This window comes from Microbispora corallina (genome assembly GCF_016863035.1).
GTDB lineage: Bacteria > Actinomycetota > Actinomycetes > Streptosporangiales > Streptosporangiaceae > Microbispora > Microbispora corallina.
This window is the reverse complement of sequence record NZ_BOOC01000002.1, coordinates 113,954-227,641: the sequence shown is the minus strand read 5'-3', so window position 1 is coordinate 227,641 and position 113,688 is coordinate 113,954. Positions and strand designations below refer to the sequence as shown.

The 113,688-nt window shown below is 72.8% G+C and carries 108 protein-coding genes, 1 tRNA gene and 2 pseudogenes (1 of these 111 running past the window's edge); 62 read left to right on the top strand and 49 right to left on the bottom strand.

Translation table 11 applies throughout. The annotated features are described in order from the left end of the window. The 7 genes from Mco01_RS03255 to Mco01_RS03225 form a co-directional block, all read left to right on the top strand. Positions 1-662, top strand: partial view of a tetratricopeptide repeat protein gene (locus Mco01_RS03255; protein WP_204055383.1) — the 3' end only. It extends 1,621 nt beyond the left edge of the window; the window shows 662 of its 2,283 coding nt (coding positions 1,622-2,283); its start codon lies beyond the left edge, outside the window; the stop codon is at positions 660-662. Between the two features lie 172 nt (positions 663-834). Beyond that, complete coding sequence (locus Mco01_RS03250; protein ID WP_239103299.1) at positions 835-1,596, top strand: SDR family NAD(P)-dependent oxidoreductase; 762 nt, start codon at positions 835-837, stop codon at positions 1,594-1,596. Positions 1,597-1,870: 274 nt separating this feature from the next. Beyond that, positions 1,871-2,929 (top strand): quaternary amine ABC transporter ATP-binding protein, encoded by a 1,059-nt coding sequence (locus tag Mco01_RS03245; protein WP_307825554.1) that lies wholly within the window; start codon positions 1,871-1,873, stop codon positions 2,927-2,929. A 2-nt stretch (positions 2,930-2,931) separates the two neighbouring features. Beyond that, complete coding sequence (locus Mco01_RS03240) at positions 2,932-4,857, top strand: ABC transporter permease (protein ID WP_239103297.1); 1,926 nt, start codon at positions 2,932-2,934, stop codon at positions 4,855-4,857. Further along, the gene (locus Mco01_RS03235; protein ID WP_204055382.1) at positions 4,854-5,834 is read left to right on the top strand and encodes an ABC transporter substrate-binding protein; all 981 of its coding nucleotides are present in this window, start codon (positions 4,854-4,856) and stop codon (positions 5,832-5,834) included. The genes Mco01_RS03240 and Mco01_RS03235 overlap by 4 nt, the downstream gene beginning before the upstream one ends. 139 nt (positions 5,835-5,973) lie before the next feature. Beyond that, entirely contained in the window at positions 5,974-6,924 is a 951-nt protein-coding gene (locus Mco01_RS03230) for an ABC transporter substrate-binding protein (protein ID WP_239103296.1), read from the top strand. Positions 6,925-7,291: 367 nt separating this feature from the next. After that, complete coding sequence (locus Mco01_RS03225) at positions 7,292-8,074, top strand: HNH endonuclease family protein (RefSeq protein ID WP_239103295.1); 783 nt, start codon at positions 7,292-7,294, stop codon at positions 8,072-8,074. Between the two features lie 89 nt (positions 8,075-8,163). On the opposite strand, the gene Mco01_RS03220 is transcribed toward Mco01_RS03225, so the two are convergent. From Mco01_RS03220 to aceB, 8 genes are all read right to left on the bottom strand, one after another. Continuing rightward, positions 8,164-9,231, bottom strand: a complete 1,068-nt coding sequence (locus Mco01_RS03220) for a CU044_5270 family protein (protein ID WP_204055381.1) — start codon at positions 9,229-9,231, stop codon at positions 8,164-8,166. Further along, complete coding sequence (locus Mco01_RS03215; RefSeq protein ID WP_239103294.1) at positions 9,228-9,887, bottom strand: RNA polymerase sigma factor; 660 nt, start codon at positions 9,885-9,887, stop codon at positions 9,228-9,230. The genes Mco01_RS03220 and Mco01_RS03215 overlap by 4 nt, the downstream gene beginning before the upstream one ends. Positions 9,888-10,032: 145 nt before the next feature. Further along, the gene (locus Mco01_RS03210; RefSeq protein WP_204055380.1) at positions 10,033-10,260 is read right to left on the bottom strand and encodes a DUF2277 domain-containing protein; all 228 of its coding nucleotides are present in this window, start codon (positions 10,258-10,260) and stop codon (positions 10,033-10,035) included. Positions 10,261-10,363: 103 nt separating this feature from the next. Continuing rightward, on the bottom strand, positions 10,364-11,098 hold the full coding sequence (locus Mco01_RS03205; protein WP_051457948.1) for an IclR family transcriptional regulator: 735 nt from the start codon (positions 11,096-11,098) through the stop codon (positions 10,364-10,366). Beyond that, positions 11,095-12,363: a (Fe-S)-binding protein gene (locus Mco01_RS03200; RefSeq protein WP_204055379.1), complete on the bottom strand. Its 1,269-nt coding sequence runs from the start codon at positions 12,361-12,363 to the stop codon at positions 11,095-11,097. The genes Mco01_RS03205 and Mco01_RS03200 overlap by 4 nt, the downstream gene beginning before the upstream one ends. Further along, complete coding sequence (locus Mco01_RS03195) at positions 12,363-13,766, bottom strand: FAD-binding oxidoreductase (protein WP_204055378.1); 1,404 nt, start codon at positions 13,764-13,766, stop codon at positions 12,363-12,365. The genes Mco01_RS03200 and Mco01_RS03195 overlap by 1 nt, the downstream gene beginning before the upstream one ends. Then, positions 13,766-15,217 carry an FAD-linked oxidase C-terminal domain-containing protein gene (locus tag Mco01_RS03190; protein WP_204055377.1) on the bottom strand — a complete coding sequence of 484 codons (1,452 nt, stop codon included), beginning with the start codon at positions 15,215-15,217 and terminating at the stop codon, positions 13,766-13,768. Before Mco01_RS03190 ends, Mco01_RS03195 begins: the two co-directional genes overlap by 1 nt. 126 nt (positions 15,218-15,343) lie before the next feature. Further along, positions 15,344-16,930 (bottom strand): malate synthase A, encoded by a 1,587-nt coding sequence (aceB, locus tag Mco01_RS03185; protein WP_204055376.1) that lies wholly within the window; start codon positions 16,928-16,930, stop codon positions 15,344-15,346. A 155-nt stretch (positions 16,931-17,085) separates the two neighbouring features. Here aceB and Mco01_RS03180 point away from each other — a divergent pair, with 155 nt between their 5' ends. From Mco01_RS03180 to holA, 7 genes are all read left to right on the top strand, one after another. Further along, a complete protein-coding gene (locus Mco01_RS03180; protein WP_204055375.1) occupies positions 17,086-17,763 on the top strand; it encodes a DUF4097 family beta strand repeat-containing protein in 678 nt (225 codons plus the stop codon). A gap of 145 nt (positions 17,764-17,908) precedes the next feature. Continuing rightward, complete coding sequence (hflX, locus tag Mco01_RS03175) at positions 17,909-19,321, top strand: GTPase HflX (protein WP_204055374.1); 1,413 nt, start codon at positions 17,909-17,911, stop codon at positions 19,319-19,321. 481 nt (positions 19,322-19,802) lie between these two features. Next, positions 19,803-21,011 carry an imidazolonepropionase gene (gene hutI / locus Mco01_RS03170; RefSeq protein ID WP_036322311.1) on the top strand — a complete coding sequence of 403 codons (1,209 nt, stop codon included), beginning with the start codon at positions 19,803-19,805 and terminating at the stop codon, positions 21,009-21,011. A 65-nt stretch (positions 21,012-21,076) separates the two neighbouring features. Beyond that, on the top strand, positions 21,077-21,925 hold the full coding sequence (locus Mco01_RS03165; protein ID WP_204055373.1) for a DegV family protein: 849 nt from the start codon (positions 21,077-21,079) through the stop codon (positions 21,923-21,925). Between the two features lie 100 nt (positions 21,926-22,025). After that, positions 22,026-23,300 (top strand): ComEA family DNA-binding protein, encoded by a 1,275-nt coding sequence (locus Mco01_RS03160; RefSeq protein ID WP_204055372.1) that lies wholly within the window; start codon positions 22,026-22,028, stop codon positions 23,298-23,300. Between the two features lie 524 nt (positions 23,301-23,824). Beyond that, entirely contained in the window at positions 23,825-25,978 is a 2,154-nt protein-coding gene (locus Mco01_RS03155; protein ID WP_204055371.1) for a ComEC/Rec2 family competence protein, read from the top strand. A 310-nt stretch (positions 25,979-26,288) separates the two neighbouring features. Beyond that, a complete protein-coding gene (gene holA / locus Mco01_RS03150; RefSeq protein WP_204055370.1) occupies positions 26,289-27,254 on the top strand; it encodes a DNA polymerase III subunit delta in 966 nt (321 codons plus the stop codon). A 58-nt stretch (positions 27,255-27,312) separates the two neighbouring features. On the opposite strand, the gene Mco01_RS03145 is transcribed toward holA, so the two are convergent. Then, complete coding sequence (locus Mco01_RS03145; protein WP_204055369.1) at positions 27,313-27,810, bottom strand: MarR family winged helix-turn-helix transcriptional regulator; 498 nt, start codon at positions 27,808-27,810, stop codon at positions 27,313-27,315. A gap of 66 nt (positions 27,811-27,876) precedes the next feature. Here Mco01_RS03145 and Mco01_RS03140 point away from each other — a divergent pair, with 66 nt between their 5' ends. After that, complete coding sequence (locus Mco01_RS03140; RefSeq protein ID WP_204055368.1) at positions 27,877-29,100, top strand: MFS transporter; 1,224 nt, start codon at positions 27,877-27,879, stop codon at positions 29,098-29,100. 100 nt (positions 29,101-29,200) lie between these two features. Here Mco01_RS03140 and rpsT read toward each other — a convergent pair whose 3' ends face one another. Then, the gene (rpsT, locus tag Mco01_RS03135) at positions 29,201-29,476 is read right to left on the bottom strand and encodes a 30S ribosomal protein S20 (RefSeq protein ID WP_036322302.1); all 276 of its coding nucleotides are present in this window, start codon (positions 29,474-29,476) and stop codon (positions 29,201-29,203) included. 133 nt (positions 29,477-29,609) lie between these two features. Beyond that, positions 29,610-30,647, bottom strand: a complete 1,038-nt coding sequence (locus Mco01_RS03130) for a glycoside hydrolase family 18 protein (RefSeq protein ID WP_204055367.1) — start codon at positions 30,645-30,647, stop codon at positions 29,610-29,612. Positions 30,648-30,777: 130 nt separating this feature from the next. Between Mco01_RS03130 and lepA the strand changes: the two genes are divergently transcribed. Beyond that, complete coding sequence (gene lepA / locus Mco01_RS03125) at positions 30,778-32,607, top strand: translation elongation factor 4 (RefSeq protein WP_204055366.1); 1,830 nt, start codon at positions 30,778-30,780, stop codon at positions 32,605-32,607. Between the two features lie 51 nt (positions 32,608-32,658). Next, positions 32,659-33,282: an MOSC domain-containing protein gene (locus Mco01_RS03120; RefSeq protein WP_204055365.1), complete on the top strand. Its 624-nt coding sequence runs from the start codon at positions 32,659-32,661 to the stop codon at positions 33,280-33,282. 90 nt (positions 33,283-33,372) lie between these two features. On the opposite strand, the gene Mco01_RS03115 is transcribed toward Mco01_RS03120, so the two are convergent. Then, a complete protein-coding gene (locus tag Mco01_RS03115) occupies positions 33,373-34,632 on the bottom strand; it encodes a glycoside hydrolase family 18 protein (RefSeq protein WP_204055536.1) in 1,260 nt (419 codons plus the stop codon). Between the two features lie 205 nt (positions 34,633-34,837). Between Mco01_RS03115 and hemW the strand changes: the two genes are divergently transcribed. Next, positions 34,838-36,064, top strand: a complete 1,227-nt coding sequence (gene hemW, locus Mco01_RS03110; protein ID WP_204055364.1) for a radical SAM family heme chaperone HemW — start codon at positions 34,838-34,840, stop codon at positions 36,062-36,064. 10 nt (positions 36,065-36,074) lie between these two features. Here the strand turns inward: hemW and Mco01_RS03105 are convergent, their stop codons facing one another. Together Mco01_RS03105 and Mco01_RS03100 are read right to left on the bottom strand one after the other, a co-directional pair. Next, positions 36,075-36,884, bottom strand: a complete 810-nt coding sequence (locus Mco01_RS03105) for a DUF3097 domain-containing protein (RefSeq protein WP_204055363.1) — start codon at positions 36,882-36,884, stop codon at positions 36,075-36,077. Positions 36,885-36,924: 40 nt separating this feature from the next. Continuing rightward, positions 36,925-37,614: a hypothetical protein gene (locus Mco01_RS03100; protein ID WP_204055362.1), complete on the bottom strand. Its 690-nt coding sequence runs from the start codon at positions 37,612-37,614 to the stop codon at positions 36,925-36,927. A gap of 158 nt (positions 37,615-37,772) precedes the next feature. On the opposite strand from Mco01_RS03100, the gene hrcA reads away from it, so the two are divergent. The 3 genes from hrcA to Mco01_RS03085 all read left to right on the top strand — a co-directional run bounded on the left by hrcA (position 37,773) and on the right by Mco01_RS03085 (position 40,787). Next, positions 37,773-38,786, top strand: a complete 1,014-nt coding sequence (gene hrcA / locus Mco01_RS03095; protein ID WP_036322295.1) for a heat-inducible transcriptional repressor HrcA — start codon at positions 37,773-37,775, stop codon at positions 38,784-38,786. Next, positions 38,787-39,920: a molecular chaperone DnaJ gene (gene dnaJ / locus Mco01_RS03090; protein ID WP_036322294.1), complete on the top strand. Its 1,134-nt coding sequence runs from the start codon at positions 38,787-38,789 to the stop codon at positions 39,918-39,920. Between the two features lie 126 nt (positions 39,921-40,046). Then, complete coding sequence (locus tag Mco01_RS03085; protein WP_204055361.1) at positions 40,047-40,787, top strand: 16S rRNA (uracil(1498)-N(3))-methyltransferase; 741 nt, start codon at positions 40,047-40,049, stop codon at positions 40,785-40,787. A 127-nt stretch (positions 40,788-40,914) separates the two neighbouring features. Here the strand turns inward: Mco01_RS03085 and Mco01_RS03080 are convergent, their stop codons facing one another. Both Mco01_RS03080 and Mco01_RS03075 read right to left on the bottom strand, forming a co-directional pair. Then, positions 40,915-41,577, bottom strand: a complete 663-nt coding sequence (locus Mco01_RS03080) for a hypothetical protein (protein WP_204055360.1) — start codon at positions 41,575-41,577, stop codon at positions 40,915-40,917. Further along, positions 41,574-42,053, bottom strand: a complete 480-nt coding sequence (locus tag Mco01_RS03075) for a SigE family RNA polymerase sigma factor (RefSeq protein WP_051458094.1) — start codon at positions 42,051-42,053, stop codon at positions 41,574-41,576. Before Mco01_RS03075 ends, Mco01_RS03080 begins: the two co-directional genes overlap by 4 nt. Before the next feature lie 244 nt (positions 42,054-42,297). Here Mco01_RS03075 and Mco01_RS03070 point away from each other — a divergent pair, with 244 nt between their 5' ends. From Mco01_RS03070 to Mco01_RS03050, 5 genes are all read left to right on the top strand, one after another. After that, entirely contained in the window at positions 42,298-42,642 is a 345-nt protein-coding gene (locus Mco01_RS03070; protein WP_239103293.1) for an HIT domain-containing protein, read from the top strand. A 55-nt stretch (positions 42,643-42,697) separates the two neighbouring features. Next, positions 42,698-43,720, top strand: a complete 1,023-nt coding sequence (locus Mco01_RS03065) for a PhoH family protein (protein WP_204055358.1) — start codon at positions 42,698-42,700, stop codon at positions 43,718-43,720. A gap of 31 nt (positions 43,721-43,751) precedes the next feature. Then, the gene (gene ybeY, locus Mco01_RS03060) at positions 43,752-44,225 is read left to right on the top strand and encodes an rRNA maturation RNase YbeY (RefSeq protein ID WP_204055357.1); all 474 of its coding nucleotides are present in this window, start codon (positions 43,752-43,754) and stop codon (positions 44,223-44,225) included. Beyond that, on the top strand, positions 44,198-45,520 hold the full coding sequence (locus Mco01_RS03055) for a hemolysin family protein (protein WP_204055356.1): 1,323 nt from the start codon (positions 44,198-44,200) through the stop codon (positions 45,518-45,520). The genes ybeY and Mco01_RS03055 overlap by 28 nt, the downstream gene beginning before the upstream one ends. A gap of 79 nt (positions 45,521-45,599) precedes the next feature. Beyond that, positions 45,600-49,145, top strand: coding sequence for an ATP-binding protein (locus Mco01_RS03050; protein WP_204055355.1), 3,546 nt, complete (start codon positions 45,600-45,602; stop codon positions 49,143-49,145). A gap of 7 nt (positions 49,146-49,152) precedes the next feature. Here Mco01_RS03050 and Mco01_RS03045 read toward each other — a convergent pair whose 3' ends face one another. Beyond that, a complete protein-coding gene (locus Mco01_RS03045) occupies positions 49,153-49,554 on the bottom strand; it encodes a pyridoxamine 5'-phosphate oxidase family protein (RefSeq protein WP_204055354.1) in 402 nt (133 codons plus the stop codon). Positions 49,555-49,934: 380 nt separating this feature from the next. Between Mco01_RS03045 and Mco01_RS03040 the strand changes: the two genes are divergently transcribed. Genes Mco01_RS03040 through era form a run of 3 tightly spaced genes read left to right on the top strand, consistent with a single transcriptional unit; the run spans position 49,935 to position 51,848 of the window. Further along, entirely contained in the window at positions 49,935-50,612 is a 678-nt protein-coding gene (locus Mco01_RS03040; RefSeq protein WP_204055353.1) for a hypothetical protein, read from the top strand. Then, positions 50,609-50,944, top strand: a complete 336-nt coding sequence (locus Mco01_RS03035) for a cytidine deaminase-like protein (protein WP_204055352.1) — start codon at positions 50,609-50,611, stop codon at positions 50,942-50,944. The genes Mco01_RS03040 and Mco01_RS03035 overlap by 4 nt, the downstream gene beginning before the upstream one ends. Before the next feature lies 1 nt (position 50,945). Then, the gene (gene era / locus Mco01_RS03030; RefSeq protein ID WP_204055351.1) at positions 50,946-51,848 is read left to right on the top strand and encodes a GTPase Era; all 903 of its coding nucleotides are present in this window, start codon (positions 50,946-50,948) and stop codon (positions 51,846-51,848) included. Between the two features lie 22 nt (positions 51,849-51,870). Here era and Mco01_RS03025 read toward each other — a convergent pair whose 3' ends face one another. The 8 genes from Mco01_RS03025 to Mco01_RS02990 form a co-directional block, all read right to left on the bottom strand. Further along, positions 51,871-52,353: a hypothetical protein gene (locus tag Mco01_RS03025; protein ID WP_204055350.1), complete on the bottom strand. Its 483-nt coding sequence runs from the start codon at positions 52,351-52,353 to the stop codon at positions 51,871-51,873. 99 nt (positions 52,354-52,452) lie between these two features. Next, complete coding sequence (locus Mco01_RS03020) at positions 52,453-52,794, bottom strand: YciI family protein (protein WP_204055349.1); 342 nt, start codon at positions 52,792-52,794, stop codon at positions 52,453-52,455. A gap of 106 nt (positions 52,795-52,900) precedes the next feature. Further along, a complete protein-coding gene (locus Mco01_RS03015) occupies positions 52,901-53,689 on the bottom strand; it encodes an urease accessory protein UreD (RefSeq protein WP_204055348.1) in 789 nt (262 codons plus the stop codon). A 5-nt stretch (positions 53,690-53,694) separates the two neighbouring features. Then, complete coding sequence (ureG, locus tag Mco01_RS03010) at positions 53,695-54,408, bottom strand: urease accessory protein UreG (protein WP_204055347.1); 714 nt, start codon at positions 54,406-54,408, stop codon at positions 53,695-53,697. A 47-nt stretch (positions 54,409-54,455) separates the two neighbouring features. Then, positions 54,456-55,415, bottom strand: a complete 960-nt coding sequence (locus tag Mco01_RS03005; RefSeq protein WP_204055346.1) for an urease accessory protein UreF — start codon at positions 55,413-55,415, stop codon at positions 54,456-54,458. A 43-nt stretch (positions 55,416-55,458) separates the two neighbouring features. Next, positions 55,459-57,183: an urease subunit alpha gene (locus tag Mco01_RS03000; protein ID WP_204055345.1), complete on the bottom strand. Its 1,725-nt coding sequence runs from the start codon at positions 57,181-57,183 to the stop codon at positions 55,459-55,461. Next, on the bottom strand, positions 57,180-57,539 hold the full coding sequence (locus tag Mco01_RS02995) for an urease subunit beta (RefSeq protein ID WP_204055344.1): 360 nt from the start codon (positions 57,537-57,539) through the stop codon (positions 57,180-57,182). Before Mco01_RS02995 ends, Mco01_RS03000 begins: the two co-directional genes overlap by 4 nt. Then, a complete protein-coding gene (locus Mco01_RS02990) occupies positions 57,536-57,838 on the bottom strand; it encodes an urease subunit gamma (RefSeq protein ID WP_036322270.1) in 303 nt (100 codons plus the stop codon). The genes Mco01_RS02995 and Mco01_RS02990 overlap by 4 nt, the downstream gene beginning before the upstream one ends. A 227-nt stretch (positions 57,839-58,065) precedes the next feature. Between Mco01_RS02990 and urtA the strand changes: the two genes are divergently transcribed. The 7 genes from urtA (at position 58,066) to Mco01_RS02955 (ending at position 64,198) form a co-directional block, all read left to right on the top strand. After that, entirely contained in the window at positions 58,066-59,244 is a 1,179-nt protein-coding gene (gene urtA / locus Mco01_RS02985) for an urea ABC transporter substrate-binding protein (protein WP_204055343.1), read from the top strand. 124 nt (positions 59,245-59,368) lie between these two features. Continuing rightward, on the top strand, positions 59,369-60,223 hold the full coding sequence (gene urtB, locus Mco01_RS02980; protein ID WP_204055342.1) for an urea ABC transporter permease subunit UrtB: 855 nt from the start codon (positions 59,369-59,371) through the stop codon (positions 60,221-60,223). Further along, on the top strand, positions 60,220-61,344 hold the full coding sequence (gene urtC, locus Mco01_RS02975) for an urea ABC transporter permease subunit UrtC (RefSeq protein ID WP_204055341.1): 1,125 nt from the start codon (positions 60,220-60,222) through the stop codon (positions 61,342-61,344). Before urtB ends, urtC begins: the two co-directional genes overlap by 4 nt. Continuing rightward, entirely contained in the window at positions 61,341-62,114 is a 774-nt protein-coding gene (gene urtD, locus Mco01_RS02970) for an urea ABC transporter ATP-binding protein UrtD (RefSeq protein ID WP_239103292.1), read from the top strand. Before urtC ends, urtD begins: the two co-directional genes overlap by 4 nt. Continuing rightward, a complete protein-coding gene (urtE, locus tag Mco01_RS02965; protein ID WP_036322264.1) occupies positions 62,101-62,793 on the top strand; it encodes an urea ABC transporter ATP-binding subunit UrtE in 693 nt (230 codons plus the stop codon). Before urtD ends, urtE begins: the two co-directional genes overlap by 14 nt. Positions 62,794-62,870: 77 nt before the next feature. Beyond that, entirely contained in the window at positions 62,871-63,110 is a 240-nt protein-coding gene (locus tag Mco01_RS02960) for a hypothetical protein (RefSeq protein ID WP_204055340.1), read from the top strand. Further along, a complete protein-coding gene (locus Mco01_RS02955) occupies positions 63,107-64,198 on the top strand; it encodes a YeiH family protein (protein ID WP_204055339.1) in 1,092 nt (363 codons plus the stop codon). The genes Mco01_RS02960 and Mco01_RS02955 overlap by 4 nt, the downstream gene beginning before the upstream one ends. A gap of 163 nt (positions 64,199-64,361) precedes the next feature. Here the strand turns inward: Mco01_RS02955 and Mco01_RS02950 are convergent, their stop codons facing one another. Continuing rightward, positions 64,362-65,354 carry a GNAT family N-acetyltransferase gene (locus Mco01_RS02950; protein ID WP_204055338.1) on the bottom strand — a complete coding sequence of 331 codons (993 nt, stop codon included), beginning with the start codon at positions 65,352-65,354 and terminating at the stop codon, positions 64,362-64,364. A gap of 186 nt (positions 65,355-65,540) precedes the next feature. Further along, positions 65,541-65,786 (bottom strand): DUF2630 family protein, encoded by a 246-nt coding sequence (locus Mco01_RS02945; protein WP_204055337.1) that lies wholly within the window; start codon positions 65,784-65,786, stop codon positions 65,541-65,543. 371 nt (positions 65,787-66,157) lie between these two features. On the opposite strand from Mco01_RS02945, the gene leuA reads away from it, so the two are divergent. After that, positions 66,158-67,867, top strand: coding sequence for a 2-isopropylmalate synthase (gene leuA / locus Mco01_RS02940; protein ID WP_204055534.1), 1,710 nt, complete (start codon positions 66,158-66,160; stop codon positions 67,865-67,867). Positions 67,868-67,990: 123 nt separating this feature from the next. Here the strand turns inward: leuA and Mco01_RS02935 are convergent, their stop codons facing one another. Continuing rightward, entirely contained in the window at positions 67,991-68,611 is a 621-nt protein-coding gene (locus Mco01_RS02935; RefSeq protein ID WP_239103291.1) for a TetR/AcrR family transcriptional regulator, read from the bottom strand. A 105-nt stretch (positions 68,612-68,716) separates the two neighbouring features. Between Mco01_RS02935 and Mco01_RS02930 the strand changes: the two genes are divergently transcribed. Beyond that, the gene (locus Mco01_RS02930; RefSeq protein ID WP_204055335.1) at positions 68,717-69,652 is read left to right on the top strand and encodes an NADP-dependent oxidoreductase; all 936 of its coding nucleotides are present in this window, start codon (positions 68,717-68,719) and stop codon (positions 69,650-69,652) included. A 21-nt stretch (positions 69,653-69,673) separates the two neighbouring features. Here the strand turns inward: Mco01_RS02930 and Mco01_RS02925 are convergent, their stop codons facing one another. Beyond that, on the bottom strand, positions 69,674-70,372 hold the full coding sequence (locus Mco01_RS02925; RefSeq protein ID WP_204055334.1) for a TetR/AcrR family transcriptional regulator: 699 nt from the start codon (positions 70,370-70,372) through the stop codon (positions 69,674-69,676). A gap of 113 nt (positions 70,373-70,485) precedes the next feature. On the opposite strand from Mco01_RS02925, the gene Mco01_RS02920 reads away from it, so the two are divergent. Continuing rightward, on the top strand, positions 70,486-70,833 hold the full coding sequence (locus tag Mco01_RS02920; RefSeq protein WP_204055333.1) for a YrdB family protein: 348 nt from the start codon (positions 70,486-70,488) through the stop codon (positions 70,831-70,833). Between the two features lie 45 nt (positions 70,834-70,878). After that, entirely contained in the window at positions 70,879-71,808 is a 930-nt protein-coding gene (locus Mco01_RS02915; protein ID WP_204055332.1) for an NAD-dependent epimerase/dehydratase family protein, read from the top strand. On the opposite strand, the gene Mco01_RS02910 is transcribed toward Mco01_RS02915, so the two are convergent. Continuing rightward, complete coding sequence (locus Mco01_RS02910) at positions 71,809-72,660, bottom strand: hypothetical protein (RefSeq protein ID WP_204055331.1); 852 nt, start codon at positions 72,658-72,660, stop codon at positions 71,809-71,811. It lies immediately after the preceding gene. A gap of 1 nt (position 72,661) precedes the next feature. Continuing rightward, entirely contained in the window at positions 72,662-72,991 is a 330-nt protein-coding gene (locus tag Mco01_RS02905) for a PadR family transcriptional regulator (protein WP_204055330.1), read from the bottom strand. Between the two features lie 67 nt (positions 72,992-73,058). Here Mco01_RS02905 and Mco01_RS02900 point away from each other — a divergent pair, with 67 nt between their 5' ends. Further along, on the top strand, positions 73,059-73,946 hold the full coding sequence (locus Mco01_RS02900) for a Gfo/Idh/MocA family protein (RefSeq protein ID WP_204055329.1): 888 nt from the start codon (positions 73,059-73,061) through the stop codon (positions 73,944-73,946). Positions 73,947-74,007: 61 nt separating this feature from the next. On the opposite strand, the gene Mco01_RS02895 is transcribed toward Mco01_RS02900, so the two are convergent. Continuing rightward, entirely contained in the window at positions 74,008-75,294 is a 1,287-nt protein-coding gene (locus Mco01_RS02895) for a Glu/Leu/Phe/Val family dehydrogenase (RefSeq protein WP_204055328.1), read from the bottom strand. A gap of 233 nt (positions 75,295-75,527) precedes the next feature. Between Mco01_RS02895 and Mco01_RS02890 the strand changes: the two genes are divergently transcribed. Beyond that, positions 75,528-77,111, top strand: a complete 1,584-nt coding sequence (locus tag Mco01_RS02890) for an alkaline phosphatase D family protein (RefSeq protein ID WP_204055327.1) — start codon at positions 75,528-75,530, stop codon at positions 77,109-77,111. 30 nt (positions 77,112-77,141) lie between these two features. On the opposite strand, the gene rocD is transcribed toward Mco01_RS02890, so the two are convergent. The 4 genes from rocD to Mco01_RS02870 all read right to left on the bottom strand — a co-directional run bounded on the left by rocD (position 77,142) and on the right by Mco01_RS02870 (position 80,523). Beyond that, the gene (gene rocD / locus Mco01_RS02885) at positions 77,142-78,359 is read right to left on the bottom strand and encodes an ornithine--oxo-acid transaminase (protein ID WP_204055326.1); all 1,218 of its coding nucleotides are present in this window, start codon (positions 78,357-78,359) and stop codon (positions 77,142-77,144) included. Continuing rightward, a complete protein-coding gene (gene ddaH / locus Mco01_RS02880; RefSeq protein ID WP_204055325.1) occupies positions 78,356-79,201 on the bottom strand; it encodes a dimethylargininase in 846 nt (281 codons plus the stop codon). Before ddaH ends, rocD begins: the two co-directional genes overlap by 4 nt. A gap of 106 nt (positions 79,202-79,307) precedes the next feature. Beyond that, complete coding sequence (locus tag Mco01_RS02875) at positions 79,308-79,757, bottom strand: Lrp/AsnC family transcriptional regulator (RefSeq protein ID WP_036323952.1); 450 nt, start codon at positions 79,755-79,757, stop codon at positions 79,308-79,310. Between the two features lie 73 nt (positions 79,758-79,830). Continuing rightward, positions 79,831-80,523 (bottom strand): TetR/AcrR family transcriptional regulator, encoded by a 693-nt coding sequence (locus Mco01_RS02870; RefSeq protein ID WP_204055324.1) that lies wholly within the window; start codon positions 80,521-80,523, stop codon positions 79,831-79,833. Between the two features lie 72 nt (positions 80,524-80,595). On the opposite strand from Mco01_RS02870, the pseudogene Mco01_RS02865 reads away from it, so the two are divergent. The 3 genes and pseudogenes from Mco01_RS02865 to Mco01_RS02855 form a co-directional block, all read left to right on the top strand. Beyond that, positions 80,596-81,258 (top strand): annotated as a pseudogene (locus tag Mco01_RS02865) (ABC transporter ATP-binding protein); the annotation flags it as partial. A 77-nt stretch (positions 81,259-81,335) separates the two neighbouring features. Then, the gene (locus tag Mco01_RS02860) at positions 81,336-82,064 is read left to right on the top strand and encodes an ABC transporter permease (protein WP_204055322.1); all 729 of its coding nucleotides are present in this window, start codon (positions 81,336-81,338) and stop codon (positions 82,062-82,064) included. 70 nt (positions 82,065-82,134) lie between these two features. Beyond that, on the top strand, positions 82,135-83,049 hold the full coding sequence (locus Mco01_RS02855) for a LysR substrate-binding domain-containing protein (protein ID WP_239103290.1): 915 nt from the start codon (positions 82,135-82,137) through the stop codon (positions 83,047-83,049). Here Mco01_RS02855 and Mco01_RS02850 read toward each other — a convergent pair. Next, positions 83,046-83,945, bottom strand: coding sequence for a Sco1979 family transcriptional regulator (locus tag Mco01_RS02850; protein ID WP_504739621.1), 900 nt, complete (start codon positions 83,943-83,945; stop codon positions 83,046-83,048). The genes Mco01_RS02855 and Mco01_RS02850 overlap by 4 nt on opposite strands. A gap of 246 nt (positions 83,946-84,191) precedes the next feature. On the opposite strand from Mco01_RS02850, the gene Mco01_RS02845 reads away from it, so the two are divergent. Together Mco01_RS02845 and Mco01_RS02840 are read left to right on the top strand one after the other, a co-directional pair. After that, on the top strand, positions 84,192-84,674 hold the full coding sequence (locus tag Mco01_RS02845) for an ATP-binding protein (RefSeq protein WP_036322229.1): 483 nt from the start codon (positions 84,192-84,194) through the stop codon (positions 84,672-84,674). A 127-nt stretch (positions 84,675-84,801) separates the two neighbouring features. Continuing rightward, on the top strand, positions 84,802-85,455 hold the full coding sequence (locus Mco01_RS02840) for a maleylpyruvate isomerase N-terminal domain-containing protein (RefSeq protein ID WP_204055319.1): 654 nt from the start codon (positions 84,802-84,804) through the stop codon (positions 85,453-85,455). A 154-nt stretch (positions 85,456-85,609) separates the two neighbouring features. Here Mco01_RS02840 and Mco01_RS39705 read toward each other — a convergent pair whose 3' ends face one another. Then, positions 85,610-86,323 (bottom strand): DUF5941 domain-containing protein, encoded by a 714-nt coding sequence (locus Mco01_RS39705; RefSeq protein WP_204055318.1) that lies wholly within the window; start codon positions 86,321-86,323, stop codon positions 85,610-85,612. After that, entirely contained in the window at positions 86,320-87,903 is a 1,584-nt protein-coding gene (locus tag Mco01_RS39700) for a CDP-alcohol phosphatidyltransferase family protein (protein WP_204055317.1), read from the bottom strand. Before Mco01_RS39700 ends, Mco01_RS39705 begins: the two co-directional genes overlap by 4 nt. Before the next feature lie 252 nt (positions 87,904-88,155). Here Mco01_RS39700 and recO point away from each other — a divergent pair. Continuing rightward, positions 88,156-88,878 (top strand): annotated as a pseudogene (gene recO / locus Mco01_RS02825) (DNA repair protein RecO); the annotation flags it as partial. A 369-nt stretch (positions 88,879-89,247) separates the two neighbouring features. Continuing rightward, a complete protein-coding gene (locus tag Mco01_RS02820) occupies positions 89,248-90,027 on the top strand; it encodes an isoprenyl transferase (protein WP_204055316.1) in 780 nt (259 codons plus the stop codon). A 13-nt stretch (positions 90,028-90,040) separates the two neighbouring features. Here Mco01_RS02820 and Mco01_RS02815 read toward each other — a convergent pair whose 3' ends face one another. From Mco01_RS02815 to Mco01_RS02805, 3 genes are all read right to left on the bottom strand, one after another. Next, positions 90,041-90,589, bottom strand: coding sequence for a CGNR zinc finger domain-containing protein (locus Mco01_RS02815; protein ID WP_239103289.1), 549 nt, complete (start codon positions 90,587-90,589; stop codon positions 90,041-90,043). A 124-nt stretch (positions 90,590-90,713) separates the two neighbouring features. After that, entirely contained in the window at positions 90,714-91,109 is a 396-nt protein-coding gene (locus tag Mco01_RS02810) for a Fur family transcriptional regulator (RefSeq protein ID WP_204055315.1), read from the bottom strand. Between the two features lie 105 nt (positions 91,110-91,214). Then, complete coding sequence (locus Mco01_RS02805; protein WP_307825550.1) at positions 91,215-91,646, bottom strand: DUF6703 family protein; 432 nt, start codon at positions 91,644-91,646, stop codon at positions 91,215-91,217. Between the two features lie 128 nt (positions 91,647-91,774). On the opposite strand from Mco01_RS02805, the gene Mco01_RS02800 reads away from it, so the two are divergent. From Mco01_RS02800 to Mco01_RS02790, 3 genes are all read left to right on the top strand, one after another. Further along, on the top strand, positions 91,775-92,089 hold the full coding sequence (locus Mco01_RS02800) for an antibiotic biosynthesis monooxygenase family protein (protein WP_036323946.1): 315 nt from the start codon (positions 91,775-91,777) through the stop codon (positions 92,087-92,089). A 168-nt stretch (positions 92,090-92,257) separates the two neighbouring features. Continuing rightward, positions 92,258-93,643, top strand: a complete 1,386-nt coding sequence (locus Mco01_RS02795) for a glycine--tRNA ligase (RefSeq protein ID WP_204055314.1) — start codon at positions 92,258-92,260, stop codon at positions 93,641-93,643. Positions 93,644-93,828: 185 nt separating this feature from the next. Beyond that, a complete protein-coding gene (locus Mco01_RS02790; RefSeq protein ID WP_204055313.1) occupies positions 93,829-94,410 on the top strand; it encodes an ATP-dependent Clp protease proteolytic subunit in 582 nt (193 codons plus the stop codon). Between the two features lie 101 nt (positions 94,411-94,511). Here the strand turns inward: Mco01_RS02790 and Mco01_RS02785 are convergent, their stop codons facing one another. After that, positions 94,512-95,477 carry an AraC family transcriptional regulator gene (locus Mco01_RS02785; RefSeq protein ID WP_204055312.1) on the bottom strand — a complete coding sequence of 322 codons (966 nt, stop codon included), beginning with the start codon at positions 95,475-95,477 and terminating at the stop codon, positions 94,512-94,514. Between the two features lie 106 nt (positions 95,478-95,583). Between Mco01_RS02785 and Mco01_RS02780 the strand changes: the two genes are divergently transcribed. Further along, a complete protein-coding gene (locus tag Mco01_RS02780) occupies positions 95,584-96,345 on the top strand; it encodes an aldo/keto reductase (protein WP_204055311.1) in 762 nt (253 codons plus the stop codon). Next, on the top strand, positions 96,243-96,695 hold the full coding sequence (locus Mco01_RS02775) for an aldo/keto reductase (protein ID WP_307825555.1): 453 nt from the start codon (positions 96,243-96,245) through the stop codon (positions 96,693-96,695). Before Mco01_RS02780 ends, Mco01_RS02775 begins: the two co-directional genes overlap by 103 nt. Here the strand turns inward: Mco01_RS02775 and Mco01_RS02770 are convergent. After that, positions 96,650-98,131, bottom strand: coding sequence for an alpha/beta hydrolase (locus tag Mco01_RS02770; RefSeq protein WP_239103288.1), 1,482 nt, complete (start codon positions 98,129-98,131; stop codon positions 96,650-96,652). The two genes, Mco01_RS02775 and Mco01_RS02770, sit on opposite strands and share 46 nt — an antisense overlap. Before the next feature lie 363 nt (positions 98,132-98,494). Between Mco01_RS02770 and ppdK the strand changes: the two genes are divergently transcribed. Beyond that, the gene (gene ppdK / locus Mco01_RS02765) at positions 98,495-101,131 is read left to right on the top strand and encodes a pyruvate, phosphate dikinase (RefSeq protein ID WP_204055309.1); all 2,637 of its coding nucleotides are present in this window, start codon (positions 98,495-98,497) and stop codon (positions 101,129-101,131) included. Positions 101,132-101,278: 147 nt separating this feature from the next. Further along, a complete protein-coding gene (locus Mco01_RS02760) occupies positions 101,279-103,132 on the top strand; it encodes a M14 family metallopeptidase (protein ID WP_239103287.1) in 1,854 nt (617 codons plus the stop codon). 19 nt (positions 103,133-103,151) lie between these two features. On the opposite strand, the gene Mco01_RS02755 is transcribed toward Mco01_RS02760, so the two are convergent. Beyond that, a complete protein-coding gene (locus tag Mco01_RS02755) occupies positions 103,152-103,976 on the bottom strand; it encodes a hypothetical protein (protein WP_036322207.1) in 825 nt (274 codons plus the stop codon). Between the two features lie 211 nt (positions 103,977-104,187). On the opposite strand from Mco01_RS02755, the gene Mco01_RS02750 reads away from it, so the two are divergent. Beyond that, entirely contained in the window at positions 104,188-105,540 is a 1,353-nt protein-coding gene (locus tag Mco01_RS02750) for a deoxyguanosinetriphosphate triphosphohydrolase (protein ID WP_204055308.1), read from the top strand. Between the two features lie 28 nt (positions 105,541-105,568). On the opposite strand, the gene Mco01_RS02745 is transcribed toward Mco01_RS02750, so the two are convergent. Then, on the bottom strand, positions 105,569-106,696 hold the full coding sequence (locus Mco01_RS02745; protein WP_204055307.1) for a sensor histidine kinase: 1,128 nt from the start codon (positions 106,694-106,696) through the stop codon (positions 105,569-105,571). Between the two features lie 191 nt (positions 106,697-106,887). Continuing rightward, positions 106,888-107,523: a TIGR03086 family metal-binding protein gene (locus Mco01_RS02740; RefSeq protein ID WP_204055306.1), complete on the bottom strand. Its 636-nt coding sequence runs from the start codon at positions 107,521-107,523 to the stop codon at positions 106,888-106,890. 77 nt (positions 107,524-107,600) lie between these two features. Here Mco01_RS02740 and Mco01_RS02735 point away from each other — a divergent pair, with 77 nt between their 5' ends. Then, positions 107,601-108,029, top strand: coding sequence for a MarR family winged helix-turn-helix transcriptional regulator (locus Mco01_RS02735; RefSeq protein ID WP_204055305.1), 429 nt, complete (start codon positions 107,601-107,603; stop codon positions 108,027-108,029). 16 nt (positions 108,030-108,045) lie between these two features. Here Mco01_RS02735 and Mco01_RS02730 read toward each other — a convergent pair whose 3' ends face one another. Continuing rightward, complete coding sequence (locus tag Mco01_RS02730) at positions 108,046-108,861, bottom strand: M23 family metallopeptidase (RefSeq protein WP_204055304.1); 816 nt, start codon at positions 108,859-108,861, stop codon at positions 108,046-108,048. A gap of 171 nt (positions 108,862-109,032) precedes the next feature. On the opposite strand from Mco01_RS02730, the gene dnaG reads away from it, so the two are divergent. The 3 genes from dnaG (at position 109,033) to Mco01_RS02715 (ending at position 112,992) form a co-directional block, all read left to right on the top strand. Further along, positions 109,033-110,955 carry a DNA primase gene (gene dnaG, locus Mco01_RS02725; RefSeq protein WP_204055303.1) on the top strand — a complete coding sequence of 641 codons (1,923 nt, stop codon included), beginning with the start codon at positions 109,033-109,035 and terminating at the stop codon, positions 110,953-110,955. Positions 110,956-111,101: 146 nt separating this feature from the next. Next, positions 111,102-112,241, top strand: coding sequence for an RNA polymerase sigma factor RpoD (gene rpoD / locus Mco01_RS02720; protein WP_036322200.1), 1,140 nt, complete (start codon positions 111,102-111,104; stop codon positions 112,239-112,241). 232 nt (positions 112,242-112,473) lie between these two features. Continuing rightward, positions 112,474-112,992 (top strand): hypothetical protein, encoded by a 519-nt coding sequence (locus Mco01_RS02715; protein ID WP_239103286.1) that lies wholly within the window; start codon positions 112,474-112,476, stop codon positions 112,990-112,992. Between the two features lie 150 nt (positions 112,993-113,142). Here the strand turns inward: Mco01_RS02715 and Mco01_RS38885 are convergent, their stop codons facing one another. Then, on the bottom strand, positions 113,143-113,448 hold the full coding sequence (locus Mco01_RS38885; RefSeq protein ID WP_239103285.1) for a YtxH domain-containing protein: 306 nt from the start codon (positions 113,446-113,448) through the stop codon (positions 113,143-113,145). Positions 113,449-113,603: 155 nt separating this feature from the next. Between Mco01_RS38885 and Mco01_RS02705 the strand changes: the two genes are divergently transcribed. Beyond that, positions 113,604-113,676 (top strand) — tRNA-Asn (locus Mco01_RS02705). Positions 113,677-113,688: the final 12 nt, after the last annotated feature.

Sequence of the window (113,688 nt, the reverse complement as noted above, 5' to 3'; positions counted from 1 at the left end):
TGCTGTCGACGGCCGTCGAGGACTGGGCGACCGTCCGCGTCGCCGCCGCCAAGCTCGGCATGCCGATCGAGACGGGCGAGGGCCCGATCGAGGAGGAGTGGCACCTGATCCGCGCCATCCTCCCGGCCCCCGACGGCAGCCAGCGCGAGGTGCTCGCCGTCCGTACGGGCCCGGCGACCGCCCGCCTCGCCATCCCGCAGCCGCGGGGCATGGAGTACAACGCGGGCGACGTCGTCGTGATCGACCCGCGTCCGCTGGAGCCCATCCCCGAGGACCCGAAGGAGCGGGAGAGCTTCGTCGTCCCGTTCGCCGGGGTGACGATGCTCCGCCCGGGCGGCTACACGAGCTGGTTCTTCGACGGCGCCGCGCCCTCCGAGGAGGAGTGGACGGAGTTCAACGAGGTGCTGGCCGAGCGCGGCTGGCCCATGTGGGTCTACAGCGACGAGAACTACCGCGTCACCCACCCGGCCACGGGGGAGCAGCTGCCCGGGGTGTTCGGCTGGATCGCCATCCCGCCCAGCAGCCGTCCGTCCGAGCTGGACGCGGTGCTCGACGACGTGACCGAGCAGTGGAGCCACCCGCTGGCCTGGCTCGACCTCGCCCGCGAGGTGGGCATCGAGGCCGAGCGGCACGAGCGGATCTCCAAGGAGTACGGCCTCTGAGCCGAGGCACGCGGACCCCGGCCCGGTACGCGGCCGCGCCGCTCTCCGACCGGGCGCGGCCGGTCCGCCGCGGCCCCGGCACCGTACGGGCGGCGGGCACGGGCTCCGGCGCGGCCTGGCCGGGGCGCCGCGGCCGCGCGGCCTGGCGGCGGTGGCGCGCGGGGAGGGCGGCGTGATCCTGGACCGGTTCCGGCTGGACGGCAAGGTCGCCGTCGTCACGGGCGCGTCCTCCGGCCTCGGGGTCGCGTTCGCCCGCGGGCTCGCCGAGGCCGGCGCCGACGTCGCCATCGGAGCCCGCCGGGCCGAGGGCCTGGAGCGCACCCGGCGGCTGGTCGAGGAGGCCGGCCGCCGGTGCGTCGCCGTCCCCACCGACGTCACGGCGCCCGAGGACTGCTCCGCGCTCGTGGAGGCCGCGGTGTCGGGGCTCGGCGGCGTCGACGTGCTGATCAACAACGCCGGTGTGGGCACCGCCGTCCCCGCGTTACGGGAGACGCCCGAGGAGTTCCGCCACGTCGTCGACGTGAACCTGCACGGCGCGTTCTGGATGGCGCAGGCCTGCGCCCGGGTGATGCGGCCGGGCTCCTCCATCGTGAACATCGGCAGCGTGCTCGGCGAGACGACCGCCGGCCTGCCACAGGCGGCCTACAGCGCGTCCAAGGCCGCCCTCACCGGGCTCACCCGGGACCTGGCCCAGCAGTGGACGAGCCGAAGGGGCATCAGGGTCAACTGCCTCGAACCGGGTTTCTTCGCCTCGGAGATGACCGATCAGTATCCGAACGGGTATCTCGACCGCATGCGGGAGCAGCGCGTCCTCATGGGCCGCGTCGGCGATCCTGCGGAGCTCGTCGCCGCCGCGATCTTCCTGGCGTCCGACGCCGGATCGTACCTGACCGGCGCGATCATCCCCGTTGATGGCGGAATCCTGATTACTTGAAGTCCAGGAGGTTACAAAGATCACTGGACGGTCACGATATGGAGATTAGGCGGAATTTTTCACCATAAGTAGGGCCTACGGGCCTAGCCTCATCACTGTTGTCAAACAGGACGTGTGTTGCGCATCGCGCAACGCCTGTGCGTGTGCCCACTGAGGAGTCGTTGGCCCCCCGCTCTTCATCCACGGCGCGCGGGTGCGAGCCCTGCCGCCGTGCTGTGGCGTTTCCGGGCGTCCGCGCCGCCTCACGGGCCAGCGCCAAGTGAGGGGAATCAGAGTGGGCACAGCCGCGATCGAGGTTCGCGGGCTCTGGAAGATCTTCGGCCCCAAGGCGGACCGGATCATCGGAAGCCCCGATGCCGCCCTTGAGCCCGCCGCGCTCCGGGCGAAGACGGGATGCACCGCCGCCGTCAGGGACGTGAGCTTCGAGGTCCGTCCCGGCGAGGTCTTCGTCGTGATGGGCCTGTCCGGCAGCGGCAAGTCGACCCTGGTGCGATGCCTCACCCGGCTGATCGAGCCCACGGCAGGCGAGATCGCCATCGACGGGCAGGACGTCCGGGGCATGTCGCCGGCCCAGCTCCGCGACCTGCGCCGGCACCGGGTCAGCATGGTGTTCCAGCACTTCGGGCTGCTGCCGCACCGCCGCGTCGTCGACAACGTGGCGTACGGCCTGGAGATCCAGGGCGTCGACAAGGCCGCCCGGCACGACAAGGCCGCGCAGATCCTGTCGCTGGTCGGCCTGCAGGGCCACGAGGACTCCTACCCCGACCAGCTCTCCGGCGGCATGCAGCAGCGGGTCGGCCTCGCCCGGGCGCTCGCCGTCGACCCCGACGTCCTGCTGTTCGACGAGCCGTTCAGCGCGCTCGACCCGCTCATCCGCCGTGACATGCAGGCCGAGGTCATCCGGCTGCACCGCGAGGTGGGCAAGACGATGGTCTTCATCACCCACGACCTGTCCGAGGCGCTCAAGCTCGGCGAGCGCATCGCCATCATGCGGGGCGGCGCGATCGTCCAGGTGGGGACCCCCGAGGAACTGGTGGGGGCGCCCGCCGACGACTACGTGGCCGACTTCGTCCGTGACGTGCCGAAGTCCACGGTCCTGTCGCTGCGCTGGATCTGCCGCACGCCCGAGCCGGACGAGCCGCTGGACGGTCCCGAACTGGCGGCCGACACGGTGATCCACGACGCGGTCCCCGCGGCCATGGCATCGGCCCGGCCGATCCGGGTGGTCTCCGGCGGCGAGCTGGTCGGCGTCGTCGACCGGGTCGACCTGCTCGGCGCGGTCAAGCACCAGGACGCGCCCGCCGCGGCGGCGGCCGCCCCCGGGGAGGCGTAGTGGTGTCCGCGCCCGTGCAGATGGCCCCGCCCGTCCCCGCCGCGCCCCGCGGCAGGCGGCTCGCCCGCTGGGCGCCGCCGGTCGCAGGCGTCGTCGCCGTCGTGGTCCTCTACCTGGCCTTCAAGGACACGGCCACGCTGCCGCACGACGACGACGCCCGCCTGTTCCACCACCTGAACGACGTCCGCGACTGGGTGGACGAGAACCGCAACAGCAGCCCGATCTTCCTGTTCGTGCTGAACTACATCCGCCTGTTCGTGGCCGACCTGTACACGGCGCTGCAGGCGGCCCTGGTCGCGCTCGGCTGGCCCGGGCTGATCGGGCTCACCGCGGGCCTGGGCTGGCTCGCGGGCGGCTGGCGGATCGCGCTCGTGTCGGTCGCCGGGTTCGGCGCCATCGGCGTGCTCGGCAAATGGGACGCGAGCGTCGAGACGCTGGCCCTCACGCTCAGCTCCGTCGCGCTCTCGCTCGTCATCGGCATCCCGATAGGCGTCTGGGCCGGCCGCTCGGCCCGCGTCCGGAGGATCGTCACGCCGGTGCTGGACGTCATGCAGATCATGCCGACGTTCTCGTACCTGTCCCCGATCGTGCTGCTGTTCCTCATCGGGCCGGCGTCGGCCACGATCGCCACGATGATCTACGCGATCCCGCCGGCGATCAGGATCACCGCGCTCGCCATCCAGCGGGTCTCTCCGACCGCGGTCGAGGCGTCGGAGTCGCTGGGCGCGACCCGGTGGCAGACGCTGCGCAAGGTCCGGCTGCCGATGGCGCTCAACACGATCATGCTGGGCGTGAACCAGACGATCGCGGCCGCCCTCTCGATGGTCCCGCTCGTCGCGCTGATCGCGGCCCCCGGCCTCGGCGTGGACCTCCTCCAGGCCCTCGCGCGGGTGAACGTCGGCGCGGCGCTGGTGCCCGGCATCGCGATCGTCCTCATCGCCATCGTGCTCGACCGGATCACCCGCGCCGCCGCGAGACCCAGGGCCCGGGCCCGCGCCGTACGGTGGGGCGGGTTCGCCCTGCTGACGGTCGTCGGCCTCGCCCTCACCCCGGCGCTGGCGCAGGAGTTCCCCGAGCAGTGGGAGATCCAGATCGTCCGGCCCATCAACGACGTGGTGGACTGGATCGAGGCCAACTGGTACGGCTTCACCGGCTTCCTCAACGACGCCGTGGCGTACGGGCTGCTCAACCCGCTGCAGAACACGCTGACCAGCGCGCCCTGGTGGCTCGTCACGCTCGCCGTACTGGCCTTCGCCTGGTGGCTGAGCGGGCCGCGGGCGGGCGTCGTCGCCGCGGCCTGCCTGATCGCCATCGCCGCGCTGAGCCTGTGGGAGCACGGCATGGAGACGCTGACGATCGTGCTGGTCGCCTCGGTCATCACGATCGCGGTCGGGCTGGCGCTCGGCGTCGGGGCCGCGCGGTCGAGACGGTTCGCGGCCGTGCTGCGGCCGTTCCTCGACGCCGCCCAGACCATGCCGTCGTTCTCGTACCTGCTGCCCGCCGTCGCCCTGTTCGGCAACGGCCGCTTCACCGCCATCATGGCGTCCCTCATCTACGCGGTGCCCGTGGTGGCGCGCCTGGTCGAGGACGGCCTGCGGGAGGTGCCCCAGACCGTCGTCGAGGCGGCCAGGTCGGCGGGCTCGACCGAACGGCAGCTGCTGTGGAAGGTCCAGCTGCCGATGGCGAGGAGCTCCCTGCTCCTCGCGGCCAACCAGGGAATCGTGATGACCCTGGCGATGGTGGTGATCGGCGCGCTCGTCGGTGCGGGCGCCCTCGGTTATGACGTCGTGGCCGGTATCGCGCAACAGGAGGACTACGGAAAGGGCCTCGCCGCAGGCGTCGCCCTCGTCCTGCTCGGAATCATGCTCGACCGGATCACGCAAGGCGCCGACGGGCGCCGCAGTCCCCACAAGAAGAGGAACGCATGAAGAAGTTAGGCCTGATCGCCGGCGTGCTCGTCCTTGGGCTCAGCGCCGCGGCGTGCGGTGGAGCCAAGGTCGAGGACAACGCGGCGGGGGCGCCGAGCGCGGCGGCGAGCGGCTCGGCCGCCCCGTCCGCCGCGGGCACCGTGAAGATCGCCATCAACGGCTGGGTGGGCTACGAGGCCAGCGCCGCCGTCGTGTCCTATCTCCTCCAGCACGAGCTGGGCTACACGGTCCAGAAGGTGACGCTCAACGAGGAGCCGTCCTGGCAGGGCATGGAGTCCGGTGACGTCGACGTCATCATCGAGAACTGGGGTCACGACGACCTCAAGAAGAAGTACATCGACGAGAAGAAGATCGCCGTCGAGGCCGGTGCCAACGGCAACAAGGGTGTCATCGGGTGGTACGTCCCCGAGTGGATGGTGCAGAAGTACCCGGACATCACCGACTGGAAGAACCTGAACAAGTACGCCGACCTGTTCAAGACCTCCGAGTCCGACGGCAAGGGCCAGCTGCTGGACGGCGACCCCTCCTTCGTCACCAACGACGAGGCCCTCGTCAAGAACCTCAAGCTCGACTACAAGGTGGTCTACGCGGGCAGCGAGGCCGCGCTGATCAAGGCGGCCAAGCAGGCCACCGACCAGAAGAAGCCGCTGCTCATGTACTTCTACGAGCCGCAGTGGCTGTTCAACCAGATCAAGCTCGTCAAGGTGAACCTGCCGGCGTACACCGCCGGTTGCGACGCCGACCCCAAGAAGGTCGCCTGCGACTACCCGCCGTACGAGCTGGACAAGATCGTTAGCCAGAAGTTCGCCGACACCGGCGGCAAGGCGTACGACCTCGTCAAGAACTTCTCGTGGACGAACGACGACCAGAACGCGGTCGCCGACGACATCACGAACAACGGCATGTCGGCCGACGACGCGGCCAAGAAGTGGGTCGAGGCCAACCCCACCAAGTGGCAGGCCTGGATGCCCAAGTGATCCTCCCGTGACCCGGGTCGGTCGTCCGCACTCCTTTCCTGCGCGGCCGATCGACCCGGTCCGGTTGTGGAATACTCAGCCGGTGTCGCGGCGGTCCCCGCCGCCCGTGCGCCGCCCGTACGACATCAGATGAGGTCAGATGATGAGGGTCCGTCTCCTTGCCGGGGTCCTGACGATCGCCATGGTGATGACCGCCTGCAGCGGCGGGAGCACCGGGGACGAGGCCGACCAGGGGGCGTCCAAGTCCGGCACCGTGCGCCTCGCCGTGAACCCCTGGGTCGGCGACGAGGCCAGCAACGCCGTGATCGCCTACCTGCTCGAGCACGAGCTCGGCTACAAGGTCGAGCTGGTCAAGGCGGCCGAGGCGGACTCCTGGAAGGGCTTCGAGAAGGGCACGGTCGACGTCGTCATCGAGAACTGGGCCCACCCGGAGCTGAAGAAGGAGTACATCGAGCAGAAGAAGGTCGCCGTCACCGCGGGGGAGAACGGCAACAAGGGCATCATCGGGTGGTACGTCCCCGAGTGGATGGTCGAGAAGTACCCGGACATCACCAACTGGCAGAACCTGAAGAAGTACGCCGACCTGTTCAAGACCGACAAGAGCGGCAACCTCGGACAGTTCCTCGCCGGTGACCCGTCGTACGTCACCAACGACGAAGCCCTGATCAAGAACCTCGGCCTGCCGTACAAGGTCGTCTACTCGGGCAGCGAGGACGCGCTCATCGACGCCGCCCGCAAGGCCACGCAGGACAAGAAGCCGCTGCTCATGTACTTCTACGAACCGCAGTGGCTGTTCAACCAGCTCAAGCTCGTCAAGATCAACCTGCCGCCGTACGCCATCGGGTGCGACACCGACGTCAAGAAGGTCGCCTGCGACTACCCGCCGTACCTGCTCGACAAGATCGTCAGCACCAAGTTCGCGTCGCAGGGCGGCAACGCGTACGAGCTCATCAAGAACTTCGTGTGGACCAACGACGACCAGAACTCGGTCGCCTTCGACATCGCGGTCAACAAGATGTCCGACGAGGCCGCCGCCCAGAAGTGGGTCGAGGCCAACAAGATCGTCTGGCAGGACTGGATCCCCGCCTGACCGTCCTGGTTTTGCCTCGCCTTCGGCTCGGCGGTTCGGGGCGCCCTTTTGGCCGCGGGGTCGTGCCGGAGGCGCGCCATGAGCACTGCCCTCGTCGCGCTCTGGTCGCTGCGCTCCCGTGCGCTCCTCAGTCCAGACGCGGCCGCGCCCCTTTGTGCTTGTTTTGCCTCGCCTTCGGCGAGGCGGTTCGGGGCGCTTAAAGGCCACGTCTTCCCTCGTCGCGCTCTGGTCGCTGCGCTCCCGCGCGCTCCTCAGTCCAGACGCGGCCGCGCCCCTCACTCGCTTTTGAGCGGCTGGCGCGCCTTCTTTGCCGTTACTTGGCACTTTGCTATATCTAGGTGGGATATTTCTTTACCTAGGGGTGACTGTGGGCGGGCGTGGATCCCGGGCGGTCGCGGCGGTCTCCGTGGCGGTGGCCCTGCTGGCCGGATGCGGGCCGGTGCAGGATCTCGGAGTCGACCAGAGCGGGCACGGCTCCGCCAAGGGCGGCGAGAAGGGCGGCGGCGACGGCGGGAACGGGCACGGCACCAACCCGCTGGACAACCCCGAGGGCACCAAGCCCGGCCTCGCCCCGATCACGTCGGACAAGGACCGCTCCGACGGCCGTGACCTGATCGAGAAGGTGCCGACGAAGGGCCGCGGGCCCAAGACGGGCTACGACCGCGAGGACTTCGGGTACGCCTGGGCCGACAACGCCGACGGCGTGCCGTACGCGCACAACGGCTGCGACACCCGCAACGACCTGCTCAAACGCGACGGCGAGGACGTCAAGTACCGCGAGGGGTCCGACTGTGTCATCGTCTCGATGACCCTGTACGACCCGTACACGGGCAAGACGATCGACTGGACCAAGCAGGAGGCCTCGTCCGTCCAGATCGACCACGTCATGCCCCTGTCGTACGACTGGCAGATGGGCGCCTCCCGCTGGAGCGACGCCAAGCGCAAGCAGATCGCCAACGACCCGCTCAACCTCATCCCGGTCGACGGGCCGCAGAACTCGGCCAAGGGCGACTCCGGCCCGGCCACGTGGCTGCCGCCGCGCCGGGCGGTCCGGTGCGCCTACGCGGTGCGGTTCGCCCAGGTGGCGCTGAAGTACGACCTGCCGGTGACCGCGGCCGATAAGGCGGCGATGCTCGACCAGTGCGCCTGACGGGCCGGCCCGGCCCCTGAGCACGGCGGGAGGCGCGGCGCCCGCCCCTCCCGTGCGTACGGGGGAGCGGGCGCCTGATGCCGGAGCGGTCAGCCGCAGCCGGTGTTCGGGTCGTCGACCTTCGGGGCGACGTCGGCGACGGTGACCTCAAGCTGGGCCGTCGAGGCCACCAGGCTGCCCAGGGGAGCCTTGGCCTCCTTCTCGTCGACGACGATCCCGCGCTCGCCGAGCAGCTCGTACGTCCCTCGGTCGAAGACGATGTCCTCGCGGACGCCGTTCGACACCCGGCCGACCCCGATGCCGGTGCGGCCCGCGGCGTCCTCGGCGTCCTCCGTCACGGTCACGCCCGGGATCGTGGCGGCGGCCTTGAACAGGGCCGCGCGCTGCGGCGCGGGGAGGTAGTTCTCGCGCAGCAGGTCGCCGACGGCCGTCCAGGCGGCCACGTCCGGCGGGTTGTCGCCCGGGTTCCTGCCGTACAGGTAGGCCCGCATCCCGTCAGGGTCGGACGGCAGCCCCTTCAGATGCGTGTACGCCGTCTCCTTCGTCTGGTCGCATGCGGGGAGCAGGGCCCACGTCGTGCCCTGCTGCCGGTGGGCCTCCTCCGGAATCGGCCAGCCGGGGTAGGCGCGCGGCGCCAGATACTCGATCTTGAGAGCTCCGGGCCGGGTGCCGTCCGCGGACAGCCAGATGGTGCGCCTGCTCCGGTACAGGTACCGGGTCTCGGGCTCGGCCTGCCCGGCGCCCTCGCTGACGCCCCCGCCCCCGAACGCGCCGTACATGGTCTGCGACCTGACCTCGATGAACTGGTCGTCCCGGGGGTGCAGGTCGGTGACGGCACGGGCGGCCCGGCCCAGCACCTCCTCCGCCGACATCTTCGTGATCGCGGGCAGCGAGGCCGTGACCGGGGCACCGGGCGTGAGGGTCCCCTCCGGGCCCGCCGGTACGACGGTGACGACCGCGACCGCGGCGGCGACCGCGAGCCCGCCCACCGCCAGGCCGCCCACCGCGAGTCCCGGCCGGCGGCCGAGGCGGAGGGCCGGCAGGGACCGGCGGCGGGACGGCTCGGCCAGGCGCCGCCGGGCGGCCGCCTTGGCGGCGGGGGAGTACGGCGCGACGTCCGGCTTCTCCCCGGCGACGAGATCCAGTTCGTCGATCATGATGCGTACTCCTGAAACGAGGGGAGATGGCGGCGGAGCCGGGCACGGGTGCGGTGAAGCCGTGAGCGCACGGTGCCGATGGGGATGCCGAGGGCCTCGGCGGCCTCCTCGTAGCTGAGGTCGGCCCAGGCGATGAGCAGGAGCAGGTCGCGCTCGGCGGCCGACAGCCGCGCGAGGGCGGCGGCGAGGGCGGGGCGCAGGGCGGCCGCGCTCGCCCGCTCGGCGCCGCGCTCCTCCTCGTGCGATCCGCGGTCGCCCGCCTCGTGGGGGGAGCGGGCCAGCGCCCGCAACCGCCGGACCTCCGACCGCCGGTGGCCGGAGATGAGGTTGGCGGCGATGCCGTAGAGCCAGGGCCGGGCGTCGTCGCGCGCGAGGTCGTACCGGTGCCGCTTGCGGAACGCCACCAGGAACGTCTCCGCCGTCACGTCGTCCGCGTGATCGGGGCCGAGACGCCGGCTCGCGTACGCGTGGATCTCGTCGGCGTGCCGGTCGAAGACGCCCGAGAACTCCTCGGGGCGGGTCATCGAGGCATGGATCAGCCGGGCGTCGCTCGCCTCCGCGCCGGGGCCGCCGGGCGGCGCGCCGGGATCGAAGGGCGGAGCTGGCGGGGACGGCTGTCTCCAGACGTGGGTGTCCCGCCCCGAGGCCGTGCTCACCACCCGATTTGTCCGTACATAGGGGAATCCTTTCGTAGGGCGCGGTCGCGCCCGTCACCCGGTACTCCGCCGGTGCGCCGGGTCCGGTTCCCCTTGTGTCCTGGTCGGCCCCGCGTCGGGGACCCGCCGTGATCGCGGCCCAGGGTCAGGCGGTCTCGCGGGGGCGGGCGCCGCGGACCTCCAGCGAGTCCAGCAGCGCGGCGCTCGCCCGGGTGACCGCCTCGACGGCCTGGTCGAACGCCTCCGCGTTGTGAGAGGCGGGGGCGCGGAAGCCGGAGATCTTCCGCACGTACTGGAGGGCCGCCGCGCGGATGTCCTCCGGGGTCACCTCGTCGGTGAAGGGCGGGCGCAGGGTCTTGATGCTTCGGCACATGCGCCCATCCTCCCCGACGACCCGTCCCCGCGGGGAGGCCCCGGCCCGCGACGGGGGGCGGATCAGGGTGGCCGCCGAGAACCCCGCGCCCGCCGCGTCGAGCTCATGCGCGGAAGACGGCGGTCCCGAAGTCGTCGGCGACCTTGCGGAGGTCCGCCGCGAGCTCCTCGCGCTCGACGGCGTCGATGCGCTCGGCCGGACCGGAGACCGACATCGCGGCGAACGTGCGGCCGCCGTCGTGGACGGGCACCGCCATGCAGTGCACGCCGCTCTCCTCCTCGCCCAGGTCGAGCGCGTAGCCCCGGGCCCGCACCCGGTCGAGCTCCTCCAGCATCGCGCCGACCGCCGTGATCGTCCGCTCGGTGCGGCGGGGCAGCCCGGTGCGCTGGAACACGGCGGCGGCGTCGGGCCGCTCGGCCAGCAGGACCTTGCCGACGGCCGTGCTGTGCGGGAGCACGCGGCGGCCCACCTCGGCGAACATCCGCAACCGGCGCGGGGACGGCACCTGGGCCACGTACACGACGAAGTCGCCCTCCAGGACGGCCAGGTTGGCCGTCTCACCAGTCAGCTCGACCAGCCGGGCCAGGTACGGCTCGGCCCACACGGCGAGCATCCGCTCGGCCGCCCCGCCGATGCGCACGAGGGCGCCGCCGAGGGCGTAGCGCCGGTCCGACTCCTGCCGGACATACCCCCGCGCGAGCAGCGTCTGCAGCAGCCGGTGGATCGTCCCGTACGGCAGGCCGGTCCTCGCGGCGATCTCCGACAGCCCGGCCTGACCGCCGTGCTCCGACAGGGCCTCCAGCACGTCCAGCGCCCTGTCGACGCTCTGCACGGTCACGAGTTCCCCCTCGCCCGTCGCGCGGCCCCGCCCAGCGTGCCGGGGCCGAGGCCCCGCAGGGAGGCGTCGAGCACCTCCACGGTGTGCGCCACCCGGATCTCGCCCTTCCCCGCCCGCCGCACGGCCGCCGCGATCTGCATGGTGCAGCCGGGGTTGGCCGACACGAGCAGGTCGGCGCCGGTGGCGAGCACCCGCTCGGCCTTGCGGTCGCCCAGCTCGCGGGCGGGCTCGGGCTGGAACAGGTTGTAGGTGCCGGCCGACCCGCAGCAGACGGCCGACTCCGCGATCTCGCGCAGCTCCAGCTCAGGGATCCCGCCCAGCAGCGCGCGGGGCTGGGACCGCACGCCCTGCGCGTGGGCCAGGTGGCAGGCGTCGTGGTAGGCGACCGAGATCGGCAGCGGGTGCCGGTCGGCCAGCGGCCCGAGCTCGACCAGGAACTCGGCCAGGTCGAGCGTCCGCATCGCCTCGGCCCGCTCCCGCCACGCCGGGTCGTCCGCGAGCAGGTCGGCGTACTCCTTCATGCTCGACCCGCATCCGGCCGCGTTCACCACGACGGCGTCCACGCCCGCCCGCTCGAACGCGGCGATCGTGCGCCGGGCGAACCGGCGGGCCTCGGCCGGCCGTCCCGAGTGCACCGAGAGCGCGCCGCAGCAGCCCTGGCCCGGCGGGATCACGACGTCGCACCCCTCCAGCGCCAGCACTCGGGCGGTCGCGGCGTTGACCTGCGGGAAGAACTCCCCCTGTACGCACCCGGTCAGCAGCCCCACCCGGGCCCTGCGCCGCCTGCGCGCCCTGACCAGCGGCGGGAGCCGTACGGGCCGGGCGGGCGGCGGCGCGAGCTCGGCCATCGCGCCCAGGGACGGGTTCACCCGGTCGAGGAACGGCTGGAGCCGCCTGCTCAGCGCCATCGGCAGCCGCATCATCCGCAGCCGGCGCCGGTAGGGGAACAGCGCGAACACCATCGCCCGGATCGCGCGCTCCTCGGGCGTCCGCTCGTGCTCCCGCTCGACCACCGCGCGGGTCTCCTCGATCAGCCGGTCGTAGCGCACCCCCGACGGGCAGGCGGTGACGCACGCCATGCAGCCGAGGCAGGCGTCGAAGTGGCCGGCCATCTCGCCGGTGAGCGGAGTGCCGGTCACGTGCTGGCCCATCAGGTGGATGCGGCCGCGCGGGGAGTCCATCTCCTCGCCCCACAGCACGTACGTGGGACAGGTGGGCAGGCAGAACCCGCAGTGCACGCAGTCCTTGATCAGCTCGGGGTCCATCAGATCCCTCCCACGAACCGTCCGGGGGACATCCGGCCGCCGGGGTCGAAGCGCTCCTTGACCCGCCGCATCAGCGCCAGCGCGCCGACGCGTCCCCAGCGGTCGAGCCCGTCTGCGGCCTCCGGGGGCGCGGACAGCACCACCAGACGGCCGTCGGCCGCCTCGACCCGGGCCCGGAGGGCGTCGGCGAACCGGGCGGTCCGGCCGGCGTCCGCGCGCAGGGCGACGTGGACGACCCCGGCGGGCGCCGAGCCCCGGACGGCCGCCGGCGTCCCGGTCTCCAGGGCCGTCACGTGGACGGCGGCGAGCGCGCCCGCCACCCGGGACGGCGACGCCCGCAGCTCCAGCAGCGTCTCCCCCCGCCCGGCCGGCGGCTCCTCGTCGCGGCCGGCGTCCGTCTCCGCTCGCGCGCCGTCGCGCGAGGGGGGCGGCGCGGACGGGAGGCGGCCCCACCAGCCGGGGCGCTCCCCGACCGTCCGGGCCTCGGGGCCGAGGAGCGCGCGTACGGCGTCCGCCCGCTCGGCCGAGGCGGCGCCCTCAACGAGGACGGCCACCGTGGCGGGGCCGGTCACGTCGGGCCAGTCCAGCTCGACGGCGACCGGCTCGGCCTGCGACCCTGCGGCGGCCGCGAGCGCCGCGTGCAGCTCGCCGGCCAGGCGCACGGCCTCCGGCGCGCTCGCCTCCTCGGAGGCGTCGCCGCCGGGTCCGCTCCGTACGGGACGGGCGAAGGAGGCGGCGGCCCAGGTGCGCGACGGGGGCAGCGGGTGCAGCCGGAACGTGGCGTCCGCGACCACGCCCAGCGTGCCGTACGAGCCGGTGAAGAGCTTGCCGAGGTCGTAGCCCGCGACGTTCTTGACGACCTTGCCGCCCGCGTGCGCGATCGTCCCGTCGGCCAGCACGACCGTGATGCCGATGAGCAGGTCGCGCACCGTGCCGTAGCGGAACCGGCGCGGCCCGGCGATCGCGGTGGCGACCAGCCCGCCGATCGTGGTGCCCGGCACGGGGACGTCGAGGGCGAGCTCCTGTCCCTTCGCGGCGAGCGCCTCGGCGAGCGCCTCGACCGTCAGCCCGGCCTGCGCCCGGACCACGAGGTCGCCCGCCTCGTGTTCGACCACCTCGTTCAGGCAGCAGGTGTCGAGCAGCACGTCGCAGCGGGACGGCGGGGCGCCCCAGTGCAGCTTGGTGCCGCCGCCGACCGGGACGACCGCGAGGTCGTGCTCCTCGCTCACGCGCAGCACGGCCGCGATCTCCTCGGCCGTCTCCGGCAGCGCCACCCACCGGGGCGGCACGCCCGCCACCACGTCGTCGGCGCCGGCCGCGCGGACGGCCACCCCCGACGCGGCCAGGGCCTTGCCCGCCTGCTCGGTCGTCTCGTCGCTCCTCGGGTCCCGCGCGCCGTCCATCAGAACTGCTCCGCGAGGCCGGCCTCGACGAGCGGGTGGACGCCTTTGCGGACGCCAGGGACCTCGCCGCACAGGCGCGGGGTGGGGAAGACCTTGCCCGGGTTCGACAGCCCTTCCGGGTCGAAGGCGCAGCGGACGAGCTGCATGGTGTCGAGGTCGTCCGGGGTGAACATCCGGGGCATGTAGCGGGCCTTGTCCACGCCGACGCCGTGCTCGCCGGTGATCGAGCCGCCGTGCTCGATGCACAGGTCGAGGATGCGCCCGCTGGCGGCCTCGGCGCGCTCGCCCTCGCCGGGCACGCTGTCGTCGAACAGCACCAGCGGGTGCAGGTTGCCGTCCCCGGCGTGGAAGACGTTCGCCACCCGGATGCCGTACTCGTCCTGGAGCCGGTCGATCCCGGCGAGCACCTCGGGGAGCGCGGTCCGCGGCACGACGCCGTCCTGCACGATGTACGCCGGGCTGATGCGGCCCACAGCGGCGAAGGCCGACTTGCGGCCCTTCCAGATCGCCGCGCGCTCCTCGGCCGAGGCCGCCACGCGCACCTCGAAGGCCCCGGTGTCCCGGCAGATCCGCTCGACGGCGGTGAACTGCCGCTCCACCTCGGCGCGCGGCCCGTCCAGCTCGACCACGAGGACGGCTCCGGCGCCCGGCGGGTAGCCGCAGTGCACGGCGGCCTCCGCCGCCTCGATCGCGAGGGCGTCCATCATCTCGATGGCCGCCGGGAGCACGCCCGCCGCGATCACGGCGGACACGGCCTGGCCGCCCGACTCGATGTCCGTGAAGGCCGCCAGCAGCGTCGTGACGGCCTCCGGCGCCCGCGACAGCCGTACGGTGATCGCGGTGGCGATGCCGAGAGTGCCCTCCGAGCCGATGAACGCGCCGAGCAGGTCGTAGCCCGCGTCCTGCTCGGACAGTTCGACGATCTCGCCGTCCGGGGTGACCACCTGAAGGGCGAGGACGTGGTTGACCGTGAAGCCGTACTTCAGGCAGTGGGCGCCGCCCGAGTTCTCGGCGACGTTGCCGCCGATGGAGCAGATCTGCTGGCTGGAGGGGTCGGGGGCGTAGTAGTACCCCTGGTCGCGTACGGCCTCGGTGATGGCCAGGTTGGTCACGCCCGGCTCGACGACGGCCCTGCGGCCCGCGATGTCGATCTCCAGGATCCGCCGCATGCGCGAGGTGACGATCAGGACGCCGTCGGTGCGGGGCAGCGCGCCGCCCGACAGGCCCGTCCCCGAGCCCCTGGCGACGAACGGCACGCCGAACTCGGCGCAGAGCCGGACGACGGCGGCCACCTGCTCGGCTGTCTCGGGCAGCACGACCACGCCGGGAGTGGCACGGTGGTAGGTCAGCCCGTCGCACTCGTACGTGCGCAGGCGGACCGGGTCGGTGATCACGGCCTCCGGCGGGAGGGCCGCGCCCAGGCGCGCCGTCAGCCGTTCGAGGGTCGACATCGGGTCCCGCTCCTCCCCGCGTGACCCGGGCGGAACGTGCCGCCCGGGCCGGTGTGTTCCTCTTGAATCATCTCGCACCGCCGCCGAACCGGCACTCCCGATGTTCCGGACGCGGCGGGACGGACGTCACGGCAGGCGCGCGTACGCCGGGAGCGTGAGGAACTCGGCGAAGTCGTCGTCGAGGGCCACCTCCGTGAACAGCGCCTTCGCCTGGCCGTACAGGTTCTCGTCGTAGCCGGGCTCGGAGGCGATCTTCGCGAGCTCCTCCTCGATGATCCGCTGGACGAGGTCCTTCGTGACGACGGCGCCCGTGTCGGCGAGCTGGATGTCGTTGTGGATCCACTGCCAGATCTGGGACCTGGAGATCTCGGCGGTCGCCGCGTCCTCCATGAGGTTGTGGATGGCCACGGCGCCGAGCCCGCCCATCCAGGCCGCCAGGTAGCGCAGCGCCACGTCGACGTTGTTGCGCAGGCCCGCCTCGGTGATCTGTCCCGGCGTCTTCGACACGGCCAGCAGGTCCTCCGCGGTCACGCGCACGTCGTCGCGGAGGCGGTCGAGCTGGTTGGGCCGGTCGCCGAGGACGCCGTCGAACACCTCGCGGCAGATCGGCACCAGGTCGGGGTGGGCCACCCACGATCCGTCGAAGCCGTCGCCGGACTCCCGGGTCTTGTCGGCCCGCACCTTCTCCAGTGCGATCTTGTTGACCTCGGGGTCGCGGCGGGACGGGATGAAGGCCGCCATGCCGCCGATGGCGTGCGCGCCCCGCTTGTGGCAGGTGCGGACGAGCAGCTCGGTGTAGGCGCGCATGAACGGCGCCGTCATCGTGACCGCGTTCCGCTCGGGCAGCAGGAACTCCCGCCCCCGGGTGCGGAACTTCTTGATGACGCTGAACAGGTAGTCCCAGCGGCCGGCGTTCAGGCCCGCCGAGTGCTCCCGCAGCTCGTAGAGGATCTCCTCCATCTCGAACGCCGCGGGGTAGGTCTCGATGAGCACGGTCGCGCGGATGGTGCCCCGGGGGACGCCCAGCAGCTCCTGGGCCCGGACGAACACGTCGTTCCAGAGCCGCGCCTCCAGGTGCGACTCCATCTTCGGCAGGTAGAAGTACGGCCCGCGGCCCTTGTCGATCTGCCGCCGGGCGCAGTGGAAGAAGTACAGCCCGAAGTCGACGAGCGATCCGGACGCCTCCTCGCCGTCGACGAGGACGTGCTTCTCCGTGAGGTGCCAGCCGCGCGGCCGGACCACGATCGTGGCGAGCTCCTCGTCGGGCCGCAGCGCGTACGACTTGCCGCCCGCGGTGAAGTCGATGGCGCGGTCGAGGGCGTCGCGCAGGTTGATCTGCCCGTTGACCGTGTTCTCCCAGGTGGGGGCGTTGGCGTCCTCGAAGTCGGCGAGCCAGACCTTCGCGCCCGAGTTGAGCGCGTTGATCGTCATCTTCCGGTCGACCGGGCCGGTGATCTCGACGCGGCGGTCCTCCAGGCCGGGGGCCGGGGGCGCCACCCGCCACTCGGACTCGCGGACGTGCGCGGTCTCGGGCAGGAAGTCGAGCGTCCCCCCGGCCGACAGGTCGGCCTGCCTGGCCTGCCGGGCGGCCAGCAGCTCCCGCCGCCGCGGATCGAACTCCCGCTGCAGCGTGGCCACGAAGCCGAGGGCCTCGGGAGTGAGGATCTCGTCGAAACGCTCGAGCAGGGGACCCCTGATCTCAACGCCGTCCATTCGGCTATCCTTCCACGATGCGGAAAGCGTCTTCTGTGAAGTGGAATCGACGCTATCCCACGGCCGGAAAGAGGGTCAACGTGGGGGGCGGCTCAGGGAGGGCTCGGGGGCTTCCCCGATGGGCGGGGGACGTGGGCGGCCGAAGAATCACGGATATGAGAAAGCAGACGATGATGGTCGCGGGGGCGGTCCTGGGCCTGGGCCTGGCCGTCGCCGCGTGCGACGTGAACGTGGGCTTCGGCGGCGAGCAGGCCACACAGTCGTACGACGTGGACGGCGTGAACGTGGTCGACGCGCACACCGGTTCGGGCGACGTGGTGATCGAGGAGTCGGACCGGGCGGTGGTGCACGTCACCGAGACCCTCCACTGGCGGGGCGACCGGCCGGGGAACGGGCACAGCATGAGCGGGGGGACCCTCACCTTGAGCTACCGGTGCCGGTCCTGCTCCGTCGACTACAAGGTGGAGGTGCCCCGCGGTCTCGACGTGCGGCTCGACAGCGGGTCGGGGAACATCACGCTGCGGCAGCTCACCGGGCCGGTGCAGGCCTCGTCCGGGTCCGGCGACATCGACGCCCGGGGGCTCGGCGGGAAGCGGGTGACGGCCGAGACCGGGTCGGGCGAGGTCCGGCTGCGGTTCGCGACCGTGCCGGACCAGGTCCAGGTGGAGACCGGGTCGGGCGACGGCGTGGTGTGGGTGCCGTCCGAGTCGTACGACGTCACCACCGAGACCGGCACGGGGGACCGCACGGTGCAGGTGGCGCAGGACCCGTCGGCCCCGCGCACGATCGTCGTGAGGACCGGCGCCGGCGACGCGAAGGTCCTGCGCGCCTGACATGGTCCTGCGCGCCTGACATCCCGTCGCAGGCGGGGTTGGGCGAGCCGGTTCTTCCGGGGGCATAACAGAGTGCGCGGGGACCTGGCGTCGTGCCACCATCTGGGGGAAGACACCTGGGTGTCGGATTGTTCGTCTAGTAGAGATGACATATATGCGATACGAGCCCGAAGACCACGCGGTGGGCGATTACGATCTCGAAGAGCGCCAGGCGCTCCGTCGCGTAGCGGGTCTGTCGACAGAGCTCGAAGACATCACGGAAGTCGAATACCGTCAGCTCCGCCTGGAGCGGGTCGTGCTCGTGGGCGTGTGGACCGACGGCACGATCATCGACGCGGAGAACTCCCTGCAGGAGCTCAAGCTCCTCGCCGAGACGGCCGGGTCCCAGGTCCTCGAAGGGCTGATCCAGCGCCGCGACCGGCCCGACCCGGCCACCTACATCGGCTCGGGCAAGGCGATCGAGCTGCGCGACATCGTCGCGGCCGGCGGCGCCGACACCGTCATCTGCGACGGTGAGCTGACCCCCGGCCAGCTGCGTCAGCTGGAGGAGGTCGTCAAGGTCAAGGTCATCGACCGTACGGCCCTGATCCTCGACATCTTCGCCCAGCACGCCAAGAGCCGCGAGGGCAAGGCCCAGGTCGAGCTGGCCCAGTTGCAGTACCTGCTGCCCCGCCTGCGCGGCTGGGGTGGCAACCTGTCCCGGCAGGTCGGCGGACGCGCCGCGGGCGGCGTCGGCATCGGCGGCCGCGGCCCCGGTGAGACCAAGATCGAGCTCGACCGGCGGCGGATCCGCGAGCGGATGGCGAAGCTGCGGCGGCAGATCAAGGAGATGTCGACCGCCCGGGTGACGAAGCGCCACCGCAGGCAGTCGCGCGAGGTCCCCGCTGTCGCGATCGCCGGCTACACCAACGCCGGCAAGTCGTCGCTGCTCAACCGGCTGACAGGGGCCGGCGTCCTGGTCGAGGACGCGCTGTTCGCGACCCTCGACCCGACCGTCCGCAGGGCCCGCACGCCCGAGGGGCGCGTCTTCACGCTGGCGGACACCGTCGGGTTCGTCCGGCACCTGCCGCACCAGCTCGTCGAGGCGTTCCGGTCGACGCTGGAGGAGGTCGGCGACGCCGACCTGATCCTGCACGTCGTGGACGGGTCCCACCCCGACCCCGAGTCCCAGATCGCGGCCGTGCGTGAGGTGCTGGCCGAGATCGAGGGCGCCCGGCACATCCCGGAGATCGTGGTCATCAACAAGGCCGACGCCGCCGACCCGGTGGTGCTGTCGCGGCTCACCATGAAGGAACGGCACAGCGTGGTCGTGTCCGCGCGCACCGGCTCCGGCATGGGCGAGCTGATGGCCGCGATCGAGCGCGAGCTGCCCCGTCTCGACCACGAGATCCGGATGCTGGTGCCCTACGACAGGGGAGACCTCGTCGCGCGGGCCCACAGCGAGGGCGAGGTGCTGTCGCTGGAGCACACCGGAGACGGTACGATCCTGCACGCCCGCGTCCTGTCCGGCCTGTTCGCCGAGCTCGACCGCGTGGCGAAGCCCGTCGAGACCGTCTGACCTTCTCGACCCGGCCCGGGGCCCCACGTGCGGGGCGACACCCGGCCGCCGCGACACGCCTCGTCGTGGTGGCCCGGCGGTCGTCGCCCTTGCTACGATAAGGAAAGCCTAATGAGACCTTATGGCGTGGGTAACAAAATGACACCAGGCAGTGCGGTCACACGTTCGAGGCGCGAGTGGGTCACCGGTCCCCATCAGGGGCTACCGGTGCCGGCGGGACTGATGGTGCGTCCCGGTCCCCCTGAGGCGAAGCTGCGTTCTTCTCGATAACCCTGTACATCGAACCCACCTGTGAAATAACGTAACTGAACTGAATCGCCCGGGTTCGTGAACCCCGGGCGGTAGGGTCATCGCACAGCAACACGGTGCGCGATGAGGCAGGAGACCCCCCAATGACGTCCGGACACCAGGCGGACCCGGCGGGCGTGGCGCCCGCGATCCGGTCCGTTCCGGTGCCCCGGGCAGCCAGGCAGGTGGTCGGATGACCGTTCGGCTTCTCACCAACATCGGCCGGCTGTGGACCGGGCACGATGTCTGCAGCAACGCCGCGATCCTGGTCCACAACGACCGCATCGCCTGGGTCGGCCGGGCCGCGGACCTCCCGCAGAGCGTCCCCGGGGTCGTCGACGACATCGTCGACGTCGACCACGTGGAGAACCTGGGCGGCGCCCTCGTCACGCCGGGGCTCATCGACGCCCACACCCACCCCGTCTACGCCGGCAACCGGTACGCCGAGATGGCCATGCGGTCCGGCGGATCCAGCTCCTCGGCCATCGCCGCGGCGGGCGGCGGCATCGGCTCGACCGTCACCGTGACCCGCGGCACCGACCCGTGGACCCTGTGCAACGGCGTCCGCGAGCGGCTGCGCGACTGGCTGCTCGGCGGCACCACCACCGTCGAGGCGAAGACCGGCTACCACCTCACCCGCGACGGCGAGCTCGCCGACGTCCGGCTGCTCCGCGAGCTGGAGAAAGAGCCGATGATGCCGCGGGTCCACGTGACGTTCCTCGCGGCGCACGTCGTCCCGCCGGAGTACTTCGGCCGCCAGCGCGACTACGTCGAGGCCGCCGCCTCCTGGTGCGCGGACGCCGCGGCCGCGGGCGCCGACAGCGTCGACGTCTACTGCGACGACGGCCACTTCACCGCCGAGGAGGCCCGCTGGGTGCTGGCCTCCGGGCGCAACGTGGGCCTCATGCCCCGCATCCACGCGGGCGCCTACAACAGGCGCGGCGCGGTCCAGCTGGCCGCCGAGATGGGCTGCGCGTCGGCCGACCTGCTCCACCACTCCTCCGACGAGGACATCGCGCTGATGGCCCGGTACGGCGTGCCGGCGGTCGTCTGCCCCGGATCGGCCCTCCAGGTCGGCCACCTCCCGCCGGTGCGGCGGATGATCGCCCAGGGCGTGCCGGTCGCGCTCGGCAGCGACCACAACCCCGGCCACTGCGGCATCACCTCGATGTCGCTGGTCATCAGCCTCGCGGTCGCCGCGTTCGGCATGAGCGTGGGCGACGCGCTGCGGGCCGCCACGCTGGGCGGCGCCCAGGTCCTCGGCGCGCCCGACCGCGGCATCCTCGCTCCCGGGCGGCTCGCGGACATCGTCCAGTGGGACGCCGATCACGAGGGCGCGTTCGCCTGGTCGTTCGGCCTCAAGCCGCGCCGCGTGTGGCGCGGCGGCACCCCCGTCCAGTAACGGCCGCCCCGAGGTTGTCGTCCGTGGCCCGTTGTCCGCGGATCGCTTACGGGTAATCTCGCGATATGTCACCACCTGTCGCTGTCGTCACGGATTCCACCGCGTACCTGGGCGTGGAAGAGACGGCGAGGTGGGGTATCGCGGTCGTCCCTGTGCACGTCGTCGTGGGCGACAGGGAGTTCGACGAGGGCGGCCCGCTCGACGACGAGACCCTGGCCCGCGCGCTGCGCGACCAGCGTCCCGTCACGACCTCCCGGCCCGCTCCGGAACGCTTCTCCGACGTGTACAAGGAGGCCGCGGCACGGGGAGCCGCCGGCGTGGTGTCCGTGCACCTGTCGGGGGCGATGTCGGGCACCGTGGAGTCCGCCCGCCTCGCGGCCCGGGAGGCGCCCGTGCCGGTCGAGGTGGTCGACAGCAGGTCGATCGCCATGGGCCTGGGATTCGCCGTGCTCGCCGCCGCCCGCGTGGCGCGCTCCGGAGGCTCGGTCGACGAGACCGCGGCGGCCGCCCGCCGCCGCGCGGAGGAGTCGCGGACCTTCTTCTACGTCGACACGCTGGACCACCTGCGGCGCGGCGGGCGCATCGGCATGGTGACCAACCTCGTCGGCTCCGCGTTGTCGATCAAGCCGCTGCTGCACCTGGGCGACGGCGCGATCACCCTGCTCGAACGGGTGCGGACGGCGAGCCGCGCCATCGCCCGCCTGGAGGACCTGGTCGTCGCCGCCGCGGGGGAGCGGCAGGTCGAGGTCGCGGTGCAGCACCTCATGGCCGCGACCAGGGCCGACGCGCTCGCCGCGAGCCTGTCCGCCCGGCTGCCCGGGCTCACGGGCCTGAGGGTGGTGGAGGTCGGTCCCGTCCTCGCGGCCCATGCCGGCCCCGGCATGCTCGGCGTCACGATCGTCCCAGCGGAATAGATATTCCTCTGCCGAGACGGCGCCTACGTCAAGTCGCGGCTGTCCACAGAGCGGCGTTCGGGTGGGAGCGGGGGCGTGAAGGACGCCTACCGTCGCGGTCGTGCGAAGCAAGGAGCAGCGGACTGCGCGCGACACGGCCCGGACACGGCTGCGGGCCCTGACGTCGGCGCCGCCCCTCGATCCGCCCTCGGCACGCATCCGCTCCTCGCCGTCCCCGCCCGGCCCGCCGCCGTCCTTCGGCCGTACGGCTCTCGCCTCCGATGTGCCCTGGGAGGGGCCGGCGTACGAGACCTGGGAGGCCGTCCCGTTCGCCGGAGGACCACCCGGCCGGTCGCCGGCCCTGTGGACCGCCCGCGCCGAGTCGGACCCGCCGCCCGAGCCGTGGCCGGAGGGGTTCGGGTACCCGGAGAGGTCGCGGCTGTCGCGGCCGGAGTTCGAGGAGCTACCGGAGCCGGCCGGGCGAGAGGGGTTCGGGGAGAGGCCGGAGGGGTTCGAGGAGAGGACGGAGCCGACCACGCCGTGGCTGGAGGAGTTCCACGACGCGGCGGCGGCTTCGAGGTGGTCGCGGCCGGAGCACGTCGGCGAGACGGAGGAGCCGCCGATGCGGACACGGTTGGAGGAACTGTCGGCGGCCGGGCGGACGCGGCTCGGCCTGCTGACGCCGCGCCTGGATCCGGGAACGCCCGGCCTGCGGGTCCTGGTCGTCCTCGGGATCGTCGCCGCGGCCGTGGCCGGGGTGCTGGCCTGGCGGTCGCGCCCGGTCGCCGAGCCGATCGCCCCACCGGTCCCCGTCTCCGGGGCCCTGTCCGCCGCGGTCTCCCGCGGCGCGGGCGGCGGCGCAACCGGGGGTGCCGGCGGGTCCGGTGCCGGAGGCACTTCCGTACCCGGGAACGCGGCCGCGTCGGGATCGGGCGCTGAGACGCTCCCCTCACCGGCTACGACGTCCGTCGTGATCGTGTACGTGACGGGGAAGGTCCGCAGGCCGGGCGTCCTCTCGCTGCCCGCCGGATCTCGGGTGGTCGACGCGATCAAAGCGGCCGGGGGCGTGCGCCGGGGCGCGGACCCCGGCGGCGTCAACCTCGCACGACGCCTGGTGGACGGCGAACAGATCGTTGTAGGCGCGCCCGCGGCCCAGGCGGGCGGGAGCGGACAGGGACCCCAGCCCCTCCCCGGCACCGACGGCACCCCGGTGAACCTCAACACCGCCACGGTCGAACAGCTCAACACGTTGCCGGGCGTGGGAGACGTCCTCGCCCAGCGCATCGTGGAGTTCCGGACAGCGCACGGCGGATTCCAGTCCGTGGACCAGTTGCAGCAGGTCTCCGGCATCGGCGAGAGAAAGTTCGCCGAGCTGCGCGACAAGGTCGCCGTATGACCCCGCCGATCTCGGTACGGCGGCCGAGTGACAGCCCCGACGAGCCGGACAAGGAAGCGGCGCGTGGCGTCCCGGTGGCGCTCGCGGCCCCGGCTGCGGCCGCATGGGTGACGGCCCTCGTGCTGCTGGGCCGCCCCGCCCTCGCCGGGGCCCTCGTCGCGGCGGTGACCGGTCTGGCCTCCGCTGTGGGCCTGATCGTTCTCCGGGCCCCCGGCGGGCCTGCAGGTTCCGGACGGTCGGTACGGCGTTCGGCGAGCCACCGAGGTGCGGCGCCGTCCGCGAGAGCGAACCTCCGCGCAGGGGGTCCAGACGGGATGCTCCCCGGAAGCGGTGCGGGCGGGCTGCTCGGAGGCGGTCTGGACACGATCGTCCGCGGAGGTGGCCTTGGCACCCTGCTCCGCAGAGGCGGTGCGGGCACGGTCCTCCGCGGAGGCACTCTGGGCGCGATTGTCCGCGGCGGCGGTGGTTCTCTCTCAGTCACAGGGCGCCGGCTGGTCACGGTGGGGCTCGGGGTGTCGGTGTGCGTGGCGGCGACCGCGGCCGTGGTCGCTCTGAAGGTGCACGCCGTGACGAGCGGGCCCGTCCCGGCGCTGGCCGCGCGGCAGGAGACGGTGACGGCCGAGGTGGTCCTCACCGGGGATCCGCGCATCCGGCCGCATCGGGGCGGGGTCGCGCGGAGGGACACCGCGATCGCCGAGGCGCGCATGGCCGCGGTGAACGCGCCGGGCGAACGGTTCTCCGTCGACGTGCCGGTGCTGCTGCTCGGCTCGGGCGACTCGTGGGCCGCCCTCCTGCCGAGTCAGCGGCTCCGGGTGCACGGGCGACTGGCCGTGGCCGAGCCTGGCGAACTGACGGCCGCCGTCATGTTCGTCCGCGGGCCGCCGGAACCCCTGTCGGAGCCCTCGGCGCTGCAACGGGCCGCCGGGGCGCTGCGGGCCGGGCTGCGCGAGGCGAGCGACGTCCTGCCCGCCGACCAGCGGGGGCTGCTGCCCGGCCTGGTGACCGGCGACGTGTCGCGCATGGACGAACAGGTCACCCGCGATTTCAAGGACGCCGGGCTGAGCCACCTCACGGCCGTTTCGGGGACGAACCTCGCGCTGATCGCGGCGGCCGCGCTGGCGGTCGCCCGTCTGGCCGGGATGTCCCTGCGCGTGCGGGCCGTGGTGGCCGTGGTGGCGATGCTCGCCTTCGCCGTCGTCGCGCGGCCGTCGCCCAGCGTGCTGCGCGCCCTCGTCATGGGCACAGTGGCGGCCGTCGCCCTCGGCTCCGGTCGTTCCCGGGACGGGCTCACCGCCCTGTCCGCGACCGTCCTCGGGCTGATCCTGTTCGATCCGGGCCTGGCCCGGCAGTACGGCTTCGCCCTGTCGGTGTTCGCGACCGGCGGCATCCTCGTGCTCGCCCCTCGCTGGCGCGACCGCCTGGCCGTACGCGTGCCCGCCCTGCTCGCCGAGGCCCTGGCCGTCCCGGCCGCGGCGCAGATAGCCGTGCTGCCGCTGCTCGTGCTGATGTCGGGCCGGCTCGACGCGGCGGCCATCCCCGCCAACCTGCTGGCGGAGCCGGCGGTGGCGCCTGCGACCGTGCTGGGCTTCGCCGCGGCGATCGTCGCCCCGGTGAGCATGGACCTGGCCCGGCTCGTCGTCCGTCCCGCGGGCCTGGCGGCGGGCTGGATCATCGCGGTCGCCGAACACGCGGCGAGATTGCCGCTCGCCACCGCGTCCTGGCCGGGCGGCCTGCCGGGGCTCGCGCTCCTCGCCGCGGTCGCCGCGGCGGCCTTGCTGCTGCTGCGCCACAGGATGGGCAGGCGTGTCGCGGTCGCGCTGGCGGCCGGTGCTCTGCTCGCCGTCCTGGTCGTCGTTCCGGTCGCCGTGAGCTGGCCACCGCCGGGGTGGCTGCTGGTGGTCTGCGACGTCGGACAGGGAGATGCGATGGCCGTGTCGGCCGGCCAGGGAAAGGCGGTGGTCGTCGACGCCGGGCCCGAGCCTGGGGCCGTCGACCGGTGCCTGAGCGACCTCGGTGTCCGCCAGGTGCCCCTGATGGTGCTGACGCATCCCCACCTCGATCACGTGGGTGGCCTCCCCGGAGTGCTGAGAGGCAGGAGCGTCGGCGGGGTCGTCATGAGCCCGGAGCGGGTGCCCGCGGGTGAGGCCGCCCGGGTCTCCTGGCAGCTCAAGGCGCGCAGGATCCCGGAAGGGGTCACGCCGCCCGGCACCCGCTGGCGGTTCGGCCCGGCGGAGCTCACGGTGCTTGCCCCGCCCCCCGGCGTCCCGCCCGAGGGCGCAGGCGAGGGCGCGATCGCGAACAACGGCAGCGTGGTGCTCCTGGCGCGGTGGTTCGACCGGCGGGGCGCCGTCGTGGGGTCGGCCCTCCTCGCCGGAGACCTCGAGAACGAGGCCCAGGCGGACCTGCTGCGCCGCGGGGTGCCCCGGGTGGACGTGCTCAAGGTCCCGCACCACGGTTCCTCGCGCCAGGACCCCGCGTTCCTCGGGGCCACCCATGCGCGGGCCGCCCTGATCAGCGTCGGCGCCGTCAACGACTACGGTCATCCGGCTCCTCTGACGCTGCGCCGCCTGGCCTGGCTCGGCATGCGGACCTACCGCACCGACCTGTCCGGCGACCTCGCGGTCGTCTCCACCGGCGGCCGCCTCGCGATCGTGGCCAGAGGACCTCGCCCCCCCTGAGCCCGCCAACGCACCCCATGAGCCGGCCAAGGCACTCATGAGCCACCAAGGGACCCGTGAGCCAACAAGGCACTCCATGAGCCGGCCTACGCGCCAGTACGCCCCTCAGCCCCCACGGCTTACCCCACGGCCGGGACGCCCCTCAGCTCCTCGTGACCGGCGTCAGCCACACACGGCCGGGACGCCCCGCACGGCCGGTCCCCGGCGGATCCCCTCAGGGGTCGTGAGGATCCGGAGGCGACGCGGTCGGACATCAGGGGCGGCATGAGTCGATGTGCCGGGGGCGGCTCGGCGTGGCATGCTGCGTCACATGGCCAACCCTGCACCCGTGACGCTGGTCGTCGGCGATGAGGAGTTCCTGGCGGACCGGGCGGTCGCGGCCGTCGTGTCGGCGGTCCGCGAGGCCGACCCGCAGGCCGAGATCCACGACCTGGCCGGGGGAAAGATGGAGCCGGGGGAGCTGGTGCAGCTGGCGTCCCCGTCCCTGTTCGGCGACCGCTCCGTGGTGGTGGTCCGGTCGGCGCAGGATCTGCCGAAGGACGTCATCACCGAGGTGGTGAAGTACGCGGCGCACCCGTCGGAGGACACGGTTCTGGTGCTCGCCCACCCGGGCGGAGTGAAGGGCAAGGCCCTGGTCGACGGCGTGAAGAAGGCGGGCGCGGAGGTCGTCACCGTGGCCAAGCCGACCAAGCCGGGGGAGCGGCTCGACTTCATCAAGGCCGAGGTACGGCGTGAGGGGCGGACCATCTCTCCCGCCGCGGCCCAGGCCCTTCTCGAGGCCGTGGGAAGCGACCTCAGAGAGCTGGCGGCCGCCTGCAGCCAGCTGGCCTTCGACACGGCGGGCAAGACCATCGACGAGGCCGCGGTCGCCCGCTACTACCGGGGACGGGCGGAGGTCAGCGGCTTCACGATCGCCGACCTCGCGATCGAGGGGAAGCTCGGTGAGGCCCTCGAACAGCTCAGGTGGGCCCTCGCCACAGGAGTGGCCCCGGTGCTGATCGTCAGCGCGTTGGCCGGCGGCCTGCGCTCGCTCGCCAAGGTGGGCGGCGCTCCTCGCAACCTCCGGGGTGGCCAGCTGGCCTCCTTCGTCGGGATGCCGCCGTGGAAGATCGACCGGGTGAAGCGCCAGCTCGGCGGCTGGGGGCCGGAAGGGATCTCCGCCGCCATGCAGGCCGTGGCCACGGCCGACGAACAGGTCAAGGGCGGCGGAACCGACCCCGGATACGCGATGGAGAAGGCCGTCCACGTGATCGTCGCCAGCCGTACCGGCCGCTGACGACGGGTGATAGGAAGAAGCCCTTCGGCTAAGCCGACCGGCCCCGGCCGGGTCACGCTCAGGAGTGGTCGCGGGTCTCCATGTGCAGGAGCATGCGCTTGAGCAGCGCCGCCAGGGTGTCCTGATCGTCGGGGCCCAGGACGCCCATCATCTCGTCCTCGACCTCGCCTCGCAGTTCCATCGCCTTGAGCCAGAGGGTGCGGCCCTCGTCGGTGAGCTCCACGTCGACCCGGCGGCGGTCCTCCTCGCTGCGGATGCGCCGCACGAGCCCCGCCCTCTCCAGGGTGTCGAGCCTGCCGGTCATGCCCGCCGGGGAGACCTTCAGCTCGGCGGCGAGCTCCGACGGCGCCACCCGGCCCCCCTCGCCCCGGGAGCCGAGCCGGTGCAGGGTCTCGTACTCGAAGTCCTGCAGCCCCACCGCTGCCAGCGCCTGGTCCTTCGCCTGGGCGAAGTACTTCACCAGGAACTGCATCCGGGTGGCGATCGCCTCCACGCGCTCGTCGAAGGGAGCCTTGCCGCGCCATCGGGCGATGTGCCGGTCCACCGAGTCGTCCACGCCCTCAGCATACGCCGACGAAAATTTCGTTGACGAATCTTTCGCTGGCGAAATAATCTCGTGGTCATGATTACGCGTCTCATCGCCGGGCGCACGGTCGCGGCCCTGGCCACCGCGCTCATCCCCACCGGGCTGACGCTCGCGGTCATCAGGGCGACCGGCTCCGCGCTCGACCTCGGCGTGGTCCTCGCCGCCGAGATGCTGCCCATGCTCGTGCTGCTGCCGGTGGGCGGCGTGATGGCGGACCGGGTCCCGCCGCGGCTGGTGATCCTCGTGTCCGACCTGGTCCGCTGTGCCGCGCAGGTGGCGCTCGGGTCGCTGCTCCTGCTCGGCCGTCCCTCCGTCGCCGTGATGGCGGCGCTCGCGGCGCTCACCGGAGCCGCCGTGGCCTTCGGCGTCCCGGCGGTCTCGCCTCTCGTCTCGGCCGTGGTGCCGGCCGATCGGTGGCTGCGGGCGAACGCCCGGATCGGGGTGGCCACCGGCCTCGCCCAGATCGCGGGCCCCGCCTTCGCGGGCGGACTGACGCTGTGGCTCGGGGCCGGCTGGTCCTTCCTGCTCACCGGCGTCCTGTTCGCCGGGTCGGCTCTCACGTTGGGCGGGCTGGCCACCGGCACCCGGACGACCGCGCGGCGCGAGCGCTTCCTGGACGACCTGGGAGAGGGCTGGCGGGAGGCGCGGCGGCACCGATGGTTCCTGGTCAGCGTCCTCGGTCACGGCGCCTGGCACCTCGGGGCCGGCGTCCTGCTCACCCTCGGCCCGGTCATCGCCGTGCGCGCGCTGGGCGGGGAGTACGTGTGGGTGGTGGTCGCCCAGTCCGGGACGGTGGCGACGGTGCTCGGCACGTTCGCCGCGCCCCGGCTGCCGATCCGGCGGCCCCTCGCCGTGACCGCGCTCGGGGCCCTCGCCTACACGTGCCCGCTCGTCGCCTTCGCCGTCCCCGCGCCGGCCGCGGTCGTCATCGCCGCGTACGTCGCCGCGATGCTGGGCCTGGGCATACTGATCCCCCTGTGGGACACGGCGGTGCAGGAGCGCGTCGAGCCGCGGGCGCTCGGCCGGGTGGGCTCGTTCGACGCGCTGATCTCCTTCGCCGCGCGTCCGCTCGGGCTCGCCGCCGCGGCTCCCGTCGCCGCCTGGGCGGGGACCGCGGCCCCGCTGCTCGCGGCGGCGGCGCTGGTGGCCGCGGTCAACCTCGCGGTGCTCGCCCTGCCCGAGGTGCGGAGTCGTACGGCCGGTCCGGAGGCCGGCCCGCCGCTGCCCGTCGCCGGCCCGGCCGCCGGCGCGGCCCCCTGACCGCGCACCCGCGCCGCACAGCGCGGCGGACGCCGCCCGGGCATGTGAAAACGCCGCACCTCCCGTGGGGGAGATGCGGCGCGGGAAGCCCTCGAGGGACTTACTTGCCGGCGGCCTGCAGGGCGGCGGCGCGCTTGGCGATCGCCGACTTCCGGTTGGCGGCCTGGTTCTTGTGAATGACGCCCTTGCTGACGGCCTTGTCGAGCTGCCGCGAGGCGGCCTGGAGCGCCACGAGCGCGTCGTCGACGTTGCCCTGGTCGGCGGCCTCGCGGAACTTGCGGACCGCGGTCTTCAGGGACGATTTGACGGCCTTGTTGCGAAGCCGGCGCTTCTCGTTCTGCCGGTTCCGCTTGATCTGGGACTTGATGTTCGCCACGAAGAAGCCTCAGTTACGTCTTGGTCGGATGGGGCGCGCGGGCTGATGAGAGGGCGCGCCACACGCAGTTGAACAGGATACCAACAGCCGACGGCGTCGCTCAAATCACGCCGCCCGGCCGCCGCCTGCCGCCTCATGGTACCCCGGAAACCGCGGACGACTCCGCATTCCGGCCCGGACGGACCCAGCCGTCCTCGTACTCCCGCCAGTCCTCCTCCGTGGCCGCGAAGTCGATGTACAGGGCCAGGCCGATGGCGGTCCTCGGGCCGTGCTCGGACAGGGCCAGCCGGGCGCCCTCGGCCGCGACGGCGACGCTCTCCGCGCGGTCGCCGAGCGGCATGCCGTGGTCGTGGTACGCGGGCGCGCCGATGAGCAGCGTCTTGTCCTCGGGCACCAGGTCCATCCCGAGTGTGGTCTGGCGCACGACGTGGCCGCCGTACAGGGATCCGAGCGGGGTCCAGGAGTCGTACGTCATGATCGCGACCTGGTCGGTCAGATCGGCGATCTGCCGGAAGTACGCCGGCGTCCAGTACTTGTCGTGCCCGATGATCAGTCGGGACGGCGCGCGGGCGCCGGGCAGCGGCTCGATCTGCTGGGTGGAGACCGACAGCAGCCGGTCGCCGATGGCCCGCCTGGTCTCCCGCAGGACGGCCGGCAGCGCCGCGTCGCCGCTCGGGACGGGTTCGAAGTCGTAGTGGACGCCGTCGAAGCCGAGGCCGACCAGGGTCCGGGCACCCGCGACGACCCTCGCCTGGGCGGCCGGGTCGGCCAGATCCAGATGATGGAGCCCGTTGTCGTTCACGGTCTGCCCGAGCCAGGCCGACACCCGCACCCCCGGCAGCCGTTCCCGCCACCATTTCAAGAAATTTCTGGCATTGGGGTACCGATCGGGCGGCAGAGTGCCGTCGTACGCGAGCGGCCCGCTGTGGACGTACACGTCCTTGATCCCGCTCGCGCGGATCCGTACGGCGAGGGTGTCGACGTCCGCGGCCGTGCGCCGGCCGTCGACCCACGCGTGCCCCATCCAGAGCGCGTCGTGTCCGGTGGTCCCTGTCCACGCGGCGGGTGAGCCGGTGTATTGGACGCGCAGGGCGACGGCCGCGGCGAGCACCAGCACAATGGGCACGGCGACGACAGGCGCGGCCCACCGCAGGACGCGCCTCGTGTTCAAGGCAAGCACCCGGACATGCCACCATGGAGGGTGGCTGGTCCGCCAGCCCTTGACGGGAGGGCCCGCCGAGCGCGGCGAGGCGGCCCGCCCGACCGGCAGTCACACCCCAACTTTGTCGAAACGGACCTCGGTGCGCACTCAGCCTGGCCAGACCGACCCCGCGTTGATCCGCAACTTCTGCATCATCGCGCACATCGACCATGGCAAGTCCACCCTCGCCGACCGGATGCTCCAGCTCACCGGCGTGGTGGACGAGAGGTCCATGCGCGCGCAGTACCTCGACCGCATGGACATCGAGCGGGAGCGCGGCATCACGATCAAGTCGCAGGCCGTGCGGCTCCCGTGGAACGGCCACGTCCTCAACATGATCGACACGCCCGGCCACGTCGACTTCACCTACGAGGTGTCGCGGTCGCTGGAGGCGTGCGAGGGCGCGATCCTCCTCGTGGACGCGGCGCAGGGCATCGAGGCGCAGACCCTGGCCAACCTCTACCTGGCCATGAACGCCGACCTGCACATCATCCCGGTCCTGAACAAGATCGACCTGCCGGCGGCGCAGCCCGACAAGTACGCCGAGGAGATCGCGGGGCTGATCGGCTGCGACCCGGGCGACGTGATGCGGGTGTCCGGCAAGACCGGTGAGGGCGTCAGGGAGCTGCTCGACCACGTGGTGGAGCACGTCCCGGCGCCCGTCGGGAACGCCGACGTCCCCGCCCGGGCGCTGATCTTCGACTCCGTGTACGACACCTACCGGGGCGTCGTGACGTACGTCCGGGTGGTCGACGGACACCTGTCCAAGCGCGAGCGCGTGCTGATGATGTCCACCGCGGCGCAGCACGAGCTGCTGGAGATCGGCGTCATCTCGCCCGAGCCGATGCCGTCCGATCGGGGCCTCGGGGTCGGCGAGGTGGGCTACCTGATCACCGGTGTGAAGGACGTGCGCCAGTCGCGCGTCGGCGACACGGTCACCAACGCGGTCAAGCCCGCGGCCGAGCCGCTGGGCGGCTACGAGCACCCCAAGCCGATGGTCTACTCGGGGCTCTACCCGATCGACGGCGACGACTACCCGGAGCTGCGCGAGGCGCTCGACAAGCTGCGGCTCAACGACGCGGCGCTCGTCTACGAGCCTGAGACGTCGGCCGCGCTCGGCTTCGGCTTCCGCTGCGGCTTCCTCGGCCTGCTGCACATGGAGATCGTGCGCGAGCGGCTGGAGCGCGAGTTCAACCTGTCGCTGATCTCGACCTCGCCGAACGTCATCTACCGCGTGGTGATGGAGGACGGGCGCGAGGTCGTCGTCACCAACCCGTCCGAGTTCCCCGCCGGGAAGATCGCGGAGATCTACGAGCCGATGGTCAAGGCGACCGTGCTGGCGCCGGCCGAGTTCATCGGCGCGATCATGGAGCTGTGCCAGGGCCGCCGCGGACAGCTCCAGGGCATGGACTACCTGTCGGAGGACCGGGTCGAGATCCGCTACACGCTCCCGCTCGGCGAGATCATCTTCGACTTCTTCGACCAGCTCAAGTCGAAGACCCGCGGCTACGCGTCGCTCGACTACGAGCCGTCCGGCGAGCAGGACGCCGACCTGGTGAAGGTGGACATCCTGCTCCAGGGCGAGACGGTCGACGCGTTCAGCGCGATCGTCCACCGCGACAAGGCCTACTCGTACGGCGTGGAGATGGCCAAGAAGCTCAAGGAGCTCATCCCGCGGCAGCAGTTCGAGGTGCCCATCCAGGCCGCCATCGGGGCCCGTGTGATCGCCCGCGAGAACATCCGGGCCATGCGCAAGGACGTCCTCGCCAAGTGCTACGGCGGTGACATCAGCCGTAAGCGCAAGCTGCTGGAGAAGCAGAAGGAGGGCAAGAAGCGGATGAAGATGGTCGGCCGGGTGGAGGTCCCCCAGGAGGCCTTCGTCGCCGCCCTCTCCACCGAGGCGCCCGCCGCCGACAAGGGGAAGAAGTAGCGCCCCTTAATCCATTAGCACCAAAACTTGTCGTTCGGTTACCTTCTGCCCATGAGGATTCTCTCCGTCAATGTGGGCATGGCGCGGGATGCCGAATGGGCCGGAGACCTGGAGCGCACGGCCATCGACAAGCGGCCCGTCGAGGGACGGGTCGCCGTCCGGGAGAACGGCCTGGCGGGCGACGAGCGAGCCGACGTCGCCAACCACGGCCACCCCGACCAGGCGGTCTACGCGTACGCCCGGGAGGACTACGACTGGTGGGAGCCCCAGATGGGCCGGTCCCTGCGGGACGGCCAGTTCGGGGAGAACCTCACGACCGCCGGCGCCGACCTCACGAACACGCTCCTCGGTGAGAAGTGGCGGGTCGGCACGGCCCTGCTGGAGGTGACCGCGCCGCGGGTCCCCTGCGTGGTGTTCCGCAACTGGCTCGACGAGCGCGGCTGGGTCAAGCGCTTCACCGAGGCCGGGCGCACGGGGGCGTACTTCCGCGTGGTCGAACAGGGGGACCTCGGCGCGGGCGACGGGGTCGAGGTGCTGGAGCGGCCCTCGGCCAGTGTGACGATCGGCGAGGCGTTCCGGGCCTACCACGGGGACAGGGACCTGATGCGCCGTCTGCTCGCCCTGCCCGGTCACTCCGACAAGTGGGACCGCGTCGCGCGGCGCGTCCTCGGCTGACCGCGGTACGCCCCGTATGGAAGGAGGCCGGACCACCCAGGAGATCCGGCCCCCTTCCGCTCGCGGCCGTCAGCGCGGCACCTCGCGGCGTCAGCCCAGGACGGAGTACAGCGCCGAGGTGAGGGAGCCCTTGGCGTCGTCCTGGTCGATCGACCAGATCATGGAGCCGCCGAGGCCCTTGAGCCGGATGTAGGCGGCCTTCTCCAGCAGCACGGCCGGGTCGTCGTACGACCAGAACTCGGTGCCGTCGTAGAGCCACATGGTGCCGGTGCGCAGGTCGCGGTAGCGCTTGCCCGGCTTGTTGACGAGGTTCTTGTAGTCGTCGCTGCCGGCGGCCCAGGTGCCGGGGGCGGGGCCGGTGGCCGGGGCGTAGAGGCCGTTGCCGGTGGAGGTCACGCCGGTCCAGCCCTGGCCGTACGCGGGGACGCCGACGACGATCTTGCGCGCCGGGGCGCCGCGGCTGATGAAGTCGCGCACGGTCTGGTCGACGCTGTAGCGGACGGGGTTGGGGTCGCGGGGGTCGGTGAGCAGATTGGACTGGTGGCCGGTGCGGTTCTCCCACGGGCCGTGCAGGTCGTAGCCCTGGACCGTGGCGAAGTCGAGCTGATCGAAGACCTTGGCGACCTCGAAGCCGGCGTCGATCTTGGCGGCGGCGGCCGGGAGGAACGCGGTGAGCTGGGTGTTCCTGTCGAAGGCCCGCATCTGGCGGCGCAGCTCGGCCAGGAAGAGCGTGTAGTTGCGCCTGTCCTCCGGCCGGATGACGTTGCCGTCGTTGCCCGAGGAGCCGGGCCACTCCCAGTCGAGGTCGATGCCGTCGAACACGCCCGCCCCGGCGCCGGCGGGCAGGCCAGGCAGGTCGCCCTTGAGCCACAGGTCGACGCACGAGGCGGCGAGCCTGGCCCGGGACTCGGGCGTGAGAACGGCGTCGGAGAAATACGTCGAGCCGGTCCAGCCGCCGAGCGAGACCAGGACCTTCAGGCCCGGGTGCTTCGCCTTGAGCTTCTTGAGCTGGTTGAGGTTGCCCTTCAGCGGCTGGTCGCCGGCGTCGGCGACGCCGTCGACGCTCTCCTCGGCGGACACGCCGCGCTGCCAGTCGGCCCAGGGGTCGGCGGAGTAGCAGGTGCCTTCGGGGCCCACGAACCCGAAGGCGTAGTTGAGATGGGTCAGCTTCGCGGCCTCGCCGCTCGTCTCCACGTCCTTGACGTGGAAGTTGCGCCCGTAGATGCCCCACTGGACGAAGTAGGCCACCCGCTTGTAGCGGTCCTGGGCGGCGGGATGGGCCTGGGCCGCCGCCGGAGCCAGCCCTGCCGCCAAGGTGGCGGCGACCGCCACGGCGAGGGTCCTTCTCATGAGCACGCCGGCCTCCCGGGCAATTCTTATAGGAAAGTTTCCTGTAAATTGCCGTGATCGTAGACCCCGGTCATCGGGGCGTCAATGGCATGCCCGGGTGACGGCGGGCTGAGTGGGCGCCTGCGCCTGGGCCGTGGTGCCATATGGATGTGCAGCCGGTTGGGGGCGTCGATGGCAGCGCCGGAGTGACGGCAGACTGGGAGACGTGCCTTCCGTTCTTCCCGACGGCGACCCCGTCCCGGCCTCCGGCGAGCTGCCGCCCGGCGCGCTCGACGGCCTCGGCTCGCGCCCGTTCGGCTTCTACGTGCACGTGCCGTACTGCTCGACCCGTTGCGGCTACTGCGACTTCAACACCTACACCTCCGCCGAGCTGGGCCCCGGCGCGGACCGGCGCGACTACGCCGCGACGGTGATCGAGGAGGTGCGGCTGGCCCGCCGCGTGCTGGGCGCCGCCGCCCCGCCCGTCGAGACCGTGTTCTTCGGGGGCGGCACGCCGACGCTGCTGCCCGCCGCCGACCTCGTGCGGATCCTCGACGCCATCGGGGAGGAGTTCGGCGTGCGCCCGGACGCCGAGGTGACGACCGAGGCCAACCCCGAGTCCGTGGACCACGCCTACCTCAAGGAGCTGCGGGAGGGCGGCTTCACCCGGATGAGCTTCGGCATGCAGAGCGCCGCCGGGCACGTGCTCGCGGTCCTCGACCGGCGGCACACCCCCGGCCGCCCCGCGCAGGCCGTACGGGAGGCACGTGAGGCCGGGTTCGAGCACGTCAACCTCGACCTGATCTACAGCACGCCGGGGGAGACCGACGACGACTGGCGGGCCTCGCTGACGGCCGCCCTCGCCGCCGGGCCCGACCACGTCTCGGCGTACTCGCTGATCGTCGAGGACGGCACCCGCCTCGCTGCGCGGATCCGCCGCGGCGAGCTGCCGATGCCGGACGACGACGTGGCGGCCGACCGCTACCTCATCGCGGAGGAGATGCTGACGGCCGCGGGGATGGGCTGGTACGAGATCTCCAACTGGGCGCTCGACGAGGAGGCCCGCTGCCGCCACAACCTGCTCTACTGGACGGGCGGCGACTGGTGGGGCGCCGGACCCGGCGCGCACAGCCACGTCGGCGGCACGCGGTGGTGGAACGTCAAGCACCCGGCCGCCTACGCCGCCCGCCTGGCCGGCGGAGCCTCCCCGGGGCACGCCCGGGAGGAGTTGTCCGCGGCGGACCGGGAGGTGGAGCGGGTCATGCTGGAGTTGCGCCTGGAGAGCGGCTTCCCGCTGGCGGACCTGCATCCGCGCGCCCGTACGGCCTGTGCCCGGGCCCTGGCGGACGGGCTGCTGGAGGTCGAGGCGTTCAAGGCGGGCCGGGCCGTCCTCACGCTGCGCGGCCGGCTGCTCGCCGACGCCCTGGTCCGGGACCTGACCGAGTACATCTAGCCCGCGGCGGTCAGGAGACCGGCTCGGTGACGAAGTCGATGAGCTCCTCGACCCGGCCGAGCAGCTCGGGCTCCAGGTCGGCGTAGGTCCGGACGCGGCCCAGGATGTGCCGCCACGCCTCCTGGGGGTCCATCCGCCAGCCCAGCGCGGCGATCACGCCCTCCTTCCAGGGCACCCCGCGCGGCACGTCCGGCCAGGACGGGATGCCGAGGGCGGACGGCTTCACGGCCTGCCAGACGTCCACGAACGGGTGGCCGACGACGAGCACGTGGTCGCCGGACACCTGGGCGGCGATGCGGCTCTCCTTCGAACCGGGGACGAGGTGGTCGACGAGCACGCCGAGCCGCCTCCCGGGCTCGGGGGCGAACTCCCCGACGATGGCGGGAAGGTCGTCGACGCCCTCCAGGTACTCGACCACGACGCCCTCGACCCGCAGGTCGTGCCCCCAGATCCGCTCCACGAGCGAGGCGTCGTGGACGCCCTCGACGTAGATCCGGCTGCCCTTGGCGACCTGGGCCCGCAGGCCCTCGACCGCGATGGAGCCGGACGCGCTGAGCAGGGGACCCCTGGGGCCCGCGGCCGGCCGCACGAGGGTCACCGGCCGGCCCTCCAGGAGGAACCCGGCGGGCGTCAGCGGGAAGATCCGCCGCCGCCCGAACCTGTCCTCCAGCGTCACGGCCTCCTTGTCGCAGGCCACGACCGCCCCGCAGAACCGGCCCTCCGCGTCCTCGACGACAAGGTCGGGCTCCGCGGGGACCTCCGGGATCTGCCCCCGCCGGGGCCGCCGCCAGTCGCCGGAAAGCACGTCCCGCCCATACATGCCGGGAACGCTAGCAAATCGGAGGCCGCGCCGCGGGCGGTCAGGCGGCGCCGCGGCGCCGGGCGCCGGCTCGCCGGACGAGCACCACGACGGTGACGACGACGGCCGACAGGAAGCCGACCACGGGCAGCGCAAGGAACGCGACGGCGCCCCCCACGATCTTGCCGGCGTTGGCCGCGAACTGCTTGCCCACGCCGAACCTGACGCCCTCGCCCTCGCAGGTCACCTGGTACGTCGCGGCCTTCGGCACGCCGACGTCGAACAGCAGCTCCCACGTCGTGCCGTTCACCGAGACGGTCTGGGACGCGGCGGGCTTGGTCAGCGTGACGGACGGGTCCTGGCCGTCCCCCACCTGGCACTGCACGTTGGTCGGCTGGTCGGCCGCGGCGTAGATCGCCGGCTTGTCCCGCGGGTCGAGCGCGACGCTCACGGTCTGGCCGCTCGCGAACGTCGTGGCCGGCGCGGTGTCGTCGATCGTGGAGAAGATCCCTCCCGCGAGGCCGCCGACGCCGGCGACCACCAGGACGACGAACAGCGCCCAGGCCAGGAAGATCCACAGGAGCCGGGGACGGACGGGACCGGCCGCCTGCGGAGGGCCGTACCCGGGCGCGCCGTACGGGCCGTACGACGGCGGGAAAGCGGGGGTGGGCCCGTACTGCTGCCCGGGGGTCGCGTTCCGCGGCAGCCGGACGGTGGCGTCGGCGGGCCCCTGGGGGAAGTTCTCGCTCATGGGGGAAGCTTCGCGTATGTCACTTGTAGGGGATTTGCAGTCCGCTTGCCCCGGCTGCCCATCGTGTTATCGCACGCTGCGGGGTGGTAGCCGTAGACTTGGCACTCGGGAACACAGAGTGCCAGGCTTTGTGTTTCCCAAGCACAGGAGGTGACACCTTGCTCGACGACCGCAAGCTCGCCGTTCTGCGCGCCATCGTCGAGGACTACGTGTCCACCAACGAGCCGGTGGGCTCCAAGGCCCTCGCCGACAGGCACAACCTCGGCGTCTCGCCCGCCACCATCCGCAACGACATGGCGGCGCTGGAGGAGCAGGGGTACATCGCCCAGCCCCACACCAGCGCGGGCCGGGTGCCGACCGACAAGGGGTACCGCCTGTTCGTCGACCGGCTCTCCCAGATCAAGCCGATGTCGGGCGCGGAGCGGCGGGCGATCGAGACCTTCCTGGCCGGGGCCGTGGATCTCGACGAGATCGTCATGCGGACCGTGCGGCTGCTCGCGCAGCTCACCCGCCAGGTCGCGGTCGTGCAGTACCCCTCGCTGACCAGGTCGTCGGTGCGCCACGTGGAGATCGTCCCGCTGGCGGCCCGCCGTGTGATGCTCGTGCTGATCACCAACACCGGCCGGGTAGAGCAGCGCGTCGTCGACCTGCCCGAGGAGGTGGGCGACGAGCGCATCGCGAACCTGCGCGGCATCCTCAACGGCTGCCTGGACGGCTGCGGCCTGTCCAGCGTGCCGGAGACCGTGGCCGACGTCCCCGACCGGCTGCCGCCTGAGGATCGGCAGGTGGCCGCGACGATCCTGTCCGTCCTGCTGGAGACGCTCGTCGAGCGGCACGAGGAGAAGATCGTCTTCGGCGGCACGGCCAACCTCGCGGCCGCCGACTTCAGCGTGGGGCTGCGCGACGTGCTCGAGGCGCTGGAGGAGCAGGTCGTCCTCATCCGCCTGCTGGGAGAGACCCACGGCATGTCCGAGCTCACCGTGAGGATCGGCTCGGAGAACCCCTACAGCGGCCTCCGCGGCACGTCCATCGTCGCCGCGGGGTACGGTTCGGGCGACAAGGAACTGGCTCGGCTCGGAGTGCTGGGCCCGACACGAATGGACTATCCGGTGACGATGGGTGCGGTCCGCGCGGTGGCGCGTTACGTCGGCCAGATCCTGGCGGGGTCATAAGTGTCCAACGACTACTACGCGACTCTCGGCGTGCGTCGCGACGCCAGCCAGGAAGAGATCAAGAAGGCGTACCGCCGCCTCGCCCGAGAGCTGCACCCGGACGTCAACCCCGACCCGGAGACCCAGGAGCGGTTCAAGGAGATCACCCAGGCGTACGAGGTGCTGTCCGACGCGAGCAAGCGCCGGATGTACGACCTCGGGGCCGACCCCTTCGGTGGCGGCGCGGGCGCCGGGGCCGGCGGGTTCGGCGCGGGCTTCCCGTTCAGCGACATCATGGACGCCTTCTTCGGCTCGGCCGGGACGGCCCGCGGCCCGCGCTCCCGCGCCCGGCGGGGGCGCAACGCCACCATCCGGGTCGAGCTCGACCTGTCGGAGGCCGCGTTCGGCACCACGCGGGAGATCGTCGTGGACACCGCCGTCCTGTGCGAGGTCTGCCAGGGCTCCGGGGCCGCCGCCGGCACCCACCCCGACACCTGCGACATGTGCCACGGCCGCGGCGAGGTCTCCCAGGTCACCCGCTCGTTCCTCGGCCAGGTCATGACCTCCCGGCCGTGCCCCCAGTGCGGCGGGTACGGCAGCGTCATCCGCCACCCCTGCATGGAGTGCTCCGGCGAGGGCCGGGTCAGGACCCGCCGCACGATCAAGGTGCGGATCCCGGCCGGCGTCGAGGACGGCACCCACATCCAGCTCGCGGGCGAGGGCGAGATCGGCCCCGGCGGCGGCCCTCCGGGGGACCTGTTCCTCGAGATCGTCGAGCGGCCCCACGCGATCTTCGAGCGGCGCGGCGACGACCTCCACTGCACCGTGCACATCCCGATGACGGCGGCCGCCCTGGGCACCTCGATCTCGATCGAGACGCTCGACGGGCCCGAGGACATCGACGTGCGCCCGGGCACGCAGGCCGGCCAGGTCATCCCCCTGTACGGCAAGGGCGTCCAGCGCCTCAACGAGAACGGCCGGGGCGACCTGCTCATCCACGTGAACGTCGAGACGCCGACCAAGCTCGACCCGCCGCAGGAGGAGCTGCTCAAGGAGCTCGCCAAGCTGCGCGGGGAGGAGCGCCCGCCCGGGAAGTTCTCCCCCGGCCAGCAGGGCTTCTTCTCGCGGCTCCGCGACGCCTTCAACGGCCGCTGACCCACGCGCGGGCCACGGGCCGGTGGCCCCGGGGTGAGGAGGTGGCATGAGCGAGCGGAGCGAGCGAATCGGTAGGCACTGCGCGTTTCGCGAATGCGGCTCCGAGCCGTCAGGCGAGGAGGTGGCATGAGCGTTCCCGTGTTCCTGGCCGGCGCGGCCGCCCTCGCGGCCGACCCGGTCGTCCTCGACGGCCCGGAGGGCCGGCACGCGGCGTCCGTCCGGCGGCTGCGGCCCGGCGAGCGCGTCGACCTGACCGACGGCGCGGGCCGGGTCGCCGAGTGCGAGGTGGTGGCCGCCGGCAAGGACGCCCTGACGGCCCGGGTGCTGCGCCGCTACGAGGTGGAGGCCCCGCGGCCGCGCCTGGTGGTGGTCCAGGGGCTGCCCAAGGGCGAGCGGGGCGAGCTCGCGGTCGAGATGATGACCGAGGCCGGGGTGGACGTGATCGTCCCATGGGCCGCCGCGCGCTGCGTGACGCAGTGGAAGGGCGACCGGGCGGCCAAGTCGCTCGCCCGCTGGCGGAGCACCGCACGGGAGGCCGCCAAACAGGCCCGCCGCTTCCACCTGCCGGAGGTGACCGAGCAGGCCGGCACGGCCCGGGTGCGGGAGCTGATCTCCGGCGCCGCGCTCGCCGTCGTCCTGCACGAGGAGGCCGCCGAGCCGCTCAGCGGGCTCACGCCGCCGAAGGCCGGCGAGCCGGGGGACGTCGTCGTCGTGGTCGGCCCCGAGGGCGGGATCACCGACGAGGAGATCGCGGGCTTCCGGGACGCGGGAGCCGTACCGGCCCTGCTGGGGCCGACCGTGCTGCGGACCTCGACCGCGGGCATCGCCGCCGCGGCCGTGCTCCTGGCCCGCTGCGGCCGCTGGTAGGCCACGCCGCCCACAAAACGGGCGGGCTCGGCGGTCTTCAGGACACCGGTGACGAGGCCGAGTCGGGCGCCGCCGGAGACGGCGAGGGCGTCGGCGTGACGGTCGCGCTCGGCGAGGACGGCGCTCTCTAGGACGCCGGCGTCGAGGCCGAGTCGGGCGCCAACGAGTCGCTCGCCGTCGGGGACGGCGAGGGCGTCGGCGAGACGGTCGCGCTCGCCGGAGCCGACGGGGTCGCGGTGGACGCGGGCGGCTGGGACGACGGCGGCGGGGTCTGCGCGGGCGCGCAGGAGGGGCCGTTCGTCGTCTCCGGCTCGACCACCCCGGCGCTCGGGACGGGCGTGGCGCAGGGATCGGACCTGCTCGGGGTGGGCTTGGGGCTCGCCCCGGCCTTGTGCGTGGGGGGCGGCGTCGGGTGCTGCGTCCCGTGCGTCGCCCCGGTGGTGGGGACGACGACCTGGTGCGTCGCCCCGGGTACCGGGGGACGCTGGATCGAGGAGGTGTCGGGTTGCTGGTTGCCGTCGGCTCCCACCTGCGAGATGCCGGTGGACTGGGCCACCTGGGTGCGCAGGTCGGGGACGAGCATGACGACCGTGCCCGCGACCAGGACGGCCCCGGCCACGGACGCGCCGACGCGCCACCACATCACATTCCGCAGGCCGCGCAGTCCCCGGTTCTCGATGCGCGTGCGGATGATCTCCAATCCTTCGGGAGACGGCACGACCGAGTCCGCCTCCGCGCGCAAGGCACGGCGCAGCAGGTCGCCGTACTCGTCGTCGGGCGGGAAGGTCATGAGAACTGCTCCAGTGCCATGCGTAGTGCGGCCATGCCGCGGGCCGTGTGACTCTTCACCGCGCCCTTGCTGATCCCCATCGCGTGCGCGATCTCGGCCTCGGACAGGTCGCCGTAGTATCGCAGCACCAGCGCCTCGCGCTGCCGGGTGGGCAGGCTGCGCAGCGCCTCGATGACGGCCGACCGCTCCAGCTCGCCGATGGCGCCGTTCTCGGCGCTCGGCGCGTCCGGCAGCCCCTTCGGCGCGTACTTCTCGACGACCGCGCGATGACGCAGCACCGAACGGGATCGGTTGACGACCGACTGGCGAAGGTAGGCCAGTGCCTTGTCGGTGTCCCTCAGCCTGCGCCAGGCGCCGTGAATGGCGACGAACGCGTCCTGAACGACTTCCTCCGCGCTGGCCACATCGCGCACCAGCAGCACCGCGAGACGCACCAACGACCGATAGTGGGCGCTGTAGAGCGCCGTCACGGCCATGTCGGCATCCCACCCGACGGGCACCGTCCCCAACGACCTGTCGGCCACGAGGGTCTCGGTGGTCACATCAATAGGACGCTCGTCATTCCCGGGGGGTTTACGTTCTTCCGAATCATTAGGGGGCATGACCCAGTGGTGTCCTCGCCCGGCACTAGGGGTGGTTTCTGGTGCAGTGTCGCACACTCACATTAGCCCGCGGGATCTTTACCGTCATCACCGATCGGCAACGGCTAGTCTTTCGCACGTGAGCGACTGCCTGTTCTGCAAGATCGTGGCCAAGGAGGTGCCCGCGGACATCGTCCTGGAGGCCGGCCGGGCGCTGGCCTTCCGCGACATCAACCCGCAGGCCCCCACCCACGTCCTCGTCGTGCCGAAGGCCCACCACGAGAACGCGGCCGCCCTCGCGGCGGCCGACGACGGCCTCGCCGACGACCTGCTCAAGGCCTGTCACGCGGTGGCCGTGCAGGAGGGTGTGGCGGACACGGGATACCGGGTGGTCCTCAACACGGGCCCCGGGGCGGGGCAGACCGTCTTCCACGTCCACGCCCACGTCATCGGCGGCCGGAGCCTCACCTGGCCTCCGGGCTGAGCGGCTAGCATTAGAGGGAATCAAAGGGAGGCGATCAGGGCCGTAACGGCCGCCCATGTCCGAGTCAGTACACACCCACAGGACCCAGGCCAAGGTAGTCATCCCCGAGGGGCAGGCCATGGTCAGCCTCCTCGGCTCGCGTGACGAGCTTCTCCGGGTCATCGAGAACGCCTTCGACGCCGACATCCACGTCCGCGGCAACGAGATCACCATCACGGGCAGCCCCGAGGAGAGCGGCGTCGTCGTGCGCCTGTTCGAGGAGCTGGTCGAGCTGGTCGGCTCGGGCGCCGAGCTCACCCCCGACGCCGTGGAGCGCAGCATCTCGATGCTGCGGATGACCGGCGGCGACCGTCCGGCCGAGGTCCTCTCGCTGGACATCCTGTCGGCCCGCGGCCGCACGATCCGTCCCAAGACCCTCAACCAGAAGCGGTACGTCGACGCGATCGACCGGCACACCATCGTCTTCGGCATCGGCCCGGCGGGCACCGGCAAGACCTACCTCGCCATGGCCAAGGCCGTGAAGGCCCTGCAGAACAAGCGGGTCAACCGGATCATCCTCACCCGCCCCGCGGTGGAGGCCGGCGAGCGGCTCGGGTTCCTGCCCGGCACGCTCTACGAGAAGATCGACCCGTACCTGCGCCCCCTGTACGACGCGCTGCACGACATGCTCGACCCCGACTCGATCCCCCGCCTCATGGCCGCCGGGACGATCGAGGTCGCGCCGCTGGCGTACATGCGCGGGCGCACCCTGAACGACGCCTTCATCATCCTCGACGAGGCGCAGAACACCTCGCCCGAGCAGATGAAGATGTTCCTCACCCGCCTGGGGTTCAACTCGAAGATCGTGGTCACCGGCGACGTGACCCAGATCGACCTCCCCGGCGGCCAGGAGAGCGGCCTCAAGGTCGTCCAGCACATCCTCGAAGGCATCGAGGACATCCACTTCAGCCGTCTCACCAGCGCCGACGTGGTCCGTCACAAGCTGGTCAGCGACATCGTCGACGCGTACGGCCGCTACGACGCCGCCATGGCGTCCGAGCCGCGCGCGATCGCCAAGCGCCAGCGGGGCCGGCGATGAGCGGGCGGCCCCGTACGGGTGAGGAGACCCCGTGAGCATCGAGGTGGCCAACGAGTCCGGCGTCGCGGTCGACGAGTCGGCGCTGGTCGAGCTGGCCGGGCTGGTGCTCGGCCGGATGGGTGTCAACCCGCTGGCCGAGCTGTCGATCCTGGTGATCGACGAGGCGGCCATGGCCGAGCTGCACGAGCAGTGGATGGGCGAGCCGGGCCCGACCGACGTCCTGGCGTTCCCCATGGACGAGCTGCGGCCCAACAGCGGCGGCCGCGAGGAGGACCCCTCCCCGGACCCGGCGCTGCTCGGCGACGTGGTGCTCTGCCCGCAGGTCGCGGCCAAGCAGGCGGCCGACGCCGGGCACGGCCCGCAGGACGAGCTGGAGCTGCTGTGCACGCACGGCATCCTCCACCTGCTGGGCTACGACCACGCCGAGCCCGAGGAGCACGCCGAGATGTTCGGCCTGCAGGACCAGCTCCTCGAGGCATGGCGGGAGGCGCGGCGGAAGCCGTGAACAACGGCTGGCTGCTGTCCGCCGTCGTCCTGATCGGGGTCGGCGGCCTGCTGGCGAGCGCGGAGACGGCCCTCACCCGGATCTCGCGGGTGCGGGCCGAGGAGTTCGTCAAGGAGGGCAGGCGAGGAGCCGGGCGGCTCCAGGCGATCGTCGCCGACCCGCCGCGCTACCTCAACCTGCTGCTCCTGCTGCGGCTGAGCTGCGAGCTCGTCGCCACCGTCATCACGACGCTGCTGTTCATCGACTGGCTGGGCGACCGCGGCCGCGCGTACGCCGCGGCGGCCGTCGTCATGATCCTGGTCAGCTACGTGATCGTGGGCGTCTCGCCGCGTACGCTCGGCCGCCAGCACGCCGAGCCGATCGCCCTGGCCGCCGCGCCCGTCGTGTACGGCCTGACCCGCATCTTCGGCCCGCTGCCCAAGCTGCTGATCCTGCTGGGCAACGCGCTCACGCCGGGGCGGGGCTTCCGGGAGGGGCCGTTCACGTCGGAGGCCGAGCTGCGCGACCTGGTCGACCTCGCCGAGCAGCGCAGGGTGATCGAGCCGGACGAGCGCGAGATGATCCACTCGGTCTTCGAGCTCGGCGACACGCTGGTCCGCGAGGTCATGGTGCCCAGGACCGACATGGTCTTCATCGAGCGCGGCAAGAACCTCAGCCAGGCGCTCTCGCTGGCCCTGCGCAGCGGGTTCTCCCGCATCCCGGTGGCCGGGGAGAACGAGGACGACGTCGTCGGCATCGCCTATCTCAAGGACATCGTCCGGCGGATGCAGGACACCGGCGACTCGACGGCCAGGATCGACGAGCTCATGCGCCCCGCGACGTACGTGCCGGAGAGCAAGCCCATCGACGAGTTGCTGCGCGAGATGCAGGCGCGGCAGATCCACCTCGCCATCGTCATCGACGAGTACGGCGGCACGGCCGGCCTCGTGACGATCGAGGACGTGATCGAGGAGATCGTCGGGGAGATCGCCGACGAGTACGACCAGGAGGCCCCACGGGTCGAGTGGCTCGACGACGGCGCGGCGCGGGTGACCGCCCGCCTGCCGGTCGACGAGCTGGCCGAGCTGTTCGGCACCGAGATCGAGGTCGACGACGTCGACACGGTCGGCGGCCTGCTGGCCCACGCGCTCGGCCGCGTGCCGATCGCCGGGTCGGAGGCGACGATCGCGGGCCTGCGGCTGACCGCGGAGAACCTCGCAGGCCGCCGGAACCGCATCAGCACGGTTGTGGTGCGCCGCTTGGAGCCGTCCGCCGCGGACGACGAGGTCGTGGGCGCCGCCGCCGACCACGAGTGACCACCCGGCCGGTGATGATCGATTCGCGCTGATCCGAATGTCTGGTTGTGACATTTCCGGATATGTAAGCTGACCGCTCATGGCGATCTTCCGGGTGCTTGGAGCGTTTCACGCGATCGGCGCGACCGGGCCGGTCGACCTCGGGGGACCGCGGCAGAGATCGGTCCTCGCGCGCCTGCTCGTGGCCGGCGGGCAGGTCGTCCCGGTCGAGCGCATGATCGACGACCTGTGGCACGAGCAGCCGCCGCCGAGCGCGCTCGCCTCGGTCCAGGCGTACGTCTCCAACCTGCGCCGGGCTCTGGAGCCGGAGCGGACCGCGCGCACGCCCGCCCGCGTCCTGGTCACCGTGCCGCCGGGCTACGCGCTGCGCAGCGAGGACGTGGACGCCTGGCGGTTCGACGAGCTGGCCCGCCGGGGCGCCCGGGCGGCGGCCGAGGGCGATCCCCGGGCGGCGCTGCGCCTGCTCGACGAGGCGCTGGCCCTGTGGCAGGGCCCGGCGTACGCGGAGTTCGCGACGGCGGATTGGGCGACGACGGAGATCGGCCGCCTGGAGGAGCTGCGCGCCACGGCGGCCGAGCAGCGCGCCGAGGCCGCGCTGGCCCTCGGCGCACCCGGACCGGTCGTCGCCGACCTGCGCGGCCTCCTCGCCGGCCACCCGCTGCGGGAGGAGGCCTGGCGGCTGCTCGCGCTCGCCCTGTACCGGCAGGGCCGGCAGGGGGACGCGCTCGTGGCGCTGAGGGAGGCGCGGGGGGTGCTCGCGGAGGAGCTGGGCGTGGATCCGGGGCCGGCCCTGCAGCGGCTGGAGGCGGACATCCTCGCCCAGTCGCCCACGCTCGACCTCCGCCCGCTTCCCGCCGCCGCACCCCTCGCCGAGGCCGCTGACATTCGAGCGGACATTCAGGAGGCGGCCGAGGACCACGCCGCGCGCGGCGGGGACGGCCCCGGCGCGGCCGTCCCGGGCTCCGGGCCGCTCACATGGGAGGCCACAGGCCGGGAGAGCGTACAGGAGCGGGACGCGGCGGGGCGCGAGGGCGCAGGCCCCGCGCAGGAGCGGAGTCCGGCGAGGAGCGAAAGCGCACAGGAGCGGAGTCCGGCGGGGAGCGAAAGCGCACAGGAGCGGGACCAGGTGGGGCGCGAAAGCGGACGGATCGCGGCCGAGCCCGCGGCCCGGGAACGGCTCTTCGGGCGGGAGGACGAGCTGGCCCGGCTGCTCGCCTTCCTCCGGGGGATCGCGCTGGTCACGGGCGAGGCGGGCATGGGCAAGTCGGCGCTCGTCGAGGCGGCGGCCGTACGGCGGGCCGAGCAGGGCTGGCGGGTCGCGGTGGGACGGTGCCCGGAGACGGGCGGCGCCCCGCCCGGATGGGCCTGGGCGGAGATCCTGCGCACGCTGACGGCGGCCGTGCCCCCGCGGGACGCCCTCGCCCCGCGGATCCAGCGGCTGCTCGACGACGCGGCGGGGCACGACCAGCCGTCCGGGACCGACCTGACGGCGGAGCGGTTCCGGCTGCGCCGGGCCCTCGCGGCGTACCTCGCGGAGGCGGCGCGCCCGGCCCCGCTGCTGCTGATCCTGGACGACCTGCACCGGGCGGACGACGAGACGCTGGCCGTGCTGGTCCACCTCGCCGCCGACCTCGCCGGCGCGCCGGTGGTCGTGGCCGGGACGGCGCGGGAGGAGGAGTCCGGCCGGCTGGCCGAGACCGCCGCCGCGCTCGCCCGCCACGAGCCGCTGCGGATCTCCCTGACCGGTGTCGGCCGGGAGGCGGCGGCCGCCCTGCTGGCCGAGGTGTCCGGGGCCGAGGTCTCGGCGGCCACGGCGGCGGCCGTCGCCGACAGGACGGGCGGCAACCCCTTCTTCCTCCGCGAGACCGCCCGGCTGATCGCGGCGGAGGGCGAGGAGACGGCGGCGTCCGTCGTCCCGGCGGGCGTGCGGGACGTGCTGCGCCGCCGGTTCGGCCGCCTGCCGGTGCCCGCGCAGACGGTGCTGCGCGAGGCGGCCGTGATCGGGAGGGACGTCGACGTCGACGTGCTCGCGTCGGTCAACGGCGGCGGGGACGAGGCGGTCGTCGAGGCGGTCGAGGCCGCGCTCATGGCCGGGCTGCTCGTCGAGCCCGAGGACGGCGGCCTCCGGTTCGCGCACGCCCTCGTCCGCGACACCCTGTACGACGACATGTCGCGCCTGCGGCGGGCCCGCGTCCACGGCCGGGTCGCCGCGGCGCTCGAACGGCTCCGCCCCGACGAGGTGGCGGCGCTGGCGCACCACTACGCGTCCGGCGGGGAGCCGGCCCGGGCGGCCCACTACGCCGCGCTGGCGGCCGAGCGGGCCGAGCTGCGCTTCGCCTACCGGGAGGCGGCGGCGCTGTGGGGACGGGCGATCGAGCTTGGCGGCCGCGAGGACCTGGAGCTGATCATGCGGCGGGTCCGCGCCCTCGCCCTGGGCAACGAGCTGGCCGCGGCCCGCGAGATGCGGGAGCGGGCGATCGCGCTGGCCGTGCCGCAGGGGGATCCCGAGCTGACGGCGCGGGTGGTCGGCGCCTTCGACGCGCCCGCCCTGTGGAGCACTCGGGACTACGGCGTGGTCTCCCTCGAGGTCGTCCGGGTGATCGAGGAGGCCCTGGCCGCGCTGCCGCCGGGCGACGGCGCCGCCCGGTGCGCGCTGCTCACCTCGCTCGCCTTCGAGCTGGAGGGGGAGGAGACGGAGCGGGGCGCGCGGGCGGCCGCCGAGGCCCTGGACATGGCCAGGCGGCTGGGCGACCCCGAGGCCGTGGCCAAGGCCCTCAACGCCCGCACCTTCCACACCTTCAGGGACGGCGGGCTGGCCGAACGGCGGCGGTACGGGACCGAGTTGCTCGACCTCGCCGGCGAGCACGGGCTGGCGATCGCCGAGGTGGTGGCCCACCTGATCCTCATGCAGCAGGCGACCGGCAGCCTCGACTGGGCGCGGGCCGACCTGCACGCCGGCGAGGGCGGGCGGCTGGCGGAGCGGTACGACATGACGATGCCGGGCTCGCTGGTGACGTTCTACCGGGCCTACCGGCGGGCCGTCGCCGGCGAGTACGCCGAGGCCGAGCGGCTCTACCGGGAGGGCGCCCGGGCACACGCGCGGGTGGGGGCGTGGCGCTTCGAGGTGGGCCTGTCGTACATGTCCCGGTACTGCCTGGCCCTGCTGCGCGGCGACGTCGCCGGACTGGTGCCGGAGGCCGAGGTCGTGGCGCGCTACTGGGACGTGGCCGCCGAGCCGTACGCGCTCGCCCTGGCGGCCGCGGGCCGCACGGAGGAGGCGCGGCGGGCGGCCGGACGGCCCGCGAGGATCAGGCCCGACTATTACGCCCGGTTCTTCCTGGTGGTGCGCGGGCTGCTGGGCGTCGCGATCGGCGACAAGGAGCGGGCCGAGGAGGCGTACGGCGCGCTCGCGCCGTACCCGGAGGACCCGGTGACGCAGGGCACCGGGCTGCTGCCGCTGTGGCCGGTCGCGCAGGTGCTCGGCGACCTCGCGGTCTTCCTCGGACGGCCCGGCGAGGCGGCCGGGCGCTACCGCCTCGCGCTGGAGGTGGCCGGGCGGGTGGACGCCCCGGTGTGGGCGGAGGCGGCGCGGCGGGGACTGGCGGCCGTCGCGGAGCCGGAGTGACCGAGGGTCAGGGGCGCGCCGGCACCACCCTGCGGACGACGCCCGCCCCCGGTCCCCGTTCGAGCAGCACCCATTCGGTCACGTCGAGGCGGTACAGCCGCTCGCCCGGCGACAGCGGTACGGGCCGGGGCGCGGGGGAGCCGGGGGGAAGCTCCCGCGCCGCGGCGGTGAACGCGACGACCTCGAAGCCGTCGGCCACGACGCACCCGGCGACCCGGCTGTCGGACCGCAGGTCGCGGGCGTGGGGGAGGTCCGGGCCGGACACGAAGTAGAGCCGGTCGGGAGAGAAGGTCGCCTGGTACCCGAGCGTGCACATCGAGGGCGAGCCGTCGGGCCGCAGGGTGGCGAGGTGCATGAGCGTGCCCCGGACGAGGATCTCGTCCAGGCGCCGCTCGAGTTCGCTGGTCATCCCGACATGCTGGCCGCCGCCGGTTGGAGGCTCCTTGGGCGGCCGCGGCGGGGCGTGTGCAAGCCGCCTTCAAGTGTTCTGCAAGTGCGGGAGGCCACTGTTGAACCGGCGCCCGGGAGGGGTTCGGGGCGCTGGAAGGGGAGTCCGGGGCGCCGGGAGGGGTTCGCGGCGCGCCGGTCGCTCTCTGGGGGAACTGTGGTCGGTACGGGCTCTCACCATCCGGGTGAGAGCCCGTATTGATTGGGGCGCGTACCGCTCGGTCACGGCACGTGATTGCCGTGCGCCGCCCAAGGGAAGGACAACCCTCGGCAACGGACGCTCGACGGAGAGTGTCCGCCCGGCCGCCTCGCGCGGCCGTGGGGGCGAGGGGTGGGATGCGGATGACCGGCATGCGGTGCGCGGGTTCGCGGCTCGTCCGCGCCGCGGTCGCGGGTGGCCTGCTCACGGCGACGGGGGCCTGCGGCGCGGGCCTGCCGACGTACGCCTCGGCCCGGGCGACCGCCCAGGCCGTCGAGTTGCGCACACTGCTGTCGGCGCTGGACGAGCTGCCCGAGGGCCTGTCGGCCCGCGTCCGGTCCCCGTGGCGGCCGCCGTTCCGCCCGCGCGGGCACGACTGCCGGGCCGTCTTCGACGCCGTGTCCGGGCGGCCCCCGCGCGAGGGCCTCGCCGGCACGACGGCCGCGACGTTCGAGGGCGCGCACGTGGGGGAGCTGGCCGGGGTCGGCCTGGCGGCCTACGAGGGGAGCGAGGCGTCCGGGCCGTTCGAGGAGCTGCGCGAGGCCATGGACGGCTGCGCCGCCGTCGAGCGCGACACCCCGGCGGAGGCCGACAGCCTGGCCGCCGCCGACCTGCCGATGCCTCCCGTCGGGGACGAGTCGGCCGCCCGCAGGCTCGTCGGCCGGGTCGGCGGCTACCCGTACGAGATGCAGTTCGTGGTGCTTCGCGCCGGGCACGCGCTCGTCGCGGTCGTGCACGCCGGGCTCACCCCTCCGGACGCCCGTCTCACGCGGGCGCTGGCAGATGTGCTGGCCCGTGAGGTCGGTACCCTTGAGCCGTGACACATGCGCTCGACCCCGAGGATCAGAAGATCATCACGCTGGCCCGCTCGGCCCGCGCCCGCAACGGCTCGCCCGAGGGGGCCGCGGTGCGCGACGAGACCGGCCGGACGTACGCCGCGACCGGGGTCGCGCTCCCCTCGCTGCGGCTGACCGCCCTGCAGGTCGCGGTCGCGATGGCGGTGTCCGGCGGCGCGTCGTCCCTGGAGGCGGCGGCGATCGTCGGCGACGCCGACGACCCCGACGAGAAGGACCTCGCGGTCGTGGAGGACCTGGGCAACGGGACGCTGTTCCTGGCCGCCCCCGACGGCACCGTGAAGGGCCGGTACATCTGACGTGAGCCCCGATTTCCGCGCCGGGTTCGCCTGCTTCGTCGGCAGGCCGAACGTCGGCAAGTCGACGCTGATGAACGCCCTGGTCGGCACCAAGGTCGCCATCACCTCCTCCAAGCCCCAGACCACCCGAAGGGCCGTGCGCGGCATCGTCCACCGGCCGGAGGCCCAGCTGGTGATCGTCGACACGCCCGGCTTCCACCGCCCCCGTACGCTGCTGGGCGAGCGGCTCGACAGCCTCGTGCTGTCCACGCTCACGGAGGTCGACGTGATCGGCTTCTGCGTCCCGGCGAACGAGCCGATCGGCAAGGGCGACCGGTTCATCGTGGACAAGCTCGCCGCCGTGAAGAAGACGCCGGTCGTGGCCGTCGTGACCAAGTGCGACCTGGCCACCCGGGAGCAGATCGCCGGGCAGCTGCTCGCCGTGTCCGCGCTCGCCTCCTTCGAGGAGATCGTCCCGGTGTCGGCCGAGAGCGGCGAGCAGCTCGACGTGCTCGCCGACCAGCTCGTCGCGCGCCTGCCGGAGTCGCCGCCCCTGTACGCGGGGGGCGAGCTGACCGACGAGCCGGAGCAGGTGCTGGTCGCCGAGCTGATCCGGGAGGCCGCGCTGGAGGGTGTCCGCGACGAGCTGCCCCACTCGATCGCCGTGGTCGTGGAGGAGATGGCCCCCCGGGAGGGCCGCGACGACCTGCTCGACGTCTACGCGTTCATGTACGTCGAGCGGCCGTCGCAGAAGGCCATCGTGATCGGCCCCGGCGGCGCCCGGCTCAAGGACGTCGGCAGCCGCGCCCGGCAGCAGATCGAGGCGCTGCTCGGCACTCGGGTCTACCTGGACCTGCGGGTCAAGGTCGCCAAGGAGTGGCAGCGCGACCCCAAGCAGCTGCGCCGCCTCGGCTTCTACGACTGACACCCGTCCCGCCGGCTGCCGGTCACCGGCGGCGGAGGAACGCGGCGGCGGCCAGGACCGCCACCGCGATCGAGGACAGCAGGCCGGCGAACCAGCCGTACTGGATCGAGGGGTGCACGCTCACGACCCCCGGGATGCGGAAGGCGAGCCGCCCGGCCAGGTCCTGCGGGTCGGTGAGGAACATCGCCAGCGCGAAGGCCGCCACAGCCCCGGGCAGGATGGCGAAGCCCGTGAACAGCCAGTTGCGCACCGCGCCGAGCACCCCGAGCAGCATGGCCGCGATCCCGGCGCCCATGACGAACCAGCCGGAACCGGCGTCGACGCCCCGCACGGCCCGGGTCAGCTCGGCGTCCAGCACGCTGACCTCGGCCGTGACGCCCGCCCAGGGCAGCAGTGCGGTGACGGCCAGCGCGAGGCCCGTGACGATCACGCCGACGGCCAGCAGGACGCTGCAGGCGCTCCTGCCGCCGGGGGTTCCGTGGAGCGGCGGGGTGAGTTCCGGCACGATCACCAGGCTACGGCGTGCTGCCGGTAAGACGCCGCATGCGGCCCGGCGCGCCCCTTTTCTCCTGACTCTTCACACGCTCGGGACCACCGCATCCCGTCAGGCGAGCGGGTCGTACTGGAACGCCCGGACCTCCTGCGAGCAGCGGCAGGAGGCCGCGATCTTCTGCGCCCACTCCAGCGCCGCCTCGCGGGAGGGCAGGTCCAGGATGGTGTACCCGCCGTTCAACTGCGTGGTCTGCGGATAGGTGCCCTCCGTCACCGTGCCGTCACCGGCCACGAGGACGGGGTCGACGTCTTCGTCTATCCCGCCGCCGAAGACGTACACGCCGGCGTCCTTGGCCTCCTGAATCACCGCGTGGGAGTCGCGTACCACGTCGGGAAAGTCCTCCTCCGAGATCACCATGGCGGCGCTGGGGAAGGAGATGAGAAAGTGCGTCATCCCACGATCCTGCCGTGAACCCGGTGATCTCGTCGAGGTGTTCCTCGATCAGCGCTTCCCGGCCTTCCCCGCGCGCAGGGTCATCGGGAGGATCATCCACGCGTTCCTAGACCGCCATGTGGAGCGCGGCGTCCTCGGCCCGCTCGAGCCTCTCACGCAGCCGTACGGCGTCTTCGGCGACGGCCGAGGCCAGCGCGCCCGGCCCGGCGAGCGGGAGCGCCGCCCAGCCGTCCCCCAGGGCGGCCGCCCGTTCGTCCTTCCCGTCGCCCGGCGCCGGAGGGGCGAAGGCCGGTCCGGCCAGCAGTGTCGAGCCCACGCAGCGGGCGTCGCCGTACACGGCCGGGCTGCCGTCGACCGCGGCGTCGCCCACGAGGAGGTCCTGCCGCAGCAGCGGGCGCCCGGCCACGGTGACGTCGATCCGGGTGTGGCAGCGGCCGGGCCGCTCCCCGTGCCGTCCGAAGACGATCTCCTCGCGCCAGAACACGGTCGCGCCCGGCGCGAGCGAGAGCCGTACGACCAGGCGGTGGTCGCATCCGGCGGCGAGCACGGTCGGCTCGGGGGAGAAGCGCAGCGCCGCGCCCTCCGCTACGCGGGCGCGCACGACCATGACGGAGTGGCCCGGCACGGCGCCGGGCAGGACGAGCGTCGCCCCGACGGAGCGGACCTCCAGCGACGTGCCCGCGGCGACGTCGACGTCCAGGGCCAGCCGGTCGCCCCCGAGCGGACCGGCCCCGGTCGAGACGAGGTGGACGCGTTCCGGCCCGGTCCTGCGGAGGGTGAGCGGAGGGTCGGAGCGCATCGTCTCCAGCACCGTACCCCCGCCCCGGGCGGCCGCGGTCCTGATCAGCGCCCGCGCCGCCACCCCCGAGGCGGGAACCGGGTCCGGTCGTGCCACGGCGGTCAGGAGGCGGGGGCGGACGGCACGTGCTCGTGGGAGTGGGGACGCCCCGGCTCGCCGTGGTCGTGCTGCCAGGCGCCCACCATGGCCGTGACCCATTCGGCGACCGAGTGGGCGCCCCTGTCCTCCCGGATGGAGGTGAACAGCACCGGCTTCGTCTCCCGTACGGCCGCCGCGTCGCGGGACATCACGGTCAGGTCGGCGCCCACCAACGGCGCGAGGTCGGTCTTGTTGACCACGAGGAGGTCGGCGGAGGTGACCCCGGGCCCGCCCTTGCGGGGCACCTTGTCGCCGCCGGACACGTCGAGGACGAAGATCTGCCGGTCCGCGAGGCCGCGGCTGAACGTGGCGGTGAGGTTGTCGCCCCCGCTCTCCACGATCACCAGGTCGAGCGGGCCGAACCGCTCCTCCAGCGTCTCGACCGCGTCGAGGTTGGCCGCGATGTCGTCCCGGATCGCCGTGTGGGGGCAGCACCCGGTCTGGACGGCGAGGATGCGCTCGGGATCGATCACCCCGGCGCGGCGCAGGAAGTCGGCGTCCTCGGTCGTGTAGATGTCGTTCGTCACGACCCCCAGCCGCATCGAGGGGCCGAGGCTGCGGCACAGGGCCGCCACGAGGGCGGTCTTGCCGCTGCCGACCGGCCCGCCGATGCCGAGGCGGAGCGCGCGACCGTGCGGTTCCGCGGCGTCGTGGAGGTCGTCGTGGTGAGCACCCATATGGTGGACCTGTCCTTTGCTCGGGAGCCGTCGGACGGCTCGGGACGTCAGGAGACGAACAGCTTCATCGCGTTCTTCAGATGGCCCTCCGCGAGGAGGTCGAGCATCGGTGCGGCGTGGCCGGGCAGCGCCGGCCAGCCCGACCCCCTCGGCCCGGCCGGGAAGTCCGGGTCCAGGGGATCGGCGGTGAGCGGATCGCCGCCGTCCGCGTCCCCAGGTCCCGCGTCCACAGGCCCGGCGTCCCCGAGCCCCGTGTCCACGACCCCCGCGTCCATCACCACGGCGTCCATCAGGGACGCGCAGGCGGCGTGCGCGGCGTCGTTGAGCGCCGGGGCGAGGTCGGCGAGCAGCCGGTGCACGGTGACAGGGTCGAGCCCGAGCAGCCGCACGGCGGCGGTGGCCGGGCCGGTCACCGAGGAGTACGCGGCCGCGAGCGCCGCCTGGTACGGCTCGCAGCCCGCCGCGGCCGCCGCGGCGCCCAGCGCGATCGGATGGTGCGGCCCCTCCGGCACGGCGGCGGCGAGGGCGTCGAGGACCGGCGACGGCCACATCCGCCGGGCCGTGCGCAGCAGGAGCCGGCCCTGGGTGCGGGCGGCCTGCCGCTGCGCGGGCGACGCGGTGCGCGCGTCGGCCTCCGCGTCGAGCCGCCGCCACGGCTCGGCCGGATCCCCGGCGTCCTCGCCCGGCCGCGCCTGGACGAGGTGCCCGAGGCCGAGCCGCCGAGGCTGCTCGCCCTCGACGCCGCCCGCCGGGCGCGCGGTGGCGGCGAGCTCGCAGGCCGCGGCGGCGAGGGCGGCGGCGACGAGCCCCGTGGTGGCGAGCCGGCCCCGGAGGAACCGCGCCAGGTCCTCCGGGCCCGTGATCGTGCCCAGCCGCACCGCCTCCTCGGCGCCGCCCGAATGGGCGTGGCCTCCGGCGGGCAGCCGGGAGTCGGCGAGCAGGAGGAGCGCCGCGTCCCCCGGCGTCCCGCTGTGCGCGTGGCCGTCCCCGTACGACCTGTCGTGCATCAGGCTGTCTCCTCCCGCGCCGTTCCTCGTGTCATGCGCCCGCTCAGAAGAGGAAGTACCGCTGCGCCATCGGCAGCTCCTCGGCCGGGGCGGGCTCGATCAGCTCCCCGTCCACCCGTACGGCGAACGTGTCGGGGTCCACCCGGATGTCGGGCAGCGCGTCGTTCAGCGGCATCGCGTCCTTGCGGCGCGCCCGCACGTCGGCGACCGGCACGAGCCGGCGCGCCACGGCGAGGCGGCCGGCCAGGCCGTCCTCCACCGCCAGCGGCGCGACGAAGTGCACCGACGTGGCCGCGGCGGTCACCGGCGCCGCGCCGAACATGGGCCGGGGCAGCACCGGCTGGGGCGTCGGGATCGAGGCGTTGGCGTCGCCCATCTGGGCGTAGGCGATGACGCCGCCCTTGACGACGAGGTCGGGCTTCACCCCGAAGAACGCCGGGCTCCACAGCACCAGGTCGGCGAGCTTGCCCACCTCGACCGACCCGATCTCCCCGTCGAGCCCGTGGGCGACGGCCGGGTTGATCGTGTACTTGGCCACGTAGCGGCGGGCGCGGAGGTTGTCGGCCGGGTACGCGCCGTCGCCCGGCAGGGCGCCCCGCCGCCGCTTCATGACGTGGGCCGTCTGCCAGGTGCGGATGACGGTCTCGCCCACGCGGCCCATGGCCTGTGAGTCCGATCCGATCATCGAGATCGCGCCGATGTCGTGCAGCACGTCCTCGGCCGCCATCGTCGAGGGCCGGATGCGGGACTCGGCGAACGCCAGGTCCTCCGGGATCGACGGGTTGAGGTGATGGCACACCATGAGCATGTCCAGGTGCTCGTGGTGGGTGTTGACGGTGTGCGGCCGGGTCGGGTTCGTGGACGACGGCAGCACGTTGGCGTGCGAGGCCACCGTGATGATGTCGGGCGCGTGGCCGCCCCCGGCGCCCTCGGTGTGGTAGGCGTGGATGCCCCGGCCCGCGATGGCCGCCAGCGTGGACTCCACGAACCCGGCCTCGTTCAGCGTGTCCGTGTGGATGGCCACCTGGACGCCCGTGGCGTCGCACACGCGCAGGCACGCGTCGATGGCGGCGGGGGTGGTGCCCCAGTCCTCGTGCAGCTTGAAGCCGGAGGCGCCCGCCCTGAGCTGTTCGAGCAGCCCCTCCTCGCTGACCGTGTTGCCCTTGCCGAGCAGGGCCACGTTGACCGGGTACGCGTCCAGGGACTCCAGCATCCGGGCCAGATACCAGGTCCCGGTGACGGTGGTGGCCTTCGTGCCCTCGGCCGGCCCGGTCCCGCCGCCGACGATCGTGGTCACGCCGGACGCGAGGGCCTCGTCGAGGATCTGGGGACAGATCAGGTGGACGTGGGAGTCGACGGCGCCGGCCGTGACGATCTTCCCGTTGCCGGACAGGATCTCGGTCGACGGGCCGATGACCAGATCGGGGTGGACGCCGTCCATCGTGTCGGGGTTGCCGGCCTTGCCGATGGCGACGATGCGGCCGTCGCGCACACCGATGTCGGCCTTGACCACGCCCCAGTGGTCGAGGATCACCGCGCCCGTGATCACGAGGTCGGCGGCGCCCTCGGCCCGGGTGGTGCGGGCCTGGCCCATCGACTCGCGGATCACCTTGCCGCCGCCGAACACGGCCTCGTCGCCCGCCCCGGCCGGCCCCACCGACAGGTCCTCGGTGACCTCGATGAACAGGTCGGTGTCGGCCAGGCGGACCCGGTCGCCGGCCGTCGGGCCGTACAGCGCCGCGTAGCGGGAGCGCTCGATGCTCGTCATTCCCCACCTCCAGCGGTACCGGGGGCCCGGCTTCCCTCCGGCGGTCCCGCGTCGACCGGGCCGGCCCACTCCGGGCGCAGGCCCGGCACGACCCGCGCCCCCGCCAGCGGCACGAGCGTCACGTCGCGCTCGACGCCGGGCTCGAACCGGACGGCCGTGCCGGCCGGGATGTCCAGGCGGGTGCCCCACGCGGCCGCGCGGTCGAACTCGAGGCCGGGGTTGGCGGCCGCGAAGTGGTAGTGCGACCCCACCTGGACCGGGCGGTCGGCGGTGTTGACCACGCGGAGCGTGACCCGCTCGCGGCCGGGGTTCAGCGGCACGTCCCCCTCGCCGTACAGGATCTCGCCGGGGTTCATGCGATCGGGTTGTGGACGGTGACGAGCTTGGTGCCGTCGGGGAAGGTGGCCTCGATCTGGACGGACTCCAGCATTTCGGGCACGCCCTCCATGACGTCCTCACGGCGCAGGACCTTGCGCCCGGCGTCCATCAGGTCGGCCACGGTGCGGCCGTCCCGGGCGCCCTCCAGCAGAAAGGACGCGATGACCGCGGTCGCCTCGGGATGGTTGAGGCGCAGGCCGCGCTCCTTGCGGTCGCGGGCCACGCCCGCGGCGACGTGAATGAGCAGGCGTTCCTGTTCGTGTGGAGTGAGCCGCATGGCGGGACGATAGGTAACCGGCGTTTCTCTCGCGTTACCTGCTGATTTCGTACGTGTATCGGGGCGGACGTGAGCCTTCGCTCATGAGTTGTTAACGTGTCAGATCTTATCGGGAAATCTATCGCGCTCACCTTGACGGCAGACGGATCGGCGCGGGGGCCGTAGGCAAGGAGGAGCAATTGCGGAATTCGGCCTGGCGTATCGGAACCGCGGCGGCGGTTCTCGCGATGGCGTTGGCGGCCTGCGGCGGGCAATCGTCGACGACGGCCGGCGGATCCTCGTCGGGAGGCGGAAACACGATAAAGGTCGGCATTCTCCACTCACTGAGTGGGACGATGGCGATCAGTGAGGTGACGGTGAAGGACGCCGAACTCCTGGCGATCGACGAAATCAACGCGGCCGGCGGCGTGCTGGGCAAGAAGATCGAGCCCGTTATCGAGGACGGCGCCTCCGACTGGCCCACGTTCGCGGAGAAGGCCACCAAGCTCATCGCGCAGGACCGGGTCGCGACCGTCTTCGGCGGCTGGACCTCGGCCAGTCGCAAGGCGATGCTGCCCGTGTTCGAGAAGCGCAAAGCCCTCCTGTGGTACCCGGTGCAGTACGAGGGACTGGAGAGCTCGCCGTACATCTTCTACACGGGTGCGACGACGAACCAGCAGATCGTCCCCGGCCTCGACTATCTCAAGGAAAAGGGGAAGAAGAAACTGTTCCTGGTCGGCAGCGACTACGTCTTCCCCCGGACCGCGAACAAGATTATCAAGGCGTACGCCGCGGCCAACGGAATGCAGATCCTCGGTGAGGAGTACACGCCGCTCGGCCACACGGAATACAGCACGCTGGTCAACAAGGTCATCGAGGCGAAACCCGACGCCGTCTTCAACACGCTGAACGGCGACAGCAACGTCGCTTTCTTCAAGCAGCTGAAGAGCGCCGGGGTCACGGCCGACCAGATGCCCGTGATGTCGGTGTCCGTGGCCGAGGAGGAGGTCAAGGGCATCGGCGTCGACAACATCGCCGGGCAGCTCGTGGCCTGGAACTACTACCAGACCACCGACACCCCGGAGAACCAGAAGTTCGTCGCCGCGTTCAAGGCCAAGTACGGCGCCGACAAGGTCACCTCCGACCCGATGGAGGCCGGCTACAACGCCGTCTACCTGTGGGCCGAGGCGGTCAAGAAGGCCGGGAGCACCGACGTCGAGGCGGTCAAGAAGGCCGCGGCCGGGGTCACGCTGGCCCGCCCCGAGGGCCAGGTGACCATCGACGGCGACAACCAGCACGTGTACAAGACGGCCAGGATCGGCGTGGTCCAGCCGGACGGCCAGATCAAGGAGGTCTGGAACTCCGGCAAGCCCATCAAGCCCGACCCCTACCTGAAGACGTACTCCTGGGCCGGCGGCCTCGTCTGACGAGGCGCCGCTCGGGCGGGCCCGGCCGCGCGCGGCGGCCGGGCCCGGAGTCCACGACGAAGGAGGGGACGACGGTGCGATCACCGATGACAGGCGACCGGAGCGGGCGAGAGGAGGGCACGACGTGGAGGGGGTGCTGAACCAGCTCCCTATCGGGCTGTCGATCGGGGCGGTCCTGCTGCTGATCGCCCTCGGGCTGACGTTCACGTTCGGCCAGATGGGCGTCATCAACATGGCCCATGGAGAGTTCATCATGGCCGGGGCGTACACGGCCTACCTGCTGCAGAGCGTGGGGTTCCTGATCGCCCTGCCGGCCGCGTTCGGCGTCGCGGGCGTGATGGGGCTCGTGCTGGAACGGCTGCTCATCCGGCACTTCTACGGTCGGCCGCTCGACACGCTGCTGCTCACCTGGGGAGTGAGCCTGGTGCTCCAGCAGGCGGCGCGGGACCTGTTCGGGGCGCCGAACGTGCAGGTCGTCTCGCCCACCTGGCTGCGCGGGGGCGTCGGGATCCTGCCGTACAACCGGCTGTTCATCATGGCGCTGGCCGTGCTGTCGGTCGTCGCGATCTGGGCGTACCTGCACCGGACCGGGCAGGGCCGGCGGATGAGGGCGGTCATGCAGAACCGCAGGCTCGCCGCGACCAGCGGCATCAACACCGGACGGGTCGACCAGGTGACGTTCTTCATCGGCTCGGGGCTCGCCGGGATCGCCGGGGTCGCCCTCACGCTCATCGGGCCGGTCGGGCCCACGCTCGGCACCTACTACATCGTGGACGCGTTCCTCGTCGTGGTGGCCGGCGGACTGGGCCAGCTCAAGGGCGCGGTCCTGGCCGCGCTCGGCCTCGGGCTGCTCAACTCCTACGCCGAGTTCTGGTCCGACGCCAGCCTCGCCAAGGTGATCGTCTTCGTGGCGATCATCGGGTTCCTCCAGCTCAGGCCGCAGGGCCTGTTCGTGCTCCGATCGAGGGCCCTGTCATGACCGCGTTCCAGGACTCCACGGTGGCCGCGCCGGCCGAGCCGCCCGCGCGTCCCGTCCCCGCCGAGCCCGCCCCGGCGCGCTGGACGCGCCTGCGCGGCCCGGCCGTCTTCACGGCCGTCGCCGTGCTGATGCTGGTGGTCGCCCCGCTCGCGCTGGAGCCGTTCCGGCTGGGGCTGCTCGCCAAGTACCTCTGCTACGCGATCGTGGCGCTCGGCATCGGGCTCACCTGGGGCCAGGGCGGGATGCTGACGCTCGGGCAGGGCGTGTTCTTCGGGCTCGGCGGCTACGCGATGGGGATGTACCTCAAGCTGCACGACGCGGGCGGCGACCTGCCCGACTTCATGGTCTGGAGCGGGGTGGACCACCTGCCCGCGCTCTGGCGGCCGTTCGGGAACCCGGTGTTCGCGCTGGCCATGGTCGTCGTGCTGCCGGTCGCCGTGGCGCTGCTGCTCGGCGTCCTCGTCTTCCGCCAGCGGGTCAGGGGCGCGTACTTCGCGATCCTCACCCAGGCGCTCGCCGCCGCGCTGGTGATCCTGCTGGTCGGCCAGCAGGGGCTCACCGGCGGCACCAACGGCCTGACCAACTTCTTCGACTTCTTCGGCAACGACGTCGCGGCCGACGGGACGCAGCGCGGCCTCTACGTGCTCGTCGCGGCCGTGCTCGGGGTCCTCTACCTGGGCGCCCGGCAGCTCGTCCGCAGCCGCTTCGGCCGGCTCCTGCTGGCGATCAGGGACGGAGAGGACCGGGTGCGGTTCCTCGGCTACGACCCGGCGGCGGTCAAGACCGTGACGTTCGCGATCTCGGCGGGCATGGCGGGCATCGCGGGGGCGCTCTTCGTGCCCGTCGTCGGGATCATCTCGCCGGCGCTGCTCGGCGTCGTGCCGTCGCTCGAACTGGTCGTCGGCGTCGCCGTCGGCGGCCGGTACGCGCTGGCGGGGGCGGTCCTCGGCGCCGTCGTCATGGGCTACGCCAAGACCTACTTCAGCGAGGAGCTGCCGGAGGCCTGGCTCTATCTGCAGGGCGCCCTGTTCATCCTCGTCATGACCCTGGCGCCGAAGGGCCTGACGGGCCTGGCCGTCACATTGTGGCGGTCCGTGACGCGAAGGAGGGCCGCCGCGTGACCGATGAGAGCGAGGACGTTCTGCTGGCCGTCACCGGCCTCGAGGTGGCCTTCGACGGCTTCAAGGCACTCGACGGGGTGGACCTGTCGGTCGGCCGGGGGGAGCTGCGCTTCCTCATCGGCCCGAACGGCGCGGGCAAGACCACGCTCATCGACGTCGTCACCGGCCTGACCCGGCCGACCGGCGGGTCGGTGCGGTTCGGGGACGAGGAGCTCGTGGGCCGCAGGGAGCACGAGATCGTGCGGCTCGGCGTGGGCCGCACGTTTCAGACGTCGGTGGTGTTCGAGGAGCTCACCGTGCTGGAGAACCTCGACCTCGCCGCGTCGTTCCGCCGCCCGCTGTGGTCGCTGCTGCGGCGCCGCCGCGGCGTCTCGGAGGCGGTGGAGCGAGCCCTGGAGACGACCGGGCTGCAGTCGCTGGCGTCGAGCAGGGCGGGGGTCCTGTCCCACGGCCAGCGGCAGTGGCTGGAGATCGGCATGCTGATCGCGCAGGAGCCGCGGCTGCTGCTGCTCGACGAGCCGGTGGCCGGCATGGCGCAGGACGAGCGCGCCCGGACCGGCGAACTGCTCACCCAGGTGGCGCGCGACCACACGGTGATCGTGGTCGAGCACGACATGGACTTCCTGCGGCGGTACGCCTCCATGGTGACCGTCCTGCACGAGGGCCGCGTGCTCATGGAGGGCTCGGTGGAGCAGGTCAGGGCCGACCCCCGGGTGCAGGAGATCTATCTGGGACGGGCGCGGGAGGAGGCCGAGGATGCTGTCCGTTGAGGGGCTCGAGGCGGGGTACGGCAGGGCGCGGGTGCTGTTCGGGGTGTCCCTGGAGGTGACCGAGGGCCGTCTCGTCTGCGTCATGGGCCGCAACGGCGTCGGCAAGACCACCCTGCTCAACACGATCATGGGCGTGCTCCCCGCGACGGCCGGCTCGGTGACGTTCGAGGGCAGGGACGTCACCCGCCTGCGGCCGGACGAGCGCGTGCGGCTCGGCATGGGCTACGTGCCCCAGGGCCACGAGACGTTCCCCCAGCTGACCGTGATGGACAACCTGATGGTGACGCTGGAGGCGTCCCCCCACCGGGACCCCACGGCGCTGGAGGAGGCCCTGGAGGTCTTCCCCCGGCTGAAGCCGCTGCTCAAACGGCCGGCGGGCTTCCTGTCCGGCGGTCAGCAGCAGCAGCTCGCCATGGCCCGCGCCCTGGTCACCCGGCCGAGGCTGCTGATCCTCGACGAGCCCACGGAGGGCATCCAGCCGTCCATCATCATCGAGATCGAGGAGGCGATCGAGCGGCTCCACGCGGCCGGCCTCGCCATGCTGCTCGTCGAGCAGTACCTCGACCTCGCCCTCAGGCTCGCCGACAGCTTCGTGATCCTCGACGCCGGCCGGGTCGCGCACTCCGGCGCCGCCGAGGAGCTGCGCGGGGAGCAGGTGCACCGGCTACTGGCCGTCTAGCGATTACCCTGTTTACTAGTAGGGATTAGGGGCTTAGGCTGCGGGTGTCGCGTCCCCCCAGCTCAAGGAGAACCGCCTTGTCCGCGACGACACCACAGCCCGTCCCCGACCACCCCTCGACGCCGGAGGCCGCCGTCACCCGGCCTCCGGAGGAGCCCGGCCCCGGCGAGACGTTCCCCGAGGAGGCGGTCGCCGCCGGGGAGGCGGCCGCCCCCCGCGCGGAGCGGACGCCGATCCTCGACTGGATCGCCGTCGGCGTCGCCGCCGTGATCGTGGCGGCCGCCGTGATCGGCCTTCTGCCGGAGGTCGGCTGGTGACCGCGCACGCCGCCTCCCCGTCGGCCGCGCCGGCGTCCCCCGACCTCGTCCGCCGGGCGGCGGCCCTCGTCCCCGGGCTGCTCCTGTTGGCCGTGATCGGCTACGCGGGCAAGCTCGCCGAGACCTGGCTCACCGACCTCGACGCCGCGACCGGCTGGTCGCTGCCCAAGATCGAGTACGTGCTCTGGGCCATCGTGTTCGGCCTGGTCGTCACCAACACGGTCGGCGTCCACCCGATCTTCCGGCCGGGCGTCGCGACGTACGAGTTCTGGCTGAAGCTGGGCATCGTCCTGCTCGGAGCCCGCTTCCTGCTGGGCGACGTGCTCAAACTGGGCGGGGTGAGCCTGGCGCTCGTGGTCGTCGAGCTGTTCGTCGCGATCGGCGTGGTCGTGGTGATCGGCCGGTGGTTCGGGCTCGGGCCGAAGCTGATCTCGCTGCTGGCCATCGGCTCCTCGATCTGCGGCGTGTCGGCCATCATCGCCGGCAAGGGCGCGATCGACGCCGACGACGAGGACGCCTCGTTCGCGATCGCCGCCATCCTCGCGCTCGGCGCGTTCGGCCTGTTCGCCTACCCGGCCGTCGCGCACCTCATCGGGATGTCCGCGCACGAGTTCGGGCTCTGGGCGGGGCTCGCCGTGGACAACACGGCCGAGGCCACCGCCGCCGGCGCCCTCTACTCCGACGAGGCCGGCAAGATCGCCGTGCTCGCCAAGTCGACGCGCAACGCCACGATCGGCTTCGTGGTGCTCGGGTTCGCCCTGTTCTGGGCCGCCCGGGGGCAGGCGCGGGCGGTCGGGAACCGGACGCGGTTCCTGTGGGCGAAGTTCCCCAAGTTCGTGCTCGGGTTCCTCGCGGTGTCGGCGCTCGCCACGGCGGGTGTGATCGCCAAGGCGGACGTCGCCTCGATCGGCAACCTGTCCCGGTGGGCGTTCCTGCTGACGTTCGCGGGGGTGGGGCTCAGCACCGACTTCCGGGCGATCCGCCGCCAGGGGCTGCGGCCGTTCGTGGTCGGAGCGCTGGCCGAGCTGACCGTGACCGTGGTCACCCTCGGGCTCGTCGTGGCCGCCTCGGCCTGGATCGGCCTGTGACCAGTTTGAGGGCAAATGTGCTGGTTAAACTGGGTGTGGAGGAAGCGATCGCACGCCTGAACGCCTCTGGCCTCGCCGGTCTCTCCCTGGGTGAGCGACCTGGACCCGGCCCTGCGCACGGCCGATTGCTTCCTCCCGCGCGAGCGGGACAGGGCGTGCCCGGTCACATCTCCAGCTGCCACAGGTTCCAGCCGTCGAGCACCTCGTAGCCCAGCGCCCGGTTGATCGCCAGCATGTGCGGGTTGGCCGTGGAGTTCCACGTGACGACCCGCTCGATCGAGGGCTCGCAGGCGCGGAACCAGGTGACGGCGGCCAGCTTGATCACCAGCCCCAGCCGGCGGCCCCGATGCGGCCGCAGCACGCTCGTCGACGACTGCCACGCCCACCCGCCCCCCTCGCAGGGGTCGACGAGCAGCTGGGTGAAGCCCGCCGGCTCGCCGGTGGCGGTGTGCCGGGCGACCATCGTGTACGTCGTGAGGCCCGTCCGCGCCGTGGACTCCTCCATGGCCCGGATCCGGTCGCCGTTCCACCGGCGCTCCTCGATCTTGAGGTCGCCCATCGGCTCGTCGTTCATGCCGTTCATCAGCCAGGCCATGTCGTCGAGCAGGTCCGGCCCGGCCGGGCCGGTCCACCGTTCGAGGGAGTAGTCGCGCGCGGACCGGGCGGCGCGGGCGCGCAGCAGCTCAAGGCCGGACCAGTCGGCGGCGGTCAGGTCGAGGACCATCCGCGACTCCGTACCGGCCAATGCGAAACCCCGGCCCTTGGCGAAGGCCGAGCCGGGAGCGTCGGCCGCCGCCTCGGCCACGATCACCCGCCGGCCGTCGGCGCGGACCCGGCCGATCGCGTGGTCCAGCAGCGACGTGCCGATGCCCTCGCGGAGGCGGCCGGGGTGCACCGCCAGGCGCAGGATCACCAGATGGCCGTTCTCGCCGGGCGGGTAGTGCGCGATGTGCCCGCCGACCACCTCGCCGCCGTCCCAGGCCACCCACGTCTCCGCGCGCTCACCGGCCGCCCCGGACCCGGCCCGCGCCGCGAAGTGCCGCGGCGACATCACGGGCCCGGCCGGGTCCTGCGCCGTGACGATGCCGTGCAGGGCGGTGAGGCCGTCGCCCGGGCTCGCGGGATCGAGGCGCTCCATGCGCAAGTCGGGGTGCATGCCGACAGCCAATCGCACTGCCGGTCAGCGACGCGAGCCATTTTCCCCGCGCCCACCGCCGTTCGCGCCGCCGGTACTCGCCCTGCCGCCCTGCCGCCCGCCGCCCGCCGCCCGCCGCCCGCCGCCCGCCGTGTCGCGTCGTGCCGTTCGCTTCCCGTGCCCGCCCCGTCGCGTCGGGCGCGGGGGTCACTGCTGGTAGTTCTCGACCTCGCTGACGGGGCGGGGAGCGGCGAAGTCGGGGTCCTCGCCGGCGTCGCGGCGGGCCCGCCGCTGGCGCAGCAGGTCCCAGCAGCGGTCGAGCGACTCCTCGATGTACGTGATGCGGGCGTGCTCCTCATCGGAGGTCAGCTCGCCGGCCGCGAGCCGCTGACGGAGCCCGTGCTCCTCGTCGACGAGCTCCTTGATCTGCCCGAGGATCTCGTTGTCCTTCATGCCATCGCCTCCTTCGCGTGGGATCACCCTAGCCTGCGTCACCTGGAGGTACGTCTCGCGACATAGAGGGACGTCTCGGGATGTGGGCAACGGTCTCGGCCGGTGGCGGCCGTCTGCTAGCCTCGTTGACATGCTGCGCGGACTCCTTCTTATCCGCCGCGGCGAGGGCCTGTAAGAGGCCGGCTCCCTCGCCGCGGTGCGAGAGGCATGCGCGTCGGCCGCCAGGTCCTTCCTCCGGTGACCCCTTACCGAATCGATCGGCTTGTCATGCCGAGGTCGCCGGGCGCCCGACAAGGAGCACGATGAACATGCCGCAGCCCGATTCCCAGCAGCCCAATCCTCAGCAGCCCAATCCTCAGCAGCCCAGCCCCATGCCGTTCCATCGGTACGCGCCGTTCGAGCCCGTACGGCTGACCGACCGCACCTGGCCCGACAAGGTCATCACCCGGGCCCCCCGATGGTGCGCCGTGGACCTGCGTGACGGCAACCAGGCGCTCATCGACCCGATGGACGCCGACCGCAAGCTGAAGATGTTCGACCTGCTGGTGCGGATGGGCTACAAGGAGATCGAGGTCGGCTTCCCCGCGGCGTCCCAGACGGACTTCGACTTCGTCCGTCAGATCATCGAGGAGGAGCGGATCCCCTCCGACGTGGTGATCCAGGTCCTGACCCAGGCCCGGCCGGAGCTGATCGAGCGGACCTTCGAGTCGCTGCGCGGGGCCCGGCAGGCCATCGTCCACCTGTACAACTCCACCTCCACCCTCCAGCGCCGCGTCGTCTTCGGCCTGGACCGGGACGGCATCACGGCCATCGCCGTCGACGGCGCCAAGCTGTGCAAGAAGCTGGCGGCCGAGATGGAGGGCACCGACATCTACTTCCAGTACTCGCCCGAGTCCTTCACCGGGACCGAGCTGGAGTACGCCGTCGAGGTGTGCAACGCGGTCACCGACGTCTGGCAGCCGACCCCCGACCACAAGGTCATCCTCAACCTGCCGGCCACGGTCGAGATGGCCACGCCGAACGTGTACGCCGACCAGATCGAGTGGATGAACCGCCACCTGGCGCACCGGGACTCGGTCGTGCTGTCCCTGCACCCGCACAACGACCGGGGCACCGCCGTCGCCGCCGCAGAGCTGGGCTACCTGGCCGGCGCCGACCGGATCGAGGGCTGCCTGTTCGGCAACGGCGAGCGCACCGGCAACGTGTGCCTGGTCACGCTGGGGATGAACCTGTTCTCCCAGGGCATCGACCCCGAGATCGACTTCTCCGACATCGACGAGATCCGCCGGGTGGTGGAGTACTGCAACCAGCTGCCGGTCCACCCCCGCCACCCGTGGGGCGGCGAGCTGGTCTACACGGCCTTCTCCGGCTCCCACCAGGACGCCATCAAGAAGGGCCTCGAGCACCTGGAGCGCGACGCGGCCGCGGCCGGCGTCCCGGTGGACGAGTTCGCCTGGGCCGTGCCGTACCTGCCGATCGACCCCAAGGACATCGGCCGCACCTACGAGGCCGTGATCAGGGTCAACAGCCAGTCGGGCAAGGGCGGCGTCGCCTACATCATGAAGGCCGACCACCAGCTCGACCTGCCGCGGCGGCTGCAGATCGAGTTCTCCCGCGTCATCCAGGCCCGCACCGACGCCGAGGGCGGCGAGGTCACCGCGCACGAGATGTGGGATCTGTTCACCGACGAGTACCTGCCCGACCCCGCCCGCCCCTGGGGCCGCGTCGGCCTGCTGGCCCACCGCCACTCCTCGACCGTCGACGACAAGGACGCGATCAGCGCCGACGTCCGCTTCGAGGGCGAGGTCCGGGAGATCGAGGGCATCGGCAACGGCCCGATCTCCGCGTTCTGCGACGCGCTCGCCGGCGTCGGCGTGGCCGTACGGGTCCTCGACTACACCGAGCACGCGCTGAGCTCCGGCACCGACGCCAAGGCCGCCTCGTACGTCGAGTGCGAGGTCGCCGGTCCCGAGGGCGCCGAGGTGCTCTGGGGCGTGGGGATCGACGGCAACACGACCACCGCGTCCCTCAAGGCCATCATCTCCGCGGTCAACCGCGTCTCCCGTCCGGCGGCGCGCTGAGCCCTTCTCGCACAGGGGCGCCGGGTCGCGATCCGTCCCCGCCCGCCCCGTGATCCTCCACGATCTCCGGCGACCCGCCCACGAGGCGGCGGACCGGTCACCCGTCGAAGGCGGCATCTCCGGTCATCCCGGGCTGCCGCCTTCGGCATGTGCGGGCCCGGTCGGCGCGCCCGGTCCGGATTCCTCCTCGTTCAGCAGCCCGTCCAGCAGCACCCGCGTCAGTCTCGGGATGGCCGAGGACGCGCTCGGGGCCGGGAGGGCCCGGAGGTAGGCGATCGCCCTCAGGGCGGTCCGCGCGTCCTCGACCGACACCTGGTGACGGACGGCGCCGTCCCGTCGTGCGCGCTCGACCAGGCGCGCGAACGCCGCGGCGTGCGCGCGGCGCAGTCCGGCGAACGCCGCTCCCGCCGCGTGCGAGCCGAGCAGCGCGTCGTTCAGACCGCGGTCGTGGGCCTGCCGTTCGGCGAAGCGGAGGATGGCGCCGCGCAGCGCACGGCGTGAGTCCGGGTCGGCGAGGTCGGCCCGCATGTCCTCCTCGCACCGCGCGACCCGCTCGGCGAGCACGGCGGCGACGAGGTCGTCCCGCGACGGGAAGTGCCGGTAGACGGTGGCGGCGCCCATGCCCGCGCGCCGGGCGATCTCGCGCACCGGCAGGTCCAGGCCGTCCGCTGCGAACGCGGCCCGCGCGACCTCCACCAGGCGTCTGCGGTTGTCCTCGGCGTCCGAACGGCGTTTCCGAGTCAATGCGCCCCGCCCGCCTCTCACTTCGCCGTCGTCCGGGACGGCTGTTCCTCTTCCGCTCCTACGGTAGTGCGCGGTCGTGTTGCTCCAGCGTGGAAGAGGTGCGCGTTGTTCGCTGTCCGGTTCGACAGGTTCGGTCCCCCTGAGGTGCTCGCCCTCGGCGAGTTCCCCGAGCCGCACGCGGGGCGGGGGGAGGTCCGCGTCAGGGTCAGAGCCGCCGGGGTCTCGCCGGTGGATCTGGCTCTGCGCGCGGGACGGTCCCCGGCGGCTGAGAGGCTCGCCCTGCCGCACGTTCCGGGGGTCGACGCGGCAGGAGTCGTCGACGAGGTGGGCCCGGACGTCACCGGCACCGCGGTCGGGGACGAGGTGTTCGGCGCGGTCGACGTCTCACGGCTCGGCGGGGCGAGCGCCGAGTTCGCGGTCCTGGCGTTCTGGACGGCGAAACCGGCGTCCATGCCGTGGGAGGAGGCCGGTGCGAGCGGGACGAGCGTCGAGACGGCGACCCGGGCGCTCGACCTGCTCGACGTGCGAGAGGGAACGACGCTGCTGATCGACGGCGCGGCGGGCGGCGTCGGCAGCGTCGCCGTGCAGCTGGCGATCGCGCGGGGCGCCCGGGTGATCGGGACGGGGAGCCCGGCCAACCAGGCGTTCGTCGCCCGGCTCGGCGCGACCCCCGTCACGTACGGCCGGGGACTGCCGGAGCGGGTTCGCGGGCTGGACGAAGGACCGGTCGACCGCGCGCTCGACGTGGCCGGCGCCGGGTCGCTCCCCGAACTCGTCGCGCTCACCGGCACGGCGGCGTCGGTGGTCACGCTCGCCGATTTCTCCGGCCCGCGGCTCGGGGTCCGCCTCTCGACGGGCGAGTTCGGCGGCGAGCCGGGCGGCCGCCACGGTCTCGCCGCCGCGGCCGCCCTCTTCGCGGAGGGACGCTTCCGCCTTCCCGTGCAGGAGGCGTTCCCCCTGGCGCAGGCGGCCCGGGCGCACGCGTTCGCCGCGGAGGGGCCGCGGCGAGGCAAGATCGTCCTGACTGTTCCCGGGGGCTGACGACCCCGGCATCGCCCGCGGCTAGACCGGGAGGCCGAGAAGGGCGGCCATGCAGGTCATGTTGTGGTCGAACAGCTCGGCCCGGTGGGTGATGGTGTTCTCGAACTGGCCGAACAGCTCGAAGCTGACCATCCCGAACAGGCAGGTCCAGGCGGCGATCGCGCGCGTGACCACGTCGTCCGGCACGTCCGGCATGAGCGTGCGGACCACCTCCGCGTCGCCGGCCAGCACGGCCGGGGGCGGCGGGCAGAACGCCGGGGGCGACAGCCGGCCCTCCCGGTGCGCGTCGGCGACGATGCGGCCGTACACGGCCGTGTCCCGGATCGCGGGCGCGACCGTGTCGAGCGGGGCCCGGTAGCCCGGCACGGGCGAGCCGTAGAGCAGCGCGTACTCGTGCGGGTGCGCCAGCGCCCACTCCCGCACGGCGCGGCACACGGCCAGCCAGCGGCCGGTGACGTCCTCGCGCGGGCAGGCCGCGTCGGCGTCCTCGACGGCCTCGCCCAGGGCGTTGTACCCGTCGATGATGAGGGCGGTCAGCAGGTCGTCGCGGCTCGGGAAGTAGCGGTAGATGGCCGACGACACCATGCCCATGTCCCGGGCGACCGCGCGGAGCGACAGCCCGGACGCCCCCTCGGTGGCCAGGTGGCGCCGCGCGATGTCGGTGATCTCCCGGATGAGCTCCGCCCTCACCCGCTCCCGTGCGGTACGGCTCACGTTCATGGCCCCAGGTTAGCAGAGCACCGTAAAAATCCGAGAGCACCGCTCTTGACGAAGAGCCGTCCTTGGCGAGAGCATTGCTCTCATAAGAGAGCGACGAACTTCTAGGGGAAACGATGCTCACAGTGGTGCGGGGCGGCGCGGCGGCTCTGATGTTCTTCCTCGAGCTGGGCGTCCTCGGCGCCGCCGGCTACTGGGGCTTCACCGCCGGCCCGAACCTCGCCGTACGGATCCTGCTGGGCCTGGGGGCGCCCGCCGTCCTCGCGACCCTGTGGGGGCTGTTCATGGCGGGTGGGAAGGCGCCCCACCAGCTGCACGGGATCGCCCGCGCGGTGTTCGAGGCCGCCTGGTTCGGCGCCGGCGCGCTCGCGCTGGCCGCCTCCGGGCTCGTCACGGCCGGAGTGGTCTTCGCCGCCGTGTACGTCGTCGACGCGGTCCTGCGGCTCACGTTCCACGCGGTCTGAGCCCCCGCGCTCCCCGAGAGACCGATCTGCGAAGGAGAAAGAGTCATGGGCAAGCACGTCGTCGTCGGAGCGGGCCAGGTCGGCGGGCAGGTGGCCGGCCTGCTCGCGGACCAGGGGCACCAGGCCGTCGTCGTCACCCGTTCCGGTTCGGGGCCGCGCCGTCCCGAGGTCGCCCTCGTCACGGCCGACGCGGCCGACCCCGAGGCCATGCGGCCCGTGACCGAGGGGGCGGACGCCCTCTACAACTGCGCGAACCCCAGGTATCACCGGTGGCCGCGCGACTGGCCCCCGGTCGCGGCCTCGCTGCTGGCGGCCGCCGAGGCGTCCGGGGCCGTGCTGACGACACTCGGCAACCTCTACGCGTACGGCCCGGTGGACGGCCCGATGACCGAGGACCTGCCGCTCGCCTCCTCCGGCGTCAAGGGCCGCGTGCGGGCCCGGATGTGGGAGCAGGCCCTCGCCGCGCACGAGGCCGGCCGGGTGCGGGTGACCGAGGTTCGGGGCTCCGACTACTTCGGTCCTCAGGCGTCCGACCAGGCGTACCTCGGCTCGCGTTTCGTGCCCCCGCTGCTGGCCGGGCGGCCCGCCACGGTGCTGAGCGACCCGGACATCCCGCACAGCTGGACGTACCTGCCGGACGTGGCGCGGGCGCTGGTCGCGGCGGCGGCCGCGGAACCCGCGTGGGGGAGGGCCTGGCACGTGCCCACGAGCCCCGCGGTGAGCATCCGCCATGTCGCCGAGCGGGTCTGCGCGCTGGCCGGCGCCCCCGCGCCCCGCCTGCGCCGCGTCCCCGGATGGGCGCTCAAGGCGGCGGGCCTGGCCGTCCCGATGCTCCGGGAGATGGGCGAGACCCGCTACCAGTTCGACCGGCCGTACGTCCTCGACTCCACGGCGTCGCAGGCCGTCCTCGGCCTCGCCCCCACCCCGCTCGACGCCGCGCTCGAGGCCACCGTCCGCTGGTGGCGCGAGCGCTGATCAGGCGCCGTCCGCCCGGGGCGCCCGCAGCAGCACGGCGGCGGCGGTCATGACGACGCTGCACAGGGCCGACACGGCGACGGCAACGAGGAAGCGGGCGGACTCCCCGCCGAGGCCGAGGGCCACCAGGACGAGGCCGGGGATCCAGGCGAGGACCACGAGGGCGGCCGTCAGCGCCTGGAGTCGCCGCGTGAGCCTCGCCGCGCCCGCGAAGGCGGGGGCGGCGCCGGCCGCGGACGGCAGGACCGCCGCGAAGGCGAGCGCCGTCGGCGTGAAGAACCCGCCCGTGATGGCGTCGCCGACCGGGCCCACCGGGAAGCCGACGTCGAAGTGGGCCATGCCGATGTGGACGTAGACCAGCCCGGCCACGGGGACGGCGAGGAGCGCGCCGGCGACCAGGACCCACACCGACCGCTGGACGTCCCCCCGGGGACGGACGATCCCCAGGGCGGCGCGGGCCATGAGCGGCGTCAGCGAGAGCGCCGCCAGGAGGCTCGCGACGGCGAAGGCGTCCAGGCCGGCGGTCGCGAGGATCCGGGCGAGCGCTCCCGTCTCCCGCGCGGCCGCCCATCCCCGTTGGAGGCTGGGCACGTCGCGGATCCCTGGGTTCCACAGGAACAGCAGCGCCCACGCGCCGATGGCGAGGACGGGGACGGCGAAGCCGGGGGACAGGCCCCGGGCCCGGATCGCGGCGCCGCGGTGGATCCAGGCGTCGGCGGCGCCCATCAGCAGGTCGGCGACCGTGCGTGGGCGGACGGGACGGCTCGCGACCAGGTCGCGGACCTCCACGCCGTACCGGGCCCGCCAGGCGCAGGGGTAGAGCAGCAGCACGGCGGCGGCCAGGCGGCGCATCTCAGGCCACCCCCCACGACGGGCGGGCCCGGCGGCTGCCCGTCTCCTCGATCCGGCGCAGCGTCGCGAGCTGCTCGCGCAGGGCGTCCACGCCCTGAGGAGTGATCCGGTACGGCCGCCTCCTCTCGTCGGAGGGGAGCGCCTCGATCCATCCGCGCTCCTCCAGCCGCATCAGCGCGCCGTACAGGGTCCCCGGCTCCAGTGAGCTGCCGGAGAACTCCTCGATGTCCTGGATCATCCGGTAGCCGTGCTTGTCGCCCTCCGCGAGGCTGACCAGCACGAGTAACGCGACATCGGTGAACCGGCCCAGGTCCGGAGTCCGTCGTCCCATTCCCGCCTCCCCTCGTTATTCAGTTTCACTTAGTAAGCGGAAATGAGCAAGGGCTAGGGTGGGCCGCATGAGAATCGGCATCATCGGGCTCGGGGACATCGCCGAGAAGGCGTACCTGCCCGTGCTGGCGGCCACCCCCGGGGTGGAGCCGCACCTGTGCACACGCGACCGGGACAGGCTCGGCCGTCTCGGGGACGCCTACCGGATCGGGCCGCGCTTCACCTCGGTCGAGGACCTGCTCGGCGCCGGGATCGAGGCGGCGTTCGTGCACGCCGCGACCGTCGCGCACGTCCCGATCGTCACCGCGCTGCTGGAGGCCGGCGTGCACGTGTACGTCGACAAGCCGCTCGCCTACGACCTCGCCGACTGCGAGAAGCTGGTCCGGCTGGCGCGGGAGCGCGGCCGGTCGCTCATGGTGGGGTTCAACCGGCGGCACGCCCCCGGCTACGCCGCCCTCCGCGAGCTGCCGCGCGACCTCGTCCTCATGCAGAAGAACCGCCGGGGACCCCTGTCCGACCCGCGGACCGTGGTGTTCGACGACTTCATCCACGTCGTCGACACCCTGCGCTTCCTCGTGCCGGGGGAGGTCACCCGCACCTCGGTCAGGACGCGGGTCCGGGACGGCCTGCTGGAGCATGTCGTCCTGGAGCTCGGCGGGGACGGCTTCACGGCCCTCGGGGTCATGAGCCGCACCAGCGGCGCCGCCGAGGAGACCTGCGAGGTCATGGGCGGGGGAGGCAAGCGCAGGGTGGTCAACCTGGGCGACGTGGTCGACTACGCGGACGGCGAGGCGCTGACCCGGAGGGGCGACTGGACGCCGGTGGCGCGGCAGCGCGGCATCGAGCCGATCTGCCGCGCCTTCCTCGACGCGGTGCGGGAGGAACGCCTGCTCACCGCCGACGACGCCCTCGCCACGCACGCCCTCTGCGAGGACATCGTCACCGCCGCCGGGTGAGGCGGCGCAAGGGTGACCGGCGGCTCAGGGCCGGAGGCCGCCCAGGGGTGAGACCTGCGGGTCAGGGATGGAGGCCGCGGAGCCGGTGCGCCTCGGCGACCCGGCGGACCCCGATCGCGTGGGCGGCCCGGCGCAGCGTGAGCCCCTCGTCGTCCGCCAGCGCCCGCACGGCCCGGTACGCGTCCTCCATGCGGTCGCGCAGCCGCGCCCCGGCCTCGCCGGCGCTCCACGAGCGCGCCTGCGCGTCCTGCGCCGGCTCCAGGTACGAGGCGATCACGCCGCCGGCGTTGGCCAGGATGCCGGGCACCACGGTCGTCCCGGCGTCGGCGAGGACGAGGTCCGCCTCGGGAGTGGCCGCGCCGTCGGCGCCCTCGACCACCAGGCGGGCCCGCACGCGGGACGCCTCGGCGGCCGTGATCGCGCCGTCGAGCGCCGCCGGGACCAGGACGTCCACGTCGAGTCCGAGAAGCTCGTCGCGGCCGAGCGCGTCGGCGCCGGCGAAGCCGCGCACCGAGCCCGCCTCCGCCGTGTGCGCGCGGAGGGCGGCGACGTCCAGGCCGGACGGCCGGACGACCGCGCCCGCGGCGTCCGACACGGCGACGACCCGGCAGCCGGCGTCGGCGAGGTGCCGCGCGGTGAGCGCCCCCACCGCGCCGAAGCCCTGAACGGCGACCGTGACACCCTCGGGTGCGCGGTCCAGCGCCCGCAGGGCGACGATCTCCAGGCCGCGGGCGGTGGCCCCGGCACGGCCGGTCGCCGTCCCGGGGATCGGGTGGCCGGCGTCGCCGCCGCAGGTGTCCATGATCCAGGCCACGGTCCGCTCGTCGGTGCCGGCGTCCGGGACCGGGACGTCCTTCTCCGGCCCCATGAGGGGGAGGATCTCGTTCGCGTAGCGGCGGGTGAGGCGTTCGAGCTCGCGTGGCGTCAGCTCGCGGGGGTCGACGGCGACGCCGCCCGCGGCCCCGCCGTACGGGACGCCGGCGAGGGCGCACGCCCAGGTCGTCCCCATCGCGAGCGCGGTGACCCCGGCGAGGTCGGCGGACGGATGGAAGCGGACGCCGCCGGTGGCCGGGCCGCGCAGCAGGTTGTGCTGCACACGACAGCCCTCGACCACCTCCATGTGGCCGTCCTCACGCCGTACGGGGACCGAGACGGCGAGGGAGCGCCGGGGGGTGGCCAGCATCCGGTGCAGGTTGTCGTCGAGGCCGAGGAACCGGGACGCCTCGGCGAGGCGGGAGCGGGCGGCCGCGAGCGCGCGGTCCCCCGGGGCGGAGGGACGGGGGGAGAGGGGATCGGGGACCGCGTCCCGAACCCCCGACGCCGTTGTCGGGAAGTCCGTGATGGTCATGTCGGGGAGTGCTCCTCCGGATCGGACGGGGACGGCAGGCCGCCCGCCCGGCCCCGCGCCCGTCGTCGTTGACGTGCGCGGGGGGAGCCGGGGAGCGACCTCCTCGATCCAATCCCCTCAGCCGCTGATCGCGATATACGCCATAACGGATATGGACAGCGCCCCGTTGATCGCTTTGGCTATAGAGCCCCCTGAGTCGCGCTTTGCCCTGAGATTGCAGTAGACAGGAATGCGTGCCGGAAATTGTCCTGGGCCCGCTGCTGCGCCACACCGACGCGGCGAGCGCGACCATATGGGTGGAGACCACCGAGCCGTGCGAGGTGACCGTTCGGGCGGGTGACGCCTGCTCGAAGGAGAGCACGTTCAGCGTGCACGGCCACCACTACGCCGTCCTGGACGTCGGCCTCGACGGGCCGGTGGCCTACAGCGTCGAGCTGGACGGGCACGAGGTGTGGCCGGTCGCGGACCTGCCGCCCAGCGTCATCCGCCCGCTCACCGACCTGCGCACGCTGGTCTTCGGCTCGTGCCGGACGAGCGTGCCCCACGACGAGCCGTACGTGCGCACCCACGGTGTGGACGTCCTGCACTCGTACGGTCAGCGGCTCATGGGGTCGGACGACCGGCCCGACCTGATCCTGATGCTGGGCGACCAGGTGTACGCCGACGAGCTCACGCCGGACATGAAGGAGTTCATCGCCTCCCGGCGCGACGACGGCCCGGAGGAGGTGGTCGACTACGACGAGTACGCCGAGCTGTACCGGCAGGCGTGGTGCGACCCGCCGGTCCGCTGGCTGCTGGCCACGGTGCCGAGCCTGATGATGTTCGACGACCACGACATCAGGGACGACTGGAACACCTCGCAGACCTGGCGCGAGCAGATGGACGAGGTGCCGTGGTGGCGGCGGCGCATCGTCTCCGGGCTCGGCTCGTACTTCGTCTACCAGCACCTCGGCAACCTGCCGCCCGCCGACCGCGAGAGCGATCCGGTGTTCGCGGCGCTGCGGGCGGGCGAGGGCGACGCCGCGCTCGACGCGTTCGCCAAGCGGGCCGACGAGGACGCCGACTCGGTGCGCTGGAGCTACCACAGGGACTTCGGCGACTCCCGCCTCATCGTGCTCGACAGCCGCAACGCCCGCGATCTGACGCCGGGCGCGCGGCGGATGATCGACACCAACGAGTGGGCGTGGTTCGAGGAGCACGCGACCGGCGACGTGAACCACCTGATCGTCGGCTCGTCGCTGCCGATCCTGCTGCCCGCGGGCATCCACCACATCGAGAGCTGGAACGAGGCCGTCTGCGACGGCATGTGGGGCCGGGCGCTCGCCGGCTGGGGGGAGCGGGTCCGCCAGTTCCTCGACCTGGAGCACTGGGGGGCGTTCCGCCGCTCGTTCGAGGACCTCGCGCGTGTGCTCGTGGGGGTCGCCGAGGGGCGCAGGGGACGGCCGCCGGCCACGGTCCTGCTGCTGTCGGGCGACGTCCACTACTCCTACATGGCCTCCGTACGGCGCAAGGGCGGCGGCCGCATCCACCAGATCGTCTGCTCGCCGATCCGCAACCCGCTGAGCAGGACGCTGCGATTCTCCAACATCGTGGCGTCGTTCGGGCTGGCGGGCGTGCTGGGCCGGCTGTTCAACCTGGTGTCCCGGGTTCCCAGCCCGCCCATCCGCTGGAAGATCAGCAAGGGCCCGTGGTTCCCGAACATGATGACCTCGGTACGGCTGGAGGAGGCCGCGGCCACCGTCACGTGGTTCACCCACGACAAGGACGTGGACTCCGTACGGCTCACGCCGCGCGAGGGCAGGCGCCTGAGCGCGTGACCTCCGGCGGCGCGAGCCGCACGGGATCGGTCATAGCTCCCGCAGGACGGCCTCGAGCTGACCGACGGCCCAGGCCAGGTCGTCGCGCGAGACGACCAGGGGCGGGGCGAGCCGGATCGTGGAGCCGTGCGTGTCCTTCGCGAGCACGCCGCGCCGCATCAGCGCCTCGCTCACCTGGCGGCCGGTGGCCAGCGACGGGTCGATGTCGATCCCGGCCCACAGGCCGCGCCCGCGCACCGCGACCACGGCCTGCCGGCCCTCCCGGGGCGCGGCCAGCTCACGCAGCCGGTCGTGGAGGAACCCGCCCAGCTCCCGGGCACGCCGCTGGTACTCGCCCGTCTTCAGCATCTCGACGACCGCGGTGCCGACCGCGCACGCCATCGGGTTGCCGCCGAACGTCGAGCCGTGCTGCCCGGGGCGGATGACCCCGAGCACGTCCTCGTCCGCGACCACGGCCGACACCGGGACCACGCCGCCGCCGAGCGCCTTGCCGAGGACGTAGACGTCGGGCACGACGCCCTCGTGGTCGCAGGCGAAGGTCTCGCCCGTGCGCCCGAGGCCCGACTGGATCTCGTCGGCGACGAGCAGCACCCGGTTGTCGGTGCAGATCTCGCGGACCGCGGACAGGTAGCCCTCCGGCGGCACCAGGACGCCCGCCTCGCCCTGGATGGGCTCCAGCAGCACGGCCACCGTGTTCTCGTCGATCGCCTCGCGCACCGCCTCCACCGAGCCGTACTTCACGACGCGGAAGCCGGGGGTGAACGGGCCGAAGCCGCCGTACGCGTCGGGGTCGGTGGAGAAGCCCACGATGGTGGTGGTGCGGCCGTGGAAGTTGTCCTCCATGACCACGATGTTCGCCTTGTCCTTCGCCACGCCCTTGACCTCGTAGCCCCACTTGCGGGCCACCTTGATCGCGGTCTCGACGGCCTCGGCGCCGGTGTTCATCGGCAGGACCATGTCCTTGCCGCACAGGTCGGCCAGCCCGGACACGAACGCGGCGAACCGGTCGTGGAAGAACGCGCGGCTTGTCAGCGTGAGCCGGTCGAGCTGCTCGCGGGCCGCGTCCAGAATCAGCGGGTTGCCGTGGCCGAAGTTCAGCGACGAGTACCCGGCCAGGCAGTCGAGGTAGCGCCGGCCCTCCACGTCGGTGACCCACGCCCCCTCGGCCGCCGCGATCACGACGGGCAGCGGGTGGTAGTTGTGGGCGCTGCGGCTCTCGGCGAGCCGGATGAGCTCCTCGCTGTTCATCGGATCTCCAGGGTGCAGCACTTGGGGCCGCCGCCGGCCTTGCGCAGCTCGCTCAGGTCGACGGGGAGGACCTCGAACCCGCGGCGCTTCAGTTCGAGCGCGAGGCTGGTCGCCTCCGCGTTGACGACGACGTTCCGCCCGTCGCTGACCGCGTTGAGCCCCAGCACCTCCGCGTCGGCCGCGGCCGCGATCACCGCGTCCGGGAACAGCCGCCGCAGCACCCGCTGACTGCCGGCGGAGAACGCGTCCGGGTAGTAGGCGACGTTGCGCCCGTCCAGCGGGAACAGGGCGGTGTCGAGGTGGTAGAAGCGCGGGTCCACCAGCCGCAGCGTCACCACCGGGCGGCCGAGGAACTCCTGGGCCTCCATGTGGGCGGCCACGTCGGTGCGGAAGCCGGTCCCGGCGAGGATCATCTCGTCGAGCGTCAGGTAGTCGCCCTCGCCCTCGTTGGTGAACGACGGCTCCAGCGTCTCGTAGCCCCGCTCGGCGAACCAGCGCAGGTACGCCGGGCCCTCGGCCGCGCGCTCCGCGTGCGCGAACCGGGCGCCGTAGACCTTCCCCTCCACGACCAGTGCGCCGTTGGCCGCGAAGACCATGTCGGGCAGCCCCTCGATCGGGTCGATCAGGCGGACCGTGTGCCCCAGGCTCTCGTACGCCTGCCGGAGGCCCTCCCACTGGCGCACGGCCGTGCCGGCGTCGGCGCCCTTCGCCGGGTCCATCCACGGATTGATGGAGTACGAGACCGCGAAGAACTCGGGCCGGCACATCAGGAAGTGCCGCGCGGTGCTCGTGCGGTCACCGGCCGGAGCGGCGGTGGCCTGTGTCGATGGCGCGATTGTCATCCAGACTCCATACGGGAAACCGGTGAACGGGTCTTCAGCGTAGGAATCCGGACGCGGCCCGGCCAATGCGCCCGCGTTGCGCCCATGTGTCGATCGGTTGCGTCGTTCAGGTGGTTTGCGGCGATCCGTTAATCAGCCGGGAGAGCACGATCGCGCTCTTGGTCCGCACCACGAACGGCTCCGCCGCGAGGCGCTCGATGACCCGCTCCACGTGCCGGACGTCGGTCGCGCGGATGTGCAGCAGGGCGTCCGCCTCCCCGGTCACGGTGCAGGCCGAGACCACCTCGGGGTGCCGGGAGACCGCCGTCCCGATCTCCGCGGGCGACGTCTTGCCCCGGCAGAACAGCTCGACGTACGCCTCGGTGGTCCAGCCGAGCGCCGACGGCTCGACGCGCGCGCTGAACCCGGTGATCGCGCCGCTCGCGACGAGGCGGTCCACCCGCCGTTTGACCGCGGGGGCGGACAGCCCGACGTGCCCGCCGATCTCCGCGTACGTCGCCCGGGCGTCCTCCACGAGGGCCCTGATGATGGCGCGGTCCAGGTCGTCCAACTTCACGTGGACCTGTATACCGGTCGCCGGGCCCGGCGCGCCGATCGCCCGGGGTCGGCCGTGTGTCCGCCCGCCGCGATCACTCGGCGGGCGCGGGGGACGGCCGGTTCCCGGAGGCCGGCCGCGTCGCGGGGGCGTCCCAGCGGAGGGCGTAGTCGCCGATGCCGCGCTCCAGCAGGTCGAAGGCGCGTTCGGCCCGCTCCCGGACGTCGGCGAGGATGCGCTCGGTCTCCTCCCCGGCCATCCGCCGGACCGCGAAGTGGCGGGTCAGTGTCCGGATGACCGCGCACACCTGGGCGGACACCAGCCACGGGGTGAGGTCGTCGGGGTCGGCGTCCACCTCGTCGGCGAGCGCGTGGGCCAGTTGCTCCTCGCGGCGGTAGCCGACCTCCAGCAGCCGCGCCGACAGTGACGGGCTCTCGCGGACCCGCCGCGCGAACAGGTCGACGCCCTCGTGCATGCCGTAGCGCCAGTCGCCGCTGGCCAGGGAGTCGAAGAAGTCGCGGCGCAGGGCCTCGACGACGGTCTCGCCCGGCCGCCGCTCGCGGACGACGCGGGCCAGCAGGTCCTCGACGTCCTGGCTGCGGTCGAGGAACAGGTCCTCCTTGGTGCGGAAGTAGTTGAACACCGTGTTCACGGACACGTCGGCGGCCCTGGCCACCTCGGCCACGGTGACGTTGTCGAACCCGCGCTGCAGGAACAGGCCCATGGCCATGTCGGCGATCCGCTGCCGGGTCTCCCGCTTCTTCCGCTCGCGCAGGCTCTCCTCCACGCCGTCCAGTGTACGAGCGATGGAGTGACATAAAGATTTAAGTGACACCAAGTTTGGTGTTACTCTACCGGCATGATTCACGCGAGAGGACTCACCAAGACCTTCGGGACGGTCGAGGCCGTACGGGGGATCGACATCGACGTGTCCGCCGGGGAGATCGTCGGCTTCCTCGGCCCGAACGGCGCGGGCAAGACGACCACGCTGCGGATGCTGACGACGCTCCTGCGGCCCACCTCCGGCACGGCGACCGTCGCGGGGCACGACCTGTTCGCCGACCCCATGGGCGTCCGGCGGCGCATCGGGTACGTCGCCCAGGGCGGGATGATCGGACCGATAACTGAGATCGGCGAAGAGATGGAGCTTCAGGCCCGGCTGTACGGCATGCGCCGCCCGGAGGCGCGCGAGCGGGTCGCCGACCTCCTCGCCGAGTTCGAGCTGGCCGGGCTCGAACGGCGCACGGCCGCCACCCTGTCCGGCGGGCAGAAGCGGCGGGCGGACATCGTCATGGGCCTGCTGCACCGCCCCGGCCTGCTGTTCCTGGACGAGCCGACGACCGGCCTCGACCCGCAGAGCCGGGCCAACCTGTGGGAGCACGTGCGGCGCCTGCGCGACCGGGACGGCGTGACGGTCTTCCTGACGACCCACTACCTGGAGGAGGCCGACGCGCTCTGCGACCGGGTCCTCATCATCGACCACGGCCGGATCGTCGCGTCCGGCACGCCGGCCGAGCTGAAGGCCGCGGAGGGCGCCGCGACGCTCGACGAGGTGTTCCTCGCCCTGACCGGCCGCGCGCTGCGCGAGGGGGCCGCCGCGTGAGCGCCCTGGCCACCCTCACCGGTCACTACCTGCGCGGCACCTTCAAGAGCCGCTTCGCGGTCGTCTTCGGCGCCGTCCAGCCGCTGCTGTACCTCGTGCTGTTCGGCCCGCTCTTCGACCGCAGCGGCGTGGGCTCGTGGGACACGCTCGTGCCGGGCCTGCTCATGCAGCTCGGGCTGGTCAGCTCCGGGCTGGTCGGCTTCGGCATCGTCTTCGACCAGCGGTTCGGGGTGCTGGAGCGGCTGCGCGTCACCCCGGTCAGCCGGGTCACGCTGCTGCTCGGCCGCGTGCTCAAGGACAGCGTCGTGCTGCTGGTTCAGGCTGTCGGCATCACCGTGATCGGCTACGCCCTCGGCCTGCGCGCGCCGCTGGCCGGCGTGCTGCTCGGCCTGCTGCTCGTCACGGTCCTGTCCATCGGCATGGCGGCGCTGTCGTACGCGGCCGCGCTCACGATCCGCCAGGAGCTGTTCCCCGCGCTCATGTCCACCGTGGTGATCCCGCTCATGCTGCTGTCGGGCGCGCTGCTGCCGATGTCGCTCGCCCCCACCTGGCTCGACGTCGTCTCCCGCCTCACGCCGTTCCGGTACGCGGTGGAGGCGCTGCGGGCGCTGTTCGCCGGGTCGTACGCCTCGCCGGCCGTCCTGTGGGGCGTCGTCGTGTCGCTTGTCTTCGTGGTCGTGGGCATGGCGGTGGGCACCATGCGCTTCCAGAAGGAAAACGCCTGATCAGCGACCGGAAAAGGCATTCGGAATTCATACCGGGTTGCGGGAGCCGTACGGGACAGAGACGGTCACAATGGGTGGCGTGGCGGACGTCAATTTCACCCTCGTCCAGCTGCGTTACTTCGTAACGGCGGCCGAGCTCGGCAGCATGACCGCGGCCAGCCGCGAGCTCATGGTGGCGCAGTCGGCGATCTCGGCCGCCATCGCCCAGGTCGAGCGGGAGCTCGGGGTCCAGCTGCTCATCCGCCACCACGCGAGAGGGCTCTCGCTGACCCGGTCGGGCGAGCGCTTCCTGGTGGAGGCGCGGGAGTTCCTGTCCCACGCGGCCGCGCTCGCCCAGTCGGCCCGCGGCCTCGCGGGCAGCCTCACCGGGGAGCTCACCGTCGGCTGCCTCACCACGCTCGCGCCCTTCTACCTGTCCCGGCTGCTGCGCGATTTCGCCGGGCGGTATCCGGGGGTGCGGGTGACGGTGGCCGAGGGGGAGATCGCGGCGATGGAGGCGGCCCTGCTCGACGGCCGGTGCGAGGTGGCCCTCGTCTACGCCGTCGACCTCGCGCTCGACCTCGACGTGCGGCTGCTCACGCAGGCCCGGCCGTTCGCGCTGCTGCCGCCGGGCCACCCGCTGGCCCAGGCGGAGTCGGTCTCGCTCGCCGACCTGGCGGGCGAGCCGATGATCCTGCTCGACCTGCCGCGCAGCCGCGACTACTTCCGGACCCTCTACCCCACCGAGCCCCGGGTGCGGTTCCGCACCTCCAGCTACGAGACCGCCCGGGCGCTCGTGGCCGGCGGCCACGGCTATTCGATACTCAACCAGCGGGCGGCGAGCGACCAGACCTACGACGGCGGCCGGGTGGTCAGCGTGCCGATCAGCGACGAGGTCCCGGCCCTCGACGTCGTGCTGGCCTCGGTGCGGGGGGTGCGTCCCACCGCCCGGGCCACGGCCTTCGCCGACACCTGCCAGTCGTTCTTCGCCGCGGGCGCTCCCTAGCGCAGCTCGTCCAGGAGTTGCTCCAGGACGGCCGTCGTGCGGGAGGCGGGGTGCGCCTGCACGCACAGCGTGTTCATCACCTGCGTGTACGCCTCGGTGTCCTCGGGCTTGTCGAGGTAGAGGGCGCTGGTGAGCTGCTCCAGGTACACCACGTCGGGCAGCTCCGGCGCCTGGTAGCGCAGGATCGTGAACGGCCCGCCGGCGGCCGGATGCACGCTTCCCACCAGCGGCACGATCTGGAGGGTGATGTTGGGCCTGCGGGTGATCTCGATGAGGTACTCGATCTGGGCCCGCATGACCTCGGCGCCGCCCGTGGGACGGCGCAGGGCGGCCTCGTCCACCACGGCCCACAGCGTCGCCGCCTCGGGCCCCTCCAGCCGCTCCTGGCGGCGCATCCGCAGGTCGACCCGGCGTTCCACGTCGTCGCCCGCCCGGCCGGTGTTGCCCATGAGGACGACCGACCGCGCGTACTCGGGCGTCTGGAGCAGGCTCGGGACGAACTGGAGCTCGTAGCAGCGGATGACGGAGGCGGCCTCCTCGAGGCCGACGTAGAACTCGAACCACCCCGGGAGGACGTCGCTGTACTTGTGCCACCAGCCCGGGACGTTCGCCTGCCGGGCCAGGTGGAGCAGCGTCTCCCGCTCCCCGGGGTCGGTGACGCCGTACAGGGTGAGCAGGTCGGCGACGTCGCGCTCCTTGAAGCCGACGCGGCCGAGCTCCAGACGGCTGATCTTCGCGTGCGAGGCCCTGATGGTCCGGGCCGCCGTCTCCGGCGTGTGGCCGCTCTCGCGGCGCAGCCGCCTCAGCTGCGCCCCCAGCATGATCCGCAGGACGGTCGGGCCGCCCCGGGCAACCCCCTCCACGAAGGAAGGCGCCCCTGCCTGAGCCCTGTTCACGCTGGTCTCCATGGCGACGCTCCGGAAGAAATTCTCAGCCGATCGGTCTCCGATTACGCGGGAGGTGCAGAGACATGATCATCCAACTTGGTGGGTGACGTCGTCTTTTCGGTGAACTTCCCATGAAATTCGGGGCCGGACAACATTTGCACGTGCACGCGTGCTTGCACTCGCAAGGCACAGGGCAAGATACACGACGACAGGGATATTCACATCATGTAATGGGTGAGACCTGAGGGATCGGCGATGACTGCAGAGCTGGCAGGCCCGGGAGCCGCGACAGCGCCTCCGTGGTTGACCTCCGTGTTCGAGCGGGACGACGTCGCGGCCCTCCCCGTCCCGCCGACGGCGACCTGCGCGCTCCACGGCCGCACCACCTCCGCCGCCGTCGCCCGCGACTTCACCGACAAGACCCTGCGCGGCTGGGGGCTGCCCCACCTCGTGCCCGACGCCCAGGTGGTCGTGTCCGAACTCGTGACGAACGCCCTTCGCCACGCCCCCGGCGACGGCGCCCCGCCGATCCGCCTCCAGCTGGTGAACGACCGGTTTCATCTCGGCTGTGGCGTCAGCGACGCCAGCGAGCGCGTCCCGGCCGTCTCCTCCTGGAGCGACCTGTCCGAGTCCGGCCGCGGGCTCCACCTGGTCGACGCGCTGAGCGCCGCCTGGGGCTGGATGCTCACCAGGGGCGGCGGGAAGGTGGTCTGGGCGCTGCTCGACGCCCACGGGTGACCTCCGCCGTACGCGTCCCGCCGGGCCGCGGGACGCCCGCCCGGACGACGGTGACACCGGGATGGGCCCCGTTTCCCGAGGGGATCGGAATGAGCGTCGCCCGACGTGATGGCGTACGTTCGGGGGCATGTCCGCCTCAGCCGCGATCTCTCCCGTCACCGCCGACGACCTCGCGGAGGCCGTCCGGCTCGCCACCGGCGTCCTCGCGCAGGCGCCGCCGTACGCCTGGGAGCGTCCGGCCGGGACGCTCGAGTGGACCTGCTGGGAGACGGCGGAGCACCTGGCCGACGACCTGTTCGCGTACGCCGCGCAGCTCGGGGCGGCCGAGCCGCCCGCGCCGGCCGAGCCCGGCGAGGTGCCCTTCCTGTGGGAGAGCCGCCGGCCGGGAGGCCCGGCCAACGCCGTCCACGCCGACCGGTCGGCGGGCCCTGCCGGGCTGCTGCGGGTGCTGCGGGCGAGCGGGGCGCTGCTGGTCGCCGTGGTGCGGACGGCGCCGCCCGAGGCGCTGGCCCACCACGTCTTCGGAGCGTCCGACCCCGAGGGCTTCGCCGCGATGGGGGTCGTGGAGACGCTGGTCCACACGCATGACATGGCCGAGGGGCTCGGACTCGCCTGGACGCCGCCCGCGGGCCTGTGCGCCCGCGTCCTCGGCCGGCTGTTCCCGCACGTCCCGGCGGACGCCGACCCCTGGCCCGCCCTGCTGTGGGCCACCGGCCGCGCCGGGCTGCCCGGCCGTCCCCGGCTGTCGACGTGGCGCTGGTACGGCGAGCCCAGGGTGTAGCCGCCCGGCGCTCGCATCGGCCGCCCGCGTCCGCGCCGCCCGCCTGATCCGCCTCGCGTGCGCGAGGCGGATCGGCCTGAAGGGCATCACGGGGCCGGGCGCCCGGCCTACTAACGGCGGGTCAGCCGCGCCCGGTTCCAGGGGGACCGGCGGCTCAGGCGCGCTCGGCGTCGCCCGTGACCTGCTCGGCCGCGTCCTCGGGCGACTGCTCGAGGTCCTGGTCGGCCTGGGCCTGAGCCTGGGCGGACGCCTTGTCCAGCCGCACCCAGCTCAGCACGCTCTCCACGGAGAACAGCACCAGCAGGTACGCCGTGAGCACGGCCGTCACCGGGGTCAGCACCCCGGCCGCGGCCCCCACGCCGAGGATCAGCAGGCGGACCTCCCAGCCGAGCCCGGCGAGGAAGATCCACGACGGCGGCCAGATGCTCTGCCGGGTCCGGTACACGGTGTCGTACGTGTGGTAGCCCACGATGTAGAGCAGCACGAACAGCAGCCACTTGGGCGTGTCCTCGGCCAGCCCGAGCAGGATGATCGTGAGGAACTCGGCGGCCCGCAGCAGCGGCGGGGTGAGCCAGTCGAACCGGCCCAGGTGGTCGCGCGCCGCGGTCGGCACGACGAGCACGACCATGACCAGCACGGGCACCAGCAGGATCGGGCCGTCGGTCAGTGTTCCGGCGACGGCCAGCGCCACGATGACGACCAGCGCGGCGAGCGTCGCGGGCACGGGCGGCAGCCCGGGACCCAGCCGGCCCTTGAGCGCGGCGGCGAGAGGGCCGTCGTCGCGGTAGGCCAGCAGCCGCATGGTCTGGACGCGGCGGCGCTCCTCGTCCGGGTCGGTGATCGCGGGGGCCTGCGGCTGGGTGATCATGCGAGAGACCTCAGGAGACGTCCGGTGAGGGTGTAGGTGGCCGCGACGCCGCCCCAGATCACGAGCGTGAGGAAGGTGACGCGGGGGTCGAAGAACGCGGAGGTGATCGCGATGGCCGCGAAGCGCTCGCCGATGGGGAACACGATCATCTTGCGGGCCCAGTGGACGGCGCGGAACTTCCCGGCCCTGGTCCAGAGCCTCAGCAGGCTGCGGACGCCGGTGTTGCGGGTCGCCTTGCGCTCCTCGAGGGCGGCCCGCAGCGGCCGGTCGTCGGCCACGGTCAGCGCGAGCGTGGGCAGCGGCACCGGCGCCCGCCGCCGGTTGGCCGCGCCGAACGAGAAGTCAAGCAGGTGCTTGACCGTCTGGAGGGCCAGCGCCACCAGCGCCAGCGTCCAGACGCCCTCGCCGTCCCCGAACTGCCCCGACACGGTCGCCCCGACCGCCAGGCCGACGAAGACCGCGTACTCCTTGAACCGGTCGAACGTCGCGTCGAGCCAGGCGCCGAGCACGCCGAACTTGCGGGCGTACCGCGCGAGCTGGCCGTCGACGCAGTCGAAGACGAACGCAAAGTAGATGAGCACCGCGCCGGCCACCGCGCCCCACCGGGTGCCGGTGGCGAAGGCGCCGGCCGACAGCAGGCCGAGCGCGATCGAGATCAGCGTGACCTGGTTGGGGGTCAGCCCGCGCCGGGCCGCCCACCGGGCGATGAAGCGCGAGTAGGTGCTGACGAAGAACGTGGTGAAGAAGCCGTCGGCGCCCTTCACCGCGTTGTTCAGCCGGGCACGGTCCTCGTTGAAGCCGGCCATCTCCGCCTGCGCCTCGTCGGCCTCCCGCTGGCTGCGGATCCGGCGGTAGAACAGGTCGCGGCGGCCGCGCACGCCGACCGACACCCCGCGCCGGACGAGCCCGAGGATGAGGAGCTCGGTGACGTCGTCCTCGGGGCCGAACAGGTGCGCCATCTCCGCCAGCTCGCGGGCGGCCTCGGCGAGGACCGCGGCGTGCCGCTGGTGGAGGTGGATCGGGCCCAGCAGCGCCGCGTTCGGGCGGGTCACCGCGTGGTACGCCGTGCCGACCGAGATCACCCGGCCCCGGCCGGCCCGGGTGCGCTGGGGGAGCCCCTCCAGGACCTTGCGGCCGATCTCCGGGTCCGCCTCGTCGATGGGCGGCTCCTCCGGGCCGTCCTCGTCGCGCTCCTCCCGGACGATGAGCGCGAGCGCCGCCCGCTTGGCCTTGGTGATCTGGTAGATCAGCTCGTCGTGGACGAGCGCGTCCGCCGGGAGGATCAGCAGGTTGCCGTCGGCGGCCTCGGCCGCGTCGGCGACGGCGCGCAGGTCGCCGGCCACGTCCGCGCTCTCGACCACCCATCCCGGGTGCCCCCGGTAGGCCGCGGCGTCGCCCGGCCGGGCGATCGTCACCGGCTCGGGGTCCAGCGAGGCGAGCTGCGCGAGCAGCCTGCCGTACGCCGACGGGGCCCCGGGCAGGGACGCCAGCGTGATGTCGGCCGGCAGAGCGGGCTGGCCGCCCGGCGGCGGCGAAGCGATCGGGCCGGGCGGCGAGCCCAGCAGGATCACGCGGGTCATGGCACCCTTTCGAGCAGCGGGGGGAGATCAGGCCGTCAGGCTTGACCGGCGCGGGGATTCCGCCGGAGGCAGAAGCTTAGTGACCTTCCGGAAGAGCCGTCGTACCCCAGGTTTACCGTACGACTACCTGTCGTACAGCTTCCGGCCCCCGCCGAGCGTGTCATCGTCTCCAGATCATTACCGAAATTTCACCTTTCACCCAGGTGGCATGCGGCGAACATCCGGCGAGGCGGCCGCCCCTACCATGGTCAGGTGAGCCTCTACCGCGACGAGGGCGTCGTGCTGCGCACCCAGAAGCTGGGCGAGGCCGACCGCATCATCACGATCCTCACGCGCCGCACCGGCAAGGTCCGCGGCGTGGCCAAGGGCGTCCGCAGGACCATGTCGCGGTTCGGCGCGCGCCTGGAGCCGTTCTCCCACGTCGACCTGCAGCTTCACGCGGGCAGGACGCTCGACGTGATCACGCAGGTGGAGACCCTCCACCCGTACGGCGAGGCGATCGTGGGCGACTACCCCCGCTACACGGCGGGGTCCGCGATGCTGGAGACCGCCGACCGGCTCACCGTGGGGGAGAAGGAGCCGGCGCTGCGCCAGTTCCTCCTGCTGGTCGGCGGCCTGCGCACGCTCGCCGAGGGCGGTCACGAGGCCCGGCTGGTGCTCGACGCGTTCTTCCTGCGCTCGCTCGCGGTCGCGGGGTACGCCCCGGCCCTGTCGGAGTGCGCCCGCTGCGGCGCGGAGGCCGTGCGCGCGTTCGCGATCGTGGCGGGGGGCGTGGTGTGCGGGGCGTGCCGCCCGCCGGTCGCCGCCGTCCCGGCCGCCGAGACGATCGCGCTCATGATCGCGCTGCTGCGCGGCGACTGGCCGGCGGCGGACGCCTCCGAGTCCCGGCACCGTACCGAGTGCAGCGGCCTGGTGGCCGCCTACCTGCAGTGGCACCTGGAGCACGGCATCCGCTCACTGCGCCACGTCGAGAGGGAGTGGCCCGCGGGCCCGGTCCCCGGCGCGTGGTGGCCGGCGGCGGAGCCCGGCCGGCCGGGGGACGAGGCCGGGGATTCCGAGCCCGGCCGCGAGCCCGGGCCGTCGGGCGGCGACGCCTGGGACCCGGAGTGGCCCGGTGACGAGCCCGCGCCGTCAGGGGACGACGCGTGGACGTCCGGGCGGCCTGATCGTGAGCCGGGCCCGCCGGGGGACGACGCGACCTGGGGCGCACAGCGGGGCGCACAGCGGGGCGCGGAACGGGGCGCCCGGGCCGGGGAGGACGCCGCGCGGCGGGGCGGCGAATTCGCGCAGGATCCGCACATCTCCCGCACCTGAGGACCACGCCCGACCCAATACGCTCGGAACATGGTCCGTCCACCGACTCCGCATCCGTCAGGCGCCACCCCTCCGCCCATCCCGCGCGACCTCCTCCCGAGGCACGTCGCGATCGTCATGGACGGCAACGGCCGCTGGGCCAAGGCCCGCGGCCTGCCCCGCACCGAGGGGCACAAGATGGGCGAGGCGTCGCTGTTCGATGTGATCGAGGGCGCGATCGAGGTCGGCATCCCCTACCTGTCGGCGTACGCCTTCTCCACCGAGAACTGGAAGCGCTCGCCCGACGAGGTCCGCTTCCTGATGGGGTTCAACCGCGACGTCATCCGCAGGCGCCGCGACCAGCTCCACGCGATGGGCGTGCGGGTGCGCTGGGCGGGCCGTCCGGGACGGCTGTGGAAGAGCGTCATCAAGGAGCTCCAGGACGCCGAGCAGATGACGGTCCGCAACAGCACGCTGACCCTGCAGTTCTGCGTCAACTACGGCGGCCGGGCCGAGATCGTGGACGCCGCCGTACGGCTGGCCCGGGAGATCGCGGCCGGGCGGGTGAAACCGGAGAAGGTGTCCGAGAAGCTCTTCGCCGGCTACCTCGACGAGCCCGAGATCCCGGACGTCGACCTGTTCCTGCGCTCGTCGGGGGAGCAGCGCACCTCGAACTTCCTGCTCTGGCAGTCGGCGTACGCCGAGATGGTGTTCCTCAACCAGCTCTGGCCCGACTTCGACCGCCGCGACCTGTGGCAGGCCTGCGAGATCTACGCCAAGCGGGACCGCCGCTACGGCGGGGCGATTCCCAACGAGGCGGGCGGCGCCTGACGCGGCACGTCCGTCAGGACGCGGGGCGGCGCCGGGCCCGGTAGGCGGCCACGTGCATCCGGTTGCCGCAGGTGCGGCTGTCGCAGTAGACCCGGGAGCGGTTGCGCGACTCGTCCACGAAGACGTGGGAGCAGTCGGGGGCGGCGCACGTCCGCAGCCGCTCCCACTCGTCCTCGACGATCACGTGGGCGAGCGCCACCCCGCAGTCCGCGGCGAGGTGCTCGGCGACAGACGCGCCCGGCGCGAAGTAGTGCACGTGGACGGGGAAGCCGTCGTGCTCGGTGAGGCTCGGCGTGATGCGGGTGCGCCCGAGCAGCGTGTTGAGCAGCGCGATCGCGGCCCGACTGTCGGGCGCGGTGAACACCTCGTGGAAGTCGCGCCGCAGCGCCCGCACCTCGGCCAGGTCGTGGTCGGTCACCCGGCCGACGCCGCTCACCTGACGCTGGCGGACGAACGCCTCGAGGTCCTCGACCCCGGCCAGCCCGTCGCGCTCGTCCGCGCCCGTGTTGATCAGCTCGACCACGGTCGCCAGCGAGTACACCATGTCATGGCTGAACGGCACGGCCTCTCCCTCTGTCCGGCGGTGGCAGCGTACCTCTCCGGGCGCCCGCGTGGGACGGCGTCGCCGCACGGCGTACGACGCGGGGCGCGCCGCCGACCGGTGCGGGGCGCCGGGGGACGGGACCTCAGGCGTTCGCCGCCGATACGGCCGACGCGCACGACCCGCAGGTGCCGAAGACCTCGACGGTGTGGGTGACCTGGGTGAAGCCGTGCTCGGCGCCCACGACCTCGGCCCACCGCTCGACGTCGGGCCCGGCCACCTCGACCGTCAGCCCGCAGTGACGGCACACGAGGTGGTGGTGGTGCGACTCGCTCTGGCAGGCGCGGTAGACCGACTCGCCCTCGTCGGTGCGCAGGACGTCGACGCGGCCGGCGTCGGAAAGGGACTGCAGGGCGCGGTAGACGGTGGTGAGGCCGATCTTCGAGCCGTCCGCGCGCATCTCGGCGAACACGTCCTGCGCGCTCCGGAACCCCGTGCTCTGCCGGAGGATCTCGTGAACGGCGTCGCGGCTCTTGGTCATCAGGACTCCTGTGTGCGGCTTCCCCACGAATCTACCGAGCCCGCAGCGGGGATCGGACCTGCGGCGAGCCGCTCCCGCCGGGCGTTCCCCGATGCGCTCCACTCCTCAGATTAGGCCGAATCGGGTGGCCGCGAGCAGCACGATGAAGGTCACGAGCGCCACCCGCAGGAGCCGCCCGGCGGGGCGCAGCGAGGGCCACGAGAGGTAGGCCAGCCACAGGACGAACGCCAGCACCGGGAGCACCGCGATCCCGCCCCGCCAGTCGGCGACGACCAGTCCGGCGAGCAGCAGCGCGACCATGACGACCGGCACCACCCAGCGCGGGAGCTGGAAGAGGAACACCAGCGGCGCGGCGCTCTTCAGCTCGACCGACCGCCGCAGCCCGGTGGCGCCGGGGGTGAAGAACTGCTCGCCCGCCGGCAGCGGCCGCCGCGCCGGGCGCGCGGGCCGCGCCCCGGCCGTCCCCGGGGCCGGCTTCCTCGCCAGCGGGTGCGCGGGGGCCTTGGGACGACGTGTCGGGTCGGAGTCGCGTGCCACACGACGAGCCTAGTCACCCCCGCCGCCGCGGCGCACCTGCCCGGGCGCGGTGCATCGCTCCGGCCTCGGGTGGCGTACGGGACGGGCGGCGGGACGCGGCGCGGCGGCGGGATGGCATGCTGAACGCCATGCTCGCCGTGATCCGCTACTCGGTGCCCGGTTCGCAGGCCGACGAGTTCGCCGTCCAGGCCCGCGCCATCCTCGACGTGCTGGCCGCCCAGCCGGGATACCTGCGCGGGCAGGTCGGCCGGTCGGTCGACGAGCCCGTCCTGTGGGCCCTGGTCAGCGAGTGGGAGGGTGCCGGCTTCTACCGGCGGGCGCTGTCGGCGGCCCGGATGGCGATGTACCCGCTGATGACCCTGATGATCAACGAGCCGAGCGCGTTCGAAGGCGTCTACGGCCTGCCGGACGGCGGCGCGGCCGGGTCTGTCGGCAAGGCCTGAGCGCGGGGGCGCGCGAGTCCCCTAAGCTTGACCACAGATTCGGGCAGGTGCCCAGCCGATCCGGCTGCCCCGGCGGAGATCACGCCGGCCTGCCCGGTCGATCGAGCGGGGTCCCGCGGATCCCGAGCTGATCTCAACGCCGACACCCAGCCGGATGGAGTCCCACTGATGGCACGTCGCACCGACGTCCTGGAAACGATCGTCAGCCTCGCCAAGCGCCGCGGGCTGGTCTTCCCGTCGAGCGAGATCTACGGCGGCCTCCGCGCGTCCTGGGACTACGGACCCCTCGGTGTCGAGCTGAAGAACAACGTCAAGCGCGAGTGGTGGAAGGCCATGGTCCAGGGCCGCGACGACGTCGTCGGCCTCGACTCGTGCGTCATCCTCGCCCGGGAGGTCTGGCAGGCCAGCGGCCACGTCGACACCTTCACCGACCCGCTGACCGAGTGCCAGTCGTGCCACAAGCGGTACCGCGCCGACCACCTGCTGGAGGCGTACGCCGAAAAGCACGGCAGCGAGCCGGCGGGCGGCCTGGCCGACATCACCTGCCCCAACTGCGGCAACAAGGGCACCTTCACGCCGCCGCGGCAGTTCAGCGGCCTGCTGAAGACCTACCTCGGCCCGGTCGAGGACGAGTCGGGCCTCGCCTACCTGCGTCCGGAGACGGCCCAGGGCATCTTCATCAACTACCTGAACGTCCAGCAGTCGGCCCGCAAGAAGATCCCGTTCGGCATCGGGCAGATCGGCAAGTCGTTCCGCAACGAGATCACCCCGGGCAACTTCATCTTCCGGACGCGCGAGTTCGAGCAGATGGAGATGGAGTTCTTCGTCAAGCCCGGCACCGACGAGGAGTGGCACCAGTACTGGATCGACGAGCGCCTGCGCTGGTACGTCGACCTCGGCATCAACAAGGACAACCTCCGGCTCTACGAGCACCCCAAGGACAAGCTGTCCCACTATTCGAAGCGGACCGTCGACGTCGAGTACCGCTTCAACTTCGCGGGCGGCGAGTGGGGCGAGCTCGAGGGCATCGCCAACCGGACCGACTTCGACCTGACGGCCCACGGCAAGGCGTCCGGCACGGACCTGTCGTTCTTCGAGCAGGACACGGGCGAGCGCTACGTGCCGTACGTCATCGAGCCGGCGGCGGGTGTGGACCGGGCCACGCTGACGTTCCTCCTCGACGCCTACACCGTGGACGAGGCGCCCAACGCGAAGGGCGTGATGGAGGAGCGCACGGTCATGCGGCTCGACCACCGGCTGGCGCCGGTCAAGGTCGCCGTGCTCCCGCTGTCGCGCAACGCCGACCTGTCGCCCAAGGCGCGCGACCTGGCCGCCCGGCTGCGCCGCCGGTGGAACGTGGACTTCGACGACGCGGGCGCGATCGGCCGCCGCTACCGCCGCCAGGACGAGATCGGCACGCCGTTCGCCATCACGGTCGACTTCGACACCCTCGAGGACCAGGCCGTGACGATCCGCGAGCGGGACACCATGGCCCAGCAGCGGGTCGCGCTCGACCAGGTCGAGTCGTACCTGCGCCAGCACCTCAACGACTGACGCGCGGGCAGGGAGGCGCCTTCCGGGAATTCCCGGGAGGCGCCTTTCGCTGTCATTCCCGAATTTCACTGAGGGAATAATGCGCCAATAGTGAAATGTGCCCAGGGCGAAACGACCAGGCCTTTTCCTGGGGCGCGGGGATATGGTCGCCTCACCGGCGAAACCACGATCGACAGGGGGACCACATGGACTCGGCGTCCGACCCGCTCGCCTCGGCTCAGCTGGGGCAACGCCTGCTGGAGCAGCGCATCGTCGTGCTCGGCCAGGAGGTGACCGACGAGATCGCCAACCGGATCTGCTCGGAGTTGCTCCTGCTCACCGCGGAGGACTCCCGCCGCGACATCAGCCTCTACATCAATTCCCCCGGCGGCTCGGTGTCCGCGGGAATGGCGATTTACGACGTCATGCAGTACGTCCCGAACGACGTCGTGACGGTGACCATGGGCCTGGCCGCCTCGATGGGCCAGTTCCTGCTGTGCGCCGGCGCCCGGGGCAAGCGGTACGCCCTGCCGCACGCCCGGATCGTCATGCACCAGCCCCTCGGCGGGATCGGCGGCACTGCCTCCGACATCGCCATCCAGGCCGAGCAGATGCGTTACACGAAGAAGACGCTGGCCGAGCGGATCGCGTTCCACACCGGGCAGCCGCTGGAGCGGATCGAGGAGGACTCCGACCGGGACCGCTGGTTCACGGCCGAGGAGGCGAAGGAGTACGGCTTCGTCGACCACGTGGTGGCCGGGCTCGGAGCCGTGCGCACGCGGAGCTGAGCCGCCCACGGCCCGGCGCGGGCTGGGCGGTCTCGCGGGGTGCCGACGGCCGCAGGCCGGCGGAGGCCCCGACGGTCTCACCGGGTGACGACGGCCGCGGGTCAGCCGGCGAGGGGAGGTCTGGCCGGGGGGACGGGCTCGGCGGTCCGGTACCGGGCCGGCGGGAGCCCGGTGACCCGCTTGAAGGCGTTGCTGAAGGCGCTCTCCGAGCCGTAGCCCCACTCGGCCGCGACCGAGGCGACGGTGCGGTCCCCCGACCGCAGGGCCCGCGCGGCGGACCTGATGCGCCACTGCATCAGATAGTCGAGCGGGGTCGTCCCGACCAGCTCCTTGAAGCGCTGGGCGAAGGTGGACCGCGACATCCCCACCGCCGCCGCCAGATTGGCCACCGTCCAGCGGCGGGTCGCCTGCCGGTGCATGAGGGCCAGCGCCGCGCCGATCTGCGGGTCGCCCAGCGCGCCGATCCAGCCCGGCAGCCCTTCAGATTCGGCCAGGTGCGCCCGGAGGACCTGGATGAACATGATCTCCGTCAGCCTCCGGACGGTCGCCTCCCCGCCCGGCGCCGCGGCCGTCGTCTCCGCGCCGAGCACGTCCAGCAACGGCCGCAGGACCCGGGCCTGCGGGCCCCCGGCGGGCACGCGGGTGACCGGGGGCAGGTGCTCAAGCAGCAGGGCAGCCGTCACCTCGTCGAGCGTGATGCTCCCGCCCACCAGGACGGCCGGTTCCCCGCCCGCCTCCAGACCCGCCCCGGCGTACCGGACGTTCCGCGGGTCGCGGGCCTGCCGGTAGACCTCGGCGCCGTCGTCGGGGGCGAGGCCGGGGCCGCTCCCCACCTGGTACGGCCGCCCGCCCGCGAGCAGGTAGCAGTCGCCCCGCGAGAGCCGTACCGGGGGAGCGCCGTCGGGGGCGAGCAGGCACGCGCCCGACACCACCGCGCCGACCTTCACGTGCCGGTACGCGGGGAAGCACAGCGCCCAGCGGCCGGTCGCCTCGAAGCGCGAGGCGTAGGCCGCGCCGACGTTCGCCATGGTCAGGACGTCGGACAGGGGGTCCCTCTGACGGTCCATCGCACCTCCGGACGGTCGCGCATGCATCACGGACTCTGTCTCATGGATCGCCCCACACCTGCGGCTGTAGCGTTCCAGCGACTCACCACGTGAAAGGTATAAAAGTATGCATTTCGCGCAACTCGGGACAACTGGCGTGTTCGTCTCCCGCGTCTCGCTGGGGGCGATGAGCTTCGGGGGACGCGGGTCCCAGGTGTGGGGCGCGGTCGGGGGACTGGACGTCAAGGAGACCGACGCGCTGGTCGGCGCCGCCCTCGACCGGGGGGTGAACCTGATCGACACGGCTGACCTGTACGGCGACGGCGAGTCGGAGGAGCTTCTCGGCCAGGTGCTCGGCGCCCGCCGCCGTGACGTCGTCCTGGCCACCAAGTCGACGGCCCGGGTGGGTCCCGGGCCCAACGACTCGGGCCAGTCGCGGCTGCACGTCATGCGGTCGCTGGAGGACAGCCTGCGGCGGCTCCGGACCGACCACGTCGACCTTTACCAGATCCACAACTACGACCCGTACACGCCGTTCGAGGAGTCGCTGGCCGCGCTCGACGACGCCGTGCGCCAGGGCAAGGTCCGCTACGTCGGCGCGTCCAACCTGACCGCCTGGCAGACGATGAAGGCCCTCGGCGTCTCCGATCGCCGGGGCTGGACGCGGTTCGCCTCCCTGCAGTCGTACTACTCGCTGGCGGGGCGCGACATCGAGCGGGAGATCCTTCCCGTGGTCCGCGCGACCAGGGGCTCGGCCTGCTCGTCTGGAGCCCGCTCGCGGCCGGGCTGCTGTCCGGCAAGTTCGGGCGGGAGGGCACGGCGGACGGCGAGGCCCGCCGCACCCGGTCCGCGTTCCCGCCGGTCGACCTGGAGCGGGCCTACGACATGATCGACGCGCTGCGCGCGGTCGCGGCCCGGCACGGCACGACCGTTGCCCGCGTGGCGCTGGCCTGGGTGCTCGCCCAGCCCGGGGTCACCAGCGCGATCCTGGGGGCCAAGCGGCCGGAGCAGCTGGAGGAGAACCTGGCGGCCGTCGACCTGGAGCTGACGGAGGAGGACCTCGCGGAGCTGGACGCCGTCAGCGCGCTACCCGTCGAGTACCCGGCCTGGATCCAGGACGGCGGCGCCTACCGGCTTCCCCCAGACGGCCTGACCCCCGCCCCGGCGGAGCCTCGGGGCGGGGCGAGGTCCGTTCAGCAGCGGGTGCCCCGGGCCGGGACCTTGCCGTCCAGCAGGTAGGAGTTGACGGAGTTGTCGATGCAGGCGCTCTGGCCGTAGGCGCCGTGGCCCTCGCCCTTCAGCGTCAGCAGGACGGCGGTGCGCAACTGGGCCGCGAGGCGCGGCGCCCACTGGTACGGCGTCGCGGGGTCGTTGGTCGTGCCCACCACGACGATGGTGCCGGACCCGGTGGCGTTGATGCGGCGGGCGGCGTCGTCGCCGGGGACCGGCCACACGCTGCAGCTCCCGGCGCTGATCGCGGTGGAGGCGAAGATGGGCGACTGCTTCTCCAGCCGCTTGGCCAGGTCCTCGGCCTGAGCGACGGACGGCCGATCGGTCGTGTCGGCGCACAGGACGGCCGGCAGCGAGAACTGGAGGGTCGAGTAGGTGCCGTCGGGCTGCCGTCCGGCGTACTGGTCGGCCAGCGCCAGCAGGCCCCGGTAGTCGCCCTTCCTGCCCTCGTTGATCGCCTCGGTGAGCAGCGGCCAGGTCAGTTTGCTGTAGAGGGCCTGGGTGACGCCGGCCCGGGCGATGTCCTCGGTGACGACCCGGGAGCCCGCCTTCCCGGGGTTCCTGCCCAGGTCGTCGAGCAGCTTGATCACGGTCTGGGTGGCGGCCGGCGGGTCGGCCCCCAGGGGGCAGCTCGTGCGGGTCCTGGCGCAGTCGGCCAGGTAGTCGTCGAACGCCTTCTGGAAGCCCAGGGCCTGGGTCTTGGCCATGTCGAGCATGCCCACCGACGGGTCCACCGCCGCGTCGAGCACCATGCGGCCGACCTTCTTGGGGAACTGGGTGGCGTAGACGGCCCCGAGGTGGGTGCCGTACGAGAAGCCCAGGTAGTTGAGGCGCGACTCGCCCAGCGCCTGCCGGATGGACTCCATGTCCCGTGCGGCGTTGACGGTCCCGACGTACGGCAGGATGCGGCCGGCGTTGCGCTCGCACCCCTCGGCGAACTCGCTGACCAGCCGGGTCTCCGTGGCCGTGCTCCCGCTCGGCTCACGGGCCATGTACTGGTCCATCTGGGGGCCGCTCAGGCACCGGATGCCGCTGCTGCGGTCGACGCCCCGGGGGTCGAAGCTGACGAGGTCGTAGCGGCGGCCGAGCACGGAGAACGCCGAGGCCGCGTTGGCGAGCGTGGTCACTCCTGACCCGCCGGGGCCGCCGAAGTTGAACAGCAGCGAGCCGATGCGGTGGGAGGGGTCGGTGGCCCGCAGGCGGATCAGGGCGATCCCGATCTTCTCGCCCTGCGGCTTGGCGTAGTCGAGCGGCACCCGCAGGGTCGCGCACTCGAACCCGGCCGACGAGGAGGTCTCCTCGCACTGGTGCCACGGCAGCGTGTCGGCCCGGCTGGCGTACCCGGCGGGGGACAGCCCGGTCCCGCCGCATCCCGATGCGGCCATCACCAGGCAGCCCGCCCCCAGGAACCTCGCCAGCGCGACGCGCCAGACACTCCGCGACACCGCTACCCCTCCGTCGTTCGACTGTATTCGGAGGGTTGCTCCTTTATACCGCAGGCCCCTCCCTTAAGGCCGTGAACGCGCCGGTGCGGACGGGCGGAGAGAATGGTCTACACCATTTAACCGGGGTGAAACAGAGGCGCGGGTCCCGGCCCTTGGCCGGAAATTGGTTTATACCAGTGCGAATGCCGGGGAATGCCGGGATCCCTTTGCCGTGACGAGAAGTGGATTAGACCTCCATGGGCGGACCCACCTGCGGATACACCTTTTCTCCGATGGAGTGACGTTTGGTCATCATTTTCACCGGTAGAGTCCGGATGCAGGCTGCGTCAGCGCGTTTCATTGAAGTCGGAGAAGGAGCGTCACATGCCCAAGTACGTTTACGACTTCACCGAGGGCAACAAGGATCTCAAAGATCTCCTCGGCGGTAAGGGCGCCAATCTGGCGGAAATGACCAACCTCGGGCTCCCCGTGCCCCCCGGCTTCACGATCACGGCCGAGGCGTGCCGCCACTACCTCCGTCACGGCGGCATGCCCGAGGGGCTCGGAGACGAGATCGGGTCACATCTGGCCGCGCTGGAGGCCCGGATGGGCAGGCGTCTGGGCGAGGCCGACGACCCCCTGCTGGTCAGCGTCAGGTCGGGGGCCAAGTTCTCCATGCCGGGCATGATGGAGACCGTCCTCAACATCGGGCTGAACGACCAGTCGGTCCTCGGGCTGGCCAAGCAGGCGGGCAACGAGCGCTTCGCATGGGACTCCTACCGCCGCCTCATCCAGATGTTCGGCAAGACCGTCCTCGGCATCGACGGCGAGCACTTCGAGGACGCGCTCGACGAGCTGAAGGGCGACCGGCACGACACCGACCTGGAGGCGTCCGACCTGCAGCGGCTCGTCGAGACCTTCAAGGGCATCGTCCGCAGGGAGGCGGGCCGCGAGTTCCCCTCCGACCCCCGCGAGCAGATGGACCTGGCCGTCGCGGCCGTCTTCGCGTCCTGGAACGCCCCCCGCGCCGTCCTCTACCGCCGCCAGGAGCGCATCCCCGCCGGCCTCGGGACCGCGGTGAACGTGGTCGCCATGGTCTTCGGCAACCTCGGCGACGACTCCGGCACCGGCGTGGCCTTCACCCGCGACCCCGGCTCCGGCAGGCAGGGCGTGTACGGCGACTACCTCCAGAACGCCCAGGGCGAGGACGTGGTGGCGGGCATCCGCAACACGGTCCCGCTGCAGGAGCTGGAGACCATCGACCCGGCCTCCTACCGCGAGCTGCTGGACATCATGGCCACGCTGGAGCGGCACTACCGCGACCTGTGCGACATCGAGTTCACGATCGAGCGCGGCAAGCTGTGGATGCTCCAGACCCGGGTGGGCAAGCGCACCCCCGAGGCCGCGTTCTGCATCGCGTCGCAGCTGGTGGACGAGGGCCTGATCGACCTGGACGAGGCCGTCGAGCGCGTCACCGGAGACCAGCTCGCGCAGCTGATGTTCCCCCGGTTCTCCGGGACGGCGGACAACCGCCGGCTGACGACCGGCATGAACGCCTCGCCCGGCGCGGCCGTCGGCAAGGCGGTGTTCAGCTCGGAGCGGGCCGTCGAGCTCGCCGGGCGGGGGGAGGACGTCATCCTCGTCCGCAGGGAGACCAACCCCGACGACCTGTCCGGGATGATCGCCGCGCGCGGCGTGCTCACCTCGCGCGGCGGGAAGACGTCGCACGCCGCCGTCGTCGCCCGCGGCATGGGCAAGACGTGCGTCTGCGGCGCGGAGGAGCTCGACGTCGACCCCCACGAGCGGCGCTTCACCGCCCCCGGCGGGATCACGGTCGAGGAGGGCGACGTCATCTCCATCGACGGGGGCACCGGCGCCGTCTACCTCGGCGAGGTGCCGGTGGCGCCGTCGCCCGTCGCCCAGTACTTCGAGGGCCGGTCCGTGGACGGCGAACTCGTCGCCGCGGTCGACCGGCTGATGACCCACGCCGACTCCGTGCGCCGCCTGGCCGTGCGCGCCAACGCGGACACCCCCGAGGACGCCGCCCGCGCCCGGAGGTTCGGCGCCCAGGGCATCGGGCTGTGCCGGACCGAGCACATGTTCCTCGGGGAGCGCCGCCGCCTCGTCGAGGACCTCATCCTGGCCTCGACCCCGCGGGAGCGGCAGACCGCGCTCGACGCGCTCGAACCGCTCCAGACGGACGACTTCACCGGCCTGTTCGCCGCGATGGAGGGCCTGCCGGTCACCATCAGGCTCATCGACCCGCCGCTGCACGAGTTCCTGCCGGACCTCACCGATCTGGCCGTCCGGGTGGCCCTCGCCGCGGACGGGGCGTCCGCGCGCGACCGCAGGCTCCTGGAGGCCGTCAGGCGGCTGCACGAGGAGAACCCGATGCTCGGCCTGCGGGGGGTGCGGCTCGGCCTGGCCGTCCCCGGGCTGTTCGCCATGCAGGTGCGGGCCATCGCCGCCGCCGCGCGGCGCGCCGCCGACCCCCGCGCGGAGATCATGATCCCGCTCGTCGGGGCGGTGCAGGAACTGGAGATCGTGCGCGAGGAGGCCGTGCGGATCCTGGCGGAGGCGGGGGTGAGCGCGCTGATCGGCACGATGATCGAGGTGCCGCGCGCGGCACTCACCGCCGGGCGGATCGCCGGGGCCGCCCAGTTCTTCTCGTTCGGCACGAACGACCTCACCCAGATGACCTGGGGCTTCTCCCGCGACGACGTGGAGAGCTCGTTCTTCGGCAAGTATCTCGACCTCGGCGTCTTCGGCGTCTCGCCGTTCGAGTCCATCGACCGGGAGGGCGTCGGCCGGCTGATGCGGATCGCGGTCGAGGAGGGCAGGAGGGCGCGGCCGGACCTGAAGCTCGGCATCTGCGGCGAGCACGGCGGCGACCCCGACTCGGTGCACTTCTGCCACGACATCGGGCTCGACTACGTCTCCTGCTCGCCGTTCCGCATCCCGGTGGCCCGGCTCGAGGCGGGGCGCGCCGCGCTGGTGAGCGGAGGGTCCGACACCCGCTGAGTGGAAATCCACAGAGCATCGCGACCGATTGTGGAAGCCGCTGGTCAAAACGGCGGCGGTTGACGGAGGCGCCGCGGCGGGTTCCGGGCTATTGATGGCCCGGAACGGTTTGATCACTCTACGTACCTACCCGAGGGAGGACGTGGAGTGAGAAGACGTCACCACCTGCCCGTGCTGGGAAGCGTCGCGGCGCTCCTCGCCGTCCTGCTCGTGGGCACGCCGTCGCCGGCCGTGTCCGCGGCGGGGCCGGCGGGGACGGCCGCGTCCGCGCCCGAGCCGCCGCCGTCCCTGCGGTACACGGTCGACGGCCCGGCGACCGCCGCGCAGCGGACCGCGGTGGCCAGGACCGGGGCCGCCATCGACGCCGTGCACGGCCGCAGCGTGACCGTGACCGCCACCGCGGATGAGGCCGCGGCCATCCGCCGGCTCGGCTACACGGTCAAGGAGCTCGAGGAGGCGCAGACCCTCGACTTCCCGTCGGCAGACTCCGGCTACCACAACTACGCGGAGCTGACGGCGGAGGTGAACGCGATCGTCGCCGCCCACCCCGGCATCGCGAGCAAATTCACCTATGGCCGCTCGTACGAGGGGCGCGACCTGATCGGCGTGAAGATCAGCGACAACGTCGGGACGGACGAGAACGAGCCCGAGGTGCTCTTCACGGCCAACCAGCACGCCCGCGAGCACCTCACGGTGGAGATGGCGCTCTACCTGATGCACCTGTTCGCCGACAACTACGGCAGCGACAGCCAGATCACCGACCTGGTGAACTCGCGGGAGATCTGGATCCTGCCCGACCTCAACCCTGACGGCAGCGAGTACGACGTGGCGACCGGGTCGTACCGGTCGTGGCGCAAGAACCGCCAGCCCAACTCCGGGTCGTCGGCGGTCGGCACCGACATCAACCGCAACTGGGCCTACAACTGGGGCTGCTGCGGCGGCTCGTCCGGCAGCACGTCGAGCGAGACGTACCGCGGCTCGGCGGCCGAGTCGGCGCCCGAGGTCAAGGCGGCCGCCGACTGGGTCCGCAGCCGGGTGGTCGGCGGCGTCCAGCAGATCAAGGCCGCCATCGACTGGCACACCTACAGCGAGCTGATCCTCTGGCCGTACGGGTACACGACGGCCGACACCGGGCCCGGCCTCACCCAGGACGACCACGACGCGTACGCGACGCTGGGCCGCAGCATGGCCGCGACCAACGGCTACACGCCCGAGCAGGCCAGCGACCTCTACATCACGGACGGCTCGATCGACGACTGGATGTGGGGCACGCAGAAGATCTTCACGTACACGTTCGAGATGTACCCGACGACGGACAGCCCGGGGTTCTACCCTCCGGACGAGGCGATCGCGGCGCAGACCTCGCGCAACCGGGCGGCGGTGCTGCTGCTCACGCAGTACGCCGACTGCGTCTACCGGGTCATCGGCAAGGAGGCCGCCTACTGCGGCACGGGCACCCCGCCCACGACCGTGTACTCCGACACGTTCGAGACGGCCACCGGATGGACCGCGAACCCGGCGGGCACGGACACCGCGACGTCCGGGGCGTGGGAACGGGCCGACCCCGCCGCCACGACCTCCAGCGGGGCCAAGCAGCTCGGCACCACGGTCAGCGGCAGCTACGACCTGGTGACCGGCGCCTCCGCCGGGGCGAGCGCGGGCGACAACGACGTCGACGGCGGGGTGACGACGATCCGCTCGCCGGCGATCACGCTGCCCGCGTCCGGGACGCTCAGCCTGTCGTTCTCGTGGTACCTGGCCCACGGGTCGAACGCGTCGTCGGCCGACTACCTGCGGGTCAAGGTGGTGGGCGGCACCACGAGCACGGTGTTCGAGCAGCTCGGCGCCGCCGTCAACCGCGACGGCTCGTGGAGTGTGGCGACCGCGTCGCTGAACGCGTTCGCGGGCCAGACCGTGCGGATCCAGATCGAGGCCGCCGACGCGTCGACGGCGAGCCTCGTCGAGGCGGGGATCGACGACGTGAAGATCACCAAGTCCTGACCGGCCGGTGGGAGCGGGCCTACACCCACTCCCACCGGATCCCCCGGACGCCCGGCCGCACGTCGGTGTCGAGCAGGTGCGCGGCGCCGAACGCGTCGACGCGCAGCTCGCCCGCGTCCCGCGGCGGGGCCGAGGCGTCCGGGGACCAGGTGTGGAAGCACCGGACGGGCAGGCGGGCGCCCTTGAACCTGACCTGCACGAGGTCCTGGCCCACGGGGACCCGGATCCGCCGTTCGTGCCGGTCGGCCCGCGGCGCGGCGGGGGAGAACGCCGCCCAGTACTCGGCGACGTGGGTCTCCCCGGCGGCGAGCGGCCTGTCGAAGATCAGCTCGGTGAGCAGCCCGGTGCCGGTCTCGTCCGCGCTGCTGCGCCCGACCCGGCAGTACTCGGCCCGCAGGAGCGTCGCGCCGGGCGGCAGCGCGACCAGATGGCGGTCCACCCCCGGGACGGTCGCCCGGAGGACGGTGCGCGCGTGCGCCCGGTGCCGTCCGCGCTCGGGGTCCACCGTCACCTGCTCGTGGTGGCTGAGGACGGCGAGCGGGTCGCGGGCCCGCTGAGCGAGCCCGCCGCGGGGCCGGGGCGGCCCGAGCAGGCCGATCAGGGAGTAGTCGGGCAGGGCGAGGATGGCCTCCAGCTCCCGGACGGCCGCGAGGGACGCGGGCCGCTCGGGACGCGACCGGCCGCGCTGCCAGTAGCTTAGGCTCGACAGGCTCACCCGGACGCCGCGCTCGCGCAGCCGGGCGTGCAGGCGGTCGAGGCTCAGCCCCCGGGCGCGGATGGCGGCCCGCAGGGCGTGCTCGAAGGGCCCCGATCGGAGGACCTCCGTGAGCTCGTGATCCACCACCAGGGCTCCTTCTCGGGGAGTTCCCAGAGTGTCCGAGGAAAGCCGAGTATCACTCATGCCAGGGGTGGCGACAAGAGGGACGAAGAGGTGTATTTCACCACTACCGCGAATCGAGTGTCGTGAGACGGGACGAACGCGGGTACGCTCCATTCCCCGCTGCCGGGGACGGCCGGAGGGAGGCGTCGCACAAGCGGTGAGGCAAGGAGGACCAATGGCCCGCTATGACGAGCACGACCAGGCACGATGGGTGCCGGAGCCGCCGGGAGACCCCGAGCGGAGCGCGTTCGAGCGAGACCGGGCCCGGGTGCTCCACAGCGCCTCGCTGCGCCGCCTGGCCGCCAAGACCCAGGTGGTGACCCCCGCCGACTACTCCAGCCTGCACAGCCCCCGCACCCGGCTCACCCACTCGCTGGAGTGCGCCCAGATCGGGCGGGAGATGGGCAAGGTCCTCGGCCGCGACCCCGACCTCGTGGAGACGGCCTGCCTCGCCCACGACCTCGGCCACCCGCCGTTCGGGCACAACGGCGAGGCGGCGCTCGACGAGCTCGCGCGGCCGTGCGGCGGGTTCCAGGGCAACGCGCAGAACCTGCGGCTGCTGACCCGGCTGGAGGCCAAGGTCGTCACCGAGGACGGCCGCAGCGCCGGGCTCAACCTGACCCGGGCGTCGCTCGACGCGGTCTGCAAGTATCCGTGGGCCGCCTCGACCTGCCGGCTCCCGGGCGTCCCCCAGGCCGGCGAGGGCCAGCCGTACTGCGTCTACCCGGACGACCTGGGCGTCTTCGCCTGGGTGAGGGAGGGCGCCCCCGAGCGCCGGCTGAGCTTCGAGGCGCAGATCATGGACTGGGCCGACGACGTGGCCTACTCCGTCCACGACCTGGAGGACGCGCTGCTGTCGGGGTACGTCACGGCGGCCGAGCTGCGCGACCCGGAGGAGCGCCTGGAGGTGTGCCGGCTCGCCCGGGCCTGGTACGTCCCCGACGCCGATCTGAACGAGCTGGCCGAGATCTTCGCCCGGCTGGTCGCCGGGCCGCTGTGGCCGGGCCGGTTCGACGCCGGGCTCGTCGACCTGGCCGCCCTCAAGCGCCTCACCAGTGCGCTCATCGGCCGCTTCTGCCGCTCCGCGCAGGACGCCACCCGGGAGGCGTACGGGGACCGTGCCCTGGCGGGGCCGCGGTCGCACGACGAGGCGGACGGCCGCTACTCGGCCGACCTGGTCGTGCCCCGCCTCACCCGGCTGGAGTGCGCGCTGCTCAAGGGTGTCACCGGCCGCTACGTGATGTCCCGGGAGGACCACCACGCCACCCAGGCGCGGCAGCGCGAGCTGATCGCCGAGCTGGGCGCGCTGATCGTCCAGGGCGCGCCGGAGACGCTCGAGCCGGCCCTGCGGGCCGACTTCGCGAACGCGCCCGACGACGCCGCCCGGCTGCGCGCGGTCGTGGACCAGATCGCCTCGCTCACCGACGCCTCCGCCATGGCCTGGCACCGCCGCCTGGCGTCCGCGCCGCCGGCCGGCCGGGCCGTGCCGTCCCGGGTCACGTCCTGGGGCCGCCGCCAGTCCTGGTGACCTGTGAGGCCGCCCGGCGGGACGGGGATCACGGCGTGCTGCCTATCGGAAGCTCGGCCTGGACGGTGAAGCCGCCCTCGTCGCGGGGTTCTGCCCGCAGCCGGCCGCCGAGGGCGGCGACGCGTTCGTGCATCCCGAGCAGTCCGATGCCGGGCATCGGGACGGTGCCCGGCGCGGCCGTGCCGTCGTCGTCCACCCGTACGGCGAGGGCGTCAGGACGGTAGTCGATCCGGATCGAGGCGGTGGTGGCGGCCGCGTGGCGGGCGATGTTGGTGAGCGACTCCTGGACGATGCGATAGGCGGTCCGGTCCACGGCCGCCGGCAGATCGCATCGCCGTCCTCCGATCGTCAGCGTCGTGTCCAGCCCGCTCGTACGGGCCCGTTTCACCAGCTCCGGCACGTGGTCGAGGCCGCGCGGCGGGCCCGTGCCGTCGTCGCGCAGCGCCTCCAGGGCGGCGCGCAGCTCCCGCATCGCCTCCCGCCCGGCCTCCTGGATCGCCAGCAGGGCGTCCGGCACCTTCTCACCGCGCTTGCGGGCCAGGTGAACGGCGACCTCGGCCTGCACCTTGATGACCGAGATCTGGTGGGTGAGCGAATCGTGCAGCTCCCGCGCGATGTGCAGCCGCTCCTCGTCGGCGCGGCGCCGCGCGGTCTCCTCCCGGGTGCGCTCGGCCTCGTCCGCCCGCCGTTCGGCCTGCCGCAGAGCCTCCCCCGCGGCGCCGGCGGCGATCAGCCAGGCCAGCTCGAGGGCGCCTCGGGCCTGCGCCAAGGCCGCGCCCAGGTCGTGCAGGCCCGAGGCCAGCGCCGCGAGTGGGAGAACGGCCAGCATGATCACGCTCACCGCCACTGTGGTGGTGCGGTGTCCCGCCCGCACGGCCCCGTACACCGCGAACAGGTACGCGACGGCGGGAACGTCGAAACCGGCGGCCTGGTACCCCACCGCGCACAGCCCGGTGACGGCCAGGACGAAAACCGGCGCGCGGCGGCGCGCGCCCAGCGCCAGGCCGCCGGCCGCCAGCAGCGCGTAGCCGGGCAGGTCGAGGTTCGTGGCGGAGTGCCGCCCGGACAGCCCGGTGAACAGCAGCGTCGCGGCCACGCAGACCGCGATCGCCCAGTCTCCGGCACCGGCGCGGACAGCGAACCGTCCTGTGCTCATGCGCGCACCCTAACCGGAGGCCGGCACGGGCGACTCCTGCGCGAGGAGGATCGGCCGGCTACCGCACGCGCAGTACCTTCGCGGCTCCTACGGCCCTCGCAGTAGGCGGACGCCGTAGGGGGACGCGGTCGTCCTGGTCGCGGCCGGCGCCCCCGCCGCGGCGGACGGCGCGGGCGGCGGCCGGGGCCGGTCTACTGGAATTCGGAGTCCGTGCTCCGGCCCGGGGCGGGGTGGGCGACGGGGTCCCATATGGGGGAGCGGCCGAGGAACGCGAGGATCTCGGCGAACGGCGACGCCCCGGCTGGAGCGCGCAGCGCCGGCCGGAACGCCGCCCCCGGCACCAGGCGCGCCCGCCCGTCCGGCACGGCCAGGGCGAGCGGGCGGCAGGCCTCCGCCAGGCCGGGCTCGGGCTCGTACACGGTCCCGAGCGACCGCGCCACGTCCCAGGTGTGCACGAGGTAGTCGATGAAGTGGAACCCCATGGCCTGCGCCGCGGGGAACACCGCCTCCTCCCCGAACTCGGGCAGGGCGAACCGGCGGCCGAACACCCCCTCCGCGGCGAACGCCGCGGTCACCCGCTCGGCGGCCGCGGCGTAGGCGGCAGGCGGGTCCTCCCCGAGCGGGCGGACCCGCCAGGCCTCCCGATCCGCCCCCGTGCCCTCGGCGGCCGCCGCGAAGCCGTGGTGCTGGGCCGTCATGTGCCCGAGCAGGTCGGCCAGTGTCCACCCGGCGCACGGCGTGGGGCGGGCGAGATCGCCCGCCCCGATCCGCGTGACCATCGCCACGCTGTCGAGGACGGCCCGCCGGTCCAGGTCCCGTATGTCCATTACGCCTCCCGCAGAAGATAAGCAGGCGCCTATCGTATGCGCATGCTTATCATTTGCCAACGCGTACGCTGTGACGGGTGCGAGACCGTCCCGACCTGGCCGCGATGACGGAGACGCTGAGCCGGGCTCTGGTGGAGGCCGAGCGGCCCGTGCTGGCGGAGCACGGCCTGACGATGTGGGCCTACGTGGTGCTGCTGGCGCTCGGCGACCGGCCGCTGCGGACGCAGGCCGCGCTGGCCGAGTCGATCGGGGCCGACAAGACGCGGATCATCGCCGTGCTCGACGGCCTGCAGGGCCGGGGCCTGATCGACCGCGTGCCCGACCCGGGCGACCGGCGCGCCCGCCTGCTGTCGCTCACGCCGGAGGGACGCCGCGTGCGGGATGCCGCGCGGAGGGGCATCCGGGCCATGGAGGAACGGGTGCTGGCCCGGCTGGCGGAGGAGGACAGGGAGCCGTTCCTGCGCGCCCTGCGCACGCTGTCCGCCCTCGCGCCGGGCTTTCCGTGAAGCCGATCGGCGCCTCCTACAGGGGCACGACCACCCGCGTGTCGTCGGGGTCGGCCTTCTTCGGCGGCTTGGTCTCCTGCTCCTTCTGCGGAGAGCCCGGCTTGGAGGCGCACAACTGGACGCAGGCCGGGAGCGTGCCAAGCCGCTTACGCAGCGCCAGGGTCTCCTTGCGCGGCGACAGGGTCCGGTTGCCGTCGTCCCAGGAGTCCAGGTAGGTCCACGGCGGCACCATGCCGCGGCGGATCCACCAGTACTGCGGCGGCGCCGGCCACGACATCGCGAAGTAGAGGTTGGGCGCGGTGTCGCGGGCGTTCCCCGAGTTGCCCACCCTGCCGAGAAGCTGCCCCGCCTTCACCTTCGCGCCCACCCGCACGGCGTCCTCGACCGAGTCGAGGTGGCCGCCCAGGTACAGCACGCCGTCCTCGCCCTTCACGGTGACGAAGCGGCCCTCGCGGTCCGCCCCGCGGTCGGTGGACGGCGTCCACTGGTTCCGGACGTTCACCTCGGTCACCACGCCGTCCACGGGCGAGACGAAGGCGCACCCCCGGCCCGCCCAGATCGTGGTCTTCGGCAGCACCAGCAGCTTCCGGGAGTAGGACACCCGGCACCCCTTCACCGGGAAGGCGTAGGTGTAGGGCGACAGCTTCGGCGGAGGCACCCGTACCGGGTCCTCGGCCGGGGGCGGAACGATCCCGCCCGGGGACGGATGCCCGGCGACGGGCACCGGAGGCGAGGGCGGCAGCGTGCTCACACCGGCCACCCCGGCGGGCGCGCCGCACGAGGCGGCCAGGCACGTGGCGCCCGCGAGGGCGGCCAGTCTCCCCGATCGCATGATCTCCACCTGGTCGACATTACCGAACCTGTCCTTTTTACCGGGACGATCGCATTCGTCACGACCAGTTGGCGAAAGTCGTATCCGTACCGTGGTGGACCGATCTCATCCGTGATGCCGATGAGACGGGCGCAGCTCAACGTGTCGTCCCCACGCTCTAGACTCGCGAGCGTGGCAGGGCGGATAAGTGACGAGGACATCGCGCTCGTGCGGGAGCGCTCGCCGATCGCCGACGTCGTCGGCGAGCACATCCAGTTGCGCAACGCGGGCGGGGGCAACCTCAAGGGGTTGTGCCCGTTCCACGACGAGAAGTCGCCCTCGTTCAACGTCACGCCGGCCCGGGGCTACTACTACTGCTTCGGCTGCGCCGAGGGCGGCGACGTCATCACGTTCGTCCGCAAGATCGAGAACCTGACCTTCACCGAGGCCGTGGAGCGGCTCGCCCAGCGGGCCGGCATCCAGCTCAGGTACGAGCAGGGCGGCTACGTGCCGGGGCGCGAGCAGGGAGAGCGGCTGCGCCTGATCGAGGCCCACAAGGCCGCCGCCGAGTTCTACGCCGCCCAGCTCGCCACGCCCGATGCGGCGCCGGGGCGGCGGTTCCTGTCGGAGCGGGGCTTCGAGCGGGCCGACGCCGAGCACTTCGGGGTGGGATACGCCCCCGCCGAGTGGGAGGCCCTGTCCCGCCACCTCATGGCCCGGGGCTTCACCTCGCAGGAGCTGATCAAGGGCGGGCTCGCCCGGGAGGGCCGCCGCGGGCCGGTCGACCGCTTCCGCGGCCGGCTCGTCTGGCCGATCCGCGACATCACCGGCGACGTCATCGGTTTCGGGGCGCGCAAGCTGCTCGACTCCGACGACGGCCCGAAATATCTCAACACGCCCGAGAGCCCGATCTACCACAAGAGCTCCGTGCTGTACGGCGTCGACCTGGCCAAGCGGGAGATCGCGCGGCGGTCCCAGGCCGTCATCGTCGAGGGGTACACCGACGTGATGGCCTGCCACCTGGCCGGCGTCCCGACCGCGGTCGCCACCTGCGGCACGTCGTTCGGGGAGGACCACATCAAGGTCCTGCGCCGGCTGCTGCTCGACCAGGCCGAGTTCCGCGGCGAGGTCATCTTCACCTTCGACGGCGACTCCGCCGGGCAGAAGGCCGCGCTGCGGGCGTTCCAGGACGAGCAGAAGTTCGTCACGCAGACCTTCGTCGCGATCCAGCCCGACGGCCTCGACCCCTGCGACCTGCGGGTCAAGCACGGCGACGCGGCCGTGCGCGACCTCATCGCGGGGCGCGAGCCGCTGTTCGCCTTCGCCATCCGCAGCGTGCTGTCCCGCTACGACCTGAACACCAACGAGGGACGGCTCGCCGCGCTGGACGCCGCCGCCCCGGTCGTCGCCTCCATCAAGGACCCCGGCCTGCGCAAGGCCTACCTCGTCGACCTCGACCGCTGGCTCGGCTTCATGGACGAGGGGTTCGTCATCCAGCGCATCCAGCAGGTCGCCGGCCTGCAGCGCGGTCCGCAGCGAGGCCCGGGGCAGCAGGCCGCGGCCCGCCCGGGCAGGCCGGGGGCCGCCGCGCCTCCCGCGCCGGCCCGGCAGGAGCCGCCCGACCCCGCCATACGGCTGGAGGCCGAGGCGCTCAAGCTCGCCGTCCAGCGGCCTGCCCTGCTCGGCCCGGAGTTCGACGCGCTCGGCCCCGGCACCTTCACCCGGCCCGAGCACGTCGCGCTGCACGAGCTGATCATGGCGGCGGGCGGCACCGCCTCCGGCGGCCCGGGCGGCCGTGAATGGGTCGACCGGCTGCTCGTCCAGGCGGCGGAGACCCCGGCGCAGGGAGAGCCGGGAATCGACCTGCCGTCGCTCGTCACGCGGTTCGCCGTCGAGGCGCTGCGCGCCGACGTGAGCGGCGAGGAGCGATACGGCACGGCCGTTCTCGCGAAATTGCAGGAGACCGCCGTGGGCCGTGCGGTGATCCAGGTGAAGTCGCGTCTCCAACGTCTCAACCCGGTCGACGAACAGCAGGAGTACAACCGTCTCTTCGGCGAGCTCGTGGCCCTGGAGCAGCAGCGACGCGTGTTGCGGGAACGCGCGACCGGGGCCTGAATTAACCACCCTTTCCAGATCTCACAGTCGCCAAACATATGTTTTGATCTCGATTCGGTATTGACTTCTGCCTTACCTTGGGTGACAAAAATAGGCCTGCCATTTTGCGGTGCCTATACCGCACACTGTGATGCGTGGGTGCATCGGTGCTGCCAAGCAGGCCGCCATCGGTAGACCAGGTGGCGGACCTCGTCGCTAAGGGAAGGGAGCGCGGAAGCGTCACGGTTGACGACGTGGCCGCCGCGCTCGACCGATCCGAGCTTCCCGCCGACGCGCTGGAGCGCGTCGTGCGCATGCTCGCCGAAAACGGGGTCGAGGTCCTCGAGCCGCAAGGCGACGAGGAGCCCAGCAGGCCCGACGAGGAGGATGTCGGCAAACGGGCGCCGACGAGCGACCTGGTCAGGATCTACCTCCGCGAGATCGGCCGGGTTCCGCTGCTCACCGCGGAGGAGGAGGTCGAGCTCGCCAAGGCCATCGAGGCGGGGCTGTTCGCCGAGGACAAGCTCTGCGAGAGCGGCGCCGCCCGGCTGGGCCGCCCCGAGCTGGAGGACCTCGTCTGGGAGGGCGTGCGGGCCAAGCAGCGCCTCATCGAGGCCAACCTGCGGCTCGTGGTCTCCATCGCCAAGCGGTACGTCGGCCGCGGCATGCTCTTCCTGGACCTGATCCAGGAGGGCAACCTGGGCCTGATCCGGGCGGTCGAGAAGTTCGACTACACCAAGGGCTACAAGTTCTCGACGTACGCCACCTGGTGGATCCGGCAGGCGATCACCCGGGCCATCGCCGACCAGGCCAGGACGATCCGCATCCCGGTGCACATGGTCGAGACGATCAACAAGCTCGTCCGGGTGCAGCGCCAGCTCCACCAGGACCTCGGGCGCGAGCCGGCCCCCGAGGAGATCGCGGCGGAGATGGACCTGCCGATCGACCGGGTCGTGGAGATCCAGCGCATCGCGCAGGAGCCGGTCTCCCTCCAGTCGCCCATCGGTGAGGAGGACTCCGACCTCGGCGACTTCATCGAGGACGCCGACGCCGTGGTGCCCATCGAGGCGGCCGCCTTCATCATGCTCCAGGACCAGCTCGACGACATCCTGGCCACGCTGTCGGAGCGCGAGCAGCGGATCATCCAGCTGCGCTTCGGTCTCGCGGACGGCCACCCCCGGACGCTGGAGGAGGTCGGCCGGGAGTTCGGTGTGACGCGCGAGCGCATCCGCCAGATCGAGTCCAAGACGCTGGCCAAGCTGCGCCACCCCACGCGGGCGCAGATGCTGCGCGACTACCTCGACTGACGCGCCGTCGACGGGGCCCCGCGGAGACCCTCCGCGGGGCCCCGCCGCGTCCGGGGGACCGGACCCACGCGGCCTGGCCGCGTCGAGAGGGCCGGACACGCGCGGGCCTGGCCTGGGTTTGGAGGGCTGGACGCGGGCGGCCTGTGGGCCCGTACCCGGCTCGTGGGCGGCCGGCGGGGCCGGATAGCCTGCGGACGTACCCGACGACGGTCGCGCTCTCTGGCGGTGCCCCTTGGCTGACTCGAAGCCCTCCCTCTTCGGCAGGTCCGTGCGCCTGCTCGGCTCCCGCCGCCTGCCCGCGGAGGTCCGCGCGGCTCTCGCCCTCGACGCCGGGGAACGGCCCATCAGCCACGCCCGGACGTCCGAGGGCGACTACGTCGTGGCGACCACCCACGCGCTCCACCTGCCCGGCGGCCTCCGCCTGCCCTGGCACCTCATGGACAAGGCGGTGTGGGACGAGGAGGGCGTGACGGTCACCATGACCGACGGGCTGGCCCACCGCGTGACCCTGCCCGAGCCGGGCGCGCTGCCCGAGACGGTCAGGGAGCGCGTCACCGCGTCGATCGTGGCCAGCCGCCACGTGGCCCTGGACGCCCGCGGGGGAGTGCGTCTGGTCGCCCGCCGCGTGCCCGGCTACGACACGCCGCGATGGGAGTTCGTCTTCGACCCGGGCCTCGACGCGTCCGACCCCGGCCTGCGCGCCCTCGCCGAGCAGGCCCTGGAGGAGATGCGGCGCAGCCTCGGCGTCTGAACGGCCGCCGGCCCGCCGAGAAAACGAACAAAAGGGATATAGCCGGAGGTTCATTACTAATTCGGCGATTCCGGAAACGAGACCGTATGCGAGAAAGCCCCCAGCGGTCGCCGGGGGCTGTCGCGCCTGCTGCCGTACGCGGGGGATATGTCAGGTGAGCCGGTCGGGGTCGGTGCTCGGCCAGCCGGTCGCGGCCCCCACCCTGTCGGTCTCCCACGACTCCTGTCTGCGCAGGAACGGCACCTTGGCGCCGAGTCTGTCGCCCGCGAGGTCCTTGGCCTTGCCCGCCACCTTCGACGCCTGGGCCCCCACCAGCCCCGCCGCCTCCTGGACCGACGGGCTGTCGGCGACCCGCTGCGCGAAGCGCTTGATCTGCTCGTACCGCTCGCGCCCGGCCCGCGTGCCGAGGACGTACCCGACCGCCAGCCCCGTGACGAACATCGCCTTGTACCGCATCTTCCACCTCCCGCGCTCGTGTTCCCCGCACCCCCTACCCCGAGGGCCTGCAACTATCCAACAGCAATGGATGTGACAGACACCCCCCGGAGTGCGCTAATCTAGTTCCGCGCCGCAAGGAAGGCCGAAAGGCCAGGTCGGGCGGAGCGAAGCAGTCCCGTGTAGCTCAATCGGCAGAGCAGCCGGCTGTTAACCGGCAGGTTATAGGTTCGAGTCCTATCGCGGGAGCTTCTCACACCC

Coding starts and splice junctions, on each gene's coding strand:
- Mco01_RS02925 (WP_204055334.1), bottom strand. CDS start 70,372: ATGAACGTGAGCCGTACCGCACGGGAGCGGGTGAGGGCGGAGCTCATC.
- Mco01_RS03165 (WP_204055373.1), top strand. CDS start 21,077: ATGTCACCACCTGTCGCTGTCGTCACGGATTCCACCGCGTACCTGGGC.
- Mco01_RS39700 (WP_204055317.1), bottom strand. CDS start 87,903: ATGACCCGCGTGATCCTGCTGGGCTCGCCGCCCGGCCCGATCGCTTCG.
- Mco01_RS03105 (WP_204055363.1), bottom strand. CDS start 36,884: ATGTATGGGCGGGACGTGCTTTCCGGCGACTGGCGGCGGCCCCGGCGG.
- ddaH (WP_204055325.1), bottom strand. CDS start 79,201: ATGACAATCGCGCCATCGACACAGGCCACCGCCGCTCCGGCCGGTGAC.
- aceB (WP_204055376.1), bottom strand. CDS start 16,930: ATGGACGGCGTTGAGATCAGGGGTCCCCTGCTCGAGCGTTTCGACGAG.
- Mco01_RS02945 (WP_204055337.1), bottom strand. CDS start 65,786: ATGAAGGACAACGAGATCCTCGGGCAGATCAAGGAGCTCGTCGACGAG.
- Mco01_RS02950 (WP_204055338.1), bottom strand. CDS start 65,354: ATGCACCCCGACTTGCGCATGGAGCGCCTCGATCCCGCGAGCCCGGGC.
- ureG (WP_204055347.1), bottom strand. CDS start 54,408: ATGGGTGCTCACCACGACGACCTCCACGACGCCGCGGAACCGCACGGT.
- Mco01_RS03065 (WP_204055358.1), top strand. CDS start 42,698: ATGTCCGAGTCAGTACACACCCACAGGACCCAGGCCAAGGTAGTCATC.
- Mco01_RS03055 (WP_204055356.1), top strand. CDS start 44,198: ATGGCGGGAGGCGCGGCGGAAGCCGTGAACAACGGCTGGCTGCTGTCC.
- Mco01_RS02855 (WP_239103290.1), top strand. CDS start 82,135: ATGGGTGGCGTGGCGGACGTCAATTTCACCCTCGTCCAGCTGCGTTAC.
- Mco01_RS03195 (WP_204055378.1), bottom strand. CDS start 13,766: ATGGACGGCGCGCGGGACCCGAGGAGCGACGAGACGACCGAGCAGGCG.
- Mco01_RS03235 (WP_204055382.1), top strand. CDS start 4,854: ATGAAGAAGTTAGGCCTGATCGCCGGCGTGCTCGTCCTTGGGCTCAGC.
- Mco01_RS02795 (WP_204055314.1), top strand. CDS start 92,258: ATGGCACGTCGCACCGACGTCCTGGAAACGATCGTCAGCCTCGCCAAG.
- Mco01_RS03140 (WP_204055368.1), top strand. CDS start 27,877: ATGATTACGCGTCTCATCGCCGGGCGCACGGTCGCGGCCCTGGCCACC.
- Mco01_RS02800 (WP_036323946.1), top strand. CDS start 91,775: ATGCTCGCCGTGATCCGCTACTCGGTGCCCGGTTCGCAGGCCGACGAG.
- Mco01_RS03050 (WP_204055355.1), top strand. CDS start 45,600: ATGGCGATCTTCCGGGTGCTTGGAGCGTTTCACGCGATCGGCGCGACC.
- Mco01_RS02780 (WP_204055311.1), top strand. CDS start 95,584: ATGCATTTCGCGCAACTCGGGACAACTGGCGTGTTCGTCTCCCGCGTC.
- Mco01_RS38885 (WP_239103285.1), bottom strand. CDS start 113,448: ATGCGGTACAAGGCGATGTTCGTCACGGGGCTGGCGGTCGGGTACGTC.
- Mco01_RS03180 (WP_204055375.1), top strand. CDS start 17,086: ATGAGAAAGCAGACGATGATGGTCGCGGGGGCGGTCCTGGGCCTGGGC.
- Mco01_RS03200 (WP_204055379.1), bottom strand. CDS start 12,363: ATGGACCCCGAGCTGATCAAGGACTGCGTGCACTGCGGGTTCTGCCTG.
- Mco01_RS03085 (WP_204055361.1), top strand. CDS start 40,047: ATGAGCGTTCCCGTGTTCCTGGCCGGCGCGGCCGCCCTCGCGGCCGAC.
- Mco01_RS03100 (WP_204055362.1), bottom strand. CDS start 37,614: ATGAGCGAGAACTTCCCCCAGGGGCCCGCCGACGCCACCGTCCGGCTG.
- Mco01_RS02790 (WP_204055313.1), top strand. CDS start 93,829: ATGGACTCGGCGTCCGACCCGCTCGCCTCGGCTCAGCTGGGGCAACGC.
- ppdK (WP_204055309.1), top strand. CDS start 98,495: ATGCCCAAGTACGTTTACGACTTCACCGAGGGCAACAAGGATCTCAAA.
- Mco01_RS03000 (WP_204055345.1), bottom strand. CDS start 57,183: ATGACGAGCATCGAGCGCTCCCGCTACGCGGCGCTGTACGGCCCGACG.
- hflX (WP_204055374.1), top strand. CDS start 17,909: ATGACATATATGCGATACGAGCCCGAAGACCACGCGGTGGGCGATTAC.
- Mco01_RS03075 (WP_051458094.1), bottom strand. CDS start 42,053: ATGGCCGTGACGGCGCTCTACAGCGCCCACTATCGGTCGTTGGTGCGT.
- Mco01_RS02745 (WP_204055307.1), bottom strand. CDS start 106,696: ATGAGCACAGGACGGTTCGCTGTCCGCGCCGGTGCCGGAGACTGGGCG.
- holA (WP_204055370.1), top strand. CDS start 26,289: ATGGCCAACCCTGCACCCGTGACGCTGGTCGTCGGCGATGAGGAGTTC.
- Mco01_RS03190 (WP_204055377.1), bottom strand. CDS start 15,217: ATGTCGACCCTCGAACGGCTGACGGCGCGCCTGGGCGCGGCCCTCCCG.
- Mco01_RS02730 (WP_204055304.1), bottom strand. CDS start 108,861: ATGCGATCGGGGAGACTGGCCGCCCTCGCGGGCGCCACGTGCCTGGCC.
- urtE (WP_036322264.1), top strand. CDS start 62,101: ATGCTGTCCGTTGAGGGGCTCGAGGCGGGGTACGGCAGGGCGCGGGTG.
- Mco01_RS02810 (WP_204055315.1), bottom strand. CDS start 91,109: ATGACCAAGAGCCGCGACGCCGTTCACGAGATCCTCCGGCAGAGCACG.
- hutI (WP_036322311.1), top strand. CDS start 19,803: ATGACCGTTCGGCTTCTCACCAACATCGGCCGGCTGTGGACCGGGCAC.
- Mco01_RS03040 (WP_204055353.1), top strand. CDS start 49,935: ATGACCGGCATGCGGTGCGCGGGTTCGCGGCTCGTCCGCGCCGCGGTC.
- Mco01_RS02750 (WP_204055308.1), top strand. CDS start 104,188: ATGGCCCGCTATGACGAGCACGACCAGGCACGATGGGTGCCGGAGCCG.
- Mco01_RS39705 (WP_204055318.1), bottom strand. CDS start 86,323: ATGATCACCCAGCCGCAGGCCCCCGCGATCACCGACCCGGACGAGGAG.
- Mco01_RS03220 (WP_204055381.1), bottom strand. CDS start 9,231: ATGATCGACGAACTGGATCTCGTCGCCGGGGAGAAGCCGGACGTCGCG.
- Mco01_RS03020 (WP_204055349.1), bottom strand. CDS start 52,794: ATGACGCACTTTCTCATCTCCTTCCCCAGCGCCGCCATGGTGATCTCG.
- Mco01_RS03210 (WP_204055380.1), bottom strand. CDS start 10,260: ATGTGCCGAAGCATCAAGACCCTGCGCCCGCCCTTCACCGACGAGGTG.
- Mco01_RS02900 (WP_204055329.1), top strand. CDS start 73,059: ATGAGAATCGGCATCATCGGGCTCGGGGACATCGCCGAGAAGGCGTAC.
- Mco01_RS02895 (WP_204055328.1), bottom strand. CDS start 75,294: ATGACCATCACGGACTTCCCGACAACGGCGTCGGGGGTTCGGGACGCG.
- leuA (WP_204055534.1), top strand. CDS start 66,158: ATGCCGTTCCATCGGTACGCGCCGTTCGAGCCCGTACGGCTGACCGAC.
- Mco01_RS02845 (WP_036322229.1), top strand. CDS start 84,192: ATGACTGCAGAGCTGGCAGGCCCGGGAGCCGCGACAGCGCCTCCGTGG.
- Mco01_RS02915 (WP_204055332.1), top strand. CDS start 70,879: ATGGGCAAGCACGTCGTCGTCGGAGCGGGCCAGGTCGGCGGGCAGGTG.
- Mco01_RS03120 (WP_204055365.1), top strand. CDS start 32,659: ATGAGGATTCTCTCCGTCAATGTGGGCATGGCGCGGGATGCCGAATGG.
- Mco01_RS02820 (WP_204055316.1), top strand. CDS start 89,248: ATGGTCCGTCCACCGACTCCGCATCCGTCAGGCGCCACCCCTCCGCCC.
- Mco01_RS03005 (WP_204055346.1), bottom strand. CDS start 55,415: ATGCACGACAGGTCGTACGGGGACGGCCACGCGCACAGCGGGACGCCG.
- Mco01_RS02990 (WP_036322270.1), bottom strand. CDS start 57,838: ATGCGGCTCACTCCACACGAACAGGAACGCCTGCTCATTCACGTCGCC.
- urtA (WP_204055343.1), top strand. CDS start 58,066: ATGGCGTTGGCGGCCTGCGGCGGGCAATCGTCGACGACGGCCGGCGGA.
- Mco01_RS03115 (WP_204055536.1), bottom strand. CDS start 34,632: ATGAGAAGGACCCTCGCCGTGGCGGTCGCCGCCACCTTGGCGGCAGGG.
- Mco01_RS02910 (WP_204055331.1), bottom strand. CDS start 72,660: ATGCGCCGCCTGGCCGCCGCCGTGCTGCTGCTCTACCCCTGCGCCTGG.
- rocD (WP_204055326.1), bottom strand. CDS start 78,359: ATGAACAGCGAGGAGCTCATCCGGCTCGCCGAGAGCCGCAGCGCCCAC.
- Mco01_RS02840 (WP_204055319.1), top strand. CDS start 84,802: ATGTCCGCCTCAGCCGCGATCTCTCCCGTCACCGCCGACGACCTCGCG.
- Mco01_RS02995 (WP_204055344.1), bottom strand. CDS start 57,539: ATGAACCCCGGCGAGATCCTGTACGGCGAGGGGGACGTGCCGCTGAAC.
- Mco01_RS02920 (WP_204055333.1), top strand. CDS start 70,486: ATGCTCACAGTGGTGCGGGGCGGCGCGGCGGCTCTGATGTTCTTCCTC.
- urtC (WP_204055341.1), top strand. CDS start 60,220: ATGACCGCGTTCCAGGACTCCACGGTGGCCGCGCCGGCCGAGCCGCCC.
- Mco01_RS03080 (WP_204055360.1), bottom strand. CDS start 41,577: ATGACCTTCCCGCCCGACGACGAGTACGGCGACCTGCTGCGCCGTGCC.
- Mco01_RS03045 (WP_204055354.1), bottom strand. CDS start 49,554: ATGACCAGCGAACTCGAGCGGCGCCTGGACGAGATCCTCGTCCGGGGC.
- Mco01_RS03230 (WP_239103296.1), top strand. CDS start 5,974: ATGATGAGGGTCCGTCTCCTTGCCGGGGTCCTGACGATCGCCATGGTG.
- Mco01_RS02785 (WP_204055312.1), bottom strand. CDS start 95,477: ATGGACCGTCAGAGGGACCCCCTGTCCGACGTCCTGACCATGGCGAAC.
- Mco01_RS02905 (WP_204055330.1), bottom strand. CDS start 72,991: ATGGGACGACGGACTCCGGACCTGGGCCGGTTCACCGATGTCGCGTTA.
- Mco01_RS02740 (WP_204055306.1), bottom strand. CDS start 107,523: ATGGACATACGGGACCTGGACCGGCGGGCCGTCCTCGACAGCGTGGCG.